This window comes from Larkinella ripae, from assembly GCF_054780775.1.
In genome coordinates, this window is record NZ_BAAGVR010000017.1 from 57672 (window position 1) to 173014 (window position 115343).

Annotated in this window: 92 protein-coding genes and 1 tRNA gene (1 of these 93 only partly in view); 54 read left to right on the forward strand and 39 right to left on the reverse strand. The window is 53.8% G+C overall.

The window, feature by feature from the left end; genetic code table 11:
* Nucleotide 1 precedes the first annotated feature (1 nt).
* From ACYVHX_RS09540 to ACYVHX_RS09575, 8 genes are all read left to right on the forward strand, one after another.
* Nucleotides 2-916, forward strand: a complete 915-nt coding sequence (locus tag ACYVHX_RS09540; RefSeq protein ID WP_460671396.1) for a pirin family protein — start codon at nucleotides 2-4, stop codon at nucleotides 914-916.
* Between the two features lie 358 nt (nucleotides 917-1274).
* Nucleotides 1275-1934, forward strand: coding sequence for a glycerol-3-phosphate 1-O-acyltransferase PlsY (gene plsY, locus ACYVHX_RS09545; protein WP_460671397.1), 660 nt, complete (start codon nucleotides 1275-1277; stop codon nucleotides 1932-1934).
* A 104-nt stretch (nucleotides 1935-2038) separates the two neighbouring features.
* Nucleotides 2039-3418, forward strand: coding sequence for a dipeptidase (locus ACYVHX_RS09550; RefSeq protein WP_460671398.1), 1380 nt, complete (start codon nucleotides 2039-2041; stop codon nucleotides 3416-3418).
* Nucleotides 3419-3452: 34 nt separating this feature from the next.
* The gene (locus ACYVHX_RS09555; protein WP_460671399.1) at nucleotides 3453-3863 is read left to right on the forward strand and encodes a hypothetical protein; all 411 of its coding nucleotides are present in this window, start codon (nucleotides 3453-3455) and stop codon (nucleotides 3861-3863) included.
* Between the two features lie 26 nt (nucleotides 3864-3889).
* Nucleotides 3890-4303, forward strand: coding sequence for a HEAT repeat domain-containing protein (locus tag ACYVHX_RS09560; protein ID WP_460671400.1), 414 nt, complete (start codon nucleotides 3890-3892; stop codon nucleotides 4301-4303).
* A 572-nt stretch (nucleotides 4304-4875) separates the two neighbouring features.
* A complete protein-coding gene (locus tag ACYVHX_RS09565) occupies nucleotides 4876-5772 on the forward strand; it encodes a DUF1207 domain-containing protein (protein ID WP_460671401.1) in 897 nt (298 codons plus the stop codon).
* Nucleotides 5773-5997: 225 nt separating this feature from the next.
* Complete coding sequence (locus ACYVHX_RS09570; RefSeq protein ID WP_460671402.1) at nucleotides 5998-6936, forward strand: ABC transporter ATP-binding protein; 939 nt, start codon at nucleotides 5998-6000, stop codon at nucleotides 6934-6936.
* Between the two features lie 2 nt (nucleotides 6937-6938).
* Nucleotides 6939-8501, forward strand: coding sequence for an ABC transporter permease/substrate-binding protein (locus tag ACYVHX_RS09575; protein ID WP_460671403.1), 1563 nt, complete (start codon nucleotides 6939-6941; stop codon nucleotides 8499-8501).
* A gap of 3 nt (nucleotides 8502-8504) precedes the next feature.
* Here the strand turns inward: ACYVHX_RS09575 and ACYVHX_RS09580 are convergent, their stop codons facing one another.
* Nucleotides 8505-9626, reverse strand: a complete 1122-nt coding sequence (locus ACYVHX_RS09580; RefSeq protein WP_460671404.1) for a hypothetical protein — start codon at nucleotides 9624-9626, stop codon at nucleotides 8505-8507.
* Between the two features lie 188 nt (nucleotides 9627-9814).
* On the opposite strand from ACYVHX_RS09580, the gene ACYVHX_RS09585 reads away from it, so the two are divergent.
* Nucleotides 9815-10243 (forward strand): DUF4345 domain-containing protein, encoded by a 429-nt coding sequence (locus tag ACYVHX_RS09585; protein WP_460671405.1) that lies wholly within the window; start codon nucleotides 9815-9817, stop codon nucleotides 10241-10243.
* 138 nt (nucleotides 10244-10381) lie between these two features.
* A complete protein-coding gene (locus tag ACYVHX_RS09590) occupies nucleotides 10382-11500 on the forward strand; it encodes a carboxypeptidase-like regulatory domain-containing protein (RefSeq protein ID WP_460671406.1) in 1119 nt (372 codons plus the stop codon).
* 9 nt (nucleotides 11501-11509) lie between these two features.
* Here the strand turns inward: ACYVHX_RS09590 and ACYVHX_RS09595 are convergent, their stop codons facing one another.
* The 3 genes from ACYVHX_RS09595 to ACYVHX_RS09605 all read right to left on the reverse strand — a co-directional run bounded on the left by ACYVHX_RS09595 (nucleotide 11510) and on the right by ACYVHX_RS09605 (nucleotide 16256).
* Entirely contained in the window at nucleotides 11510-12589 is a 1080-nt protein-coding gene (locus ACYVHX_RS09595) for a fatty acid desaturase family protein (protein WP_460671407.1), read from the reverse strand.
* 79 nt (nucleotides 12590-12668) lie between these two features.
* Nucleotides 12669-15146, reverse strand: a complete 2478-nt coding sequence (locus ACYVHX_RS09600; protein WP_460671408.1) for a TonB-dependent receptor — start codon at nucleotides 15144-15146, stop codon at nucleotides 12669-12671.
* Nucleotides 15147-15353: 207 nt separating this feature from the next.
* Nucleotides 15354-16256, reverse strand: a complete 903-nt coding sequence (locus tag ACYVHX_RS09605; RefSeq protein ID WP_460671409.1) for an alpha/beta hydrolase — start codon at nucleotides 16254-16256, stop codon at nucleotides 15354-15356.
* Nucleotides 16257-16427: 171 nt separating this feature from the next.
* Between ACYVHX_RS09605 and ACYVHX_RS09610 the strand changes: the two genes are divergently transcribed.
* Complete coding sequence (locus tag ACYVHX_RS09610) at nucleotides 16428-18320, forward strand: YgiQ family radical SAM protein (protein ID WP_460671410.1); 1893 nt, start codon at nucleotides 16428-16430, stop codon at nucleotides 18318-18320.
* 156 nt (nucleotides 18321-18476) lie between these two features.
* Here the strand turns inward: ACYVHX_RS09610 and ACYVHX_RS09615 are convergent, their stop codons facing one another.
* From ACYVHX_RS09615 to ACYVHX_RS09640, 6 genes are all read right to left on the reverse strand, one after another.
* Nucleotides 18477-18731, reverse strand: a complete 255-nt coding sequence (locus tag ACYVHX_RS09615) for a type II toxin-antitoxin system VapC family toxin (RefSeq protein ID WP_460671411.1) — start codon at nucleotides 18729-18731, stop codon at nucleotides 18477-18479.
* Nucleotides 18731-18949: a DUF2281 domain-containing protein gene (locus tag ACYVHX_RS09620; protein WP_460671412.1), complete on the reverse strand. Its 219-nt coding sequence runs from the start codon at nucleotides 18947-18949 to the stop codon at nucleotides 18731-18733. Before ACYVHX_RS09620 ends, ACYVHX_RS09615 begins: the two co-directional genes overlap by 1 nt.
* 64 nt (nucleotides 18950-19013) lie before the next feature.
* On the reverse strand, nucleotides 19014-21077 hold the full coding sequence (locus tag ACYVHX_RS09625) for a S9 family peptidase (RefSeq protein WP_460671413.1): 2064 nt from the start codon (nucleotides 21075-21077) through the stop codon (nucleotides 19014-19016).
* Between the two features lie 189 nt (nucleotides 21078-21266).
* Nucleotides 21267-21659, reverse strand: a complete 393-nt coding sequence (locus ACYVHX_RS09630) for an ExbD/TolR family protein (RefSeq protein ID WP_460671414.1) — start codon at nucleotides 21657-21659, stop codon at nucleotides 21267-21269.
* Between the two features lie 85 nt (nucleotides 21660-21744).
* Nucleotides 21745-22449, reverse strand: a complete 705-nt coding sequence (locus tag ACYVHX_RS09635) for a MotA/TolQ/ExbB proton channel family protein (protein ID WP_460671415.1) — start codon at nucleotides 22447-22449, stop codon at nucleotides 21745-21747.
* A 154-nt stretch (nucleotides 22450-22603) separates the two neighbouring features.
* Nucleotides 22604-23575, reverse strand: coding sequence for a zinc-dependent alcohol dehydrogenase family protein (locus ACYVHX_RS09640; RefSeq protein WP_460671416.1), 972 nt, complete (start codon nucleotides 23573-23575; stop codon nucleotides 22604-22606).
* A gap of 165 nt (nucleotides 23576-23740) precedes the next feature.
* Here ACYVHX_RS09640 and ACYVHX_RS09645 point away from each other — a divergent pair, with 165 nt between their 5' ends.
* A complete protein-coding gene (locus ACYVHX_RS09645) occupies nucleotides 23741-24349 on the forward strand; it encodes a HupE/UreJ family protein (RefSeq protein WP_460671417.1) in 609 nt (202 codons plus the stop codon).
* Between the two features lie 111 nt (nucleotides 24350-24460).
* Here the strand turns inward: ACYVHX_RS09645 and ettA are convergent, their stop codons facing one another.
* Nucleotides 24461-26128, reverse strand: a complete 1668-nt coding sequence (gene ettA, locus ACYVHX_RS09650) for an energy-dependent translational throttle protein EttA (protein WP_460671418.1) — start codon at nucleotides 26126-26128, stop codon at nucleotides 24461-24463.
* Between the two features lie 69 nt (nucleotides 26129-26197).
* Here ettA and ACYVHX_RS09655 point away from each other — a divergent pair, with 69 nt between their 5' ends.
* Complete coding sequence (locus tag ACYVHX_RS09655) at nucleotides 26198-27568, forward strand: DUF349 domain-containing protein (protein WP_460671419.1); 1371 nt, start codon at nucleotides 26198-26200, stop codon at nucleotides 27566-27568.
* Nucleotides 27569-27671: 103 nt separating this feature from the next.
* Here the strand turns inward: ACYVHX_RS09655 and ACYVHX_RS09660 are convergent, their stop codons facing one another.
* Nucleotides 27672-29492 (reverse strand): glycosyltransferase, encoded by a 1821-nt coding sequence (locus tag ACYVHX_RS09660; protein ID WP_460671420.1) that lies wholly within the window; start codon nucleotides 29490-29492, stop codon nucleotides 27672-27674.
* 173 nt (nucleotides 29493-29665) lie between these two features.
* On the opposite strand from ACYVHX_RS09660, the gene purU reads away from it, so the two are divergent.
* The 4 genes from purU to ACYVHX_RS09680 all read left to right on the forward strand — a co-directional run bounded on the left by purU (nucleotide 29666) and on the right by ACYVHX_RS09680 (nucleotide 36305).
* The gene (purU, locus tag ACYVHX_RS09665) at nucleotides 29666-30505 is read left to right on the forward strand and encodes a formyltetrahydrofolate deformylase (protein ID WP_460671421.1); all 840 of its coding nucleotides are present in this window, start codon (nucleotides 29666-29668) and stop codon (nucleotides 30503-30505) included.
* 87 nt (nucleotides 30506-30592) lie between these two features.
* Nucleotides 30593-33427 (forward strand): AsmA family protein, encoded by a 2835-nt coding sequence (locus ACYVHX_RS09670; protein ID WP_460671422.1) that lies wholly within the window; start codon nucleotides 30593-30595, stop codon nucleotides 33425-33427.
* On the forward strand, nucleotides 33424-34521 hold the full coding sequence (locus ACYVHX_RS09675; protein WP_460671423.1) for a DUF4421 domain-containing protein: 1098 nt from the start codon (nucleotides 33424-33426) through the stop codon (nucleotides 34519-34521). Before ACYVHX_RS09670 ends, ACYVHX_RS09675 begins: the two co-directional genes overlap by 4 nt.
* A gap of 119 nt (nucleotides 34522-34640) precedes the next feature.
* Nucleotides 34641-36305, forward strand: a complete 1665-nt coding sequence (locus tag ACYVHX_RS09680) for a sodium/sugar symporter (RefSeq protein WP_460671424.1) — start codon at nucleotides 34641-34643, stop codon at nucleotides 36303-36305.
* A gap of 103 nt (nucleotides 36306-36408) precedes the next feature.
* Here ACYVHX_RS09680 and ACYVHX_RS09685 read toward each other — a convergent pair whose 3' ends face one another.
* A complete protein-coding gene (locus ACYVHX_RS09685) occupies nucleotides 36409-37137 on the reverse strand; it encodes a copper homeostasis protein CutC (RefSeq protein ID WP_460671425.1) in 729 nt (242 codons plus the stop codon).
* A 195-nt stretch (nucleotides 37138-37332) separates the two neighbouring features.
* Here ACYVHX_RS09685 and ACYVHX_RS09690 point away from each other — a divergent pair, with 195 nt between their 5' ends.
* Nucleotides 37333-37554: a DUF2795 domain-containing protein gene (locus tag ACYVHX_RS09690; RefSeq protein WP_009284883.1), complete on the forward strand. Its 222-nt coding sequence runs from the start codon at nucleotides 37333-37335 to the stop codon at nucleotides 37552-37554.
* Nucleotides 37555-37637: 83 nt separating this feature from the next.
* Here the strand turns inward: ACYVHX_RS09690 and ACYVHX_RS09695 are convergent, their stop codons facing one another.
* Nucleotides 37638-38081 (reverse strand): sterol desaturase family protein, encoded by a 444-nt coding sequence (locus ACYVHX_RS09695; RefSeq protein WP_460671426.1) that lies wholly within the window; start codon nucleotides 38079-38081, stop codon nucleotides 37638-37640.
* Nucleotides 38082-38283: 202 nt separating this feature from the next.
* Between ACYVHX_RS09695 and ACYVHX_RS09700 the strand changes: the two genes are divergently transcribed.
* The 6 genes from ACYVHX_RS09700 (at nucleotide 38284) to ACYVHX_RS09725 (ending at nucleotide 44992) form a co-directional block, all read left to right on the forward strand.
* A complete protein-coding gene (locus ACYVHX_RS09700; protein WP_460671427.1) occupies nucleotides 38284-38928 on the forward strand; it encodes an AlbA family DNA-binding domain-containing protein in 645 nt (214 codons plus the stop codon).
* Between the two features lie 231 nt (nucleotides 38929-39159).
* Nucleotides 39160-40971 (forward strand): tetratricopeptide repeat protein, encoded by a 1812-nt coding sequence (locus ACYVHX_RS09705; protein ID WP_460671428.1) that lies wholly within the window; start codon nucleotides 39160-39162, stop codon nucleotides 40969-40971.
* A complete protein-coding gene (locus tag ACYVHX_RS09710) occupies nucleotides 40964-41809 on the forward strand; it encodes a DUF4292 domain-containing protein (RefSeq protein ID WP_460671429.1) in 846 nt (281 codons plus the stop codon). Before ACYVHX_RS09705 ends, ACYVHX_RS09710 begins: the two co-directional genes overlap by 8 nt.
* A gap of 72 nt (nucleotides 41810-41881) precedes the next feature.
* On the forward strand, nucleotides 41882-43258 hold the full coding sequence (locus ACYVHX_RS09715) for a murein hydrolase activator EnvC family protein (RefSeq protein WP_460671430.1): 1377 nt from the start codon (nucleotides 41882-41884) through the stop codon (nucleotides 43256-43258).
* Nucleotides 43259-43389: 131 nt separating this feature from the next.
* Nucleotides 43390-44208 (forward strand): 3-methyl-2-oxobutanoate hydroxymethyltransferase, encoded by an 819-nt coding sequence (gene panB, locus ACYVHX_RS09720; protein ID WP_460671431.1) that lies wholly within the window; start codon nucleotides 43390-43392, stop codon nucleotides 44206-44208.
* Nucleotides 44209-44266: 58 nt separating this feature from the next.
* Nucleotides 44267-44992: an RluA family pseudouridine synthase gene (locus tag ACYVHX_RS09725; protein WP_460671432.1), complete on the forward strand. Its 726-nt coding sequence runs from the start codon at nucleotides 44267-44269 to the stop codon at nucleotides 44990-44992.
* A 117-nt stretch (nucleotides 44993-45109) separates the two neighbouring features.
* On the opposite strand, the gene ACYVHX_RS09730 is transcribed toward ACYVHX_RS09725, so the two are convergent.
* On the reverse strand, nucleotides 45110-45268 hold the full coding sequence (locus ACYVHX_RS09730; RefSeq protein ID WP_460671433.1) for a hypothetical protein: 159 nt from the start codon (nucleotides 45266-45268) through the stop codon (nucleotides 45110-45112).
* 260 nt (nucleotides 45269-45528) lie between these two features.
* On the opposite strand from ACYVHX_RS09730, the gene mutL reads away from it, so the two are divergent.
* The 5 genes from mutL to ACYVHX_RS09755 all read left to right on the forward strand — a co-directional run bounded on the left by mutL (nucleotide 45529) and on the right by ACYVHX_RS09755 (nucleotide 52790).
* Nucleotides 45529-47460, forward strand: a complete 1932-nt coding sequence (mutL, locus tag ACYVHX_RS09735) for a DNA mismatch repair endonuclease MutL (protein WP_460671434.1) — start codon at nucleotides 45529-45531, stop codon at nucleotides 47458-47460.
* Nucleotides 47461-47496: 36 nt separating this feature from the next.
* The gene (locus ACYVHX_RS09740; RefSeq protein WP_460671637.1) at nucleotides 47497-48270 is read left to right on the forward strand and encodes a rhomboid family intramembrane serine protease; all 774 of its coding nucleotides are present in this window, start codon (nucleotides 47497-47499) and stop codon (nucleotides 48268-48270) included.
* 3 nt (nucleotides 48271-48273) lie between these two features.
* Complete coding sequence (locus tag ACYVHX_RS09745) at nucleotides 48274-49194, forward strand: rhomboid family intramembrane serine protease (protein WP_460671435.1); 921 nt, start codon at nucleotides 48274-48276, stop codon at nucleotides 49192-49194.
* A gap of 281 nt (nucleotides 49195-49475) precedes the next feature.
* Nucleotides 49476-51410 (forward strand): 1-deoxy-D-xylulose-5-phosphate synthase, encoded by a 1935-nt coding sequence (dxs, locus tag ACYVHX_RS09750; RefSeq protein WP_460671436.1) that lies wholly within the window; start codon nucleotides 49476-49478, stop codon nucleotides 51408-51410.
* A 120-nt stretch (nucleotides 51411-51530) separates the two neighbouring features.
* The gene (locus tag ACYVHX_RS09755) at nucleotides 51531-52790 is read left to right on the forward strand and encodes an aspartate kinase (RefSeq protein ID WP_460671437.1); all 1260 of its coding nucleotides are present in this window, start codon (nucleotides 51531-51533) and stop codon (nucleotides 52788-52790) included.
* A gap of 15 nt (nucleotides 52791-52805) precedes the next feature.
* Here ACYVHX_RS09755 and ACYVHX_RS09760 read toward each other — a convergent pair whose 3' ends face one another.
* Entirely contained in the window at nucleotides 52806-53840 is a 1035-nt protein-coding gene (locus ACYVHX_RS09760; protein WP_460671438.1) for a PorP/SprF family type IX secretion system membrane protein, read from the reverse strand.
* A 273-nt stretch (nucleotides 53841-54113) separates the two neighbouring features.
* Between ACYVHX_RS09760 and ACYVHX_RS09765 the strand changes: the two genes are divergently transcribed.
* The gene (locus ACYVHX_RS09765; RefSeq protein WP_460671439.1) at nucleotides 54114-58196 is read left to right on the forward strand and encodes a PKD domain-containing protein; all 4083 of its coding nucleotides are present in this window, start codon (nucleotides 54114-54116) and stop codon (nucleotides 58194-58196) included.
* Between the two features lie 112 nt (nucleotides 58197-58308).
* A complete protein-coding gene (gene ruvB / locus ACYVHX_RS09770) occupies nucleotides 58309-59337 on the forward strand; it encodes a Holliday junction branch migration DNA helicase RuvB (RefSeq protein WP_460671440.1) in 1029 nt (342 codons plus the stop codon).
* Nucleotides 59338-59372: 35 nt separating this feature from the next.
* Here the strand turns inward: ruvB and ACYVHX_RS09775 are convergent, their stop codons facing one another.
* From ACYVHX_RS09775 to era, 4 genes are all read right to left on the reverse strand, one after another.
* On the reverse strand, nucleotides 59373-59681 hold the full coding sequence (locus tag ACYVHX_RS09775) for an ArsR/SmtB family transcription factor (RefSeq protein WP_460671441.1): 309 nt from the start codon (nucleotides 59679-59681) through the stop codon (nucleotides 59373-59375).
* Nucleotides 59682-59852: 171 nt separating this feature from the next.
* A complete protein-coding gene (locus ACYVHX_RS09780; RefSeq protein WP_460671442.1) occupies nucleotides 59853-60773 on the reverse strand; it encodes a DMT family transporter in 921 nt (306 codons plus the stop codon).
* The gene (gene der / locus ACYVHX_RS09785; protein ID WP_460671443.1) at nucleotides 60773-62080 is read right to left on the reverse strand and encodes a ribosome biogenesis GTPase Der; all 1308 of its coding nucleotides are present in this window, start codon (nucleotides 62078-62080) and stop codon (nucleotides 60773-60775) included. The genes ACYVHX_RS09780 and der overlap by 1 nt, the downstream gene beginning before the upstream one ends.
* Before the next feature lie 77 nt (nucleotides 62081-62157).
* Nucleotides 62158-63075 carry a GTPase Era gene (gene era / locus ACYVHX_RS09790; RefSeq protein ID WP_460671444.1) on the reverse strand — a complete coding sequence of 306 codons (918 nt, stop codon included), beginning with the start codon at nucleotides 63073-63075 and terminating at the stop codon, nucleotides 62158-62160.
* Nucleotides 63076-63203: 128 nt separating this feature from the next.
* Between era and ACYVHX_RS09795 the strand changes: the two genes are divergently transcribed.
* The 7 genes from ACYVHX_RS09795 (at nucleotide 63204) to ACYVHX_RS09825 (ending at nucleotide 70923) form a co-directional block, all read left to right on the forward strand.
* A tRNA-Met gene (locus tag ACYVHX_RS09795) sits at nucleotides 63204-63276 on the forward strand.
* A gap of 288 nt (nucleotides 63277-63564) precedes the next feature.
* A complete protein-coding gene (locus ACYVHX_RS09800; protein WP_460671638.1) occupies nucleotides 63565-63651 on the forward strand; it encodes a hypothetical protein in 87 nt (28 codons plus the stop codon).
* A gap of 261 nt (nucleotides 63652-63912) precedes the next feature.
* Nucleotides 63913-65502: a hybrid sensor histidine kinase/response regulator gene (locus ACYVHX_RS09805; protein ID WP_460671445.1), complete on the forward strand. Its 1590-nt coding sequence runs from the start codon at nucleotides 63913-63915 to the stop codon at nucleotides 65500-65502.
* 20 nt (nucleotides 65503-65522) lie between these two features.
* Nucleotides 65523-69128, forward strand: coding sequence for a response regulator (locus ACYVHX_RS09810; RefSeq protein ID WP_460671446.1), 3606 nt, complete (start codon nucleotides 65523-65525; stop codon nucleotides 69126-69128).
* Nucleotides 69129-69165: 37 nt separating this feature from the next.
* Nucleotides 69166-69531: a response regulator gene (locus tag ACYVHX_RS09815; protein WP_460671447.1), complete on the forward strand. Its 366-nt coding sequence runs from the start codon at nucleotides 69166-69168 to the stop codon at nucleotides 69529-69531.
* 10 nt (nucleotides 69532-69541) lie between these two features.
* Nucleotides 69542-70351, forward strand: a complete 810-nt coding sequence (locus tag ACYVHX_RS09820) for a CheR family methyltransferase (RefSeq protein WP_460671639.1) — start codon at nucleotides 69542-69544, stop codon at nucleotides 70349-70351.
* Nucleotides 70333-70923, forward strand: coding sequence for a chemotaxis protein CheB (locus ACYVHX_RS09825; RefSeq protein WP_460671448.1), 591 nt, complete (start codon nucleotides 70333-70335; stop codon nucleotides 70921-70923). The genes ACYVHX_RS09820 and ACYVHX_RS09825 overlap by 19 nt, the downstream gene beginning before the upstream one ends.
* 12 nt (nucleotides 70924-70935) lie before the next feature.
* On the opposite strand, the gene ACYVHX_RS09830 is transcribed toward ACYVHX_RS09825, so the two are convergent.
* Complete coding sequence (locus ACYVHX_RS09830; protein WP_460671449.1) at nucleotides 70936-71712, reverse strand: hypothetical protein; 777 nt, start codon at nucleotides 71710-71712, stop codon at nucleotides 70936-70938.
* Between the two features lie 255 nt (nucleotides 71713-71967).
* Between ACYVHX_RS09830 and ACYVHX_RS09835 the strand changes: the two genes are divergently transcribed.
* A complete protein-coding gene (locus ACYVHX_RS09835) occupies nucleotides 71968-73593 on the forward strand; it encodes an amidohydrolase family protein (RefSeq protein ID WP_460671450.1) in 1626 nt (541 codons plus the stop codon).
* Between the two features lie 64 nt (nucleotides 73594-73657).
* Here ACYVHX_RS09835 and ACYVHX_RS09840 read toward each other — a convergent pair whose 3' ends face one another.
* Nucleotides 73658-75253, reverse strand: coding sequence for a M28 family peptidase (locus tag ACYVHX_RS09840; protein ID WP_460671451.1), 1596 nt, complete (start codon nucleotides 75251-75253; stop codon nucleotides 73658-73660).
* Nucleotides 75254-75395: 142 nt separating this feature from the next.
* Nucleotides 75396-76400 (reverse strand): lysylphosphatidylglycerol synthase transmembrane domain-containing protein, encoded by a 1005-nt coding sequence (locus ACYVHX_RS09845; RefSeq protein ID WP_460671452.1) that lies wholly within the window; start codon nucleotides 76398-76400, stop codon nucleotides 75396-75398.
* Between the two features lie 140 nt (nucleotides 76401-76540).
* Here ACYVHX_RS09845 and ACYVHX_RS09850 point away from each other — a divergent pair, with 140 nt between their 5' ends.
* The 3 genes from ACYVHX_RS09850 to ACYVHX_RS09860 are packed head-to-tail and all read left to right on the forward strand — an operon-like array spanning nucleotide 76541 to nucleotide 79675.
* Nucleotides 76541-78631, forward strand: a complete 2091-nt coding sequence (locus ACYVHX_RS09850; protein WP_460671453.1) for a DUF7657 domain-containing protein — start codon at nucleotides 76541-76543, stop codon at nucleotides 78629-78631.
* The gene (locus ACYVHX_RS09855) at nucleotides 78624-79307 is read left to right on the forward strand and encodes a glycosyltransferase family 2 protein (protein WP_460671454.1); all 684 of its coding nucleotides are present in this window, start codon (nucleotides 78624-78626) and stop codon (nucleotides 79305-79307) included. Before ACYVHX_RS09850 ends, ACYVHX_RS09855 begins: the two co-directional genes overlap by 8 nt.
* Complete coding sequence (locus ACYVHX_RS09860) at nucleotides 79307-79675, forward strand: DUF2304 family protein (protein WP_460671455.1); 369 nt, start codon at nucleotides 79307-79309, stop codon at nucleotides 79673-79675. Before ACYVHX_RS09855 ends, ACYVHX_RS09860 begins: the two co-directional genes overlap by 1 nt.
* Here ACYVHX_RS09860 and ACYVHX_RS09865 read toward each other — a convergent pair.
* From ACYVHX_RS09865 to ACYVHX_RS09880, 4 genes are read right to left on the reverse strand one after another with little or no spacing between them, the layout of a single operon-like run.
* The gene (locus tag ACYVHX_RS09865; RefSeq protein ID WP_460671456.1) at nucleotides 79667-80539 is read right to left on the reverse strand and encodes an alpha-1,2-fucosyltransferase; all 873 of its coding nucleotides are present in this window, start codon (nucleotides 80537-80539) and stop codon (nucleotides 79667-79669) included. The two genes, ACYVHX_RS09860 and ACYVHX_RS09865, sit on opposite strands and share 9 nt — an antisense overlap.
* A gap of 2 nt (nucleotides 80540-80541) precedes the next feature.
* The gene (locus tag ACYVHX_RS09870; RefSeq protein ID WP_460671457.1) at nucleotides 80542-81345 is read right to left on the reverse strand and encodes an FkbM family methyltransferase; all 804 of its coding nucleotides are present in this window, start codon (nucleotides 81343-81345) and stop codon (nucleotides 80542-80544) included.
* Nucleotides 81342-82103, reverse strand: a complete 762-nt coding sequence (locus ACYVHX_RS09875) for a class I SAM-dependent methyltransferase (protein WP_460671458.1) — start codon at nucleotides 82101-82103, stop codon at nucleotides 81342-81344. The genes ACYVHX_RS09870 and ACYVHX_RS09875 overlap by 4 nt, the downstream gene beginning before the upstream one ends.
* Before the next feature lie 7 nt (nucleotides 82104-82110).
* Nucleotides 82111-82935: a glycosyltransferase family 2 protein gene (locus ACYVHX_RS09880; protein WP_460671459.1), complete on the reverse strand. Its 825-nt coding sequence runs from the start codon at nucleotides 82933-82935 to the stop codon at nucleotides 82111-82113.
* A gap of 452 nt (nucleotides 82936-83387) precedes the next feature.
* Between ACYVHX_RS09880 and ACYVHX_RS09885 the strand changes: the two genes are divergently transcribed.
* Complete coding sequence (locus ACYVHX_RS09885; protein ID WP_460671460.1) at nucleotides 83388-84557, forward strand: MFS transporter; 1170 nt, start codon at nucleotides 83388-83390, stop codon at nucleotides 84555-84557.
* Between the two features lie 94 nt (nucleotides 84558-84651).
* Here ACYVHX_RS09885 and ACYVHX_RS09890 read toward each other — a convergent pair whose 3' ends face one another.
* Nucleotides 84652-85356, reverse strand: a complete 705-nt coding sequence (locus ACYVHX_RS09890; RefSeq protein ID WP_460671461.1) for a glycerophosphodiester phosphodiesterase — start codon at nucleotides 85354-85356, stop codon at nucleotides 84652-84654.
* A gap of 222 nt (nucleotides 85357-85578) precedes the next feature.
* Between ACYVHX_RS09890 and ACYVHX_RS09895 the strand changes: the two genes are divergently transcribed.
* Nucleotides 85579-85875 carry an antibiotic biosynthesis monooxygenase family protein gene (locus ACYVHX_RS09895; RefSeq protein WP_460671462.1) on the forward strand — a complete coding sequence of 99 codons (297 nt, stop codon included), beginning with the start codon at nucleotides 85579-85581 and terminating at the stop codon, nucleotides 85873-85875.
* Nucleotides 85876-85970: 95 nt separating this feature from the next.
* Here ACYVHX_RS09895 and ACYVHX_RS09900 read toward each other — a convergent pair whose 3' ends face one another.
* Nucleotides 85971-87119, reverse strand: coding sequence for a glycoside hydrolase family 18 protein (locus tag ACYVHX_RS09900; RefSeq protein WP_460671463.1), 1149 nt, complete (start codon nucleotides 87117-87119; stop codon nucleotides 85971-85973).
* 71 nt (nucleotides 87120-87190) lie between these two features.
* Nucleotides 87191-88087: an arginase family protein gene (locus ACYVHX_RS09905; protein ID WP_460671464.1), complete on the reverse strand. Its 897-nt coding sequence runs from the start codon at nucleotides 88085-88087 to the stop codon at nucleotides 87191-87193.
* Between the two features lie 316 nt (nucleotides 88088-88403).
* On the opposite strand from ACYVHX_RS09905, the gene ACYVHX_RS09910 reads away from it, so the two are divergent.
* Both ACYVHX_RS09910 and ACYVHX_RS09915 read left to right on the forward strand, forming a co-directional pair.
* Entirely contained in the window at nucleotides 88404-89171 is a 768-nt protein-coding gene (locus ACYVHX_RS09910; RefSeq protein ID WP_460671465.1) for a hypothetical protein, read from the forward strand.
* A complete protein-coding gene (locus ACYVHX_RS09915; protein WP_460671466.1) occupies nucleotides 89161-91707 on the forward strand; it encodes an AMP-binding protein in 2547 nt (848 codons plus the stop codon). Before ACYVHX_RS09910 ends, ACYVHX_RS09915 begins: the two co-directional genes overlap by 11 nt.
* A 13-nt stretch (nucleotides 91708-91720) precedes the next feature.
* On the opposite strand, the gene ACYVHX_RS09920 is transcribed toward ACYVHX_RS09915, so the two are convergent.
* From ACYVHX_RS09920 to ACYVHX_RS09935, 4 genes are all read right to left on the reverse strand, one after another.
* Nucleotides 91721-93052 carry an MFS transporter gene (locus ACYVHX_RS09920; protein WP_460671467.1) on the reverse strand — a complete coding sequence of 444 codons (1332 nt, stop codon included), beginning with the start codon at nucleotides 93050-93052 and terminating at the stop codon, nucleotides 91721-91723.
* A gap of 94 nt (nucleotides 93053-93146) precedes the next feature.
* Complete coding sequence (locus tag ACYVHX_RS09925) at nucleotides 93147-93575, reverse strand: DoxX family protein (RefSeq protein ID WP_460671468.1); 429 nt, start codon at nucleotides 93573-93575, stop codon at nucleotides 93147-93149.
* Nucleotides 93576-93688: 113 nt separating this feature from the next.
* The gene (locus ACYVHX_RS09930) at nucleotides 93689-94813 is read right to left on the reverse strand and encodes a lactonase family protein (protein WP_460671469.1); all 1125 of its coding nucleotides are present in this window, start codon (nucleotides 94811-94813) and stop codon (nucleotides 93689-93691) included.
* Nucleotides 94814-94903: 90 nt separating this feature from the next.
* Nucleotides 94904-95473 (reverse strand): YceI family protein, encoded by a 570-nt coding sequence (locus tag ACYVHX_RS09935; protein WP_460671470.1) that lies wholly within the window; start codon nucleotides 95471-95473, stop codon nucleotides 94904-94906.
* A gap of 539 nt (nucleotides 95474-96012) precedes the next feature.
* Here ACYVHX_RS09935 and ACYVHX_RS09940 point away from each other — a divergent pair.
* From ACYVHX_RS09940 to ACYVHX_RS09975, 8 genes are all read left to right on the forward strand, one after another.
* Nucleotides 96013-99096, forward strand: a complete 3084-nt coding sequence (locus ACYVHX_RS09940) for a SusC/RagA family TonB-linked outer membrane protein (protein ID WP_460671471.1) — start codon at nucleotides 96013-96015, stop codon at nucleotides 99094-99096.
* A 12-nt stretch (nucleotides 99097-99108) separates the two neighbouring features.
* Entirely contained in the window at nucleotides 99109-100530 is a 1422-nt protein-coding gene (locus ACYVHX_RS09945) for a RagB/SusD family nutrient uptake outer membrane protein (protein WP_460671472.1), read from the forward strand.
* A gap of 240 nt (nucleotides 100531-100770) precedes the next feature.
* Entirely contained in the window at nucleotides 100771-102315 is a 1545-nt protein-coding gene (locus tag ACYVHX_RS09950; protein WP_460671473.1) for a sulfatase, read from the forward strand.
* 147 nt (nucleotides 102316-102462) lie between these two features.
* Complete coding sequence (locus tag ACYVHX_RS09955) at nucleotides 102463-104028, forward strand: sulfatase family protein (protein WP_460671474.1); 1566 nt, start codon at nucleotides 102463-102465, stop codon at nucleotides 104026-104028.
* Nucleotides 103994-105115, forward strand: a complete 1122-nt coding sequence (locus ACYVHX_RS09960; protein ID WP_460671475.1) for a formylglycine-generating enzyme family protein — start codon at nucleotides 103994-103996, stop codon at nucleotides 105113-105115. Before ACYVHX_RS09955 ends, ACYVHX_RS09960 begins: the two co-directional genes overlap by 35 nt.
* A 176-nt stretch (nucleotides 105116-105291) precedes the next feature.
* On the forward strand, nucleotides 105292-106173 hold the full coding sequence (locus ACYVHX_RS09965; protein WP_460671476.1) for a sulfite exporter TauE/SafE family protein: 882 nt from the start codon (nucleotides 105292-105294) through the stop codon (nucleotides 106171-106173).
* Nucleotides 106174-106249: 76 nt separating this feature from the next.
* Nucleotides 106250-107485 carry a peroxiredoxin family protein gene (locus tag ACYVHX_RS09970; protein WP_460671477.1) on the forward strand — a complete coding sequence of 412 codons (1236 nt, stop codon included), beginning with the start codon at nucleotides 106250-106252 and terminating at the stop codon, nucleotides 107483-107485.
* Nucleotides 107486-107571: 86 nt separating this feature from the next.
* Nucleotides 107572-107844, forward strand: a complete 273-nt coding sequence (locus tag ACYVHX_RS09975) for a hypothetical protein (protein ID WP_460671478.1) — start codon at nucleotides 107572-107574, stop codon at nucleotides 107842-107844.
* 47 nt (nucleotides 107845-107891) lie between these two features.
* Here the strand turns inward: ACYVHX_RS09975 and ACYVHX_RS09980 are convergent, their stop codons facing one another.
* From ACYVHX_RS09980 to ACYVHX_RS10000, 5 genes are all read right to left on the reverse strand, one after another.
* Complete coding sequence (locus ACYVHX_RS09980; RefSeq protein ID WP_460671479.1) at nucleotides 107892-109058, reverse strand: PQQ-dependent sugar dehydrogenase; 1167 nt, start codon at nucleotides 109056-109058, stop codon at nucleotides 107892-107894.
* Between the two features lie 171 nt (nucleotides 109059-109229).
* Nucleotides 109230-110471, reverse strand: coding sequence for a sterol desaturase family protein (locus ACYVHX_RS09985; protein ID WP_460671480.1), 1242 nt, complete (start codon nucleotides 110469-110471; stop codon nucleotides 109230-109232).
* 276 nt (nucleotides 110472-110747) lie between these two features.
* Nucleotides 110748-111908, reverse strand: coding sequence for a methionine aminotransferase (locus tag ACYVHX_RS09990; RefSeq protein ID WP_460671481.1), 1161 nt, complete (start codon nucleotides 111906-111908; stop codon nucleotides 110748-110750).
* 227 nt (nucleotides 111909-112135) lie between these two features.
* Complete coding sequence (locus tag ACYVHX_RS09995) at nucleotides 112136-114550, reverse strand: T9SS type B sorting domain-containing protein (RefSeq protein WP_460671482.1); 2415 nt, start codon at nucleotides 114548-114550, stop codon at nucleotides 112136-112138.
* A gap of 244 nt (nucleotides 114551-114794) precedes the next feature.
* Nucleotides 114795-115343 carry the 3' portion of a D-2-hydroxyacid dehydrogenase gene (locus tag ACYVHX_RS10000; RefSeq protein WP_460671483.1) on the reverse strand. 405 nt of this gene lie beyond the right edge of the window, so the window shows 549 of its 954 coding nt (coding positions 406-954); the start codon falls outside the window, past its right edge; the stop codon is at nucleotides 114795-114797.

The following is a 115343-nucleotide window of genomic DNA, read 5'->3' on the forward strand; positions in this document are numbered from 1 at the left end:
CATGGTAGATCAGATCATCGACGCGCGGGCGGCTTCGCTGGGCAACGGTTTTCACGTCCGGCGGATTCTGCCGTACCGGCTGCGACGCATGCTGGGGCCGTTTATTTTTATGGATCACGGTGGTCCGGTAACCTTCGCGCCCGACCAGATTCCGGACATGGACGTTTTGCCCCACCCGCACATTGGCCTGTCAACGGTCAGTTACCTGTTCGACGGGCAGGTGACGCACCGCGACAGCCTGGGCGTGCAACAGGTGATCCGGCCCGGGGAGGTCAACTGGATGACGGCCGGGCGCGGTATCGCCCATTCCGAGCGGTTTGAAGACCCGGCCACGCTGGCGGGCGGTTCGCTGGAAATGATCCAGACCTGGGTGGCCCTGCCCGCATCCGCCGAAGAAAGTGTCCCGACTTTTGAAAACTACCAGCCGCACGAACTGCCCGTTTTCACGGACAAAGGCGTCTGGCTGCGCCTGATTGCCGGTGATGCCTTCGGCCTGAACAACCACGTCAAAACCCATTCGCCCCTGTTTTACGCCCACGTCGTGCTGCAGGCCGGTACGCACTTTGGCCTGCCTGTGGGGTATCCCGAGCGGGGGGCTTACGTCGCCAAAGGCAGCGTGGAGGTAAGCGGCCGGGCGTACGGTGTCGGGCAGTTGCTGGTGTTTACACCCGGTATTGATCCGGTCATCGTGGCCCGCGAAACCAGCACGCTCATGCTGCTGGGGGGTGAACCGCTGGGCGAGCGGTTTATCTGGTGGAACTTCGTCTCCTCGCGTCGCGAACGGATCGAGCAGGCCAAAGCCGACTGGCAAGCGGGGCGGATTGCCTTGCCGCCCAACGACAACCAGGAATTCGTTCCCCTGCCCGAAGACCACTCCCGCCCCGCCGGATCGCCCCCACCCCAGGCTTTTTCCTGAACCATCCGGGAATTTTTGGGTTATTTTTTAATTCTCCGACTGTTTCCGGTCCGGTGGACAAACGCCAAAATCTATGGCTTTTATCCAAGAATCAAGCGCGAAAGTTGGACTGAACATGGTTTTTACAAACTCCGTCCTCTTTTTTGAATTCTTAAATTGTGATTAAACGAATATTTTTCATTGTTTGTGTGTTATTAAGCGGTACAAAAATTGGTTTTTTTCAGTAAATTTGCTGTTCAGTACCTGTTAATACCCGCCAAGAATTTCTGCAATTAAGTCTTTGAGCACCCGGTTTTGGGGTGATTTAAGTAGTAATTTACTCAATGTAAGTCGCACCGCCGAAGCGGTAGATTCTTGAATGAACGTATTATTGATTATTGCAACAACGTTACTGGCTTACTTGCTGGGTTCCATTCCAACCGCTGTTTGGTATGGCGAAGGCTTCTTTGGACTTGATATTCGCAAATACGGGAGCGGAAACGCCGGGGCTACCAACACGTTTCGGGTGTTGGGCAAGCGAGCCGGTACGATTGTCATGCTGATCGACGTCCTGAAGGGCTATACCGCCACGATTTTATCGTCCCTGCTTTGGTATTTTGACGTGATCGGCACGCACGAAATCCTGACGTTCAAGCTGGTTTTCGGACTGGTTGCCGTCATTGGTCACTGCTTCCCGATCTGGGCCGATTTTAAAGGCGGTAAGGGCGTTGCGTCGCTGCTGGGTATGGTTCTGGCCATTCACCCCGAAGTGGCTGCGGTTTGCATCGCCATCTTTCTGGTGGTGGTCATTGCTTCCCAATACGTGTCGCTGGGCTCGATGATGGCGGCACTGGCTTTCCCGGTTTTGCTGTTGTTGCAGGCTTTTGGGCAGAAAGAACACCCGCTGCTGATTGTTTTCGGCGTTGTTGTTTTCCTGTTCGTGGTGCTGACCCACCAGAAAAACATCACCCGCCTGCTGAACGGCGAAGAAAACCGGACGCAGTTGATCAAATTCCGGAAGAAAGACGACGAGGAATAAGTTTCAGGATATACCGATTTGCAGGACGCCCCGAAGTGATTAACTTCGGGGCGTTGTTTTTTGGGATGTTTCCTTCGTCAACCCGACGAAAAACCGGTAGAGCCATGTTATCAACTTATTTTGCGGACCATAAAGAACGGTTTCTGAACGAACTGTTCGAGTTGCTGCGGATTCCGTCCGTGAGCGCCGATTCAAAATTCAAACCGGATATGCGCCGGGCCGCCGAGTTTGTGCGGGACAAGCTGGCGGCTGCCGGTCTCGACCAGGCCGAAGTCTGCGAAACCGCGGGGCACCCGGTGGTTTACGCCGAAAAATTGATCGACGACACGCTGCCGACGGTGTTGGTGTACGGTCACTACGATGTGCAGCCCGCTGATCCGTACGAACTCTGGAACACCCCGCCTTTCGAACCCACCATCCGCAACGAACGGATTTACGCCCGCGGTTCCTGCGACGACAAAGGGCAGTTTTACATGCACGTCAAGGCGCTGGAAGGCATGCTGGCGACCGACGGTTTGCCCTGCAACGTGAAGGTGATGATCGAGGGCGAAGAAGAAACCGGCTCGGAACATTTAGGCAAGTTTGTGACCGAGAACCGCGAAAAGCTGAAGTGCGACGTCATTCTGATTTCGGACACGAGCATCATTGCCAACGATGTGCCGTCGATTGAAACCGGTTTGCGGGGCCTTTCCTACGTGGAAGTTCAGGTGGTTGGTCCCAATCGCGACCTGCATTCGGGCGTATATGGCGGGGCAGTCCACAACCCGCTCAATGTGTTGTGCCAGCTCATCGCTTCGCTGCACGACGACCAGGGCCGCATTACAATACCCGGTTTTTACGACCAGGTAGACGACCTGAGCGCCGACGAACGGGCCGCGCTGGCCGAAGCGCCTTTTGATGAGGCCGAATACAAGCGGGATTTGGGGCTTCAGGCGGTTTTTGGGGAAGAAGGCTACTCCAGCCCCGAACGGGCTTCCATCCGGCCCACGCTGGACGTAAACGGCATCTGGGGCGGTTACACCGGCGAAGGAGCCAAAACCGTATTACCGAGCAAGGCCCAGGCAAAAATCAGCATGCGGCTGGTGCCGAATCAGGACCCGGATGCGATCACGGAACTGTTCACAGAACACTTCAAAGCCATTGCCCCGCCGACGGTCACGGTGACCGTAACACCCCACCACGGCGGGCAGCCCTACGTGACCCCCACGGATTCGGTGGAGTTTGAAGCCGCCCGGCGGGCTTTCCGCGAAGCCTGGGGGAAGGAAGCCATTCCGACCCGGGGCGGGGGCAGCATTCCCATTGTGGCGTTGTTTGAAAAGGAACTGGGCGTCAAATCGATTCTGATGGGCTTCGGCCTGGACATCGACGCGCTGCACTCGCCGAACGAAAGCTACGGGTTGTTCAATTTCTACAAGGGAATCGAAACCATTCCGTATTTCTACAAACACTACGCCGAACTGAAACAGACGGTGATCGACGCCTGAACCTAGCATACCATCTGATTTACCACCTGAATAAATGACGGTAGAAGACCTGGTCCGGCTAAGTGGTGATTCAATTTTAACGGCTTGGCAGTATGTAGCGGACCAACTTATACTGACGCTTGAGTTGAGCGAAACTGATGCTGCCGTGTCGATTGCGATCCGGTCGAAGTGGTTAGCTGTTGATGTGCCTAACCACCCCAGTGGTGATGCATTTCGAACTTGTTATGTTGAAATAGCTGAACTTAAAGAGTCGCTTGCTGAAACAAACGGGTTTTATGTGCCAGCAAAAGAGTTTGGTTTATTTATGCAGGAGAAAAGAAAGAACTTAAACTTGGCCTATGGTTTAAAAGCCGACGAGTACAGGTATATTTTCTCACTTGTTACTACCAGCCGTCTGGTTTCGTGTGTCTTGTCCGACTTGACACAGATTACGGTTTTAGCCTAACATAATGCCAATTGTAAAATAGTAAAATGATTGATTCTGCCAGAGAGTTTATTCGTCTTAGAAGCAGTGAGCTTATCGAAGAATATACCAGGGCTGCTCATGAAGAGGCATCGCTGCAAACGTGGAAAGAGGTGATCGAGCTCTACCCCCATTACACAACATGGGTGATTCACAATAAAACCGTACCGCTGGAGATTCTCGAAGAATTAGTCTCTGATCCGAATCCAGATGTCAGAAGGGCAGTAGCCAGAAAACGGAAGCTCAATGCGTCTATCATTGAAATTCTGGCTAATGATCCGGATGAAGAAGTCCGTTACGCACTTGCCTGCAACACCAGGATGAGTATGGAAAACATCGCGTTGATTAATCGGGACGATTCGGATTGGTTGAAGCAGAAAATTGGTGAACTAATTGCTCGAAAGGAGAATAGACTAACATAGGATCACTTTACAAAAAAGAAGATACACTAATGCTTACTCTTAACTATGATAGTATCCTTCCTTTTAAGATATGCTGATGTGTCTTCAAGCACAAGGCTAATCGTTGATTCGTCGATTAGTTGAATGGTGTCTACCAGATCATATCGTTCGTAATTAGCTATGACACTATCCCTGCCACCTATAGATCGCCTAAGTTGTATGTATTCTTGAGAAGTAGCATTCGATGGGACATAGAAGCATTTATAGCATACTTCATCATACTGAGTACATACAGTTGCTAGTTTTTCAAATTCAGGCTCATCAAAAATTTGTACGTTATATCTAAAAAATGAAACCAGCATTAACATGAACACAATGAATCCTAGCACACCGACAAAAAGAGCAATAGTTCTTTTTCGCATTAAGTAATATTTTATTTTTTCTAATGTACCATCGCTAACCATTCAGAAGCAGAAACTTGAAATATTTTCTTTACATAAAATTAGTTACAAAACTCCTGTATAGGAAGTACACTTTATAAATGCCCTCCCTATTAGTACTTAATTGAGAAAACCGGAGGTTTTTGTTGCCCAATGAAGCCATTCTTTCTTTCTTTTTGGTTGCTCCTGCTTGCCCTCGATGCTTGGGCGCAGGAGGTTCCGGACACGCTGGTGATCCGCCAGTCCGTGCCCGTTTCAGTGACGTATCCGCGCCGGGAGTTTCTGCCCAAAGGCCACCTTTTTGACCCCATTCTGCTCGACCCCATCGAAGCGCAAACCAGCGTCAGCGTGCTGCCCGGTTACTGGATGGAAGGCAAAAAGTACAACGGAACCATCGTACCGTTCACCTTTGGGCTCCAGAAACCCATTTTTCGCTGGTATAAATCGGCCGAACGCAGCAGTGAACTGGCGTTCGATGTGGCGTCGTTCACGCAATTTGAAGTGTACCACGATCCCGTTCAGAACAAACAGCGCCGTCAGTTGATGAACACCGACTACCGGCTCGGCATCCTGTACAACGTAAAAATCCGGGAGCACAGCTGGCGGTTTCGGCTTTATCACCTCTCGTCCCACCTCGGCGACGATTACCTGTTTCGCAATCAGATCAATTATTACCTGCCCAACCCGGTTAACTACGAACTGGTCGATGTGGTGTATAACCACGAACGCAACGGTTTGCGGAAATACGTGGGCGTCGGCATTGGCCTGCGAAAACCGGAAGAGCGAAAACGCCTGAGTGCCGAAGCCGGTTTTTTTTACCGGAAACCGTCGCCCGCTTTTGCCCGGCTGGCGGGTGGGCTGGATCTGAAAATCTGGCAGCAAACCGATTTCCGACCCGGTATCAAAGCCGGTATTGGGCTGGAACTGGGCCGGACGACCAATAACCTGACGCTCCTGCTGGAAACCTACACCGGTTTTCGCCCCTACAGCGTCTACGAAAGTCAGAAAACCCGCTGGTGGGGCCTTGGCCTGTATTTCAACCCGATTTGAGTATACGGTTTATGGTTTACAGTTTTCGGTTTACGGTTTTCGCCGGACCGACGTTTCGGTGCGGTTCACCGCCGGGGCTGACGTATTCCGGTTGCTGATCGTGAACAAATAGTTCAGAAATCATGTGTCAGTTGCTGTAGTGACGGCCTGGCGAAAACCGTATGCCGAAACGTCGGCCCAGCGAAAACCGAAAACCGTAAACCGTATACCGAAAACCGCATCCCGATGATCAAAGTCCGGCATCTGACCAAGCGCTACCCCAATCATACGGCCGTCGATGCCATCTCGTTTACGGTGCAGGAGCGGGAAACGCTGGTGTTGCTGGGAACGAGCGGCTCCGGCAAAACGACGACCCTGAAGATGATCAACCGGCTGATCGAGCCAACGTCCGGAACGGTTGAAATCAACGGCGTGGACACGCAACGGCTGGTTCCGCACGAATTAAGCCGCAGCATCGGGTATGTCGTGCAGGAAACGGGGCTTTTTCCGCATTATACGGTCGGCGAGAACATCGCCCTGGTGCCCCGCCTGCTGAACTGGGACCCAAACCGCATCCAGAACCGGACGCGCGAACTGCTGGCGATGCTGCGGTTGTCCGAGAAACAGCTAACGGAGTATCCCGATCAGTTGAGCGGGGGGCAGCGGCAGCGCGTGGGGCTGGCCCGGGCGCTGGCGGCTCAGCCGCCGATTCTGCTCATGGATGAACCGCTGGGTGCCCTCGATCCGATTACCCGGTCCGAAATCCGGCGGGAGTTCCGGAATCTGGCCGAACTGCGCCAGAAAACCGTCATTCTGGTCACGCACGACATCCGGGAAGCGCTCGAACTGGGCGACCGCATCGGCCTCATGGACCACGGGAAGATACAGCAAATTGGTACGCCCAAAGAATTGCTGCTTAAACCGGCCAACGCCTTTGTGCGCCGGTTTTTTGGGGATCAATGGCTGGCGTTTCAACTCGAACTGCTGACGTTGCGGGATTTGGTGCCGTACATTCTGCCCGAAGTACCCGAACCGGCAGCCCTGGAATTGCAACCGGAAACGCGGCTGGCGGATGCCCTCAGGCAACTGGCGCAAACGGATTCGGGCGCCCTGGCGGTTGGGGATTGGTACCTCCGGATTCGGTCGGCTGCGATTTGGTCGGCCTTACAGCAACTCGCTTCGTAATCATGCCGGAATTCTTTGATTTTGTGATTCAGCAGGGCGACAAACTGATCGAGCAAACCCTGACGCACATTGGCCTGACGTTCCTGTCGCTTTGCCTGGCCTTGCTGATCGGTCTGCCAACGGGTATTCTGATTGCGTATCGTCCGAAAATCGCGGCCGTTGTGCTGGCCGTGGTGGGTGTTCTGCAAACCATTCCGAGCATTGCACTGCTGGGTTTTTTAATCCCGGTTTTGGGCATTGGTGCTGGTCCGGCCCTTGTCGCCTTGTTTTTGTACGCCCTGTTGCCGATTGTCCGGAACACGTATGTGGGGATTCGGGAAGTGAGTCCGGCCCTGAAAGAAACCGCCCGCGGCATGGGCATGACCCCTCGCCAAGTGCTGACCCGGCTGGAACTGCCGCTGGCTTTGCCGGTTATTTTTGCCGGGATTCGCACCGCGACGGTCATCAACGTCGGGGTTGCTACGCTGGCGGCTTACATCGCGGCTGGCGGGCTGGGCGAGTTTATTTTCGGCGGTATTGCGCTGAACAACACAAACATGGTGCTGGCGGGCGCTATTCCGGCGGCTTTGCTGGCTATTCTGTTCGACTTTTTACTCGCCCGGCTCCAGCACCTGCGCGGTCTTCGTTTACGCCGGGTGGCCACGGTTTTTCTGGTGACGGCTCCCTTTCTGTCGGCCTTCTACTGGCTGCCGGGCGGTCGCCAGGCAGCGTTAACCGCCGGATTTGCGCACGAGTTTTACGGTCGGGCCGATGGGTATCCGGGCCTGGTGCGGGCATACGGTTTGCGGCTGACGCCCCGGCTGATTGATCAGAATCTGATGTACGAAGCGGTTTTTCGGAAGCAGGTCGATATCATCAGCGGTTACTCGACCGACGGGCGAATCCGGGCGTTCGGGTTGCGGGTGTTGACCGATGATAAGAACGCTTTTCCGCCTTACGAAGCCGCGCTGGTGGTTCGGCAGGCGGTTTTAGACCACTACCCCGACCTGGCAGCAACCCTGCATCTGTTGAACGGACGGCTTTCGGACGCAATGATGACGGAGCTGAATTACCGGGCCGATTTCCGGCACGAATCGCCCGAAGCGGTGGCCCGGCGGTTTTTAACGGAACAGCACTTGCTGCGGCCGGTGACCGGTGAAAAACGACAGGGCCGAATCGTGATCGGCACCAAAATCTTTACAGAACAATACATTCTGGCCGAAATTCTGCGCCAGTTGCTCGAGAACCGGACGTCGTTGCAGGTGGTTACCAAAACCGGGTTGGGGGGCACCAAGATCTGCTTCGACGCGCTGACGGCCGGGCAGATCGATTTGTATCCGGAGTACACCGGAACGGGTTTGCTGGTGATTCTGCAACCGCCCGCGCCGGTGGCGGATTCGTTGAAAGCCCGGCCCAAAACCGTGTATCCGTTTGTCAGCCGGGAATTTCAAAACCGGTATCAACTGGCCTGGTTGCCACCGCTGGGGTTCAATAACACCTACGCCCTGATGATGCGCCAACAGCAGGCCGGGCAGCTGGGCATTCGCTCCATTTCGGATTTGGCCCGCTACCTACAACCGGACTAGGGCCTAAAAACCGACGAAATCGGTGGCTTTCTGAATCCGGTAGGATTTCAGCCACTGTTTCAGCACCGTCAGATTGGTCAGGGATTTCAGCTCATTTTTGAGTTGGCTGAGGCTCCGTTTCAACTCCTGAATATCGGTTTTCTGGCGGTCTTCAAGGCTGATGGGCGATGTAATCAGGTGCATTGGTGTGCCGCTCAGGACCGAAAGCTGCGATTTCAGGCCATAAAGCTGTTCATCCAGTTCCTGCGTCTGCTGCTTCAGAATTTTGTTATAATACGCCAGCTGTTCTTCGGCCAGCGTTTCGAGGTGGTGCTGATCAATCCGGTTAAATTCCAGTTGCAGCCGCAGCAGCGCCAGCAGATCACTTTTCTCGTACGCTTCTATAATACGGTGCATAATTTCGGTTTTGCGCTGTTTTTCGGTTTCGTCCGTTTCCCGGTCCGGGTGGAATGCTTTGACCAGATCCACGTAAACCGTCCGAACCGCCCTGGTAACGCGCCCTTCTTCGGCCCGCTTTTTGACCTCCCGCTCCAGCTGCTTCGGGGTTTTGGAGGGCGGAGTTTCGTGTTGCTGGTCCTGACGGGCAAAGGTGGCTTGCTGCGCTGCCCGTTTCTGGCGCAACTGTTCCTGAAGTTTTTCCAGCGAGCTAACATCCGCGCCGGGCTCAAATTCAACCCCAAACAAAGCGCCGTAAAGTTGCCGCATGGCCTCCGATTTCAGCGCATCGGGTTCGGGACTGGCCGCGTCAAAACCGGCGGGGTCATACTTGTCGTAGATGTCTTTCAGCTCATCCAGTCCGTGTTCTGAAATGAGGTTAAACGTGAGGTTAAGAATCAGATCGGCCAGTTTTTTGCGTTCGTTGGCTTTAAAAATTCCGGATTCGTACGCCCGGTCGAAGAGCCGCACGAGCTGGGCGCGTTGCCGGTGGTTCTCCGTTTGCAGGGGAATGAGCTCCGTCCGGATGCGGTGCTGAAACCGCGCGGTAGCCTCCTTATAGTCAATGACTTCTTTTTCCAGCGTTTCAATTCGGCGCGTCAGGCGGTTAAATTCTTTCTGGGGTTTGGTCAGGGCGTTCGGGTCCTTCGCATTTCCAATTCGGATAAGCTGCTGAGGTGACGTTTTCATAGGGGTGGGTAAAAAACTGCTGGAAATTATCAGACGACACTTTACAAAAGTGCACCTAATTTCTGATAAAATAAGCGACGTTTCCGAGCGCTTCAGTAGGCAAAAAACCGGATAAAATCCTGGTCAGCACCAAGATTCTGAATAAAGGATTGCCGCACCTTTGTGGGGTAAACAAACAACTTATGAACATGCAAACGCAAAAAAATCAGTATCGGATTGCTCAGGGGTTTATTCTTTTTTCAGCGCTGGCGTTGTTGTCGGTGAGTGTCATGGCGTTTGCCGATCCGCAGTCGGTTATGGATCTGGTCCACGTTCAGTTGACCAACACGGATGCGTTCAGTTCGATTCGGGGCGTATACGGCGGTGTCGGCTTCACCATCTTCATCAGCCTGCTGTATTTGATGGTAAAAGACGTCAGCAAAGGCCTGGCTTTTCTAAGCTTATTGTGGGGTTCCTACGCCCTGTCGCGCGCCATCACCATCTTCGTCGAGGGCGCTTTGGGCGATTTTGGCCGGCAGTGGATCGTCACCGAATCCGTGCTTTTCGGTATTGCGCTCGTCCTCTGGTGGACCCATTCCGCCAAAACCGTACCGGTTGCTTCGCTCCAGCCCAGTTGAACGGAATCGAAATTCCTTTTCAACTAAACAATTAGTTGTTTTGCCCTGTTTTTACCATCTTAGGGTCGCTTTCCGGCAGCACGAGCCCGCGTTTAGGTCAAAAATGCGGGCTTTCACCCGGGCGAAGCAACGGATTCGATGGCCAAAAAAGCGGTAATCTATTTTCTAGTTTGCGTCAATCTGCTGGTTTCCAGTGGTTTGTGCGCTCAATCGTTGCAGGGCGTGGTGCTCAGCGTGGATAACGGCGAGCCGCTGCCGTCGGCCAACGTATTTCTGGCCAACACCACCAAGGGAACGACAACCGACGCAAAAGGGCGGTTTCGGCTGGGCGGTTTACCAGCGGGGCGGTTCGACCTAGTGGTTTCGTATGTCGGTTTCGAGACGCTGGTTTTTCAGATTCATACCGATAGCCTGAAATTCTACCGGATTGGCCTCCAGCCAGCCGCGAACCAGCTGGCGGAGGTCAGCGTGAAAGCGCAGCGGGGACCCGACTGGGAAACCAATCTGGCTTTTTTTCGGCAGAACTTCATCGGCCAGAGCACCAACGCGGCCCAGTGTAAACTACTGAATCCGGACGTGCTCTGGTTTGACGACAACCGGGCCGAGCAGCGCTTGACGGCGGGTGCCCGCGAACCGCTTCTGATCGAAAACCGGGCGTTGGGCTACCGGCTTAAATACCAGCTTGAATCGTTTGTGTTCGACTCGCGGCAAAAAGCCATTACGTACCTGGGGTATCCAGTTCTGGAGGATTTAAAACCGCGGAATGCCCGGCAACAAAAGCGCTGGCTTGCCAACCGCCGGAAAGCCTATCTGGGTTCAACCATGCATTTTATGCGATCCGTCTACGGGCGAACGCTGCCGGAAAGCGGTTTTTTAGTTCAGCAACTGGTGGAAAAATCGGATACCGTCCGAACGCAACCCAAAACCGTCCGGTACCTGATTCGGGATACGTTGCGGCACGAACGCATTCTGGATTCCTCCGTGCCGGGCCAAACCCGCCTGCAATTCGGGGATTTGCTTCAGGTTACGTATTTGCGCGAACCGGAAGAGCCGGGTTACCTGGAAATGCTGCGCCCTTTCGGAGCTCCACCCAAAGCCAGCGGAGCGCAAACGAGCGTGCTTCACCTGCTGGACCCGTTCGTTGAGATTGAAGCCAATGGCAACTACTACGAACCGCTGGGGATTCTGGTAGAAGGCTATTGGAGCTGGGAAAAAATTGCGGAATTGCTGCCGCTGGATTACGAATTATCCCCCTGAATCCGTTACTCAGACCGCTACCACGGCTTTTTCTTTGGATTTCACGACGTTCCACTCGTGGATGGGTTGCAGCCGGTGTTTCATTAAAGCGATGATTTCCTGTTCGTTCTCAAACGTTCCGTTGATGTTAACCACGCGCTGGGCCAGCCGGTCGTAGCGCTTTTTCATCAGCAGAAAAAAGATCTGTCCGAAATCAAGGCCATCGAAAATGAGGGCTTTGTTGGCCGCGTACTGGTCGAGGGTTTTGACGAAAAACTGGGGGTGTTCGCTCCAGTGCATGGCCGGCCGGCAGTGGTGGCTGATGTGGTAGCCATCGTTCCAGCACAGGTGGTTATACCGGACGTTGATGCAGGTAATGCTGTTTTTATAGGCGTTGGCCGGATCGCTGCCGTCCACAAAGGCGTGTTGCGTCCAGTTGCCGACCATGCTGATGATCCGGGTAAACCAGAACGGAATCAGAAACACGATAATCGTGGCCGGAGCGTTGATCAAAAGCAGCGCGAAACACATCGCCACAAAAATAATTTCTCCGCTTATGGCTTTGAGCGCCATTTTTTGCCGGTTTTTCCGCCAGAGATACCCGATCATGGTAGCGACACCCGTAACCAGAAAGGTGCCTAAATAATGCAAAAACCCTTTTACGCTGTCGCGCTGGTAGGGCATGGTCGTGCTCAGATCTTCGGGCAGGTTGTTTTCGGGATGGTGCATACCGATGTGGTGCCCCACGTAGGTTTCGGGCGACATCCCGAAGAACATCCCGATCACCGTCGGCATGTAATAATTCAGCCACCGGTATTCCCGTTTGAACAGCGGGCGGTGGGCCGAACAATGGCCCATTAAACCGTAAGGACCTTTATAAATGAAATACGTCACCAGGTAAGCACCGGCCACGAGCCACCAGACCCAGCCGGAAACCGCCGGAATATAAAGCAAAATACCGAGTGGCAGCAGCGTCAGCGAAATGCGAAGGATCAGATAAAGGAATGGCAAATCCCGGGAATCCCGGATGAATCGCAGTAAAAAATGATCAAGGGAAGTGGTAGGTTGAGCAACGGAAGAAGGGTCTTGAATAGCCGCAAGTACTCGCATCAGCAGGTGGGTTAAGAGTTTTGTTAGGTAAGATAGTTATTTTACCACAGAATCAAGCCACCAGCGAATGATTATACTGTCAACCCCGTTTTCCGTCGTCGTTTGAAATCTTTTTCTTTTCGCGGTCCTGACCCGCATTCATTTTTCCGAATCGCCAGTTAACTGACAAACGAATGTTCCGGATAACGTTGTAATTCGTGCCATCCGAGATAAAGGTGGCCGTCCGCAATTGGGTTTCAATGGTATTATAACGACGGAAGGGGTTCTCGAAATTGGCCGTAACCGTAACTTTTTGTTTTTTAAACTCTTTCCGGGCCGAAAAACCGTAGTAGTAAAAGCCCGACGACTGACCTTGCAATTGAATCCGGCGGGAATTGTAGGAACCGTTGGCCTGGAGGCTGAAATTGTCGGGAAGCTGGAGCGACGAATTCAGGTTGAAGCGATAACTCCAGTTTTCATTGTTGATTTGCAGAGCGGTGCTGTTCAGGATGTTGTAATTCAGCCCGAACGAGCCGCTGATGTTCCACTGCTTCACCGGGCGTGCCGAGCCGAATAACTCAAGACCGTAGGTGGAATTCTGCGCAATGTTGCGGTAGGTGCTGCTCGAAATGCCGCTCGTATCGACGGTCGTGATGCGTTCGATGGCGTTGTTGGTTTGCCGCCCGAAAACCATCGCGTTGACCGACGTACCGTTTTTGGTAAAGGTGCTGTACGAAAACTCCACCGAATGCGCCAGTTCAGGATCGAGGTACGGATTGCCGGACTGAATGTTTTTCGGATCAGAATAATTGACGTACGGGTTCAGGAAAAAGATCGACGGCCGCTGAATCCGCTGGCTGTAGTTGAGCTTCAGGCGTCGCTCCTCGCCCGTACCGAACCGTTTTGAAAGGGTGATGTTGGGCAGAAAGTTCTGGTAGCGGTCGTTAAACTTCGTGCTGGTCGAAATAAAATTGGCGTTGATGCTGGTCAGCTCCATCCGACCCCCCAGACTAAAACCCCAGCGGTTGCTGGTCCGCATCCGAAACGATGCATACGACGACCAGACCCACTGCTGGTAATCGAACCGATTCGCCCGACCCGGATCTTCCCGGAAATCCAGCGACCCATCGGGCGCGTTTTCCAGCCGGTAATCACTGCCTACATCGCGCAGAATGGCCTTGGTTCCGACTTCCAGCATGCGCCGTTTCACGGTCGAAAACGGGTACGTGAAGTCGGTTTGGAGCGTAAATTCGTTTTGCTGATTGTCGTTGGTGTTGCGCTCGCGGTAGTCGATCACTTCGCTTTCGGGCAACGGAAACTGCCGGAGCGAATAGTTGCTGTGGTTGTTGTTCCGGTTATACTGCGCCAGAAACGTGTATTCCTGCTCCTTGCTGCGTTTGAACGTTTTGGTATAATTGAAATTGACGTCCATGTTCCGGTTGCGGTTCTGGGTATGATTATACCGCCGAAACGCCTGCGGATCGTCGGACGTCACTTTGGTATCCCGCGTGGAATTCGTATTCCGGCCCTCTCCACCAAAGCTGGCGTCGATTCCGATGCGGTTCAGGGTATCCAAGTCGTAATCGACGCTGAACGAGCCAAAACCGGAGCGGCCTTTGTTTTTGTACGCGTTGATCTGCTCGATGGTGCTGATCACCCGGCCGTCCAGCAGGTTTTGCCGCACCGACTCCGAACCGCCGTAATAATTGTTGGTGTTGCCGCCCCCGTAGGCCGTAATGCTCAGTTTATCGCGCTTGAAATTGAAATTACCGCCCAAGTTGTTCCGCCGGCTGCCGATTGAGGCATTCAGACCGCCCGTCAGACCCTGCAACTGGTTTTTCGTGATGATGTTGATGACGCCGGCGGTTCCTTCCGCGTCGTATTTCGCCGACGGCGCCGTCACGACTTCCACTGATTTGATCAATTCCGCCGGAATCATCTGCAGGGCCTCGCTGATGCTGCGGGCCATGATGCTCGACGGTTTATTGTTGATCAGCACTTTAATGCTCGTGCTGCCTTTGAGCGTTACGGTTCCATCCGGATCAACCGTCAGCAACGGCACCTTTTTCAGCACATCGACCGCCGTACCACCGGTATTGGTCAGGTCTTTGTCCGCGTTGTAAACCAGCCGGTCGTCTTTGTCTTCCACCAGCGGTTTTTCGGCCGTCACCACCACCTCGTTCAGCGTCCGCGAGTCGGTTTGCATCTGCACGACGCCCAGCAGGACTTCTTTCCCGTCGGCCCCAACGTTGACATTATTGATAGTTTTGTTTTCGTAGCCGATAAAACTGACGACAATCCGGTACGTGCCTTCGTCAACTCCGCTGATGAGAAACTTCCCGGACTCGCTGGTTGTGGTTCCACCAATGATTTTTTCGGTTTTGGGATTCAGCAAAGCAACCGTGGCAAATTCGACGGGTTTGTTTTGCGCGGCATCCATAATTACCCCCGTAATTTTGGCTTTCAGGCTGGCTTTGATGGTGGTCTGAATACCGGGCACGGGTGGCAGAGCCGCCGGATTTTGCGCCTGAACGAAACCAGCGAGACAAAAAAACAGCGGAAGTAGGATTTTTTTCATTCTTCGGACAACGAATTCGGCCAGCACAAACGGGATTGATAAGCAGACAAGACAACTAATCCACTAATTTACTGTCAATTTTATAAAGTATAGGCTAAAGTTAGTTACTGGAACTTATATTAATAAGATAGTCAACGTGTTGGATTTTTTATACAGGAACGGATGGGAAACCTGCGCGGCAGCATTACCGTAAACCGGCGGGGAATTTCACCGGCCCAACCAAGCGCTGGCGGACAACCACTGCTGAATGCGGCCAAACCATTCGTCGAAAGCGGGCGTTTTCGGATAGCCGTGCTGGCCTTTGGTGTACAGATGCAAATCCGCCGGAACGCCGTTTTGCTGGAGGGCTTCGTAAAAAATCAGGCTGTTTTTGACCGACACCACCGTATCGTCACCGGCGTGGGTCAGGAACGTGGGCGGGGTGGTCTTATCTACCTGTAATTCATTGGAGTACAAGGTGATCTGTTCCGGTTTTGGCGAAGCACCCAGCAAATTCTTCCGGCTGCCGGTGTGCCCGATTTCGTCCCGGAAGCTAATGACCGGGTAAATCAAAATCATGAAATCAGGCCGGACGCTACCGGCTTCGGTCGCTTCGATCACCGGTTTCTGGAAATGCGTGCCGGCCGTTGCCGCCAGATGGCCGCCCGCCGAAAAACCCATGATCCCGATCCGTTTCGGATCAACGCCCCATTCCGCGGCCCGTTGTCGCACGGTTTTGATCGCCTGCTGGGCATCCTGCAAGGGCCCGATGGACGGATCGACCATCGTTTTTTCGTTCGGCAGCCGGTATTTCAGGACAAAGGCCGTGACCCCCAGTTTGTTGAAGGCTTCGGCCACATCGTACCCTTCGCGTTTCATGACCAGCACGCCGTACCCCCCGCCGGGGCAGATGATGACGGCGGTTCCGTTCGCTTTCTCTTTCGGGGCCGGAAAAATGGTCAGCGTGGGTTGAATGACATTCGAAACCACCTGATCGGACCGTTTCACTTCCTTGACCTCCGACGGTTTGGCGTTGGGAACGGAACCGGAATACAGCGGGATTTCAGTCTGCGCGAGCGTCGTAAGGGCTAAAAAGGTGTAAAAACCGCTCAGGAGAACTTTTTGGATCATTTTAGTGATGATAAGGCGTTAGGAACTGTCAAAAATAGACAGGAATCCGGAAACCGTTGCCCTGGAGAATCATTAAATCGCGCTGTAACGTACTGAGATTCAAGATGCGTGTTCTTTCGTTGAATTATTTCGTAATTTCGTTGGTTATCAGATACATTATTTCACGTACTCATGATTGAAAGACCCCTGACCGACTGGTTGCCGCTAACGAAACAAGAAGTTGAGAAACGCGGCTGGGATGAAGTGGACATTGTGCTGGTGTCAGGAGATGCTTACGTTGACCATCCGGCTTTTGGGACCGCCGTGATTGGCCGGATTATGGAGAGTGAAGGATTTCGCGTGGCCATCATCGCCCAGCCCAACTGGAAAGATGATCTGCGGGATTTCAAGAAATTCGGGCGGCCCAAATACTTCTTTGGTGTCACGGCGGGCTGCATGGATTCGATGGTGAACCACTACACGGCCAATAAACGGCTGCGCTCCAACGACTCGTATACGCCCGGCGGAGAAGCCGGTTTTCGGCCCGACTACGCCACGATTGTTTACACCCAGATTCTGAAAAAACTTTATCCCGACGTACCGGTTTTATTGGGCGGTATTGAGGCTTCGTTGCGCCGGGTGACCCATTACGACTACTGGCAGGACCGGCTGATGCCGTCTATTCTGGTGGATTCCGGGGCTGATATGCTGGTGTACGGGATGGGCGAACAGCCCTTGCGTGAAATTCTGAAACTGGCGCGGCAGGGCGTGCCGTTTTCGTCGATGCGGAACATCAATCAGGTGTCTTTTCTGCACGATAACAGCGCCGAACTGCGCGACTATAACAACTGGAATACCGTGGCCTTGTCGAGCCACGAAGAGTGTCTGACCGATAAAATCAAGTACGCGGCTAATTTCAAAGTTGTCGAAGTCGAGTCGAATAAATGGCAGGCCAACCGCATCACGCAGAACGTGGGTGATCAGGTGCTGGTGATCAATCCACCGTTCAAAACGATGGAAGAAGCCGAAATTGACAAGTCCTTCGATCTGCCGTATACCCGCCTGCCGCACCCGAAATACAAAAAACGGGGTCCGATTCCGGCGTACGACATGATCAAATTCTCGGTCAACATGCACCGGGGCTGTTTCGGCGGGTGCAGTTTCTGCACAATCTCGGCCCATCAGGGGAAATTCATCGCGTCGCGCAGCGAAAAGTCGGTTTTGAAGGAAGTCGACGAGATCACGAAACACCCGGAATTCAAAGGGTACATTTCGGATCTGGGCGGACCGTCGGCCAATATGTACCAGATGAAGGGCAAGGATGAGTCGATCTGCGCCCGGTGCCAGAGCCCGAGCTGCATTCACCCGGTGATCTGCTCGAACCTCGATACCTCGCACAAACCGCTGACGGAGATTTACCGGAAAGTCGATGCCAATCCAAAAATCAAAAAAGCGTTTGTCGGCTCGGGCGTTCGGTACGATCTGCTGGTCGATGATTTTAACAAGAATAACCAGGACGGCAACCACGACGAATACATGGAGCAGCTCGTTACGCGCCACGTTTCGGGTCGGTTGAAGGTGGCCCCCGAACACACCTCGGACGATACGCTGCGGGTGATGCGGAAACCGTCGTTCAAATACTTTAAGCTGTTTAAGCAGAAATACGACCGGATTCAGGAGAAGTATAACCTCAAACAGCCCCTGATTCCCTACTTCATTTCTTCGCACCCCGGTTGTGAAGAGCAGGACATGGCCAATCTGGCCGCCGAAACCAAGGATCTCGGTTTTCAGCTGGAGCAGGTGCAGGATTTTACGCCCACACCCATGACCGTGGCCGAAGTGATCTACTACTCCGGCGTCCATCCGTATACGCTCAAACCGGTCAAAACCGCCAAAACCCGGGAGGAGAAGCAGGCCCAAAACCGGTATTTTTTCTGGTATAAACCCGAATACAAAGACTGGATTCGGAACCGCCTGACCAAACTCAACCGCCCGGACCTGATTGAGCGGCTGCTAGGTTCGAAAAAGGAAAAAACCGCCAAACCGGCCTTTTCAAAAAACTTTTCGGGCAAGAAAAAACGGTAAGGGCGGGATGGCCATTCACCAAATCACATTCACTAGATTGCCATAGTACTTAAACTTGTCATCAATTGAAATAAGGTCAAAGCCTTCCGTATAAGCAGTAGCAATCAGTAGCCGGTCGAATGGATCACGGTGTTCACCTATCAGCGGCACGATCTGTTACGCATCCAGGTAAGCGGGTGAGATGGGGACTAACTGAATAGCTAGCCGGTTCATTTCCCGAATAATTTCGGTGGATGTCCGCTGTGTTTCCAGTTTGCCAATTTTGGTTTTAATCGCAATTTCAAACAACGAAACCGTACTGACGTACACTTCATTGGCCGTATTTTGGATCAACTGATGCGCTTTAGACGATAGTTGAGGATCATTTTCAAGGACCCATAGCAAAGCGTGTGTATCCAGTAAAAACCGCATTACCTGTATTCCTTTAAATCATCCAGTGGATCATTGAAATCTGAAGCCAGTTTAAAACTCCCTTTCATGGTTCCAAAAGGACGTTCTGTAAGCGGAGTTGGTTCAGTGTTTTCTTCTTCCAGAAAGGTTACAATAACCTTTTGTTTTTTCTGCGATTTCGGAATTTCCTCCAAAATGACGCGCCCATTCTCATAAATGCCGGTTACTGAGGTCAGCATGGTACTTTTCGTTTGTTCAACTAATTTACGAATCACTTCCTAATAAATCAGTAAACACGATAACTTACTGCCACACCTCCGTCGGGAACGGTTTTTCTAGCAGATACTGATAGATAAACCGGGCGGTTTCGGCCTGGGCGTGTTTGCCTTTGCCGGTAGTCCCAAAACCGTGCCGGGCCCCCGGATAGACCATGAACTCGAAGTGTTTGTTTAGATTCTCCAGTTTATCAACGAGCTGGATCGAGTTCTGCAGGTGCACGTTGTCGTCCATCGTGCCGTGAACAATCCGCAGCGTGCCTTTCAACTTATCGGCATACGTCAGCACCGAACTTTCTTTGTAACCGGCGGGGTTTTCGGCGGGCGTGTCCATAAACCGTTCCGTGTATTCACTGTCGTACAAGGACCAGTCCATGACACCGAAGTTGGCAATGCCGTGCGTAAACACATCCGCGCCCCGCGTCAGGGCCAGCGCCGTAACGTAACCGCCGTAACTGCCACCCGTAATCGCCACTTTTTTCGGATCGACCAGACCCTTATTAATCAACCAGTTGACCGCCGTGCTGTAATCTTCGATTTCCCACTTGCCCAGGTTGCGGTGCATGAAATTCTGCCCGGTTTTGCCAAAATGGCCCGACGCCCGGTGGTCGATGGCCACTTGCAGCAGCCCCTCCTGGGCGTACCATTGCGCTGTGGGCGCGTAGGCCCAGCGGTCGTAGACCGACCCGGCGTTGGGTCCGCCGTAGATGCTGATCAAAACCGGGTACCGCTTCTTCGGATCGAAATTCGTGGGGTATTTGATCGTCATCGGCAATTGAAAACCGTCCGATGTCGGCACCCGCACCAATTCCGTTCGGGCGACACTGAACTGGTCAAAATCGGCGCCTTTCGTATCGGCAATCTCCCGAAGGAGCTTACCGGTTTTGTCGAGCAGGGCCATTTTGGGCGGTGTCTGAAGATTGGAATACGTCGTGATAAAATAACTGCCGTCGGGCGAAGCCTGCACTTGATGGGTATATTCACCGAAGGTCAGCCGTTGCAGTCCTTTTCCGTCCAGTTTTACCTTGTACAGATCGATTCGGGCCGAATTTTCCCGGCGGGCCGTGAAATACACCAGACCGTTTTTAGCGTCGAGGTGCGAGACGCCCGTCACCGTGTACTTCCCGCTCGTGATTGGATTTTTGAGCTTCCCGTCCAGCGTGTGCAAATACAAATGCATCCAGCCCGACTCGTCGCTTTGCCGGATAAAATGCTTGCCATCGGCCAGAAAATGAACCGTCGTCAGCCAGTCCACCCAGGTTTTCTGGTTCTCGCTGACCAGTTCGGTTTTGGTACCCGTCGCCGGGCTGACCGCAAACAGCGTCAGCTGGTCCTGCGCCCGGTTTTTCACCTGCATCCAGAGGGTTTTTGAGTCCGGCGTCCAGAAGGGCGTGCCGAAATAATGGTCGGCGCTGGGGTCGTAATCAGCCCATACGGTTTTTCCGGTGGCCACTTCCACAAGGCCCATTTTCACCAGCGGGTTCGGATCACCCGGTTTTGGATACCGCTGACTTTCCAGATAACCGTGCTGACCCGTTGCGCCGGCAATCGCAAAAACCGGCACCTTCGCTTCGTCAAACCGCATGAAAGCGAGGTATTTGCTGTCCGGCGACCACCAGAACGCCTTGTGCTGCGTACTGCGGCCCAGCACTTCCTCCCAGTAAAGCCAGGCGGCATAGCCGTTGTAAACCGTTTCGGAACCGTCCGTGGTCAGTTGTTTTTCCTGCTTATCCGTCAGGCTTTTGAGGTATAAATTTTTGCTGTCGCGCGTAAAGGCCAGCCATTTACCATCGGGGGAAGCGGTAGGATTCTGTCCGCCTTGCCCCGTAAGAGCCGATAAGGGTGGATGAATGGTCCACCCGCCCGGAGCTTTATAATCGCTTTCCTGCCCGGTTTTCGCATCGGCGGAGTACACGTTTCCATCTCTGACCAGCAGATAATGCGAATCATCGGCCCAGCCGCGCACGGTCGGGGCGGCTTGCAGAACGTTTGTTTTTTCGTTTTTGAATAACTGAGCCGCCGTGAAGGCTTGTTTTTGCGCGTATGATAGACCAATCGGCCACAGAAAGAGCAGCAAAAGCTTGAATCGCATGAGGCAATGAATCGTTTAGGTTGATGAACGACCCGGTTTTCGTCCAGGTTAGCAAAAATTACGTTTTTCGGCCGTAAAAACCAACCGGGCGGTTGCAATCCACTCCGAAACGGGTTTGTTCGGCAGTTCCGGAAACAGAAAACGGCGCTCTCGCGCCGTTATTCTTATAAAAACCGGGATTGTTTGCGGTTACTTGGAGGTGGCCATCACCATCCGGATGTTCAGTTTAGCGCCGGTTTGCAGCACATCGACCAGATCCTGAACGGCGAGGGTTTTGTCCACCCGCACTACGATGGTAGGCTCGGCCACGTCTTTCATGACGGTTTTCAGCTCCATTTCCAGGTTCTCGGCCGAGATCGGGTTTTTATCGATGAAAAACCGCTTTTCGCTATCAACCGACAGCGTGACCTGTTTTTTGCTCAACTGCTGCGAGGAAGCGGCTTTCGGAAGCATCAGTTTAATGACGTTCGGATTCGCCACCGTCGAAATGATCAGGAAGAACAACAGCAGGAAGAACATGATGTCGTTCAGCGAAGAGGTGGCTACCTCGGCGGCAAACTTATGTTTTCTTCGGAATTTCATTTTTCAGCGTTTAACGCTTAACGTCTAAAATTGAAGGATTAAGTTTTTACACGTTAAACCTCGAACCCCAAACCTTAAACGAATTTTATCGTACCCGCGCGGCTTCGGTCGGTTTTTGCAGCACTTCCATGAACTCAAACGAGTTGATTTCCAGCTTCAGCGTGAATTTCTCGATAAACATGTTCAGCAGGTGATACCCGGTATAGGCGATAACTCCGACGATCAGACCGGCGCCGGACGTGATCATTTTCTCGTACAGACCCCCGGCGATGATCCCGACGCTGATGTTGTCGGACAGCGAGATGTCGTAGAAAATCCGGATAATTCCCGAAATGGTTCCGATGAAACCCAGCATCGGGGCAATACCGGCAATGATTCCGAGGTAGCCCAGGTTCCGTTCCAGCCGCGACAGTTCGATCTGGCCGACGGTTTCCAGCGTTCCTTCAATGTCCTTGATCGGGGAACCGATGCGGCCGATGGCTTTCTCAAAAATTCGGCCGATGGAACTCCGTTGGTTTTTGCAGAATGATTCGGCGGATTTGATGTTTCCCTGCAACACCATGTCTTTCACGTTGTCGATGAAATTATCGTCGACGCGGGTGTTGCTCCGGATGAACAGCCACCGTTCGATAATCATGTACAGGGCCAGGAAAAACAAAATGGAGATGGGAATCATGACCCAGCCCCCTTTGGCAACCAGATCGAACAATTGCATACTTTGGGCTGGAGCTGCGGCTGCCGTAGAATCGATGGCTGGACCACCCGCCGTTGGAACTTGTAATAGAATCATGTGCGCTATGAATCAGATAAATCGGTTTACTGGTTGCAATGCCGGACCAACACGGAAGTCTTCGTTGTCAACGCCCTTCCGGCCGGATTTATTGTAAGGAATGAATGGTCAAATATAACGAAACTATCAGTAGAATGATCGGAAAAGTTACTGATCAGACTTTAATCAGAATCTTTCCGTGCCGGCCGGACTGCTGGCTGTGTTCAACGGCCTTTTTAATTTCAGACAGGGGATAGGCCGCTTCGACGGGCACCTGAATCTGCCCGCTGACCAGCAGCGTGATTACGTTGCGGGCCACGTTCTGGCGGGTCTGGCTATCGACCCGGCGCATCCAGTCGGTGAGCCAGAATCCTTTGATTGTCAGCTCCCGGAAAATCATCAAACCGACGTTGAAAGACGGATTTTGCAAACTTAAAACGCCGTACAGAATCATCGTACCGCCTTTCGACAGGCATTTCAGCGCGTCGGAGGCCGTTGTGCCGCCCACGGCTTCCAAGACACAGGCCACGCCTTTGCCCTCCGTGAGGGCTTTTACCCGCGTCGTCAGTTTTTCTTTTTCCGTATTGATCACGGCGGTCAGGCCGAGGGCTTTCAGCTCATCGTCGAGATCATTATGCCGGACCGTTCCGATGGTCTGAATCCCTTTCAGCTTGCACAATTGAATCACCAGTTTGCTGAACGACGATCCGGCGGCTGTCAACAGCACCCACTGACCCGCCTGCAAGCCGGTTTCTTCCAGCATCGCGTAAGCCGAGAACGGGTTGACGAACAACTGGGCGGCCACGTCGTCGGACAGCGTATTGGGCACCGGAATCAGACTGCGCTGGTTGGCCAGAACGTATTCCGACCAGGCGCCGATGGCCGTAAAACTCACCCGGATGCCGGTTCGCATGGCCACGCCCTCGCCCACGGCATCGACCAGGCCGACGCCCTCAAAACCGGCCCCGGAAGGCAATTCGGGCTGGATTCCGTACAGGTTCTGCACATACATCAGATCCGAAGGATTGAGCGGGCTGGCAATCACTTTAATCCGGACTTCGCCCGGTCCCGGTTCGGGCAACGGAGCCTCGACGACCCGGAGAACCTCGGTTGGATGACCGATGGCTGAGAAGCTGACGGTTTGCATGGACAAAAGGAGCGGTGAAGCTGCGAAATACCAAATAGTTCGACAAAAGTGCAAGGCCAACCGCAGTTACGGGTGGGAAAGTAGGTCTGAACGAACAAACTTTCTATTTTTGCGGCTCAATCCGTGAGGGTTTTCTCACTTGACGAACCACTTCCATCCAGCCGTATGAGTGAATTCTGGGCTTATCTCCAATTGGGCTTTTCGCACATTACCGATCCGGGCGGGTACGATCACATTTTGTTTGTTGTGGCCCTGTGTGCTGTCTATCATCTCAGCCAATGGAAACAAGTCCTGATTCTGGTGACGGCTTTTACGCTGGGGCACTCCCTGACGCTGGCCCTGGCGACCCTGCAACTCGTCAACTACAGCACGGATTTGATTGAGCTGCTGATTCCGGTGACGATTCTGATTACGGCTTTTACCAACTTTTTCTACCAGGTGCCCAAAAGCCGGTTTAATGAAAAACCCAAACAGTCGTCGGGGCGCTATGTGCTGGCGCTGGTGTTCGGGCTGATTCACGGCCTGGGCTTTTCCAATTACCTGCGGAGCCTGCTGGGGCAGCAATCCAACATTGTCAAACCGCTGTTTGCGTTTAACCTCGGACTGGAGTTCGGCCAGATTTTCATCGTATTTGGCATTCTGACCCTTGCCCTTGTCCTCGTCGAAATCCTGAAAGTGCGTCGCCACGACTGGAACCTGATCATTTCCGGAATTGTGGCTGGCATGGCGCTGTCGCTGATCATCGGCAATGCGTATCTCGCCCAGCTATTTTAAGGGTGGCAATACCAGCCATTTTCACAGGCCGACCGGGCAGAAAATACGATAGCCGGTTTTCGAAAAACCGGCTATCGTCAACTCAATAAGTCAAAGTCGCTGTATGCCGACTTAAGCCAGTTTTTTATACTTGATCCGCTTGGGCGTTGCCTCGCTGCCGAGCCGTTTTTTGCGGTTTTCTTCGTATTCCGAGAAGTTTCCTTCGAACCAGTAGACCTGCGAATCGCCTTCGAACGCCAGGATGTGGGTGGCCACGCGGTCGAGGAACCAGCGGTCGTGGGAAATGACCACGGCGCAACCGGCAAAATTCTCCAGACCTTCTTCCAGCGCCCGCAGGGTATTCACGTCCAGGTCGTTGGTGGGCTCATCGAGCAGCAGCAGATTGGCCCCTTCTTTCAGCATCATCGCCAGGTGGACCCGGTTTCGTTCTCCGCCGGAGAGGTTGGCAATTTTCTTTTCCTGATCGGAACCCGTAAAGTTAAACCGGCTGACATAGGCCCGGGCATTCGCCTGTTTGCCGCCCAGCATGATCCATTCATTGCCGCCGGAAATGGTCTGAAAAACCGTCTTGTCGCTATCCAGTCCGTCGTGTTCCTGATCGACGTAGGCCCATTTCACGGTTTCGCCCACATCGAAGGTGCCATTTTGTGGTGTTTCCTTGCCCGTAATGAGTTTGAACAAGGTTGTTTTACCGGCCCCGTTCGGACCGATGATGCCGACAATACCGCCCTGCGGCAATTGAAAATTCAGGTGTTCGAACAGCAGCCGGTCGCCGAAGGCTTTGGCAACGTCGTGGGCCTCAATAACTTTGGAGCCGAGCCGCGGACCCGCCGGAATAAAAATCTCCAGTTTATCTTCTTTCTGGCGATTGTCTTCGTTCAGCAACTTTTCGTAAGCGCCCAAACGGGCTTTCGACTTAGCCTGCCGGGCTTTGGGCGCCATCCGAACCCATTCCAGCTCGCGCTGCAGGGTTTTCTGGCGCTTCGATTCCTGCTTTTCTTCTTTGGCCAGGCGGGTTTGTTTCTGGTCGAGCCACGACGAATAATTGCCTTTCCAGGGAATGCCCTCGCCCCGGTCGAGTTCCAGAATCCAGCCCGCTACGTTGTCCAGAAAATACCGGTCGTGCGTAACGGCAATGACGGTTCCGGCGTATTGGCGCAAATGTTCTTCCAGCCACAAAACCGACTCGGCATCGAGGTGGTTGGTGGGTTCGTCGAGCAGCAAAACATCCGGTTGTTGTAGCAACAGGCGGCAGAGGGCCACCCGCCGTTTTTCACCACCCGATAAGGTCGCAATTGGGGTATCCGAGGGCGGACAGCGGAGCGCGTCCATGGCTTTTTCGAGCCGGTTGTCCAGCTCCCAGGCGTTGAGGTGGTCGAGTTTCTCCTGCACCTCGCCCTGTCTGGCAATCAGTTTGTCGAAGTCGGCGTCGGGGTCGCCAAAGGCTTCGTTGATCCGATCAAATTCTTTCAACAGATCGACAGTTTCCTGAACGCCCTCTTCCACGACTTCCTTTACGGTTTTGTTTGGATCGAGCTGCGGTTCCTGTTCCAGCATGCCGACCGAATAGCCCGGCGAGAACACGACTTCGCCCTGAAAATTCTTGTCGAGCCCCGCAATGATGCGCAAAAGCGTCGATTTCCCGGAGCCGTTCAAGCCTAAAACACCGATTTTTGCACCGTAAAAAAAGGAAAGGTAGATATTCTTTAGGATTTGTCGGTTCGGCGGAATAATTTTACTGACACCCGCCATGGAGAATATAATGGTTTCCTGACTCATGTTTGGTTACTTTTATAGTTGGCAAATATCAACAATTAAACCCATAGCTCAGTCTTAAAGAGTAAAATAATGGAACAAGCTCAATTGGTAGACGAATACGGTTACGTCAAAGACGGAAAGGTATTTTTGTCGAGCTACCTCAGCTATCCGGACCGACAAATCGGTGAAGTGAAACGCACAGAACAGGAAGCGCTCGATTATTTTAAGAACCGGTTTACAATTGCCGAAAACAAAGTAAACCAGTTGGAGCAGGAGGTGCAGGAGGCCCAGAACAAAGGGTCGTACCTGACGAAACTCGTTCAATTGCGGAAAAAGCTGCTTAGTTTCGATGCCATCGGCCATTTTATTCCGTTGCTGAATCGGCTCGACGAACAGGAAGAGGTGCTGGTGGAACTGATCCGGACCAACCAGCTTAAAAATCTGGAAATCAAACACGCGTTGCTGGCCGAAGCCGAAGCGGTGGCCGACAGCGTTGAGTGGAAGGAAACCGCCGAGAAACTTCAGGAAATCAAACTGAAGTGGATTAAAACCGGCCCGGTTGACAAGGAACTGGACGAAACCATTGAAAGCCGTTTCAGCGAAACACTGGACGGTTTTTTTCAGCGCCGGCGCGAATTCTTCAACGAACAGAATAAAGTTATTCAGGAACGCATCGATCGCTACGATGCGCTCATTGCCCAGGCCGAACGGGCCGTGCGGTCGATTTATGAAGCCGACCGCAGCCGACCGTTCAAGCGGGACAATCTGGAGGGCGAAGCACTCGAACGGGCCAATATCGCCGAAGAGCGCTACATGAAGGTCCTGACGGAAGCCTACCACCTGATTCGGAATCTGAACAACGAATGGAAAGAGGTGGGCGAAGTGCCGATCAAGAAGTCCGGAAAAATCCTGAAGAAATACCGCCGGGCCACCAAAACCGTATTTGACCGGTATAACCTGGCGCGCGGTATCCAACCCAAAGTGCGGATCGACCCGCGGGTGGAGCAGCAGATGAAAATGGCCGACGAAGCCGAAAAACTGGCGAAACAGTCCGACATTCCAGCCGCTGCCGACCGGGCCAAACAGCTGCTCAACCAGTGGAAGGAAATCAAGATTCCGTTCAAGTTGGTGGACAAGACGGTTTCCGAACGGTTCCGCTCTGCCTGCGACAAGATTTTTGAGTTGAACTACCTCGAACGGGTGATTACCCGTAAATACCCGGCTTTTGAACTGAAAAGCCGCTCGGAGCAGCTGCGGACGAAGGTTCGGGAGTTGGAGTATCTGGTTCGGCGCGAGAAAAGCGATCTGGCGATGGCCATGAGTGGCATGGATACGCTGGGCCGTCCGGGGAACGAGGATGCTGACAAAATGATGATGAGCAAGGTGAATACCCAGAAACGCAAAATCGCCATGAAAGAACAGATACTGACGGAGTTCAACAAAGAACTGAATCAATATTAATTAGAGGAAAAAAGGAGAAGGGAGGAAAGGACGAGCGGGTAAACCCCTTTTCCTTTCCTCCCTTCTCCTTTTTTCCTTCTTCCCCTTCTTCCTTTCCTCCTCCCTATGGTTTTCTGCGCTTCAGGGCCAGATCGTGGGCGGTATCGTAGTAGGAGCGGAGGTTGGTCCAGTCAAACACTTCGGCGATATTCTCGACGCGGTTGCGCTGGGTAATCCGGTCGCGTTGCGAAAGGCGGACAAACCGGAACAGGATATTCGCCAGTTGGTCGGCCGCTTCGTTAAAGGTTTGCGTTTTTCGGTTGACCACGTAAATGCCCCGGTTTTCGTAATCCCGCATAATCTGCATGATGAAATCGCCAAAACCGGATAAATCGCTGGTAACCGTCGGAATGCCCCGCACCACGCATTCGAGTGGCGTATAGCCCCAGGGTTCGTAGTAGCTCGGAAACACGCCGAGGTGGCAGCCCCGCACAAACTGACCGTAATCCAGCCCAAACAGCGGGCTGGTGGACGAAATGAAATCCGGGTGGTAAACGACTTTGACCCGATCGTGGGCGTTGTTGACCAGTTGAATCTGCCGGATAAACCGCACCATGTCGTCCTCCTGCACCAGATCGTGGGTCACAAACGGCGGCAGCTGGTTCGTTTTGAAACTCTGGATGGTGCGCCGGAGCCGGAGCCGCCAGTACTCATCGACAAACTGATTGAGGTCGGGCAGGTTGATGTCTTCGCCGGAGGCTGCGTTCAGAAAAAGCTTGTTGCCGAGCTGATTCTCAATCGCTTTACAGGTTTCCTGAATTTCATCCAGCAAGGCGCGGCTGTGCAGTACGTCGGGATTGACCGAGCGGAACGGCTGTTTGGTAATCATGAACATAACGACCGTCATGTCCATATTGGCTTCGCGCATCTTCCAGTTCAGGCGCGCGAGGGCCTCGAGCGTCAGGTCGTAGCCTTTGTTGCTGAACTCAAACCGCCCCGACGTAAAAAAGTAAAGCGTCTTCTCCAGATCAAACGAATAGCTCTGGAAAAAGTGGCCCATAATGAACTCGTGAATCCGTTCCTTGTACTTGACGTGCAGGTTCTGAAATTCGTGGACGGCCGTAAACCGCATGATGTTCAGACCGTTGGGCAGAATCAGGTCGGGAATGCGGCCCAGAAAAACCTCGCACTCGCGGGAGGTGACATCGCTGACCGTGGTGAAAACGTGGCATTGCTGCGCCGACAGGCGTTCAATCGTTGCCTGCGCTTCAATGTTGTAGTGTTTGGCTTCGCGTTGCCAGTCGAAGAAGGGGAGCTTTCCGTAAAAACCGGATTCGTTCTGCGCCAGATAGCGCCCCAGCATGGTGGCGTGGGTGGTAAAAACCGTGGCCACTTTGACGTTGTCTTTGCGCAGATCCGGCAAACCGCTGCTGGCCATCCATTCGTGAAAATGCACCGTCGTATCGACGTGACGCGCACTTTCGGTGGCCAGTTCGGTCAGGAAAATCCGCACCAGTTCGCCAAAACCGACCACCTGATTCACCAGCTCTTCCACCCCCAGCGTGGAAATGCCGTGGCGTTCCCAGAGGTTGAATTTGACCTGTTCGATGGCCGGCCCCAGGCTCTGAATGCCAAAAAGCACCACCCGGGGCTTCCCCGTAATGAGCCAGTAGCCATACTGAACATCCAGCCCCCGCGAGCGCATACTCAGCACCACACGGCTGATCTCGGTCCCATCGTCCTGCGTGATGGGCTCAAATTCGACGGCCGCCCTTTGCGGGAAGTACGGACCCAGCAGGATGTAATCATTATCCCATTTTTCGACCATCGACGGCACTTTCGACCGAATCACCGTATAAATACCGCCTACCTGGTTACAAACTTCCCAGGCCACTTCAATAAGCAATTTTCGCTTAGATGCAGAGAGCAACGATTCCAATGCCATACAATTTGTTAGGGTGGCTAACCGGCCTTTCCCGCTGATCGGAGTGACCGAAAAAACCGGCCGGGCGATAAGGGTACTCGGTAAAAATCCTTAAGGCCTATTCAACCGGGAAAGGCGATTAGCGCGGTGATTTTACTACATTTACCTATAACTTTCAAATTATCAATTCGTTCATGTCCACCGAAACTCGTCATATTCTCTTGATGGACGGCCCCGACAGCACGGGCCTTATTCACCGCGTTACCGGTGTGCTGGCCCAGCATAACCTGAACATCCTGCGCAACAATGAATACGTTAGTCCCGACCGGCAATTCTTTATGCGTACGGAGTTCGAAGGTAATTATGACAGTACGGTTTTGTCTGATAAATTACGCCAGACCCTACCCACCAGCATTAATCTCCGTATTAATCCTAAAAAAAAGAAAAAAAGTATTGTTTTTGTTACAAAAGAGCACCATTGTTTAGCGGAATTGCTGATTCGGTACGCTTTTAACGAACTCGATGCGGATATTCTGGCCGTTGTCAGCAACTACAATACGCTTCAGGATCTGGTCAGCAAGTTCGGTATTCCATTCCATTATATCACGCACGAACACAAAACCCGTGAAGAACACGAAGCCGCGATCCTGCGGATCGTGGCGATTTACGAGCCGGAATACATCGTTCTGGCCAAGTACATGCGCGTGCTGACCCCGGAATTTGTGACCCATTTTCCGAATCGGATCGTGAATATTCACCACTCGTTTTTACCCGCATTTATGGGCGCCAGCCCCTACCGCCAGGCCTACGACCGGGGGGTTAAAATCATCGGCGCTACGGCCCATTTTGTCAACAACGACTTGGACGAAGGACCCATTATCGCCCAGGATATCAAGGAGGTAGACCACCGGTACACGGCGGCTGCCATGGCGACCGAAGGCAAGGACGTCGAAAAAATCGTGCTGTCGCAGGCACTCAAACTGGTCTTCAACGACCGCGTTTTTATCCACCAGAACCGTACGATCATTTTATGAGGTCGAACAGTGTACCGGTGATCGGTGTTTAGTTAAAACCGGATTTGCGGTCGGTTTCGGTTACTCAACGATCGGTTTGTAAAAGCAATGGCGAGGTTTGCTCACTGGATAAAAATAGGCGTGGCCGCAGCAGGTGTAATGCTGCTGGTAGGCCTGGTTATTCCGTTTTTGCTGGCCACCGTTTACAAAGAAAAAGTCATTCAGTCCATTCGTGACGAGTTTGCCCGGCATTCGGAGCAGCGGCTGGCCGATTTTGGCGTCGATTTCTCGATCCTGAGCCATTTTCCGCACCTCTCGGTTCAACTTCACGATGTGTCGATTCACGATAATCAGGGACAAAAACCGATGGAGATCATCGGCATCGATCAGGCCCATTTGGTCATTGGCACCACCGACCTGTTCCGGGATGACCGGACGGTCCGAAAAATTATTCTGAAAGGCGTTCGGTATCATCAATGGGTGGATTCGACCGGCGAAAAAACCGGGTTTGTCTGGAAAGCCGAAAACCGCTCCGACACCAGCCACCAGCATTCGGTCGCCATTCCGGAAATCCGGGTGGAAGACGCGACGGTACTGGTGGAAAACGGCTACAAAAAAAATGCGTTTTCGATGCGCATCCGGAAAGCCGACCTGCGCGGTCAGCTCGTGCAATCGACGCTGCAACTCGAAGGCTCACTCGACGGCGCGATTGAGTACATCAAAAACCGCAGCCTGACCTTGTTCCGGTCGCAGCCTTTTACGGCGGATGTCCACTATGCCTACAACCAGTTGACCAAAACCGGAACGTTCAGCCGAAGCCAGCTGCGGGTGAATGGGTTGCCCGTCAGTTTAACGGGTAGCCACCGGAAACTTCCCGAAAAGCAAGGCACCGACATGAACATCGGCCTGAGCGGCTCACAACCGGCGCACGAATTTCTGACGGCCCTGTTGCCCGATTCGCTCAAGCGGTACGCCGGGGATTCGGCCCTGAAGGGAACGGTGGCTTTTCAGTTTCGGATGCAGGGCCTGAGCGGACCAACTACCCGCGCACACAGCCACGTCGATTTTCAGCTGCTGGCCCGGAATTACCACTGGCCCAAAACGCCGGTTGTTCTGGAAACCGTGCGCGTAAAAGGCAACTGGAACAACGGCGAACGTAATTCCCGCGAAACGACGGTTTTGACGCTTGATCAATTCCGCGTTCTGTCGGGCAAGGATACGCTGGATGTGAACGGCAAGCTGACCAACCTGATTTCACCGGTGGTCGACGCCACGGTTCGGGGTAATCTGTCGCTTTTGCAACTGGCGCAGTTTATGAACTGGCCGGGCGACTCCCTGTACGAGGGCACGGCGGCCATTAACCTGGCGGTGCGGAGCCCGCTGCTTTTTTCCAATGTGACCGCACCTGCGCCCGTTGAGCCCTACTGGAACGGCACCCTTCGGATCAAAAATGGTTGTCTGAATTTTCCGAAACCCTCGGGCCGGTGTACGGCGCTCCAGGCCGACATTCACTTCCTTCCGGAACACAACAGGCTGCGGATTCGGGAGGTTGTGGGGAAACTGGAAGGGAAGGCGTTCAGCGTGAATGGCGAAGTAACCAACCTGCTCCGGTATGTGCTGGGGGGAGATAAGAACACATATCCGGTTCGGACCCAACTGGCGGCTCACTGGCAGGAAATGGATTTTTCAAAACCGGTGGCGCCGAAGGCCCGGCCGGCGCTTCCCGAAAAAAAACCGACCTCCACCGATAGCCTGCTGGCCGGGCTGCTGTTCGGAACCGAGTATACCGCCGAAATCCGGATCGACCGCATCCGGCTGCCGTCGCGCGAAGATCTGAGCGATATGTCGTTTGTGGTGCATAAAAAAGGCGAACGGGTGCAGGTGCCCCGGCTGGTTTGCCGGACCACGCTGGGCGGAACCATTGCTGGTTTGGGTCATTTTCAGCTCAATCAGGACGGCATTCAGGAGCCGTTCGCGGCTTTGCAACTGTCGTACGACCGGCTGAATTTGCAGCGGCTGGTGGGTCTGCTGGCCGGCCTGAACAGCATGCAGGCGACCTACAAGAGTCCGGCGGCACCGAAAGGCAAAACCGCCCTGAGCGATTACCGGTTCGACGTGGAAGTGAAAGCCCGAAAACTGGACTACCAAACCCTGAAAGGAGACGATTTTGGCTTAAAAACCGTCATCAAAGACGAAACCGCCCAACTGGAACGACTCACGATGAATGCCTTTGGCGGGCGGCTGGGCTCACGGGGCCTCATGAAGCTGGGCGATCCGAACGGGTTTCCGGTTACGCTGAATGTGACGCTCCAGAAAATGGATTTGCATCAGCTTTTCCGCGCGGCTGAAGAAATGAAAATCGACGTTCTGCGCAGCGACAACATCCGGGGGAATGTGGATTGCTCGATGATGTTGCGCACCGAACTGAACAATGATTTTTTGCCGGATATCAACCGGATAACCGCCTACACCAAAGCCGCGATTCGGAACATGGAACTAATTGAGGTCCAGCCGATTCAGCAGGCCCTGCGGTTTTTGCCGAAAACCAAAACAAGCCACATTTACTTCGAGGACGTGGACGCCCAGTTTTTGCTGCACCAGAACCGGATTCTGATGCCCGATCTGAATTTAACCAGCAATCTTTCGTATCTTCATCTCAACGGCGATTATACGCTCAACAAGAAGGCGGCTTTTCTGGTTGAAATCAGCCTGACCGACCTGCTGTTCGGCAACAACAAACGCCGGATCCGGCAAATTCAGGAAGCCGATTCGACCCGCATGAACAAAGGGCTGAAAAACCACCTGCTGTTGCACCGCGACCTGGGCAAATACCGGATGAAAATGTTCGGTCGGCGGGATTTTGAAGCCCACAAACAATCCCTTCGTTACGAATGGCAAAACGAATTGAGCAGACACAAAATTGACACCACTTTTGTGCGATGAAGCAACGTTCGCTGGCTGGTCACCCGCCTAGCGGTGGCAGCAAACCGGCTTTTTACGTAGTTTGTCCGGGCTTCCGGTTTTTGATCGGGGTAACGTTGCTGTGGACGGTTTCGGTGGCCGAGGCCCAGAACCGGGTAAGGCGCGAAGTCGATACGGCCTACGTCCGGACGTTTCCCCGACAGTTGACCGGGCGGACCTATCTTTCCCAAAAGTATACCTCCTTTTTTTTATCGACCCCACTGCCTTCGACGCCCTCGCTGCATTACCGGCCCAATTCGTCGCTGGATTTGGGCGTTGGAGCCACGTTCAAAGCGCTGACGCTGAACCTGGCCTATGGGCTTTCGTTTCTGGATAATCGGGCGCTGAAAGGCCGAACCAACGACATCGATCTGCAAACCCACGTCTACATGCGGAAATGGGTGCTCGACGGGTTCGGGCAGTTTTACCGGGGCTATTACCTGACACCCCGGGGCACGGCGGCTCCCGATCTGGATCAGTTTTACCTGCGCCCCGATTTGCGCATCCGGCTGGTGGGGGGCTCCGTCCGGCGGGTGTTTAATTTCCGGCGGTTTTCGTTTCGGGCGGCTCTGGTGCAGAACGAGTGGCAACGGCGCTCGGCGGGCACCTGGCTGATCGGTTTTCAGCTGTATTACGGCATTGTGCGGGGCGACAGCGCGCTGGTTCCCGGCGTTTTGCGGGCCGATTTTCCGACCGAAACCGTGCAGCGGATGCGGCTGGTAAAACTGGGGCCGGGCGCGGGCTATGCCTACACTTACGTCTTTCGGGAACACTGGTTTGCCACGGGCTCGCTGACGGCCAATCTGAATGCGACCTTCAGCAAAGAGTCATTCGGAACCGGAAACCTAACCTACGGCAACGTCCGCCCGGATTTGTTGTTTCGGGTGGTGGCGGGCTACAACAGCAATCGGTGGTGCGTCACGCTCGGCTGGGTCAACGGCTCGGTGTCGGTCACGAGTCCCATTTACCAGTATACCCTTCATACCGGGAATTACCGGTTAACGGTTGCCCGGCGCTTCAAAACCGCAGCGCGTTTGCAGAAGATCGTACCGGATAACATTAAAATCTCGCTGTAAGCGCCCAAAACATAAATCTGTCCGGAAGCCGTTTCCGGGCAGGAATATGTTCTCTAAATCGTTATCTTTCGAGCCGAAATAATCCTACAGCATTTCTTTCCTGTTTATTGGTTGCCGTTATGCAAAAATTACAGACTCTCGATTACGTTGTTTTCTTTATTTATTTCATCATCGTAGCGGGGTACGGCTACTGGATTTATCAACGAAAAAAGACGCAGGAAACCTCCTCAACCGATTTCTTCCTGGCCGAAGGTTCGCTGACCTGGTGGGCCATCGGGGCCTCCCTGATCGCGTCCAACATCTCGGCCGAGCAGTTCATTGGCGCATCCGGCGACGGTTTTGCGATGGGGCTGGCCATTGCCACCTACGAGTGGATGGCGGCCGCAACGCTGATTGTGGTAGCGGTTTTCTTTATGCCGATCTACCTCAAAAACCGGATCTTCACGATGCCGCAGTTTCTGACCAAGCGGTACAACAACACCGTCGCGATGATTATGGCCATTTTCTGGCTGTTTCTCTACATTCTGGTCAATCTGACTTCCATTCTGTTTCTGGGCGCGCTGGCGGTTTCCACCATTTCGGGGCTCAACTTCACGCTTTGCATGATCGGGCTGGCGGTTTTTGCGGTGATCATCACGCTCGGCGGGATGAAGGTAATCGGCTATACCGACGTCATCCAAGTATTCTTTCTGATTCTGGGCGGCTTGGCCACCACTTATCTGGCCATCAATCTGGTTTCGGCGGAAAATGCCACCACCGGAATTCTGAACGGTTTTAATAAAATGCTGACGCAATCGGAAGACCATTTTCACATGATTTTCCCGAAAGGCCACCCGCATTATGCCTCCCTGCCGGGTTTGACGGTGCTGATCGGCGGCATGTGGATTGTCAACCTGAACTACTGGGGTTGTAATCAGTACATTACGCAACGGGCGCTGGGGGCGGATCTGAAAACCGCCCGCGAGGGAATCCTGTTTGCGGCTTTCCTGAAACTGCTGATGCCGATCATCGTGGTATTGCCCGGTATTGCGGCTTACACGCTGTATCAGAACGGCTTGTTTCAACAGGAAATGCTCGATGCCACGGGGGAAGTCAATAAAGACCACGCCTACCCGGTTTTGCTGAACCTCCTGCCATCGGGGCTGAAAGGACTTTCGTTTGCCGCTCTGACGGCTGCGGTGGTGGCGTCATTGGCCGGAAAAGCCAACTCGATTTCCACCATTTTTACCCTCGATATTTTCAAAAAATACATTGCACCGAACGCCAGTGAGCAGAGACTGGTGCGCGTGGGCCGCGTAACGATCTGGGTCTCGATGCTGATGGCTATTTTCATATCGCCGTTCATGGGCATCGACAAAAAAGGCGGTTTTCAGTTCATTCAGGAAATGACCGGTCTGGTATCGCCGGGCGTTTTTGCGGCCTTTATCATGGGCTTTTTCTGGAAAAAGACCAATTCGAGCGGGGCTCTGTTCGCCATTGTGGGCGGTTTTTTACTGTCGCTGTTCTTTAAATACGTTCTGCCCGGCATGGTGGATCTGGCGTTTCTGGCGCCCCTGGGTTTTGCGGTTCCCAATCCGGACGGAGTTTACACCATTCCGTTCCTCGACACGATGGGCTTTGTCTTCCTGATCTGCGTGGCCGTCATGATTGTGCTGGGCTTGCAAAAACCGAGTGACAAAGGGCTTGACATTGACAGCAGCATGTTCAAAACGTCGTCGGGCTTTGCCATCGGAGCCGCCGTTGTTTTGGCGGTTATCACGTTCCTTTACGCGTATTTCTGGTAGAAAAGTCAAGTTATATCGCGGAGTTGAGCCGAGTAAAAAAGAGTTAAGCGGAGTTTTCTCTGCGTAGCTCTGATAATCTCCGCTTAACTCTGCGAAACAACCCTTATTTAACCGCTTCAACCACCGCCCGGACGACGGCGCTGCTGGTGCTCAGCCACTCAAATTCGCTTAGGGCCACCGACGCCATCGGCACATCCGGGTTGCGAAACTGCATGCCACTGTCCATGACCTGCTTGCCCGTCAGGTGGAGCGCGTGAACGCCCGCCGAAGCCAATCTGGCGGCATTGCCGGCGGTTACACCGGCTCCGGCCATAATTTCGATTCGATCCCCGGCCTGTTCGGCCAGTTTTTTCAAGAGTGGCAGACCGGTTTCGGCGCTGGCCTGCTGGCCCGAGGTCAGAATGCGTTTCGCCCCCGTCCGAATCACGGCTTCGAGCGCTTCCAGCGGGTCGCGCGTCACATCGAAAGCGCGGTGGAAAGTAACCGGCAGCGGATGCGCCAGGTGAACGAATTCGGCCGTTCTGGCTTCATCGACCGTACCATCCGGATGCAGGAAACCCAGCACCACCCCGTCGGCACCGGCCTGTTTGGCGGCTTCGAGGTCCCGGCGCATTACGGCCAACTCCGTTTCATTGTAAAGAAAATCACCACCCCGGGGCCGGATCATCACATAAAGGGCAATTTTTAATTCCTGACGCGCCAGTTCGATCAAACCGTAACTGGGGGTCGTCCCGCCCTCCGCTGCGCCACCGCATAACTCGATTCGGGTGGCTCCGTGCTCCTGCGCAATCCGGCAGGACTCCAACGAAAAGGCACAAATTTCAACGTCCATTGCTTACTAAAGTTGGGGGAATAGAAGAAGTTAGGAAAAGAATACAAACATTTTTATTCGGGACGCGGTTATTTGGCCTAAATGCCCCTCCAAACGTTTCTGAAAGATTTTTCCGGGAAATGTATAGGATATTCATATTTTTTTACTTTTGCACAATTTACGACAATCAGTTGTCATATTATTAGCAGAACGCTTATGTATTGGACACTCGAACTGGCATCCTATCTGGAAGATGCCCCCTGGCCGGCTACCAAAGATGAGTTGATCGATTATTCGATCCGCTCAGGTGCTCCCTTAGAAGTAGTCGAAAACCTGCAGGAATTGGAGGACGACGGTCAGCCCTACGAGAGTATCGAGGAAATATGGCCTGATTACCCCACCAAGGACGACTTCTTTTTCAACGAAGACGAGTATTAGCCGGAAGCTTCCGGCTAGGTGACCCATAAAGATACAGCCCCGCGGTTGTGCTTTATGGGTTTTGGCGTTTCAGTGCCGCGTCGTTACGATTTCTGGTACTTTTTGGGGGCATACAGAAAGCCAAACGCTTCGGCCCCCTGCCGCTTATGTACCCGGTGGTGGATGTAATGCGCCCGGATGATGCGATTCAGATAGCGGTTGCGGGTCGTGAACCGGATTTTGATCCGCCGGTGAACGATGACATCGTGAAAAACAAAATAGAAAATACCGTACAAGGACACGCCGATTCCGATGGGGGCCAGAAACCAGAGCGAATCCACCTCAAAACCGGTTACCACCATACCGACGGCCACTCCGCTGAACACCACGCTGAACCAGTCATTCCGCTCCAGAAAACCGGGGTGGTGGTTGTGGTGCGAATGATGCCAGTGCCACATAAAACCGTGCATAATGTACTTGTGCGTCCACCAGGCGACTCCCTCCATTCCCACAAACGTAAGCAGGACGATTGCAACGTTTACCAGCATTTTTTCGTTATAAGATCAGGTACAGACAAAAGGTAAACCACTAACTCACTTAAATAGTTAATAGTGAGAATAACCGACGAAATTAGTCTATTTCCCGGTAAAATAGTTGCCGAAACCTTTGGTTCGTATTGGTGAAAACGACTATATTTAAAAGCAAGGGAGGGCTGGCAACCTTTCTGAAACCTACATAGCCGACTGACGGATGGACTACAGGGCGCTCAAGGAACTGGTTCGACAGGGTGAAGGAACGCATCTCGAATTCAAATTAAAGTCCAATCACCCCGAACGGATTATTCGCGAAATTGTGGCCTTTGCCAACACGGAGGGTGGGAAGTTGCTGATCGGCATCGGCGACGACAAAAGCATCCAGGGCCTCAAACACGTCGACGAAGACGAATACCTGCTGGAACGCGCCATCGGGCGGTATTGCACCCCCACCATTGACTACTCCATGGAGCGGGTTTCGCTGGCCAACGAACGGGAAGTGTTGGTCATCACCGTTCCGGAAAGCGACCGAAAACCGCACTACGTCGACGACCCCATCAACGAGATTCGGCGGGCCTACATTCGGGTCGAGGACAAGGCCGTTCAGGCCAGCAAAGAAGTCCGGGAGATTCTGAAAGGCGAAGCCGCTGAACGCAACATTCGCTTTACGTACGGCGAAAAAGAGCAGGCGCTGATGCAGCATCTGGATCGAAATCAGAGCATTACCGTCGATTCTTTTGCCAACATTGCCAACATTCCCCGCAAAATGGCCTCCCGGACCCTGGTGCTGCTCGTGCTGGCGAACGTCCTGCAGGTGCATCCCAGCGAAATCAGCGACCGGTTTACCACCCGGCCGAGCTGATTAAACAAAACCGTTTTAAAATAGCGAATATTGAACATCAAATAACGAATATTGAATGAGGTTGTGATCCGTTTGCTATGCGTTATTCAAGATTCATTATCCGATATTTTTAGTAATCTTCCCACTGATCAACCCACCGCCATCGGGTAACTAATCCGATGTTTTCCACTACCTTTGTATATTGTGACCAACGGTACCTCTTCGCTGCAATAGAGACTGTGTCTGGCGCGTTTGAACAAAAGAACCCGATTGGGTGGTCACAACGATTCGATTCATTTTAGCATGAATGAGCAGATGCACGATCTGGTAAAACCAAATTGGCGGGTATGGCTGGTTGCCGGCATCGGTTGCCTGATGGTGTGGATGAATACACCCGCTGAAGCCCAGCGCAAAAGCAAGGAACAGAAGCCAACGGAAGGCGTCCGGGGGGTGGAGGAATCCTTGTTTACGGAAGGCATGAAGTTCATGATGATGGACGAACCGGCGAAAGCCGTTGCTCAGTTCCAGAAAGTGATTCAGCTGCATCCCGAAAATCCCGCAGCCCATTATGCCGCAGCCACGGCTCTGCTGAAGCAGAACAAAGCCGACGAAGCGCTCTCGTTTGCCCAGAAAGCCGTTCAATTAGACAAAGGCATCAATAAATACTATGTTCTGCAACTGGCCGAACTCTTTGTGAAGCAGAAGCGGTATTCCGATGCGGAGAATCTGTACGAAGAACTGATCAAGAAAAGCCCGGACAACATCGAATACGGGGTTGAGCTGGCGGCTATCTACCTCTTCGATGAAAAACCGGACAAGGCGCTCGACATGTACGACAAAGTCGAGAAGGCCACGGGGATGAATGAAGAAATCATCCGGCAGAAACAACGGATTTACCTAAAGCAGAATAAAGTCGAAAAGGCGGTTCAGGAAGCTGAAAAACTGGTGGCGTACGAACCGGGAGAAACGGACTACCTCCTGGAAGGGGCCGAACTGCTCATTGCGAACGACCGCAATGATCAGGCGGTGGACTGGCTTCAGCGGGCGCTGAAAGTAAACACGGATTTGCCGCAGGCCCACGTCATGCTGGCCGATCTGTACCGGAAACAGGGCAATCTGGAAAAATGCAGCCAGGAACTGGACAAGGTATTTGCCAACCCGAATCTGGAAGCCGACATCAAAGCGCGGATTTTGTCGAGCTACATCGAAATGGTGGGCAAAGATGAAAAAGCCAGACAAAGCGCTCTAAAACTGGCGAAGGAACTCGCCGTGGCCCATCCCAAAGACGCGCGCTCCCAGGCGATCTACGCCGATTTGCTGCACCAGCAGGGGAAAAAGGCCGAAGCCCGGGACTACTACGTCAAAGCCGCCCGGCAGGATAAGGCAACGTACGAAATCTGGGGCGCTATTCTGCAACTCGACGGCGAACTGAATCAGATGGACAGCATGCTGGTTCATTCCGAGCAGGCACTCGAGTTGTTTCCCAACCAGGGGGTGATCTGGGCCTTCAACGGTTCGGCAAACTACTTCAAAAAGCGCTACAAAGAAGCAATCGAAGCGTACGAAGAAAGCCGGCGGCTCTCGGCAACCAACGCCGAACTGATGAAAAGCGTTACGGCTCAGTTGGGCGACGTTTATAACGGCATGGGCGATCATCAGAAATCAGATCAAGCCTATGAAGAAGTGCTGAAAGCCGATCCTGATAACGACCATGTGCTGAATAACTACAGCTATTTTTTGTCCCTCCGGAAAGAAAAACTGCCGCTGGCCCTGCAAATGTCGGAGCGGCTGGTCGAAAAAAACCAAACCAACGCGACTTACCTGGATACCCACGCCTGGGTGCTGTACGTCATGAAAGACTACGCCAAAGCCCGGACTTATCTGGAAAAAGCGATCCAGACCGACAAGAACGTGAGCGGCACCATCATCGAACATTACGGCGATGTGCTGTACCAGCTTGGCGAACTCGACAAGGCCGTTGAACAATGGAAAAAAGCAAAACAGAAAGGCGAAACGACCGAACGGTTGGATAAGAAAATTGCAACCGGAAAAATTTATGAGTAAATACCTTCTTGGATTGGTGGGCGTCATCCTCCTGATTACGTCAGACGGATGTCGCCGGCGAAACATGTTCCGGAATGCCCCCCCTTCTCCATCCGCCGATACGGTTTCCATCAGTCCCACTACCCGTACTGACACCGCGGCTGCCGCAACGGCCCTGCCTTCCGTCGATCCGAATGCCAATGTTGATCAGGTTGATTTTGACTACCTCACGGCTAAATCGAAGGTATCTTTCAAAAGCAAGGAACAGGATATCAACAACGCCAACGTTAACCTGCGCATTGACAAGGACAGCCTGATCTGGCTGTCGGTTTCGGGCGTGGGCGTTGAAGTGGCGCGGGCGCTGATTACGGCCGATTCGGTCGTGATCATGGATCGCATTCACCGGGAATATTCGGTGTATGATTATGCGTCGTTAAGCCAGCGGTTTAATTTCAATCTCACTTTTGGGTTGATTCAATCCCTGCTGATTGGGAATCTGCCGTTGCCGCAGGAGCCCGCCCAGCGGGTTAAAAATGAAAAGGATTTTCTGCTGTTGCGGCAACACGAAGGCAAGGTGCTGGTTGACAATTACATTGGGGAGCAAAACCGGAAGCTGAAAAAACTCCTGGTGGTGGAACAACCTACCAAAAACTCGCTTTCGCTTGATTACGAGGATTTTACGGTTTTGAATAATTTTCTGTTTCCATACACCAGTCTGGTTACCGTCGACTATAAATCCAAAAATGACGGCCAACCTTACCAGACCGTCTTGCGAATTCGGCACAATAAAGTAGAGCTTACCGATAAAAATCCGGGCTTTCCGTTCAGTATTCCGCCGAAATACCAACGGAGACCGTAACCGCCCCGGTTTGGCAAAATGCATATGAAGTATAGAGTAGTTTGGGCTATTAATTGGCGGGTATGGATCGTTATGCTAACCTTTGGCTGGCTGGCGGGTGGGAGCCTGATGGCCCAGCAACGAAGCCGTCAGCAGCTGGAGAAAGAGAAAAAACAGAATATTGAGAAAGTCTCGCAGATTCGGACGATTCTGAAAAAGACATCGTCGCAGAAACAGGCTACGCTGGGTCAGTTGAAGGCGCTCAACCAGGAGATTGCCGTCCAGTCCAAACAAATCAACCTGCTGACGGAAGATGTTAAACTGATGACGAGCGAAATCCGGGAGTTGCGCCGAACCTCCGGTCAGCTGCAGAACGATCTGGAAAAACTCAAAAAAGAATACGGCGAAATGATTTATGCGGCCGATAAACGGCGCCAGCAGGTCAATCCGCTCGGTTTTTTGTTTTCCGCCGAAAGCTTCAATCAACTGGTGGCCCGCTATAAATACCTTCAGCAGTATTCCGAAGCGCGCAAGGGCCAGGTGCGGCAAATTGAAAAAGTGCGGCAGGAGATGCTCACCAAGCAGCAGGCTGTCGAGCAGAAAAAGAAACAGCAGCAGGGAACGCTGGCGGTTCAGGTCAACGAATCGAAACGGCTGGAAGGGCTGAAAGACGAAAAAAACCGGGTGGCGCAGGAACTGGGTGAGAAAGAACAGGATTTGCGCAACGAACTGGCCGAAAGCCGCAAAGCGGTAAACCGGCTGGAGTCGGCGATCACCGAAATGATTCGCCGGGAGATCCGGGAACGGCAGGAGCGGGAGCGGCTGGCCCGACTGGCGCGTGAAAGAGCCGAGCGGGAGCGGATTGCCCGGGAACGGGCCGCGGCCGCAGCGGCTGCCAAAGCGGCAAAAGAAGCTGCGGCAGAACCGGGTGCCGAAAAACCGGCCGACGTCGCCGAGGCCAAACCCACGGAAGCGGCTCCGGAAGCACCGGAGCGGACGGCCCGCAAAATCGACGAGCGCCGGAATTCGCTGCTCAATGAAGAAGAAACCGCACTAGCATCGTCCTTTGCAGCCTCGCGCAACCGGCTGCCCTGGCCGGTTTCCCGGGGATTCATCTCGGATCATTACGGGGTAAAACCGCACCCGGTTTTGAAAGGCGTTATGCAGGATAACCCCGGAATTGACATCCAGACCAACCCCGGCGAAGTGGTGCGGGCGGTTTATGACGGCATTGTCCAGTACACGACTTACGTAACCGGGATGCACAACATCGTTGCGGTTCAGCACGGTGATTATTATACCGTGTACGCCAAACTGAAAAGCGTATCGGTGCAGGTTGGCCAGCGCCTGAAAGCCCGCGATGTGATTGGGGTGGTGGCAACGGACAAGGACGGGGTGGCGGAAGTACAGTTCCAGGTCTGGAAAAGCACCAATCGAATGAATCCCGAATCCTGGCTGATTGACCGTTGATTTCCGGGCGAATCCAAAACCGACTCCGGTTTACAGAATCATTTTGCTACTATCTTGGTTTTCTGCATACTAATTAGCCGTAGATTGCCTGCTGATTCTGCTCACGATTGCCTAAACGGTTTATAGAACGAATGTCTGTTCACAACCCCGACATCAAACGGATTACGACCCACGTTATTCAGGAACTGAAAACCAAAGGGGAAAAAATTTCGGCGCTGACCGCCTATGACTATTCAATGGGTCGTTTGGTCGATGCTGCCGGTGCAGAAATCATTCTGGTGGGCGACTCGGCCTCGAACGTGATGGCGGGTCACGAAACCACCCTGCCCATTACGCTGGATCAGATGATTTACCACGCGGCTTCGGTCGTACGGGCGGTCAAGCGGGCGCTGGTGGTGGTCGATTTGCCGTTTGGCTCCTACCAGGGCAATTCGACCGAAGCACTGCGGTCGGCCATCCGGATCATGAAAGAATCGGGGGCGCATTCCGTGAAAATGGAAGGCGGTCTGGAAGTAAGAGAGTCGATTATTCGCGTTCTGAGCGCGGGCGTACCAGTGATGGGCCACCTGGGGTTAACTCCGCAGTCGATTTATAAATTCGGTACGTACGCCGTTCGGGCCAAGGAAGAAACGGAAGCCCAGAAGTTGCTGGAGGATGCTAAAATGCTGGAAACCATCGGTTGCTTTGCCGTTGTTCTGGAAAAAATTCCGGCCGCTTTGACGCAGCAGGTCTCGCAGAGTCTGACGATTCCGACCATTGGCATTGGTGCCGGGCCGGATGCCGACGGCCAGATTCTGGTGCTGCACGATCTATTGGGCATTAATAAAGAGTTTAAACCGCGTTTTCTGCGTCGGTACGCCGATCTGCACGGCGTTATTACGGAAGCCATCGGACATTACGTCGATGATGTGAAAAACCGGGAGTTTCCGAGTAAGGAGGAAGCCTATTAAGATCGCGATCGCTCGTTTTGAAAGCGCAAAAAGATGAATCTGCATTCATCCTGTCATTATGAAACAGAAGTATGTTGTTGTGTATGAAGACAATCACCTGATTGTGGTCAATAAAGAACCGGGGGTGCTGGTGCAGGCCGACAAAACGAAGGACGTGCCGCTGCTGGATCTGATCAAAAATTACATCAAGAAGAAATACGAAAAACCGGGTGAGGTTTTCCTGGGAACGGTTCACCGGCTCGACCGGCCCGTCAGTGGTTTGGTGGTGTTTGCCCGGACCTCAAAGGCGCTGGAACGGATGAACGAAGTTTTCCGGAAGCGGCAGGTTCAGAAGACTTACTGGGCGGTCGTCGCGCGAAAACCGCGTGAGGAAAAGGGCCGGCTGACGCATTTTCTGCTGAAAGATGAAGCGACCAATACGGTGAAAGCGTATGAAGGGGAGGTGCCGGGTTCGCAGAAGGCCGAATTAACGTACCGGCTGCTCGGCAAGATCAATGATCATTATTTACTGGAGGTGAACCCGATTACCGGCCGCCCGCATCAGATTCGGGTGCAGCTGGCCAGCATAGGCTGTCCGATCCGGGGTGACATCAAATATGGTTACCCCCGACCAAATCAGGACAGTAGTATCAATTTACATGCCAGACGGCTTTATTTCATTCATCCCATCAAAAAAGAACCCCTGATCTGCAAAGCCGGGGTGCCTAATAATCCATTTTGGGAGGAGTTCCTGACGCTTGATCCGGAGGATTACAAGGATAAAAACCTGGATTTTATCTACTGAGTTACGGTGGCCCGTGGCTGTGCGACCGTAGATTAATCCTACTTTAAGCTGGAATGGAACGCGGCTTTCCGGACGAAAAACCGGGTCGTCAAATCGGGAAAATAGTTGTTCGGCAATTCACTCAATGGTGGGCGTTACGTCCGACCAGAACTGGTTGATGACACGTTCCGCCATCTGGATGGCTCCCTGCACAGCGCCAAAGATCATACAAAGCGGTAAGATAATCGGGAAGAAAACGACCCAGTGCAAAATCATGTTCAGATTGACCTTCTTCATCTCGGTATTTGGGTAAAATTGTGCCACTTTTCAATGCCTACAAATTCGTAAAACCTTTTGTCATTTGCACGAAATCAACAAAAAATAATCGAATTTTTTCTAATTATATTCAAAACGAGTCTTGAATTATTTCTATAACAACGAATCCGAAAAAAAGATTTATAAAAATAGCGAAGCTCTTTCGGCTGCTTTTTCTTATGTCATAGAAAAGTAGTAATTTGTTCTTCTGTTAAGACCTCGGATTATTAGATAAATACAAAATGTTGAATATTATTCAACTGCTTCCCGATTCCATCGCCAATCAGATCGCGGCTGGTGAAGTGGTGCAACGGCCAGCATCAGTGGTCAAGGAATTGCTGGAAAATTCAGTGGATGCTAAAGCAAAAACCGTACAAATTATTATCCGTGAGGCTGGTAAATCCTTAATTCAACTTATAGATGATGGCATTGGCATGTCCGAAACCGATGCCCGAATGAGTTTTGAACGCCATGCAACCTCGAAAATCCGCTCATCGGACGATTTATTCCGCATCCGGACGATGGGGTTTCGGGGTGAAGCCCTGGCGTCCATTGCCGCCGTTGCCCAGGTGGAATTGCGAACCCGCCGGTCGGATGCCGGGGACGAACTGGGAACGCTGATCCGCATGGAAGGATCGGAGCTGAAAACCCAGGAGTCGGTTTCGTGTTTGCCGGGAACCAATATTCTCGTTAAAAATTTATTCTTCAATGTCCCGGCCCGGCGTAATTTTCTAAAGACGAATTCCGTCGAAATGCGGCATATTCTGGACGAATTTCAGCGCGTTGCGCTGGCCCATCCGGAGGTTGCCTTTTCGATTTACCACAATGATTCGGAGGTGTATAACCTGCAGGCCGGGAAGCTGAGCCGCCGGATTGTTGATTTGTTTGGAAAACAATACCGGGAACAACTGGCTTTCTGCGAGGAAGAAACGCCGTATGTAAACGTACGCGGGTACATTGGCAAGCCCGAATTTGCCCGCAAAACGCGCGGGGAGCAGTTTTTTTTCGTCAACTCGCGCTTCGTTAAACACAATTACCTGCACCATGCCGTGGTGGGCGCGTACGAAGGAACGATTCAGGACGGTTGCCACCCGTTTTATGTGCTGTTTATTGAAATCGACCCGTCGCACATCGATATCAACATTCACCCCACAAAAACCGAAATCAAGTTCGACGACGAACGTTCGGTTTACGCTATCGTCATGGCCGCCGTCCGGAAAGCCGTCGGCGTGTATAACCTGACGCCTTCGCTCGATTTTGACTCGAATGTTAATTTTCTGCCGGTGACTCCGGCCCCCCGGCGTTCGGCCGACTTAAAACCGGATGCTGAACCTTCGGAAACGAAAAACCGGTCGGCTCCGCGCCCAATGTCGCCCGCCTGGTCCAGTGAACCCGCCGAGCAAAAAACCGGATCGGGGTTTGACTTTCCGCGCAAGTCAGCCGCCAACTGGCAGGCCCTGTTTGATGGCCTTGAAACACCGGAATCGCCTACCGAAGCGGCTCCGCTTTTTGAAACCGGTGAGTTGGGCGACAAACAGCCGGAAACCGGGGCCGTAACAGTCGAAAGCCGGGCCAATCAGCTAAAAACCGTACCGCTCACGTCCGAAGCGATTACCGCCGTTATTCAGGGCTTCAACCGGTATTTGCTGACGGCGGTTCAGGCCGGTGTGCTGGTGATCGATCAGCGCCGGGCGTATGAGCGGATTTTGTACGACCAGTACCAGGCTGCGCTGACCAAACGGAACGGCGTTTCGCAACAACTGCTGTTTCCAAAAACCGTATCGGTGATGCCGGTCGATTATAACCTGGCGCTGGAATTACGCGATGATTTGACCAGCCTGGGGTTTCTTTTTGACGAAATCGGGCAGAATGCCTTTCTCATCCGCGGGGTGCCCGCTCTCTCGGTGGGCGAGAACGAGGAAGAACTTTTTGCCAACCTCCTGGCCCAGCTCCGCGAGGATACCGGGCGGCTCAAACTCGAACGCGCCGAGGTGCTGGCCCGGTCGCTGGCCCGGCGGTCGGCGGTCCGGCAATCGAAACAACTGGCCGAGCCGGAGCAGCGGGCGTTGGTCGAACAATTAATTGCATCGTCAAACCCGACCTATACGCCCAACGGCGAACTGATTACGACGGTCTTGACGTTGGATAAATTAGCAGGATTATTTCGGTCCTGATATCGTTATTATGCCAGAAAACGTTACAACTTTATGATGCTTACGCCGGTTGTCAGGACGCTCCTGCTTGTTAATGTCGGTCTGTTTCTTGTCAAAATGTCGGGAATCGACCTGATCAGAATGTTTGGATTATACTCTGTTCTGTCGCCGGCTTTTGCCCCCCACCAGTTTGTATCCTACATGTTCCTGCATGCGGATTTCGGACACATATTTAGCAACATGCTGGGCTTGTTTTTCTTTGGCCCGATGCTTGAACGGGTTTGGGGAAGCAAACGATTTACCATTTTTTATTTTATTACCGGTATTGGCGCCGGTTTATTATTTTCGGGTATAAACTATTTTGAAGCCAGCCAGTTACGAGATAAGGTAGTGGCCTTTCAAAGCAACCCCAGCCCGACGACGCTGGAGCTCTTTTTGTCGGATGAAGGCCTTTTAAGTCAGGGTGATAATTTTTTGCGGGTTTTTGAAGAGAATCCCACGGATCCCTCGTATGTACGGGGGTCCGTACAACTGGTCAATCAGTATTACGAACAGCAATTAGCCATTCCGATGGTAGGCGCGTCGGGAGCCATTTTTGGAATATTGATGGCATTTGGATTATTATTCCCAAATACCGAACTTTTCCTGTTATTTCCGCCCATTCCCATCAAAGCCAAGTATTTGGTGGCGTTTTACGGCGCGTATGAACTATATTCCGGTATTTACCGGGCACAGTCCGACAACGTGGCCCATTTTGCGCATATTGGCGGTATGCTGTTTGCTTTTATTTTGGTAAAATATTGGGGGAAGCAACGAAATAATTTTTATTGAGTGATGAGTGGACTGTTAGATGACTTCCGGAGCGAATTCAACAAGCCCAACAACACGTTGGTGCAGTTAATTCTTGTTAATACCATTGTCTTTTTGCTGCTTTTGATTCTGAAAGTCATCCTGACGCTGGCGGAAATGTCAGCCGTCTATACCCTGATTGTCGATCAATTGCGGTTACCGGCTGCGCTGGGTACCTTCATCACGAAGCCCTGGACCATGATTACGTACTTCTTTACGCACGAAGACGTTTTTCATATCCTGTTCAACATGCTTTTTCTGTACTGGTTCGGGCGTCTGATCGACGAATACCTGGGAAACCGGCGGCTGGTGGCCTTGTACATGCTGGGTGGTCTGGCCGGTGGTCTGGCCTACATGGCGATTTATAATCTGTTGCCGTACTTTCACGCGCAGGTGAGCGAATCCCGGATGTGGGGCGCTTCGGCGGCTGCCTTTTCCGTCGCGGTCGGCGCTTCAACGCTGCTGCCCAATTATACCTTCCATCTGCTGTTTTTAGGTCCTGTACGGATCAAATACATTGCTTTCTTCTACATTGTTCTGTCGCTGGCGCGGTCGATCGGCCCGAATGCCGGGGGCGAACTCTCCCACCTGGGTGGTGCGTTAGTCGGTTTTCTGTTCATTAAAATGCTGCAAAGCGGCACGGATCTGGGCCAGCCTATTTACTGGGTCATGGACGGCTGGCAGAGCTTGTTTCGGAAAAAACCGCCTGTCAAGGTATCCTACCGGCAGCGGAGCAGTGCCAACATGAGCGCCGGTTCTTTCGCGGCTCCTTCGTCTCCGTCGGCGGTTGCCATGCCGGATCAGGACGAGATCGACGCCATTCTGGATAAGATTTCCCGTTCGGGGTACGAAAGCCTGACACGCGAAGAAAAACAGAAACTATTTAGAGCCAGCCAGCGTGGCTGACAAATGAATTGTATTTTTCTTGCGAAGGTTTTTATTCGCTTTCGGTAGGGAGGAGAAGAAGTTGTCTGAGAATTTTGTAAAAAGCACGCTAAACTTCTGTTTGGACGTGCTTTTTAAGCCTACGGCAAGACCGGCTATTCATTTGCCGAGAATTACCAAATGGCCTAAACGATTACTATTTTTTTTGTACTTTTGCCCGGTACTCTTTTCATAACTGCTTCCTGTGAAACAGTTTGTTAACACAGGATGTTTATGAAAAACAATTTATACAACCACCCGCTATGTTGATCACACCCGGCAAGCTGCTCGCCAGGATTGACACTCCAGACGATCTTCGGAATCTGGACCAAACGCAACTCCCCCAAGTCTGTGCTGAACTCCGTCAATTTATTGTCGATAATGTCTCGGTTTACGGAGGCCATTTTGGCGCCAGTTTGGGTGTAGTCGAACTGACGGTTGCCCTTCACTATGTTTTCAATACGCCGGATGATCAATTGGTCTGGGACGTTGGACACCAAGCCTATGGCCACAAAATCCTGACCGGCCGGCGGGAAGAATTTCACACCAACCGGTTTTACAAGGGACTGTCCGGTTTTCCAAAACGCAAGGAAAGTCCGTATGATTCCTTTGGCGTTGGTCACTCATCCACCTCGATTTCGGCGGCTTTGGGTATGGCGGTAGCTTCGCAACTGCAAAACAATCCGAAGCGGCATCACATTGCCGTGATCGGCGACGGCGCCATGACGGCCGGCCTGGCCTTTGAAGGCATGAACCACGCCGGATCGACGGAAGCGGATTTGCTGATCATTCTGAACGACAACTGCATGTCCATCGACCCCAACGTGGGGGCGTTGCGCGAATACCTGACCGATATTACCACCTCGCCGACTTACAACAAAGTAAAGGACGAAGTCTGGAACCTGTTGGGCAAGATGAGCAATTTCGGCAAAAGCGCGCAGGACATTGTTTCCAAAATTGAAACCGGGCTGAAGGCATCGCTCCTGAAACAAAGCAATCTGTTCGAATCATTGCACCTGCGGTATTTTGGCCCGATCGACGGCCACGATATCGATCATCTGGTTAGTGTAATGAACGACCTGAAGGACATTCCCGGTCCGAAATTGCTGCACTGCCTCACGGTGAAAGGCAAAGGATACGGCCCCGCCGAAAAAGACCAGACCAAGTGGCACGCACCCGGTTTGTTTGACAAGGTGACCGGCGAGATCAAGAAGAAAGTATACGACAGTCCGCAACCGCCCAAGTACCAGGATGTGTTTGGTCATACGCTGGTTGAACTGGCTGAAGTAAACGAAAAAATTGTGGGCGTAACGCCCGCCATGCCCTCGGGCTCCTCGATGAACATCATGATGAAGGCCATTCCCGACCGGGCTTTTGACGTAGGAATTGCCGAACAGCACGCTGTAACGTTCTCGGCGGGGATGGCGACGCAGGGGCAGGTGGTTTTTTGCAACATCTACTCCACCTTCATGCAACGCGCCTACGATCAGGTTATTCATGACGTGTGCATTCAGGAATTACCGGTTGTGTTCTGCCTCGACCGGTCCGGTTTTGCCGGCGCCGACGGCCCCACGCACCACGGCGCCTACGACCTGTCGTTTATGCGCTGCGTCCCGAACATGATCGTGTCGAGCCCGATGAATGAGCAGGAATTGCGCAACCTGATGTTTACGGCGCAATCGGATACCATTCAGCAGGGGAAACAGGCCTTTACGATCCGGTATCCCCGGGGCGAGGGCGTGATGCCCAACTGGAAAACGCCACTGGAAGAAATCGAAGTGGGGAAAGGCCGTAAAATCCGGGACGGGAAAGAGGTGGCCATTCTGACGATTGGGCCCATCGGAAACTACGGGGTGACGGCCTGCGAACTGCTCGAAAAAGAAATGATTCAGCCGGCGCACTACGACATGCGCTTTGTAAAACCGCTCGACGAAACGATGCTGCACGAAATCTTCCGGCGCTATGATAAAGTGCTCACGGTGGAAGACGGCTGCCTGATGGGCGGTTTTGGCAGTGCGGTGCTGGAATTTATGACCGATCATGGGTACATGGCCCGGGTCAAGCGTCTGGGTATTCCGGATGCCATAATCGAACACGGCGAACAAATCGATCTGCACCGGGAATGCGGTTTCGACCCGCAGGGAATTGCCCAGGCGGTTCGGGAGCTGATTTATACGGAGCGGGCCGTAACCGCCTGATTTTAGGCCATCAAAAGAGCGCGGTCGAGTCATTTGGATCGGGGAGAGCGGGCGCTGAGCCAACGCATCGCTCCGGGCATCCATGACCGGACCGCGTTTCTTCATTTCACACGGTAAAACATGCAGGTATATAAATTCGGCGGAGCGTCGGTGAAAGACGCGCAGGGTATTCGTAATGTGGCCGAAATCATTCGACAGCACCCAAACCGACTGGTAGTGGTGGTTTCGGCGATGGGTGACATTACCGACGCGCTGGAGCAACTGACGTGGGCGTATCTGCGCCGACAGGCCGACACGTCTCTGATCTGGCAGCGCATTCGGGCTTATCACGAACAGGCAGTCAGTGAATTAACGGAACCGGAGTCGCCGGTTTTTTCGCCGGTTTTTGAGCTTTTTGCCGACATGGAATCCATTCTGAACCAGGAACCGGGAGCGCATGCCGACCAGATCTACGATCAACTCGTTTCATATGGGGAGTTGCTGGCCACCCGGCTGGTCAATGCTTACCTGAATCAGACCGGACTGGATTCGTTCTGGGTTGATGCCCGGCGGTTGGTCCGGACGGACGATAGTTACCGGGAAGGAAAAGTCGATTGGGACCAAACCTGCGAATACATTACGGATTCGCTGGCCGAACTGCTGGAAAATAATATCGTCATTACCCAGGGATTTATTGGCAGCACCGGCGAAGGTCAAACGACTACGCTGGGCCGTGACGGCTCCGATTATACGGCCGCCATCTTTGCCCATTGCCTGAAAGCCGAAAGCGTGACGATCTGGAAGGATGTGCCGGGGGTTTTGAATGCCGACCCGAAGTGGTTCGATGAAACCGTCAAGATTGACCAGTTGACCTATCAGGATGCCATTGAATTAGCCTATTACGGAGCCAAGGTGATCCATCCGAAAACCATCAAGCCGTTGCAGAACCGGCAGATTCCGTTGCACGTGCGTTCGTTTTTGCAACCCCAGAACCCCGGAACCGTGATCGGGACTTCCCGGCAAAGTCTGCCCGTTCCTTCCTTTATTTTCAAGAACGATCAGACGCTGATTTCCTTTCACTCCAAGGACTTTTCGTTTATCGCCGAAGAGAATCTGAGCAAAATCTTCGGCCAGTTTGCGGAGCAGGGCGTCAAGATTAACCTGATGCAAAATACCGCCATCAGCTTTTCAGTGGTGGTCGATTATCGCACCGAGCGGCTCAGTCGCCTGCTGACGGGTTTGCAGGAAGACTTCCAGATCAACTACAACGACGGCCTGGAACTGGTTACGATCCGGCATTATGATGAGGAAACCATCAACCGGGTGCTGGTCAATAAAACGCTGCTGGTCGAGCAGAAAAGCCGGTATACCGTCCAACTGGTGGTGAAAGATCTCGGCTGACGTACTGTAGGTAGGTCAGAATTTCGGACAGGAAAGCTGTTTGCGGGCGTTGCGGTTTTTGGGTTTGCCCGGAGGCCAGTTATCGAAGGTATACGACAGCGAAATTTCGTGTGCTCCTCCACTGCCGGGGCCGAGGGACGAAATGGTGGCGTCGTAACTGTAGCCGATCGAAAACGCATCCTGACGAAAACCGACCAGCGCAATCAGGGATTCGCGGTTGGTCACGTTGGGCGCATATTTTTTCAAGGGTAAACCCCGGTACCAAAGCCCCACCACCATCGGCGAATAGGTCATGTAAACCCCCAGGTCCAACTGATCGTATTTGCCCTGAAACCGGTAGTTGACGGCGGGCGAAATCGTTTTTTCACGATCCCATTCGTCGCCCAGCCCCGTAAAACCGGCAAACGGAATTCGCAAACCGGCGTGGACGCTTCCTTTCAGCGGCAGCCGGCTTTCGTCGCTCAGCACAAAAACGCCCTGATTCGGGCGGCTCAGGTGGTGAGCTGCCACCCCAATCCAGTACCAGTCGGAATACAGCAAACCGCCCGTTGAAAAGTCCAGGTACGAAATTTTGGGCGTACCCTGCGAAACCACCGGATCCGTGGTGGGATTGCCGGTAAAACCGCCATTGTTGTATTGATCGCCGAACGTGAGGCCAAACCAGTTGATGGAACGGTTGACGTACGAACCCTGCACGCCCAGACGCACGAACGTCTGCTCGGCCAGTTGAATCTGGTAGGAATATTGCAGGCCAATATCGGTGGAACGAATGCGGCCCTGGCCCTGGTTGTCGTTCTGAATCATCAGGCCCACTCCGCTGTTGTAGCGCTCGAAAAAGTGGTCGACACTGACCATCGATGTGACGTAGTTCGTTACGGCGGGCCACTGGTTGCGGTAGTTAACCATCACACGCGGTGCCAGCGCCGAACCCGCAAAGGCCGGATTCAGGTACATGGGAGCCGCGTAGAACTGCGAAAATTGCGGGTCCTGCGCCCAGGCTGTTCCAACCATCAGCAACCCCAGGAGCAGAAATACGTAACGTTTTAACATAGCTGTATCTTTAGTGCAAACAACCTGCCAAAATGGTTGTGGCAAAACACTAATAACATAAACGTTTTTTTGGTGTAAAATTGCACTTGACGAGTCAGATAAAGGTAGCTGACAATGCTGAAATCTATGAACGGTAACCTATAAAATTTTTATAGCCGCCATTTCGTTTACAATTTGCCCGGTTTTGCACCGATAAAAGCAACGGAACGCAACAAAACCGGGTCAGACGAGGTACTAGATTATTATTAGCAGCGAATGACAACCTATACAGGAATGGTACGACGGCTGGGGTGGATGCTTCTGTGTTGGGGGCTGTTTATCGGCATGGCCCGGGCGCAAACCGCCGGACCGTCGGGAATTAAAGTAAGCGGCAAACTTTGCATTCCGGATCCGACGTGCGATACCGGCGTTATGTTTGAAGACACGGTTCCGAATGTGCGGTCCCGCGTCTGGAATTTTGGCGATCCCGGTTCGGGGTCCGATACGTCTTCGGTCGCCAAACCCAAGCACTCTTACAATAATCCCGGCACTTACACGGTTACGCTAACCCGAACGTTGCAGGACGGTACGGTTTTACCCGCCACTAGTAAACAAATAACCATCGGTCTTCCGCCGACCCAGTTTCAGAACTGGCGGACGGATACGATGTTGTGTAACGGGCAAAAAATTACGCTCAATCCGTATCCAAACGGTGCTCCGGCGGGTGCCAGCTTTCTCTGGTATCCGAAAGGCGACACCACGCAGACCATCCAGGTCGATAGCGCGGGCTGTTACTCCGTCGAAGTCTGGATTGGAACGCAGGCCGACAAGCAGAAGGTTTGTTCGGTGGAGGACAAAATCAACGTGCAGGTCTGCGGGCAGCGGCCTCAGCAGCAAGGCGTTAAGTGGTATTTTGGCAACAACGCCGGCGTCGATTTTTCGGGCGGAAGTCCCACGGCCCTGGACGACGGGAAACTGAATACCATCGAAGGTTCTTCGTCCATTTCCAACACCAAAGGCCAGTTGTTGTTCTACACCGGCGGGATCAATATTTACGACAAAAACGGCAACCTGATGAAACCGCTCAACCCGGCGGATACGGCGCAGTTGCAGGGCAGTGAAAATTCGACGCAGTCGGCGCTGATTGTGCCGCAGCCCACCTGCCGGGGTTGCGAATACCTCTATAAGGTATACACGACTTCCGAAATCAACGGCCAGAAAATCCTCAGCGTCAGCACGGTCGATATGCGGTATAACCAGGGAACCGGGGCCATTGTCGAAAAAAATACGCTGGTTGACACGCTGGTGACCGAGCGGCTGGCGTCGGTTCGGAACGACCGCGATACCACCTACTGGGTGATTTCTCACGATTACGGTAACAACAAGTTTCAGATTTACCACGTCACGAAAGGCGGGGTTGAAGGGCCGGAAGAATACGCGCTCGGGATGCCCCACGACACCACGACGAAAGGGGAGGGGTACATGAAAATCGGTCCGGCGGATACGACCGGCAACGGAAACCGCCCGGTCGCAGTGGTGGTGCCCGGTCCGCCAACCAACTACGTAGAAGTCTTTACGTTCAATGATTCGACCGGCGTGATGTCCGGAGGAACCCAGATTGACATTGGCCCCGCCCCGCCGAAAGCCTACGGGGTCGAGTTTTCACCGGATGGCTCCAAGCTTTACGTGACTTTGCAGGGCGACACCGCCAATGCGTCCCAGATTCTGATTTATGACCTGACCAATCCGGACAGGGAGGCCATAGAAGCGTCCAGGACGGTTTTGGACAGTACCAAAACGCGGGAGTACGGGGCCTTACAGGTGGGCTCCGATGGCCGGATTTACGTCGCAATCAAAGACGGCACCAGCCTGGGCGTGATCGAGAATCCAAACGATGAACTGCTGGCACCGGCTACGTTTGACCCCAATGGCGTCAACCTGAACGGCCCGACGAGCCAGTTGGGCTTACCCAACATGGTCGCCAATTTCAACGAACCGTCCAGCTCACCCGGTTTTTCGTATGCCGACACCTGCGCCGGTTCGCCCACGCAGTTTACGGCCACGCCCATGTGTCCGCCCTTGAAAGATAATTATACCTGGAACTGGGGCGACAGCAGCGCGCCGTTTAGCTCGACAGCGACCCAGGCTACGCACACGTACAACGAGCCCGGCACGTATTCGGTCAGTTTGCACATTGTCACCCTACGTTCGGATGGCAGTGTTTGTAAGGATACGACCATTACGCAGGATGTAACCATTGTCCGGACGCCTGATCCCATTAATTTACCCGCCCGAATCGATACCTGCGCCAACACTGTTACGCTCGACGCCAAGGTGGAAGCCAGTCTTTACTTATGGATCCGAAACGGGCGCTTGATACGAGGGTACAACGAGCGAACGTTGACCGTGACAACCCCGGGCCGGCCGGGGTACAATGGGATTCCTCCCGGGCAATTCGTTGTCATTGCGGCTAACGGCGGTTGTTTTCAGACTGACACCATCAACGTTTCCTTGCGGACGCCACCCAACTTCACGCTTGGTCCGGATACCACCCTATGCCTGAATGGTTCGCTAACGCTGACCGCTCGCGGAAACGCCTGGGAAAGTTTCCAGTGGAGCAATGGGGCGACAACCCGCGAAACCACGATTACGCAGGCCGGGCAGTACTCGGTTATTGTCAAGGACCTGAATGGGTGTGCAAATACCGATACGGTAGCCGTCATTGCGTTGCCGAAACCGTCTATTACGGCGTTTATGACACCCCCCACCGGCTGTACCACCGCCGATGGCAGCATTCGGCTGAGCGTTGGGTCGGCTACGGTTCGGCGCTACGAATGGAGTCTGGGTGGCCAGTCGGTCGGCGACACCAGTGCCCTGCTGCAAGGCATTCGGGATGGTGAATATACGGTTCGGATCATCAGCGATAACGCCTGTACCGTCGATACAACGCTTACGCTGCGTTCCAACAACAGCATCGAGGTTCAGGCTACTCCGCAGACGGCGTTGTGTACGGTGCCGCAAAGCGGTTCCATCCGACTGACGGTGGTGCGGGGACGTCCGACGGAGTTTATCTGGCGGGATACCGCCGGAACCATCGTGGGCAATGGCTCGGGCCTGACCGGGATCAACGGCGGAGTTTACAGCCTTGAAGCGCGCGATGCTGGGGGGTGTCTGGATACCTTGAGCAACATTCGGGTGCCGGTCGATACCACCGGTTTTGTTTCGCTGGGGCCGGATCGCGGCAAATGCATTGGCGACACGATTGTGCTGTCTTCTCTGGTGCAGACTCCCGGCGATATCTACCAGTGGAATACCGGTCAGAACACGCCCTCCATCAATGCCACCACGGCCGGGCCCTACCGGCTGACGGTTCGCAATCCGATTTCGGGTTGCCAGGGTTCGGATGAGGTCGTGGTGAGCTTCAACCCAAAACCGGTCGTGGAAGCCGGTCTCCCGCTGGAAGTGTGCGCCAATGCGCCGGTTGTGACGCTGAGTGGCGCGACACCCTTAGGCGGTTTCTGGACGGGGCGGGGCGTCGATAGCACCGGGCGGTTTACTCCGGCGGACAGCCTGGCCGGGATCAATCCCATCGTCCTGACCTATTCGGCCTCGCAGGGCGGTTGCATTGCTTCCGACCGCAAGATTGTGTTTGTCCAGGTTCCGCCAACGGTTAGCCTGGGACCGGACACGACCCTGTGTCCGAGACCGGATCTCCGGCTGGAAGTGATAGCGTCGCCAGGGGCGACCATCCAGTGGTCGACGGGGGCCACCACGCCATCCATTAACCCCACGGTTTCGGGGACGTATTCGGTTGTCGCGACCTCCGGGGCCTGTACGGTGACCGATGAGGTGAAACTGACCTTCCTGCCCCTGCCGAATTTCAGCCTGACCAAAGAAGTGCCGTTGTGCGTCGGCGATAACGGAAAGGCGGTTTTGCAGGTGTCGGGCGGCAGTGATCTCACGTACTTCTGGCCTCATTCGGGCGATTCGACCCCCCGGATTACGGTTTTGGAAATCGGACGCTATGCCATTCGCGTAACCGGAGCCAACGGCTGTGCCGCCCTAGATACGGCCGTCGTCGTGGATAAATGCGAACCGCGGGTCGTGATTCCCGATGCGTTCACGCCCAACGGCGATGGCAACAACGACCTGCTGGATGTGTTCACTTCGTACGTAACCGATTTCGAGTTGCGAATCTTCAACCGCTGGGGTGAAGTGATCTTCGTGTCGAATGATCCTGAACAAAAATGGGACGGAAAATACCGCGGGCAGGCGTATCCGTCGATGGTCTATCCGTACATTGTCAACTTCAAAAGCTTCTATTATCCGGACCGGCCCAACGTGGTAAAACGCGGTTCGATTCTGTTGGTGCGATAGCGGTAATGTGCCCGGAATTTCGTATATTTGAATGAAATCAGCACTCTTGTAAGTGGCTGAAAATCAGATTTGTTTTTTGTTGTAAACAGCAAATGCTTTCATTCAAAGAACCATGCGGAAAGATATTCTGAAAGGTACCAATGAGGGGATGACGGCGACCGAGAAGGAGATCGAACGCGCGCTCCGGCCGCTGTCGTTTGAAGACTTTACGGGACAGGCCAAAGTACTGGAAAACCTGCGGGTTTTTGTGCAGGCTGCGCTCCAGCGCGGAGAGGCCCTGGACCACGTCCTGCTTCACGGCCCTCCGGGTTTGGGAAAAACCACCCTCTCGCACATCATTGCCAATGAGTTGAATGCCAACATCAAAATGACCTCGGGGCCGGTGCTCGACAAACCAAGCGATCTGGCCGGTTTGCTAACCAACCTGCAGGAAAAAGATGTGTTGTTCATCGACGAAATCCACCGGCTCAATCCGGTGGTCGAAGAATACCTGTATTCGGCGATGGAAGATTACAAAATCGACATCATGCTCGATTCGGGACCCAATGCGCGGACGGTTCAGATTAAGCTGAATCCCTTTACCCTCATCGGTGCGACCACCCGGGCCGGTTTGCTGACGTCACCGTTGCGGGCCCGGTTTGGAATCAATTCCCGGCTGGAGTATTACGATGCGGAATTGCTGACCTCCATTGTCAAACGGTCGTCGGCCATTCTGGCAACGCCTATCGAAGATGACGGGGCCTACGAGATTGCCCGCCGGAGCCGCGGAACCCCGCGGATTGCCAACAACCTGCTCCGTCGGACGCGCGACTTCGCGCAGGTGAAAGGCAAGGGCATCATCACGGTTGATATTGCCGAAGTGGCGCTTCGGGCGCTTGATGTGGATCAGAATGGGCTGGATGAGATGGATAACCGGATTCTGACGACGATCATTGATAAATTCAAAGGCGGTCCGGTCGGTCTGTCGACGATCGCAACCGCCTGTGGCGACGAAGCCGAAACGATTGAGGAAGTTTACGAACCGTTCCTGATTCAGGAAGGCTATCTGAAACGTACGTCGCGCGGGCGGGAGGCCACGGAAAAAGCGTACCGACACCTGGGTGTTGTGCCCGTGTATCGGGATGGGGAGTTGTTCTCCTAGAAAACAAAAAAGGAAGCCGCCGGCTTCCTTTTTTGTTAGGCCATGATTTTGCTGCGGTAGATGCAGTCGATGATTTCGGCGATGGAGCCGTCTACCAGAAAATAATAGATGTTCTTGCCACTTCTGCGAATTTCGAGGATTCCCTTGTCGCGCATGTTAATCAGGTGGTGGGAGATCAGAGACTGCTCGGCGTTGAGATTCTTATAAATGGTTGATACATTCAGTTCTTTCTGCTCATTCAGCATCTGAATGATTTTGATTCGCAGCGGATGAGCGACGGCCTTTAATACATAGGCTGCCCGCTCAATCTTTTTCTCATCGGTCGTTAGCGTGTCTTTCGTCATGATTCTTTGTGCGTTTTAGAGATTGTAAAGTAACTGAAATTTAACTATTTATATAGATTCTCCAAAAAAATACGGGCGCTGAAGTTGATATGTTAATGTATTTAAATCAAACGGTAACAAACGCCCTTATTTGAGCCTGTTTCGGCCCCTTAGCCGGCCAAAAAACCGCCCTCACTTCCGCCCTTTCCAGCCGATCAGGAATACCCCGAACAGCACCAGCAAAGTACCCCCAAACTGAGAAAATGAAATGGTTTCATCCAGAAAGGTGGTGGCCAGCACGATGGTAAAAATCGGACCAATGCTGGCCACAATCGACGCGTTACCGGAGCCGATGCGCTTGATTCCTTCCGCGATCATGAAGGTGGGAATCACGGTTACCAAAACCGCCATCACCAAGGCCAGCCAGTAAACCGGCGCCGGGTAATGAAACAGGTTCAGTCCGTTGACGAGCGCGCAATGCAACACGGTTACGGCCGTCGCGGTGATCATGGCGTAACAGGTATACCGCTGCGCGCCAACCCGGGCAATCATGCTGTCGCTGCCCACCAGATAAACCGCGTAAACTAGGCCGCTCAAAACGACCCAGAACGCGCCCAGAAAAACGTCTTTCTGCTGGCCCGAATTGATATTGGGGACAAACGCAACGACAATTCCGGCGTAGGTGAGCAGCAGGGCCAAGATTTGCAATCGGTTGACTTTCCGGCCGTAGAGGATCATTCCGAGTAGCAGCACAAACGTGGGATAAACAAACAGTAAAATCCGTTCCAGACTCGCCGTGATGTACACCAGTCCCAGAAAATTTAGAAAACTGGCGATGTAGTAGCCGGTAATGCCCAGCATACCGAGTTTCAGCCAGTTGGTGGCCGAAAGCCCGGCGGGCGGGAGTCGCCGTGTCAGGTAGAACGCAATGGCAACGTAAAACGGGAGGGCAAAAACCATTCGCAGGGTCAGCAGCGAGATGGTATCGATCCGGTACTGGTAGGCCAGTTTGATTAAAACCCCTTTGAGAGCAAAACAAAACGCTGCCAGAAAAACCAGCAGCGCTCCAATCCAGTATCGTATCCGGTTTGATGTCGTTGGGACCGTCCCCATTATTTTTGTCTGAAAAATAGCGTAATCGGCGCCCCTTCAAAGCTAAAATGTTCACGAAGTTTATTCTCCAGATACCGGCTATACGGTTCTTTGATGTATTGCGGCAAGTTGCTGAAGAACACGAACGTGGGCGAGGGCGTTGGCAACTGAATCATGTACTTGATTTTGATCATCTTTCCCTTCGTGGCGGGTGGCGGATAGGCCGTAATTTCCGGCTGCATGGCATCATTCAGCTTTGAAGTCGGAATTTTCATGCTCTTATTCCCGTACACTTCCATTGCCTTTTCCATTACCTGAAAAATCCGCTGCTTTTCCAGCACCGAAGCAAAAACAACCGGCAGGTAATCAATCGGCGCCATGCGCTGAACGATCTCCTTTTTCCACACATCGGCGGTTTTGGTATCCTTTTCGATGGCATCCCATTTGTTTACCATCAGAACGACGCCCTTTTTGGCCCGCACCGCCTGTCCGATAATGTTCATGTCCTGCGCTTCCAGACCCCGCGTGGCGTCCAGCATCACAATGACCACATCCGACTCTTCGAGCGCCTTCAGGGAGCGCATAACCGAGTAGAACTCAATGTTGTCTTTCACGCGCGCTTTGCGCCGAATACCGGCGGTGTCGGTCAGAATAAAATCTTTGCCGAAAGCCTTGTAGCGCGTATCAATGGCATCGCGCGTGGTTCCGGCAATGTCGGTTACAATGCTGCGTTCTTCGCCAATCAGCACATTCAGAAACGATGATTTTCCAACGTTCGGACGGCCCAGAATGGCGATCCTTGGAATACCGGCATTTGGATCTTCGACACCCGAAGAAGGGAAATGCTTCACAACTTCGTCCAGCAGATCACCGGTTCCTGTACCCGTGATGGACGAAATCGGAAACGGATCGCCCAGACCCAGCGCGTAAAATTCGCCAACCAGATTCTGGCGCATGACGGTTTCGGATTTGTTGGCCACCACAAAAACCGGTTTTTTCGACCGGCGCAGCACATCAGCGAAGTCCTTGTCCAGATCGGTCAAACCGGCCATGGCGTCCACCATAAACAAAACCACCGATGCTTCGTCGATGGCAATCTGCACCTGTTCGCGGATCGACTCTTCAAAAACGTCATCGGAACCGACCACGTAACCGCCGGTGTCGATCACCGTAAAGTATTTCTCGGTCCAGTCGGCATAGCCGTAATGCCGGTCGCGCGTTACGCCCGGCTGGTTATCCATAATGGCCTGGCGCTGCTCTACCAACCGGTTAAACAGCGTCGATTTCCCGACATTCGGGCGGCCCACAATTGCTACAATATTTGCCATAATTTAAAAAAGAGGAGGGGAAACAAAGGAGGGAGGGAGAAGAAGAAAGCTCTTTTCGTCCGCTTCGCCCTGTACCGTTATTCCTCATATCCAAACCGTTTCAACGCACGTTCTTTGCTGCGCCAGTCGGGTTCAACTTTTACATATTGTTCAAGGAACACCTTTTTACCGAAGAAGCGTTCCAGTTCTTCGCGGGCCATGATACCCGTTTTTTTAATCATTTTACCACCTTCGCCCAGCAGAATCGCCCGTTGGGTGGCCCGTTCCACCAGAATTTCGGACTGGACGACAATGATGTCTTCTTTTTCCTTAAAACCGGTAATCACCACTTCGCAACTGTAAGGAACCTCTTTTTTGTAATTCAGGAAGATTTTCTCACGAATAATTTCAGAGGCAAAAAACCGCTCGGGCCGGTCGGTCAACTCATCCTTCGGGAAATAGGGTGGGTGCACCGGTAAGCGGTTTACAATGGCTTCAAACAGCGGGCCGATGTTTTGCGCATTGAGTGCCGAAATCGGGAGGATCGATTCAGCCTTGAAATTCTCCTGCCAATACTGAATTTTCTCAGCGATTTGCTCCGGAGTTGCCAGATCAATTTTATTGATCAGCAGCAAAACCGGGGTCTGGGTCTTCTGCAAGCGTTCGATCACGTCATCTTCGTCGTGTTTTTCGAAAATGTCGGTCACAAACAAAATTACATCGGCATCTTCGAGCGAACCGCGCACGAAGCTCATCATGGATTCGTGCAGGCGGTATTGCGGTTTGATGATGCCAGGGGTATCCGAATAGACCAGTTGAAACTCCTGCCCGTTGTGCACGCCGTTCAGGATGCCCATGATGCGGTGGCGGGTGGTTTGCGCTTTGGAGGTGATAATCGACAACCGCTCGCCCACCAGTTGGTTCATCAGCGTCGATTTGCCCACATTGGGTTTGCCGACAATACTGACATAACCGGCTTTATGGTCCGGGGCATACGTTTCAGTAGAACTATTCATGGACTTGATAACCAACGGGTACAGAAAAAAACTCCCCTCCGGGCTATAAATTTTAGCGGGAGGGGTTAAATTTTTTGCAAAGGTAATTGTTTTTTATCAAATAGCTCGTACCTTTGCAGTCCAAACATCGCGGGATGGAGCAGTTGGTAGCTCGTTGGGCTCATAACCCAAAGGTCGCTGGTTCGAGTCCAGCTCCCGCTACTCCGAAAGACAGGCCACACAATTGTGTGGTCTTTTTCGTTTTCAGCCGTCGCTTGTTCCTGATTTGAACGTAATTTGCCTCACGAACCAAATCAGGAATACGGTTTTTTTGCCGCGCCAATCCAGATCACCGAAAACCGGGTCTCCTGATCGCCCGAACACCCCCGCTGCATCGTAGGTCGGCCAGGAGAACAAACTGACCAAGCACTGGGTCTTCAGCGGGGTGCATTCCGGCGAATTTTCGGAATACCGGCCACCGGCAAATCCGTAACCCTACAAGGCTCCACCATCGTCCGGATGGAAAACGGCCTCATTATGGAAGAACAGGATTTCTTCGACAACCTCGACTTGCTGACTCAACGGGGCGTCTACTGATTCGGACCAGCCCGAAAACAAAACGAATCGAATTGACAAAAATCGCCCATCAGGGCTGCTCAAAACCGCCGGATCATAAGATGATCCGGCGGTTTTTGCTTTGCGTCCCTGCCAAAATCCCGCTTCTTTCAATTTATTTATTTACTGTACAGACTCAAATTTGGAAGCACCTGTTCTGGTGCGCTATCTTCACTGCTTGTTTAATGCAAATCGGAAACACCTAAACGGCCTCTTCAGTAGACCTAAACACCTGCATTGCGTATGATTTTGATTGTTGATGACAGGCCGGAAAATATCCTCCCCTTAAAAAAAATACTTGAACTACACGGTTTTAAGGTCGACACGGCCGACTCGGGCGAGGAAGCCCTGAAAAAAGTCCTGAAAGCCAATTACGCGGTGATCATTCTGGATGTGCAAATGCCCGGCATGGACGGTTTTGAGGTCGCCAATGCCATTGCCGGTTTTAGTAAGGCCAAAGACACGTCCATCATGTTTCTGTCGGCGGTCAATACCGAAAAGAAATTCATTACCCAGGGCTATACCTCGGGCGGGGTCGATTACCTGGCGAAGCCCGTAGACCCGGATATTCTGGTGTTGAAAGTAAAGAACCTGCACCGGCTGTATCGGCAGCAGCAGGAATTGCGGGAAGCGCAAACGTCGCTGCAACAGGAGGTTGAGGTGCGGAAACGGGCCCAGGAGGAGATCGCGGGCCGGATGCAGGAGCTGCGGGCGGTTCTGGCTTCACTGCCCCAGATGGCTTTTGCCATCAAGCCCGACGGCCAGATCGAATACGTCAATGAGTACTGGTTTCAGTATTCGGCCGATCCAACGGCTTTTCCGCAGTTCCACCCCGACGACGACATTTACAACGAATGGACGATTTATTTTGAAAACGCCATTGAGTTTACGCGCGAAGTTCGGCTGAAAAAACTGGATACGGGCGAATACCGCTACCACCTCCTGCGCATCATCCCCATCCGGCAGCAGGAGGCAACCGTGCGTTGGGTCGGAACGTTTACGGATATCCATCCCCAGAAAATGGCCGCGGAACTGCTGGAACACGAGGTGGAACTACGGACCAAGGAACTGCTGGTAAAAAATGTCGAACTTGAACGAAGTAATCACGAACTTCAGCAGTTTACCTGGGTTGTTTCCCACGATTTAAAGGAACCGCTCCGGAAAATACAGATTTTGAATGACCTGATTAAAGAGAAATATTTGGCGACGAATCCGGAAGCGGTTTCGTACCTCGAACGGTCCATCAATTCGTCGGCCCGCATGTCGAGTCTGATCAACGATTTGCTTGCGTACTCGCAGCTGGCCACGCCGGCTTTATTCGAGTTGACGGATCTGAACCGGATTGTCAAAGAAATTCTGTCGGATTTTGACGAATTGATCAGTAAAAAAGGAGCGACCATCACCGTGGAGCCTTTACCGGAGATCGACACCATACCGGGCCGGATTCGGCAGGTGTTTCAGAACCTGGTCAGTAACGCGTTGAAGTTTTCTAAAAAAGAAACCGCCCCGGTTATTACCATTACGGCCGAGTTGGTTAAAGAAAAAGCCGTCAACAGTGAACCGGCGCCCGACGGGCCGTATTGCCGGATCATCGTGCGCGATAACGGCATCGGATTTGACGAAAAGTTTATCGACCGGATTTTTGTTATTTTTCAGCGACTGGCGAGCCAGACCAGCTACGAAGGCACCGGTATCGGTCTGGCAATTGCCAAAAAGAACATGGACAAACACAACGGAATTATTTCTGCCAGAAGCCGGGTGGGGGAAGGAAGCGAGTTTATTCTGATTCTTCCGGTTCGGCAGGGAAATGACGGGGAAGAGACTAAAAATTAAGCGATTTTAAAAGCGAAACCATGCCGCATTCGACTTCTAATTCCGTTATACGACAGCTACAGATTGTTTTTTCTTTTTCCGTTTTATTGCTGCTCGTCAGCCTGATCGCTTCGTTTTACAGCACGCAGAAACTGATCGAAAATTCGCAGCTGGTTAATCACACGAATCAGATCCTGATTGAGTCCGAGAATATCATCTCGTACGTGAAAGACGCCGAAACCGGGCAACGCGGTTTTCTGGTTACGCTCGATCCGCTTTTTCTGCAGCCTTACAACGGCAGTTACGAAAAGGTTACGAATAGCTATAATATTGTTCGGCAATTAACGGTGGATAATCCGGTACAGCAAAAAAATCTGGCCGAGACCAAGACGCTTTATGAGGCCAAATTCACCCAGATGCAGCGCGTGATCGACCTGGTGAAGCGGAGCAAATTTTTTCTACGGGATACCGTCGAGCGGCACCGGGAAATGACGCGCGGCAGAAAGGTCATGGATGATCTCCGGATTGTAATCAATCAGATTAAGAAGGATGAAAACGAGCTGTTGGCGACTCGTCTTGAGCAGCAGCAGATTTACATTACGTACACGCCGTATCTGCTCGTGGTGGCGGCTATTATCTCGGTGATCATCACGGGGAGCGCCTACATGCGAATCAAAAAAGACCTGGACGACCGGATTGCCAAACAGAAAGAAGCCGAGGCAAAATACCGGGAAACCGCCGAACGGATCACGGTTATGGAAGACCAGACGTCGGATATTGCCGAGGGCAACTACGCCATCCGAAGTCAGGATAATCAGGACGATGAACTGGGGCGCATTGCGAAGGCGTTGAACACCATGGCGGAGTCGCTGGAAACGACGTTTACGGATTTAAACAGCCGGAACTGGCTGCAAACCGGAACCGTTCAATTGAATGAAGCCCTGCGGGATGAGCGGGATTTAAACCAGCTCGCCAACAACCTGATTGCTACGCTTACCCGGTATTTGGATGCGCCCATCGGCACGGTTTACATCATTGATAATGACGCCAGTTTTAAGCTGGCCGGAAGCTACGCGGCCCACCATTCGCCCGCTACGGTTAAGATCGGTGAAGGCCTGGTGGGCGAAGTGATCAGAAACAAAAAACCGCTGGTGGTTCACGATTTACCTGCTGATTACCTCAAGGTCAATTCGTCGCTCGGCAGCACCCCGCCGACCGCGCTGATCATTGTACCGCTGGTGTACGCCCGGGTGTGCATCGGCGCCATTGAAATTGGTTTGTTGCGCAAACCCGAATCGCTGGAGATCCGGTTTTTAGAGGATAATCTGGAAAGCATCGCCATCGGCATCAACGCGGCTCTGGACTACGTGAAACTGCAGAATTTCCTGGAAGAAACGCAGGCCCAGTCCGAGGAATTGCAGGCGCAGCACAACGAACTGGAAAACGTCAATGCCGAGCTGGAAGCGCAGTCGCTGAAACTACAGGCTTCGGAGGAGGAACTGCGGGTGCAACAGGAGGAATTGCAGCAAACCAATGCCGAACTCGAAGAACGCAGCTTTTTGCTGGAAGAAAAAAACAACGAAATTCAGCGCAAGGCCGAAGAACTGGAGCTGAGCACCCGCTACAAATCCGAGTTTCTGGCCAATATGTCGCACGAACTGCGCACTCCGCTCAATTCGATCCTGCTGCTGAGTCGCCTGCTGGCCGAAAACAACGAGGAAAATCTGTCGGAGGATCAGATCGATTATGCGAAAGTCATTCAGTCGTCCGGAAACGGCTTGCTGGGTCTGATTGACGAAATTCTGGATCTTTCCAAAATTGAGGCTGGGCAGATGAAGCTGGAATACCTGAATGTTTCGCTGCCCGAAATAACCGATGAACTCCAGGCATTGTTTGCTCCGCTGGCGAAAGAAAAAGGCCTGAAATTCGAAATCGTTATCGACAAGAATGTGCCCGCGGTTATTGAGACGGACCGGATGCGCCTGGGCCAGATCTTGAAAAACCTGATCTCAAATGCCCTTAAATTTACCTCAAAAGGCGGTATTACGCTGGCGGTCAAGCGGACTCCCCGGACGGACTCCACGCTGAGCTTTAGCGTCAAGGATACCGGTATCGGCATTCCGCCGGAAAAGCAGCAGCTCATTTTTGAGGCTTTTCAACAGGCCGACGGTTCCACCAAACGGAAATACGGAGGTACCGGGCTGGGCCTTTCCATCAGCCGCGAACTGGCAAAATTGCTGGGGGGTGAAATTGTCCTTTCCAGCACCGTGAACGAAGGCAGCGAGTTTACGATTCACCTGCCCATCAATGGTTTACCGGCCGATCACAGCCTGAACCAGACGACGCAGTATGTGAGCCGTAACCCGGAACCGGTGGTGAGCAACGAACCCGCCCCGGCGAATAAATACATCAGCACGACCATTCCGGAAAGCGTACCCGACGACCGCAAGTCGATTACGGACCGCGATAAAGTCATCCTGATCATTGAAGACGACACGAACTTTGCCAAATCCCTGCTGGATTACTCCCGCAAGAAAGGCTACAAGGGCGTGGTGGCGGTGCGGGGGGACGAAGGGCTGAAACTGGCCGGAATCTACAAACCGCTCGGCATTTTGCTGGACATCCAGTTGCCGATCATGAGCGGCTGGCAGGTGATGGACGCGCTAAAAGCCGATCCGCAAACCCGCCACATTCCGGTGCACATCATGTCGTCGCACAAGCTGAAAAATGAAAGTTTGCTGAAAGGCGCCGTTGATTTTGTCGATAAACCGGTGGCATTTGAGCAGATGCAGGAGATTTTTGAAAAGATTGAGTACGTCCTGAACCGCACGACGAAAAAAGTCCTGATTATCGAAGACAACCCGAAGCACGCCAAAGCACTGGCGTATTTTCTGGAGTCCTTCAACATTCATTCCGAGCTGAAAAGTAATGTATCGGAAGGCGTCGATGCGCTGCAAAAAGAAGAAATCGACTGCGTGATTCTGGACATGGGAATCCCCGATACGAAGGCGTATGAAACGCTGGAAGAAGCCAAAAAAAACCCGGGTCTGGAAAACCTGCCGATCATCATTTTTACCGGCAAAAGCCTTTCACTGGCCGAAGAATTAAAAATCAAGAAATACGCCGACTCCATCATTCTGAAAACCGCCCATTCGTACCAGCGGATGCTGGACGAAGTGTCTCTTTTCCTGCATTTGGTCGATGAAAATAAAAAGTCCGGCAAAAAGGGCGAAGACTTTAAAAAACTGGGTGCTTTGAGCCAGGTGCTGGCCAATAAAACCGTGTTGATTGCCGACGATGATGTTCGGAATATTTTCTCGCTTTCCAAGGCGCTGGAGAATTATAAAATGAACGTGATTACGGCCCTGGATGGCAAAGAAGCGTATCAGAAACTTCAGGAAAACCCGGGGATTGACCTTGTGCTGCTGGATATGATGATGCCGCAAATGGATGGATACGAAACCGCTCAGAAAATCCGGGAAAATTACCAGTGGAAAAACCTGCCGGTGATTGCCGTGACGGCCAAAGCCATGACCGGCGACCGGGAAAAGTGCATTCAGGCGGGCGCTTCCGATTACATTACCAAGCCGGTCGATATCGATCAGCTTATGTCTTTGTTGCGGGTTTGGCTTTATGAACGTTCCTGATCCGATTGCTCCCGTGTACCTTAATTCCCAAGCAGCCATGCCTAAAAAAAGGATCCTGATTATTGATGATGACGCGCGCAACATCTTCGCCCTGAGCGCTACGTTGAAAGCAAAAGCATTCGAGTGCCTGTCGTGCACCACGGCCCAGGATGCGCTGGAGCTGTTGCAGACGGACGAGGTCGTCGATGCGGTTCTGATTGACATGATGATGCCGGAGATGGACGGGTATGAAGCCATCCCGCGGATAAAAAACATCGCAAAACGCGCTAAAACCCCTATTTTTTCGGTAACCGCCCAGGCTATGGTCGGCGATCGGGAAAAATGCCTGCAGGCCGGGGCGACGGATTACATCTCGAAACCGGTTGATGTGGATCGGCTGCTGCAACTTCTGTCGCGTATTTAAAGGAGGAATGATGATTGAAGATGACGAAGTTGATCTGATCGTGAATGATCTGTTTGAGGTGTACGGCTATGACTTCACGAACTACGCCCGGGCCTCGTTGAAAAGGCGGATCAACCGGCTGTTTATCCTGGATAAGTTTCCGAGTTTTGCCGAATTCAGATACCGGATCAAATCGGACGTTACGTACCTGAAAGAAGTGATTGAAGGACTGACCGTTACCGTGACGGAAATGTTTCGCGATCCGGTATTTTACAAGTCGCTGCGCACGGACGTTATTCCCACGCTTTCGGCCAAACCGTTTATCCGGGTCTGGCACGCGGGCTGTTCAACCGGCGAGGAAGTTTTTTCGATGGCGATCCTGTTGAAAGAAGCGAACTTATTGCAAAAATCCCTGCTCTACGCAACGGATTTAAACCCGGAAGTGCTTGAAAAAGCCCGGAAGGGGATTTTCCCGCTGGCGCAGATGAAACTGTACTCCGAAAATTACATTGAATCGGGCGGAAAACAGGATTTTTCGGCTTATTATACTGCCCAGTATGGCCAGGTTAAATTTGACGAAAAGCTGGCGGATAAAATGATCTTTTCAACCCATAATCTGGTTTCTGACCGGTCTTTTAATGAATTTGACCTGGTTTTGTGCCGGAATGTGTTAATTTATTTCGACAAAGAGTTGCAGGAAAAAACCCTGAGTTTATTCGATGAAAGCATTGGTAAGCTGGGCTATCTGGCGCTGGGCGCCAAAGAAACCCTGAACTTTTCGACCATCAAACCGAAGTACAGACAGTTGAGCAAAGAAAAAATATGGCGGAAATCAAGCTGAAAAAGGGCTATAAAGCGGTGATCATCGGCGGTTCGGCGGGCAGCATTGAAGTGTTGCTGCAACTGCTTCCGGCTTTGCCTTCTGCTCTGTCGTTCGCCCTGATCATCGTACTCCACCGTAAAAATTCGGTTGATTCGTCGCTGGCGAATTTATTGTCCCTTAAAACCGCCCTTCCGATCAAAGAAGTGGAGGACAAGGACCCCGTCTTGACGGGCACGATTTATCTGGCGCCCCCCGATTACCACCTTCTGATTGAAAAAGAGGAGGTTTTTTCGCTGGATGATTCCGAAAAAGTCAATTACAGCCGCCCTTCGCTCGATGTGACCTTCGAATCGGCCGCCGATGTATACGGTCCGGAACTGGTCGGCGTTTTGCTGTCGGGCGCCAATTCCGACGGCACGGCGGGTCTGAATGCGGTTAAGAAAGCGGGCGGGATCATTGTGGCCCAGCAACCCGAAAGTGCGCAATCCGGTTTTATGCCTCAGCAGGCCATTCTGCACACCCCCATCGACCGCGTGCTCGATGTGGAGGAGCTCAGCGCCTTCCTCCGTTCGCTGAACGCGGTTTCGTAGCGTCACCGGTTTTTATTGTTCCTCCACAGTGCCCGCGCCCAGTTCCTGAAACAGCGTCTGCCAGTATTGGGTGACGGCCGGGTTGTTTTCTTTTACCGATGCTTCCGGGGCAAACGGCAGAATCATGGCAATATCCGGGCTGCCAATCGTGTAGCGCCTGAGTTGTTCGACATCGGCTTTGGCCCAGGTTTCGGCCTGTGCGTTGTCTTTCGGCGGGGTTTTATGAAAATCCCGGCGGCCGGCGCTGTACACGCTCTCCACCATGTCGCTGAGGTAATACACTTTCACCGTGGCCCCGGTTTCGTTGGCTTTGGCGATGACGGGCAAACTGGCCCAGATGTCGGTTTCTTTGCCGGATGAGGACGGATTCGGCAGCGCCAGTTGTTGCAGAACACGCTGCCGGATCGCGGTTTTTTCGCGGCCCAGCGACAGGTCGAAACTGGTCTGGGCGGCTTCGCGGTCGGTGGCGTTGGCGCTGCTGATGTCTTCCATTTCTGAGCGGGTCGATACCGACAGCGCCCGGGCCTTCGACGTATTTTCGTGGATGAAGTACACCTCCAGTTTATCGCCTTTGTTCTTGATGTTCTGCTCGATAATCTCGTTGATGGCGGTCTGGTATTTTTGCGCCACAAACGCTTTGTTGGCGTTGACGCTGACGGATTTATCCAGGAAGATCAGCGTGTAAAGGGGGCTGGTTTTCGACGTAGTCGCATTGGTTTCTTTCCCGCTATCGGAGGAGCAGGCGACGAGGGTCAGCAGCAGAACGCAGCTCAAAAGTACGGTTTTCATAAGTGCTCAGCAGTCCTTGAATTCCCGGTTTTGCCAACGTCAATTCGTCGGAGATCGGGTCCTTCTAAAACGGCTCGTACGGCGAGTTGTTTGGTACGGCCGTTCTGATTCCCTCGAATTTGCGTTTTCTTTTCCGGAATGACCCGGCGCCCGGCTTTGGTTGTTTGTGACCAAAACCGGGTTCCGGACAATCAAATGTACCAACTTTGTTGGTATCTTGCTTAATCTGCTGATAACAAACCCCTCACGCCCGGTATGCACTCGATTTCCACCCGTCGGTTTACGCTCGTCCTGCTTTTGGTGGCGCTTTCGGTCCGCCTGCTGGCCCAGACCACTGACGCGCCCGCCCGCAGGGAAGGCGACGGCCCGCACAAGCGACTCCTCATCCGGGGCGTTACGCTCATCAACAGCACCGGTGCGCCCCCGGTTGGTCCCATCGACATTGTGGTGGAGAAAAACCGCATCACGCAGATTCGGCAGGTCGGTTATCCCGGCGTTCCGATTGACGAAAAACACCGCCCGCAGGCCAACCCCGGCGACAAAGTCCTGAATTGCGACGGCATGTATCTGATGCCCGGTTTTGTCGATATGCACGGTCACATCGGCGGCAAAGCGCAGGGCACACCCGCCGAATACGTGTTTAAACTCTGGCTGGCCCACGGCATCACCACCATTCGCGACCCCTCGGCGGGCAACGGCCTCGACTGGGTGCTGGACCACCGCGCCAAAAGCGAGCGCAACGAAATTACGGCCCCGCGCATCAAGGCGTACACATCGTTCGGGCAGGGCGCGAAAGAAACCATCTCAACGCCGGAACAGGCCCGCGCCTGGGTGCGCGAAAATGCCAGAAAAGGCGCCGACGGCATCAAGTTTTTCGGGGCCGAACCGGAGGTGTTCAAAGCCGCTCTGGATGAAAACAAAAAACTCGGTCTGCGGTCGGCCTGTCACCATGCCCAACTGGAGGTGGCCCGGATGAATGTGCTGGCGACGGCCAAAGCCGGTCTGACAACGATGGAACACTGGTACGGGTTGCCCGAAGCCTTGTTTGAAGACAAGACGATTCAGGCGTACCCGGCGGATTATAACTACAACAACGAGCAAAACCGGTTCGAGGAAGCGGGCAAACTCTGGCTGCAGGCCGCCAAACCGGGCACGGAGAAGTGGAACCGGGTGATGGACGAACTGATTGCGATGGACTTCACGATCGACCCGACGTTTAACATTTACGAAGCCAACCGCGAGCTGATGCTGGCGCGCCGGGCCGAGTGGCACGACGACTATACTTTGCCCGCGCTCTGGCGGTTTTACGGACCCAGCCGGATTTCGCACGGTTCGTACTGGCACAACTGGGGGACCGAGCAGGAGGTGACCTGGAAGCGGAACTACCAGCTCTGGATGGCGTTTATCAACGAATACAAAAACCGGGGTGGCCGCGTCACGGCGGGCTCGGATTCGGGCTTTATTTACCAGTTATACGGTTTTGCCTACATCCGCGAACTGGAACTCCTGCGCGAAGCCGGTTTTCATCCGCTGGAAGTGATTCGGGCCGCCACCCTGAAAGGGGCCGAAGCCCTCGGCATGGCCGGGCAGATTGGCTCGGTGGAAGTCGGTAAACTGGCGGATTTTGTGATCACGGAAGAAAATCCGCTGGCCAACCTGAAGGTGCTGTACGGCACGGGCGCCATTCACCTGAACGAAAAAAACGAAGTGACGCGCGTTGGCGGGGTGAAATACACCGTAAAAGACGGGGTTGTCTACGACGCCAGGCAACTGCTGGCCGATGTTCGCAAAATCGTTACCGAAGCCAAACAGAAAGAAAACTTTGAAATCACGCAACCGGGCGTTGCGCCAAAACCGGCTAAACTTTCGGGCGGAAATTAACGCCGAATTGTCCTGAACGGGGATTCCTCTGCGGAATCCCCGTTCAGGACAATTCGGTTCATACCTACGGTTTGTTACTGTCCACCACCAGCTTATTCTCCCGGTTCACCACTTCCCAGGCCGTGTAAAACACCAGCTGCGCTGATTTTTCGGCCAGCTTGAAATTAATCTTTTCCACGTCATCGCCGGGGCGGTGGTAGTCGGCGTGCAGGCCGTTGAAGTAGAAAATAATGGGGATTTTGTGCTTGGCGAAGTTATAATGATCGGAGCGGTAATAAATCCGTTGCGGATCGTTGGGATCGTTGTATTTGTAATCCAGCTCCATCATCGTGTATTTCCGGTTGGCGTCCTCGCTGATCTGGTGCAGTTCCGACGACAGTTTGTCGGAGCCAATCACGTAAATAAAGTTGTCGGATTTGCCCTCGTGCAGGTCGTCCACGCGGCCCACCATGTCGATGTTCAGGTTGCAGACGGTTTTGTTCAGGGGTAAAACCGGGTCGATGTCCGCGTAATATTCCGAGCCCAGCAGCCCTTTTTCTTCGCCCGAAACCGTCAGGAACAACATGCTCCGGCGCGGACCGTGGCCCTCGGCTTTGGCTTTGGCGAAGGCCTGCGCAATTTCAATCACCGACACCGTGCCCGAGCCGTCGTCGTTGGCCCCGTTGTTCACCTGTCCATCGGCGCTGATGCCAATGTGATCGTAGTGGGCCGAAACCACCACCACTTCCTCTTTTTTGTCGGTTCCTTCCAGAAAACCCAGCACGTTGCTGCTCTCCAGAATTTCGTCTTTGCGCTCGGCTTTCAGGTTGATTTTTCCTTTCACTACCCCCGAGTTGGCTTTGCCGGTTTTATGGATTCTGGCCACCGCAGCCAGTAATTTAGCCGGTGTGGTGTTCAGCAGATCCGCGCCCATTTCCTGCGTAATCAGAAACGTGCCGACGGCTCCGATTTTCTCCATCGACGGTTTCAGGCTCATCCGGTTAAACCGTCCCATAAGCGCAGTGCGCTGGGCCACCAGCCGGCGGTAGGCTTCCGGCGATTCGGCGGAGATGATAAACACCTGCTCGGCCCCTTTGTCTTTGGCAATCAGGGCCTTTTTACGAACGCTTTCTTCGTTGCTCCAGTCCGACGGTTTGGCCGAGTTGGAAATGACGTACGTTCCGTTTGCTTTTTTGGGTTCGCCTTCCAGAATGACCACGGCCTTGCCCTGCACATTCAGTTTCGCGTAATCGTTGTACTGATCCGTCAGAATCCCGTAACCCGCAAAAACCGTCTCCGTGGCGGTTTCCTGCATCACGGCAAACAAACCGTTGACGATGAAATCTTTCGGATAGGTGTAGGTTTTGTCGCCGGCTTTGACGTAAAAATCCCCCCAGGTTTTTTGGTAGAGCTTAAACGGCTGAAAATAGCCCGTCTTGCCGTCTTCCGTTTTCACGATGGGCTGGAGATTTTCGGCGGCAAACTGCTTGGCAATGTAATCGGCGGCTTTCCGCTGCCCGGCTTTTCCGGTTTCGCGTCCTTCCATATCGTCGGCCGCCAGCACGCGGAGGTGTTTTTCAAGGTCGCCAGCCTGAATCGTGCTGGCGTAGTCGGTGGCGGTTTGGGCCGTTGCCAACTGGCAGCACAACACGAAACCGGCACTGTACTTCAAATACGACATAAGAATGTTGTGAAGAGATAACAAACAAAAAGCAGGACCCAACCGACCCTGCCTGTGCAAATATAAAACGAAATTGCGGGTAAATTTAGTACGGCGGTTTTTGCTCCGGTGACCGTTTGAGAAGGGATGCCACTCCGGCCACTCAGACCCGGTTTTTCGGGGGTTCGGTTGGGGTTTTGGTTAACAAAAACGGAACAATTAAAAAGCTAAAGCTGCTCAGCACCAAATTGATTGCGAATCCCACCGCGTGCAGAAAGGTGGCGATGGCGGCCCCCTCAGCCGCGGCAAAACCGTAGAGCCCCAGCACCCGGCTGACCAGAAAATGGTAGGTGCCGATGCCGCCCTGCGTGGGAACGGCCAGCCCGCCCAGCGAACTGACCGCCAGAATGGTGAGCGCGGCCGTGGGGGGCAACGACCGCGTGCTGTCCAGGGTCATCAGCAGCCAGTAAGTACTCAGCCAGGAAATGAGTTGATTGAACACCGTTAGGAGTACAAACAAATAGGGTTTGGGCAATTGCCGAATGGCGAAAAAACCCTGCCAAAGGCCCTCAATCGTGTTAAACAGACGGGCCAGCAACGGGTGTTTCCGAAAGTCCGAACAACGCAGGAGTTGCCAGCCCCAGCGACCCAGCAAAAGAAAAATAAGGGCTGCACCGGCAAGCAACGCCCAGCCCGTTGCGGTTGGCAGGTTCAGCGACAGACCGGCGAGGTAAGCCTGCATGCGGGGAAGCTCCACCACGAACGTCAGGAGCAGCACCAGCGCGAGCATGAACAGATCGATTACGCGCTCGGCCACGACGGAGCCAACGCCCTGCGAAAACGGAACCTGATCGGTGCGCTGCAAGGTCGCGCAGCGGGTCAGCTCGCCCGAACCCGGAACGATCATGCTGGCAATCACGCCCGCCATCGTCGCGACGGTCGCCCGAAAAACCGTCGGGAAATACCCCAGGGCCAGCAGCGGCTGCTGCCAGCGTTTGCCCCGCACCAGATACACCAAAACCGTCAGCACCCCCACCAGCGCAATCCAGCCGTAGTGCGCCTGCCGGAATTGCCGCCCGAGATCGACGAACGAAATGTCCTTGAGCGCATAAATCAGCAGGGCAATCGCCAGGGCGAGCGGAAGGGCGCGTTTAAGCAGTGGTTTCATTCAGTTGGTACGAATCGGCCGTAAGTTAGGCAAAACAATCTGATAATTTGTGGCACATAATTTGACCCGAATTGGGCGTCCTGCTACCTTTAAAGGTACATTGCCGAACGCGCACCGGCATGGGTTACCGCTTATCTCGTATGTCCAAATCCAATAAGAAAAAGACGGTTTCTGCTCCGGCCAAACCCCGGATCGAGGCACCAGCCGCTGACGTTTTCAAACCGGTTTCGGCGGTTCGTCACAAGGCCGAAACCCCGCTGGCCGACCGGAACCCGCAGCCCGCTGGCTTTGAACTGATTCGCTTCGATAGCCGCCTGAAATGGTTTCTGGGCATCTGTCTCGGTCTGTTTTTAGTGTTTACGGTGGCCAAAATCCATTTTTCGTCGATTCCCATCTGGAACCAGATCATTCCGGACGGGTCGGACCAGCGACGCGGCCTTATCTCGGGCACGCCCAAGCAGATCCGGATGGACGAGTGGGCGATTCTGGCGCCCTTCATGCTGTCGCAGGCGCACCAGGATTACCCGCTGGAAAACCCGGCCATCGGGGGCGAAAAAGTCGCGCTGGTGGGTTATTTCCCGATCAAGCACTTTGTCTCGGTTTTTCGTCCCGATTATTGGGGTTTCTACGCCTTTGGTCCCGAAATCGGCTTTGCCTGGCGCTGGAATTTTATCATCTTTTTTAGCCTGATTGCCGTTACGCTCACCTTCCTGGTACTGACCCGCAACAACTTCTGGCTGTCGGTGATCGGGGCTTTCTGGCTTATTTTTTCGCCCGGTCTGGCCTGGTGGTCGTTCTTTTTCCTGACCAGTATTTTCGCCGGAAGCCTGCTGCTTACGTCTTCCATCTACATTTTTTATGCCCAAAAGGTAAAGACGATTCTGGCGTGGGGGGCGGTTTTTCTCTGGTCGTTCGGGGCCTACGCGCTGACCCTGTATCCGCCCTATCAGGTGCCGATGGGCTACCTGCTGGTTTTTCTGCTGATCGGTTTTGTCTGGCGGGATTTCAACAAGGACTTCCTGTTCGCCAGAATACCGTATAAGCTGGGCGCGTTTGCGGTGGCGTTTGCCCTTCTGGGGGCGGTTTTTTACCTCTATTACCTCGATGCCAAGTCCACCATCGACGTGATGTCGAATACGGTGTATCCCGGGAAACGGAGCGAAACCGGCGGCACCGGTTTTATTGCCAACTGGTTTTCAGAGTATTACGCGGGCTGGCTGCTCACCGACCAGAAGTTTCCGAAGCACTGGCTGAATATCTGCGAATTGTCGCACTTCATCACGTTTACACCCGCCATACTTGCTTGTACAGTAGTCTATTTTCTGTATACACGGAAATTGGATCCGCTTTTGCTGATCATTCTGGCGTATGTGCTGGTGTTGCTGGTCTGGATGGAAGTGGGTTTTCCGGCTTTTCTGGCCAAAGCGACCTTGCTGGATGTAAGCCCGACGCGCCGGACGCAGATTCCGTTCGGAATCGCCAATGTCGTGCTGGCGGTTTTGTACCTGGATTACCTCCGGAAGCACACGATCCGGATCGGGATGGCCCTGTCGGTGGCCCTGACGGCTGGCGTGGTGCTGTTCATGGTTTACGCGGCCTGGCTCAATATCTCGACCTCGCAGGGCTTTTACAAAGCGCATCAGTTGTTTGCCCCGACGGTTTTTTTCATGGCCCTGAACTTTCTGCTGTTACCGGTTACGAATTTTCGGTACAAAGAGCTGGTCATTGGCGTCGCGCTCGTTTTATTTACGTTGCCGAACCTGAAAATCAATCCGGTCGCGAAGGGGCTGGCGCCCATTACGGAGCATACGCTGTACAAGAAAGTGCGCGAACTGCACCTGAAAGAACCGGCCGCCCGCTGGGTCGTACTGGGCAATCAGTACATTACTTACCTGGTGACGGCCACCGGCGTTAACCAGTTGAGCGGGGTTAAAAACCAGCCCGATTTTAAAACGATGCGGGTGCTGGACCCGACCGCCAAACAGGATTCGGCGTATAACCGATACGCCCATGCCGTTTACAACACCTATATTGACGGCAAAGACAGTACGGTGATTCAAAGCAGTTTTGAAGACGGTTATTTTGTCGGCATCGACCCCTGCTCGCCGAAACTGAAGAAGCTCAACGTGAAGTATTTCATCTTCGACCGAACTCCGCAGGCTGTGGAAATCCGGTGTATGAAACTGGTGGAGAAATTAGGCAGTATTGAAATCTACCGCAGCAATGAGTGAAAGCGTGTTTGTGCTGATTCCCTCGTATAACGAAGGAAAAGTGATCCGCCAGACGATCCGTTCGCTGGAAGGCGGGCCGTATACAATCGTGGTCATCGACGATGCTTCGACGGATGCGACGGCCAATACGGTGCGCGATCTGCCGGTGTATTACCTGCGCCACGAAATCAATCTGGGGCAGGGAGCCGCTTTGCAGACCGGAATGGACTTTGCCCGGCTGCACGATGCCGACATTGTGGTGCATTTCGACGCCGACGGGCAGCACAATCCGGCCGATATTCCCCGGTTTATTGAAGAATTGCGTTCGCAAAAAGTTGATATTGTCCTGGGTTCCCGGTTTTTGCGGGAAGACGACCTAAAAGCCGTGCCCCGGTTTCGGCGGTGGTTGCTGCGGCTGGCCCGGCTCGCCAATGGCCTGCTGACCGGCCTCTGGCTGACCGACGCCCACAACGGGTTTCGGGTGATGAACTGGCGCGCCCTGAAGGCCATTCAGTTGAAAGAAAACCGCATGGCCCACGCCACCGAAATTCTGATGCAGATTCGCCGGAACCGGCTTCGCTACGTCGAAAAACCGACGCACATTTCGTACACGGCTTATTCGCAGGAAAAAGGCCAGCGGTGGTCGGGTGCCATCAACATTCTGATTGACGTTTTTATCAATAAATACTTCCGCTGATGCCGTTTACGCTGACCCCCATTCAGTTACTGCTCACCGTTCTGCTCGTCATCGTTGGCGTTGCTTCGCTGAGCCTGTTGCGCAACCGCCTGCTGTACCGGCTGTTTTTTCTGGGTATTATCGCGGTCGGGATTCTCTTTGTCGCCGTGCCGACCATTCCGTACTACCTGGCGATGCAGCTGGGCGTCGGGCGGGGGGTCGATCTGGTGTTCTACCTGCTTTTCACCGGTTTTTTGCTCATGGGCGTGGTTTTGTACCGGCGGCTGTTGCAACACGACCTGATCATCACCCAACTGGTTCGGCAAAACGCCATTCGAAATGCTACCGAAGGCACCCGCCGGAAAAATAAACCGGGACGCTCAGAATAACGTCCACGGCTCCGGCACAATCGCGGTTGAGAATGCGGCCGGCGAAGCAAACCACTGCCGGGGCGCAATGACGGTTCGCCCGGCCGACGGATTCAGCCAGGCGCCCCACCAGCTAAACGAACTGTTGGCGATGATGGCGTGCGGGCACAAACTCATCAGGTAAAGGTCCTGCCAGCTATCGACTCCGCTGTTGCCCTCCACGTAGGTAACGGTTTCCAAAACCGGCCCCAGCGTTGCTTTCACCCACGCCATATCGTCTGAAAAAGCAAAGAAATGGGCGTTCCCGAACCGCTCCCGAATGTGGGCAATAGCGTTCTGATAATACGTTTCGCCGGCAAAACCGTGTAGCTGACGGGCGTTCGGATTGGTGACGTAATCGCCCCTCCGGACGTGAATAAAAACCGGGGTCCGGGTCCGGTCGATGGCTTCAGCGTACCGGTGGCTGGTGACGGATAGCGGTTTTTGAAAATAAAGTTTTTCGCGCAGCACCGGCACCACCGGCCGGAACCAGGCTTCGGATTGCCAGTAGCCCCAGCAAAAAACAACGGGCGCTGAGCGGGATACGGTTTTTAACAAGGATTCGGTCGCCGGATTTTCCCGCAAAAAAAGGCTGCCCCCACGACCCGAAACGGCGGTCAGCAACCCGCTTATCGTTTCGAGCGACGACGCCCGCTGCACATCCAGGCCGAAAACGCCCAGCTCATACGGCCGTAAGGTGTAGTTCCGGACTCGCGCCAGCAGCCGGTTTTCCAGAACCAACGTGCTCAGTTTGAGGTTCGTCTGAAGCTCGTGGGCCAGCCGCAAACCGAACGCATACTGAAACAACTGATTCCCCAGACCGCCCATCAACGACGAAATCACCATATTTAGCCCCGGTTTGATTTGCGTTCGGCGAAGTAATTGACGGCCACGAAAATTTCCAGCAATTCGGAATATTCGTCGATCCGCCGAAGGCCGTTGCCGACGATGCGGTACAGAATAAAGTCGTTGTGCAGCAACTTCCAGAAATCGCGGAAAAACGTGCGGGAGTCGATGTTGGTGCCGCCAAATTCAAACTGGATAAACCGGATGCGGTGTTCGTGTAAAAACCGGGTGGCGCCTTCCAGTACCGAAAATTCGTGGCCTTCCACGTCGATTTTCAGCAGGTCGATCTGGCTGATTGACTGCTCGTTACAAAATTCATCGACGGTACTGAAAGTTGCCACTTCCATCGGCTCAAACGGGATGTTGAGGTGTTGCAAGTCGCGCGAATAGACCGACATCATGCCCGACTGTTCGGCATCGGCGTACAATGATAGTTGACCGGCTTTCGAACTCAGGCCAAACGGATGGTTAAAAACCGTGGGCGCCACCACGTTTTCGGTCAGCGTCTGATACGTCCGGCGCGAAGGTTCAAAGCAGTGAATGGTGGCCCGGTTGCCGAACGTTTTCAAAAGTAGTTGGGCGTAACTGCCCACATTTGCCCCCACGTCGAAGACGACAACGGGCTGCGTTTGGCGGTCGGTTTTTCGGGCAACATAGTGAATAACAAACGGTTCTCCACTGTCTTCCGTGTACGAGCCGCCCCCGTAATTCATGGCGTAGAGCGTGAACAGATACAGCTTTTCGTAAAACGGCTGCAGCCAGTTGACCCGGATGGGGGCCAGGAGCCACTTCAAAAATCGTGTCATAGTTTGGTCATCTCGAAGATTCCGCAGCCGTATGAACAGCCGAAATTAGTCCGAACGGCATCCGATCGCCAGTCGGCGTTGGCAAAGAACTGCTCGGTATCGTCAATGTAGCTGAAAGATTCGATTCGGTAGCGAGGTGTAAAAATCCGGAGCAGATAGGACACATCGAACACCCGGTGCGCATTGTAAATGATGCCCTGCGGGCCAATGGGCGTCGAGAAATAGAAGGTCCCGCCCGGTTTCAGGATTTCATAAATGGTGTCCAGCGCTTTCAGATGGCCGTTTACGTCGACCGGATCGCCGTAGCGCCCCAAACCAAAATGCTCGATGGCGTGGAGCGACGAAATGGAATCCGTGGACGCTTTCAGGTCGGGCGGCAACGCCATCAGGTCGGCCTGCCGAAAACTCACGTTGGGAATCGGGCGGTTCAGCGGGCGAATATCCAGAATTTCGATGGGCCGGAAAGCCGCCACGTGGGCCACAAAACCGTCGATCCGGGAGCCAACGTCGAGGTGCTTGACGGGCCGGTTTTGGAAAATGCGCTGGGCAATATGGAGGTCCTGCAGGAAATAATGCTTGATCAGGTGGCCGCTTTCGGCGTAGCGATCCGTCAGGGCCGGAAAGAACCCCCGAATCGGAAATTCCGACTGGCCATTCAGTTGCCCTTTCAGCGTGAAGTAATCCCCAACAAAGTCCGGGACGGCTTTCATGCCGTTCCAGACCACCTCCGAACCGAGTTTCAAGATACGACCAATCATAACTACATCAGGCGTTTAGAAGCTGCCGGGCTTGATTCATCACCCGAATTAAAAAAGATTCCGGAAACGTATTGATTGCCAGCGTGATTAATTTGATTTTCAGCCGGTGCCGGCGCGTGGTCCGGTAGGCAAATTCCCGCACGAACGTTTCCTTGATTTCCAGGTTGCTCCGCCATTTCGCCCGCAGGTTCGTGAAAACCGTGTTGGTATCGTGAATGCGATACGCCGTCAGGTATTCGGGCAAGTTATGCATTTTATACCCCTGATTCAATTGCACAAACAAGCTATAGTAATCGTTAAAATGCGGAAATCGGATCTGGTACAAATCATGGTGCTGGAAGTTGTTCCGGTATAAAACCGACGGGTTCGCAATCGGAAACCGCAGGTAAAATTCGTCATAAATGGCCTGGTGCCCAACCGGGTATTGGCGAAAACCCGTCGTTCGGCCCCGTTCATCAACCAAGGTCAGCCAGCTTCCGACCAGAAAAACCGCCGGATTGGCCTGCAAAAAAGCGACCTGTTTGGCCAGCCGTTCGGGATGGGCCATGTCGTCGGCATCCAGTTTGGCCAGAAATTCGCCCCGGGCGTGGCGGCTCGCGACATTGGTGGCCACTTCGCCCCCGTAGCCCAGCGGAGCCGGTTCGTACAGCGGTTTCACCCGGCTGTCGCGCCGGGCAAAAGCCTCGATAATTGATCGGCTGCCATCGGTTGAGCCATTATCCAGCACGAGCACTTCCAGGTTGCGATGCGTCTGATTCAGAACGCTTTCCAGAGCCGCCGATAGAAACCGCTCACCGTTGTAAACCGGCATAATCACGGAAACCAGAGGCATTGATGTCGTCATGGATGCAAGGCGGGCCGGATTTCAGTCGGGACGGTACGCTGCCCGAAACCGCGCTGACAAATGTAATTGTTCTGCCGTTGTTTTGTGATTAAACTTCCAATCACCCCAATCCCGGCTTCCCGTTGTCGTGATCAAAACCCGTGCCATGCGCGTTAAACTGCCTTCGCCAAGCCGGGTCAAAAAAGCGTTTGCCAGTAATTCGGGTCCTGGGCAAGGCGCAAAACCGGTGTGGGCTGCCGTGCGTTTGTCACGATTTTTGCACTATCCACACAATCAATACGAATGCTTTCAGAATTGACTAAATCCAAGAACTTAATCGAGCCGGTTTTGATTTTACGGTTAGTGAAAAAGTCTTTACTGGTTGAAAATAAAGTTATTTTTGCGCTCGTTACCTTTAAGAAGGGTTTTGAATACAACCTGAAATTTGAATTTTTTTAAGAATGAATTTTACTGTTTTTCATCTGCCTTCCCCCCGGCTTTCCACGCGCAGCATTCGCCGGATTGCCGTCGGGGCGTTATTTTTTCTGCAGGGCCTGTCGTTTGCCAGTTGGGCTTCGCGGATTCCGAGCATCCAGCAGACGCTGGGGCTGTCGGATGCCGAACTGGGGGGCGTTTTGCTGGCGTTGCCCGCCGGGCTGATGCTTTCGCTGCCGATTGCGGGCTGGCTAACCACCAAAATCGGGAGCCGCAAAGTGGCTACCTTGGCGGTGGGGCTATACGCGCTGACGCTGCTCAGTTTGGGACTGGCCCAAAGCATTCCGCAACTGATGGGCTGTCTGTTCGTGTTCGGGCTGGTGGGCAACATGGCCAATATTTCGATCAACACCCAGGCGGTGGGCGTCGAAGCCCTCTACAAACGCCCGGTAATGGCGTCGTTTCACGGGTTGTGGAGTCTGGCCGGTTTTGCCGGGGCCATGCTGGGCGCGTTGATGATCGGCGCGGGCATCGTGCCGTACCAGCATTTTGCGGCCGTTCTGTTCTTTGCCCTGGCGGCTCTCGCCATTGCGTCCCGGTATATTTTGCCGGAAGATGCGGGCACCCGTGCCGATCAGCCCCTTTTCGCCAAGCCCGACAAAGCCCTGCTGATCCTGGGCATCATTGCGTTCTGCGCCATGATCTGCGAAGGCGCGATGTTCGACTGGAGCGGTATTTATTTTAAAAAGGTGGTGCTGGCCGACAAGGCGATGGTCGGCGCGGGCTACACGGCGTTCATGAGTACGATGGCGCTGGGCCGGTTTATTGCCGACTGGTTTGCCACCCGCTACGGCTTGAAACGGACATTGCAACTGAGCGGTGTGCTGATTGCCTCCGGTTTGCTGACCTCGGTGACGCTGCCGTACCTGAGCACCGCCATTCTTGGTTTCTTCCTGGTGGGTTTCGGCGTTTCGTCGGTGGTGCCCCTGGTGTATAGTGCCGCCGGAAAATCGACGGTTTTGTCGCCGGGCGTCGCCTTGGCGGCCGTTTCGACCATCGGTTTTCTGGGCTTCCTGATTGGCCCGCCCCTGATCGGTTTTGTTGCGGGGGCCACCAGCCTGCGGATTTCGTTCACCATCATTGCCGGCATGGGTCTGTGCGTGGCGCTGATGGCGGGAAAAGTGAAGGGCGAGTAAGATAAGCCCGGCAAACCGGAAACGGCGCCGTAAAAAAAGGTGAAAAGAAAGACATTGGCGGTTCTTTCTTTTCACATTTTTTTTAGCCGGAAAATTACTTCGTCAGCGTCAGCAGCTTCTCCGGTTCGTCGGTCGTGATGAAATCGGCTTTGCGTTCCAGGAGCCAGTTCATCATTTCCGGGTCGTTGACCGTCCAGACGTTGACGGTGAGTTTCTTCTGGTGCGCGTCCTGAATCCAGCTTTCATTCTTTTTCATGATGCTGTGGTGGTAGTCCAGTCCGTATAAACCGTCGGCCGCCAGCAGTTCGGGCGCTTTGTCACCCAGCAGATACGCCACATTGGCCGAGGGGTCCAGTTCCTTTACTTTCTTGCAAACGTCGTAATCGAAGCTGATGTAATCCACCAGTTTCCGGCCTTTCTGGGCTTTCACGACCTGCACGCACCTGGTCGCCAGCGCCAGCGAATGGTCTTTGCTGACTTTCGACGCTTTGATTTCCAGAACCAGGCGGGTTTTCTTCTGCTTCAGCCCCTCTTTCAGGTAGCTTTCCAGCGTGGGCAGCGATTCGCCGTTGCTGAGTTTCAGGGCGTTGATCTGAGCGGCCGGGGCGGTTTCCAGATTCACGCCCTGCAGGTCGTGGTCGTGATTGACCACCAGGGCCGAATCGGCGGTCATGTGTACGTCGAACTCACTGCCGTAGCAACCGAGTTTGATCGCCTGTTGCAGCGCGGCAATCGAGTTTTGCGGAGCGCCGGTATTTTTCCAGGCTCCCCGGTGGGCGATCACTTTGGTTTGGGCCATGCCGGATACCGTTAAGCAGGTGCTGAATGCCAGAACTGAAAAGAAACGAGAAAAAGCTGTTTTCATAAGGTAGCAGATTGAACCGTAAAGGTAACAGGAGCCGCAATACGAGTCAGATCGTGACCCGGTTTTTGGCTATACTTTACAATAAGATAATACGATCAATTCAATTTAAAACGTGTACATTCGGGTCATTTTATTCACCCTCAACCCCTTCTAAATATGTACGCACGCGTTATCCAGGTTCCGCTGAAGCCCGGCGCAACGGACGAAGCAACGGCTTATTTCCGCGATTCGGTAAGCCCGGCTTTCAACCAATTGGACGGTTTTAAAAACAGCCGTTTCCTGACCAATTCAGAGACCAATAAATGCCTGATGGTAACCCTTTGGGAATCGGAAGAAGCCCGGCAAAACGCCGAAACCAACGGTTTTCTGCAAGGCGTTTTGCAGGGAATGAAAGAGTATTTTGCCGGACCGCCAACGATCGACTATTACGAAGTAAAGGTTCAGGTGGTTTAAGGGGAAGGAGATTGTTGCGCGGAGAAGAATAGAGTTCAGCAGAGTTTTTAAGGTTTCTCCGCGTAACTCTGTTCTTCTCCGCGAAACGACTTTTCTCACTTTCCTAATTCGTTCACCAGCACATCCAGCAGTTTATCTTCCTTCAGGTCCAGCGTATATTCCCAGAACATGGCGCCCGCCAGTCCTTTGGATTTTACGTAATTGATCTTGTGCACCATTGACTCCTTATCGGCGTAGGAAATGAACGTCCGGTTTTCCGGATTCCACAGGTAAGGTGCTTTGGCTTTTTCGTCCCAATACCGCGTGTAGCCGTTTTTGTTGATGTAGTTAGCCACCAGATCGTCATAATTCGGGCTCATGTGCTTGCCCGCCGACGGCTGAAACAGTCCTTTGTTCACCGGATTCACGTTGGTCCAGCCGCGTCCGTAAAACGGCAATCCCAGCACAATTTTCCGGGCCGGAACCCCGGCTTTGATGTGCCCGTTCACGGCATCGTCGGAACTGTTGCGGGAGCGGTCGCTCAAAGCGGATTGGTACAGCGGACTGTGGTGTCCGGTTTTTTTGTCGTTGCCGTGGTAGAGGTCATACGTCATGATGTTGACGTAATCGAGGTATTTCTGGGCGTTGCCGAGTTCGGTGTGGTTCACAAAAGCCGTGTCGCCCCCGGTGGCGGCCGTCAGCAGATAATGCCGCGAAGCCGGTCGGTTGTCTTTTTTGCCCTGCGCGTCCAGCTGTTCGCGTAACTCCTTCAGCAACAACGTAAAGTTCTGCTTGTCAACCGGTCGAAAAATGTTGTTTTCGCCAATCTGGTCCGGGTATTCCCAGTCAATATCGACGCCGTCGAGTTGGTGTTTTTTCATAAACGAAACCGCACTGTTGGCAAATTTCTTCCGGGCCGCATCCGTCAGCGACGCATCCGAAAAATACCGGCAACCGCCCCAGCCGCCAATCGAAATCAGGATTTGCAGGTCTTTGTTTGCGGTTTTCAGGGTGTTCAGGGTCGCCAGATTAACCGAATCCCGGGCCCGAATCGGCGCCAGCTCACCGTTTTCGGCGGGTACGGCAAAGGCGTAATTGATGTGGGTTAATTTCTGAACCTCAATGTCGTTTTTGGTCCAGCCGCCCCCGCCTACGTAGCCAATCAAGACGTATTTTTTCGGTTTGGCCTGCGCCGAAACGGTCCGGGGACAAAGGACAAACGAGCCTAAAAGCGTCAGCAGCAGGAAAATGTGAATTCGTTTCATCAGAAGGTTAGTCGAAAGTGTATGGTAAACTGTAAAATTAACAGCCGGGAAGAAAGGCACAAGCGGCCCGGCTAGCGGTTTTCAACGTAGCCCAAGCCCTGGTGGAGGCAGTTCACCAGCTGTTGGGTCAATGTGCCGTCCGGATCGAGTTTCGGGTTGAAGATGGTAATGGACAAGCCGGTCGCGCCCGGTGCCTGCACAAAATGGCGCAGCACAGCGGCCGCTTCCGCAAACGACAAACCGCCCGGAATCCGGTAGTCCACGGCGGGCATGATTTCGTCGGCCAGCACATCCACGTCGAAATGAATCCAGTAACCGTCCAGGTGCTGGGCCGTTAAAGCGGCCGTCGCCTGCGTCAAAACCGCCTGAATACCGGTTTTTCGAATCAGAGCCAGATCAAAGCAGTGGATGGCCGACTCCTCAATGCGCTGGCTGCCTGCCCGCTCGGCTTCGTCCGCATCGCGCCGGGCGAGTTGAACGACGTGTTCTTCGCGCACGTACGGTTTTTGGTTCTGAAGGTTGGTCAGTTGTTCGGGGCCGTGGCCGGTCACCAGCGCCAGATCCATCGAAGCCGCTTCGCCGGTGGGTTCGGCTTCGGGCTGGTAAAAATCCGCGTGGGCGTCGATGTGCGCCAATCCAAACGTGCCCCGTTGCTTCAGGGCCAGCAGACAGCCGAGCAAAATACTGCAATCTCCGCCGAGCACCACCGGAAACCGCGACCTCTTTAGAGTCTGTTGCACGGTTTCTGCCAGCCGGGCGGAATACGCGGCCAGCGCATCGGTGTTCAGCACCTCGTGGTTCGACCGGCGCTGGTCCGAAAAAGCGGTTACATCGATGGGCACCGAAAGCGCGGGTGCGGTTTCCTTTAAAAAACCGTATTGCCGGAGGGCATAGGGCAGCAGTTCGACGCCGGACGGTTTCAGACCCAGAATGCAAGGCGCTTCGATGCGTTGATAGACGGTTTTCATGCGGTGCTGCCGGCGTTCAGATAAGCCCCAAAAAGAAAGCCAGACGACCTAAGTCACCTGGCTTCTGGTTTCACTCGAATTGTAAGGATAGTTCACGTTTCCGTCAATATCCTTACTCGAGCGAACTATGTATATAAAACTCAGTTCGGCGGAAATTGTTGTGGGATTTGAAAAATATTCAGCAAAATTTTTCAAATTTTTTCGCGCTGCCCTTCCTCGGCGAAAGCGACGGGTGCGTAGAGTAGGAAGTAAGTGTACACTTCTGGAAAAATGGTTACAATATGGTAACATTGCATTCCCCTTACCCAACGCTTTCATGGATTTGTTTTTTGAGTACGATGTCGATCGGCTTCGTCGCTACGCCGGGCTGGCCGAGAATGCCGGAAAAATAAGCATCGAATCGTATTCCAGTCACCTGCTGCTTTCGTTTACGGACGTCGGCTATTTTAATTACTGCGTCTGCCACGAACCCGATTCTCTGGCGGCTGTTGTCGAACAGGCCCGTTTATTTTACGCCGACCGGCAACAGGATCACCACAAACTGCTTCTGGATGAAGCGCAGGCCGACGCGCAGCAGGACCGGTTTTTAACGGAACAGGGATACACGTTGAAAGAACGGCTGATGGCGGTGCATGATCCGGCGCTTGCGTACCGGCCGCAGCCGGAGCGGGCTGATCTGCGGCTGGAATCCGTTTCCGAACCAACACTGCCGGCCTTTACGGAGGATTATCTAGCCGCTTTCGAATCCGAACGGAAAAACACCGCGCCGGTGATTGCCAACTTCAGGCAGTTGCTGGCCAGTCCGAATATCGCCCTGTTTCGGGTTACTGACCAGAAAAAACCGGTAGGCATTGCGGTTTTATACGGTTTTGAGCAGCATTTCTTTCTGGCCGGGGGCGCTATTCTGCCCGAATTCCGCAACCAGGGTTACCATACCACCGCCCTGATCACCCGTCTGAACTGGTCGAATCAGCAAAAGGCCCGGAGCATTATTTCGTGGGCGTACGAAGGCGGGGCGAGTTACCGAAATATGTTGAGAGTGGGGTTGGTTCCCTACAAAAGGTACCGGGTCTATGAACGATGAATTTCGGCTGCGCTGGACGGAAATCGGGCAGCGTTACGGCGCTAAAGACGCGATCTGGACCGAAAACCGGGTCATTACGTACGCGGATCTGTTTCGGCGGGCGAATCAATACGCGGTTTTTCTGGTCGATCAGGGCATCCGGCAGACCTGCGTTCCGGTTTTGCTGGACGAGCCGGTGGACCATCTGGCGGCTTTGCTCGGAGTTTTGCTGTCCGGAAATTACTACCATTCCGTCAACCGGCACACGCTGGATTCGCCGGATGAGCTGGTGCGTTCGGTGGACTGTGGGTGCCTGATCAGTGAATCGCCCGTGGTGCTGCCGAATCATCCGGCCCTGATCACCCTGATTCCCGAAACGCTCCGGTCGGTCGGGTGGAGTGCCGAAAGGCAGCCAACCATTCAGCCCGGTGATCCCTTTTGCCTCTTCACCACGTCGGGCAGCACCGGGCGGCCGAAGCAGGTGATTCATTCGCACCAGAGCGTGCTCGCGGACACATTTCGGCAAATTACCGACAACGAAATTGGCCCGCAGGACCGGATCGACCTTTTGTTTTCGCTTGAATTCAGCGCGTCGCTGGCCTGCATTTTTCCGGCTTTGCTCACGGGAGCCACGCTGGTGTTTCACGATCTGAAAACGGCGGGTGTGCTGTCGCTGCCGGTTTTCTGGCAGCACCAGCGAATCACGTTCAGCAGCCTGTCAGTCAGCACGTTCCGGACCTTGCTGAAAACCGACGCGGATTTTAAGACCCGGACCGACCTGCGTATGCTTTCCATCGGCGCCGAACCGGTGCGGCCCGACGATGTAACCGGTTTTCAAAACCGCTTTTCGGAAAAAACCGTCTTGCAGGTGGCGTATGCCACCACGGAAACCCGCACGATTTCGGAACAGAAAATCCGGACCGACACGCCCGTGTCGGAGTCTCTTTTTTCTGTTGGAAAACCGGTCAACGGCCGGACGGTTACGATTCAATCCGAAACCGGGTCGGTTTTGCCACCGAATCAAATCGGCGAAATTGTGGTGCAGGCGCGGTTTATTCCGTCGGCGTATCCCAACAATGCCGAAGCAAGCCAGCGGGCGTACCGGGTGTTTCCCGATGGAACCATCCAATACGCGACCGGGGATCTGGGCTTTCTGGATGCCACCGGGCATTTGTTCTGGTGTGGCCGCACGGACTTTGTGGTGAAGATCAACGGCCAGAAAGTCAGCCTGATGCAATTGGAGCAGGAGTTGAAAACCGAACCCGGCGTTAAAAACGCGGCCGTTATTTACGATACCTCCTCGGTCCACCAGCCCCGGCTGAAAGCGTTTCTCTGCACCGAACCCGGTTTTGACCTTGCCCGGCTGAAACCGGCCCTGGCGCAACGGCTCCCGGCGGTGATGCTGCCCGACCGCTACGGATTACTGGATGCGCTGCCGCTGACCAAAACCGGTAAACTGGATCGCCTGGCGCTGGCGGCTATTCAGGAGCCGGAAAACAGGCTGGGCGAAGGACCCGAATCCGTCGAAACCGACCCGATGGATCTGGTGCCGCTCATTAAACGGATCTGGCAGAGCGAACTGGGCCTGACGACGGTTTTGTCGGATTACGATGACTTTTTCTACGATCTGGGGGGCGATTCGCTGACGGCCGAGAGCGGTCTGGCCCGGCTGGAAAAGGCGCTTGGCAAAACCGTGCCGGTTCATGCGGTTTTTTCGTATACAACACCCAAGGCCCTGGCTTATTACCTCATGGGCTACGGCCAGCGCGGGGTGCAGTGTATTCCGCTAAATCAGCCGGTTTTGAATCGCAAGGCGGTTTATTTTATACCGCCCCTGCCCGGCGAACGGCGGATGTATCGCTGGATTGAAAACCACCTGAATCAGGATTGTAACCTGTATTATATTCATTATGAGCCGTATACGGTTGATGGTGAGCTGAGGCCGTTTTCGGAGCTGGTTCGGCAGATTGCTCAGGCGATTGCCCGGCCGGCGGAAAGTATGCTGGTCGGTTTTTCGTTCGGCGGACTGGTGGCTTATCAGGTGGCGCTGGCGCTGGAGCAGCTGGGTGGGTCGGTCCTGAACCGGCTCGTGCTGCTGGATACGCCGTTGTACCGGCGGATTACGTTTCGGGAGTCGTTGCGGAAAGATGCCCGCCGGATTGGCCGCAAGGTTTTTGCCGGTTTGCAGGCCGACCCGGCGGTCAACTGGAGCGCCAGCTGGCAGCGCGCCCTGGCCCGCTACCGCAAACGGCTAGACGACCGGCGGGGCCAGCCGGGGCAGGCCCGGCAAGCGGTCACCTGGCAGGACCGCAGTGTGCTGGCGGTGCATCAGTATGTTCAGCGAATCAGCGTGCAACACCCGGTTTCGTGCCCCATTCTCTTGTTTCGGGCCAGCGATTCGTCGGCTTTTCAGTACGAAATTCGCCCCGATTTTCGCTGGAAACCCTACACCACCGCCGGTTTTGACGAGCAGGTGCTCGAAGCCAACCACGATCAGGTGCTGAATTCGGTCAATAGCGACGTCATTGGAACGGTACTCAGCGAATTACTGCGCTAGTGAAACCGGTAAACTAGTCGGCCACGGCGGGTTGACTCGCCATTCTTTTGTAATTTCCGGAAAGGAGCCGGTACGATTCGGAGCGCATCGCCAGCAGGGTGACAATCAGTCCGATGATTCCGGTAACCGTAAACACCAGCGCCAGGCCGCGGGCTTTGCCGGTTCCGAACCAGTCGCCGATCAGTTCCACGCCCGCGCCATCGGTCATAAACGGAATGAAAATCAGCTCGGCAATCGGGCCGATGATAAAAGCCGTAATGGGGGAAGCGGCCTGCTCGACGCTCTGGGCAAAGCCGAAAACCCGGCCCTGGCGTTCGGGCGAAATCAGTTTCTGGATGATGGTCTGCTCGGCCGACTCCACCACCGGAATCAGGCACATGTAGATAAACAAACCCAGCGAAAGCAGCACGATGGACGCCTGAATGGTGAAGAAAATACAGACCGCCCACATCACAATGTTGGCGATGAACAGCGTTTTTAACGGTTTGGGTCCCAGGCCTCGCCGGGCCACCACCATGCCGCCGACGATGAAGCCCAGGCTCAGAACGCCCCACAACGTGCCCCACACCTGCACCGAAACCAGCGACAAACCGTAGGCGTCCATGAGCGACATGAACACCCCGCCCAGAAAGTTATTGAACGTGTTGAAAAAGATGAGCGCCAGCAAACCGGGCATTTTTTGAATGGCTTTCAAGGTGCCCCGAATGTCGATGCGTTTGGGACTGATCGCCGTTTCGTCGGCTGCGGGCGTGACTTCCGGCTCCGGAATGGAGACGGTCCACAAATGCAGAATGACCAGAACGGTGAGCGCGATGGCCAGCGCCAGCATCCAGAATACGCCCAGAAAACCGATGGCCAGCCCGCTGAACAGCGAGGCCACCAGAAACGACACGCCGTTGGCCGTGCCCACCATGCCGTTGGCTTTGTCGCGTTGCTCTTCCTCAATCAGAATGGTCACCAGCGTTGAAATGGCAATGGTGCGGACGTTGCCGGCAATGGCTCCCAGCAGGCCCAGCAAAATAAACGCCCAGAGCGCCGGACTCGCCGGATTGGTAAAAACCGCCGACGGCGTGGCGCCGTACAGCGCCAGGGCGAGCAGGTAAAAAACCAGCGAACTCAGGCTCGACCCCAGCATGACGGTTTTTTTGCGGTAATGATCGACGAGCGATCCCAGAAAAAAACCGGAGAATGCCACCGTTCCCAGGTAAATCCCGGCCATGATGGAGGTGGCCACCACCGACTTGGTTTCCAGGTACAACCAGAAGGTGAGCGCAAACCAGACGCACGAGTTGGTCAGCGAAGCCGCCAGCGTGTTGGCTAACAGGGCATAAAACCGGGTTGTCATGAAAACGAGTATTTGTTGTTGGAGGGCTAAATGCACGTGTGGCTGTCATGTACGTATACACAACAGCCACAAAGTTGGTTTCACCGGTATTGATTTAACTGAACGACGTCCGAAAAGAATTGGAGGAGGAACGAGCCGTTTCCGATGATTGAGCCAATTCACTGGCCCGTTTTTTATGGTAGTAAACGTACGAAGCTGCGCCCAAGCCAATGAATAGCAGCATGGGCGACCACATGAGCGGAGGAATGCCACTTTGATGGATGCAGTAGATTGCGCCCAGCAAATCGATGAACAAACCGGCATACGCCCATTCTTTGAGCCGGGGAAAACCGGGTATCAGGATGGCCGCTATGCCCAGCACCTTGGCCCAGCCCAGAAACGAAATCAGGTAAACGGGTAAGCCCATGCTTTTAAATCCGTCCACCGACGCCTGATCAACCAGGATGTGCGGAACCGATGTTCCCAGCATGACGAGTGCGAACAGACCCGTAAAAACCCAGTACAGAATTTTTGTCTTTTTCATGGCAGTCGAATTTGTTGTTGGTTGAAGAACAAGACAAATTTACGACCCTTCAACGACTTGAGCCGCGTGTAAAAACGGCAAGATACGGGGGTAATTGCGACAATAGTTGCGGGCTATTTCACCGCAAACAGCTTCAGGCAAACCGGGGCCGGAACCTTCACCTGCGTGCCGGTTGGCGTCAGCTTGCCGGTTTTACCGTCGAGTTTATAAACCACAATGTTGTCGGTATCCTGATTGGCCGCAAACACGTATTCGCCCTTCGGATCGACCAGGAAATTGCGGGGCGTTTTGCCCTCCGTAGATTGCTGGCCGATGAGCGACACCTTGCCGTCGTTGGCAATGGACAGAATCGCCAGCGAATTGTGGCCCCGGTTCGAGTGATAGAGAAATTTCCCTTTCGGATCGGTATGAATATCGGCGCTGGTGTTTTTGTCGGTGAAATCAGCCGGGAGCGTTTTCACATGATCCTGAAGCAACGTCAGGGCGCCGGTTTTGCTGTCGAGGGCGAAGGTGGCAACCGACGAGGTCAGTTCTTCCACCAGATATAAGTATTTGCCGTTCGGGTGGATGGCGATGTGGCGCGGTCCCGAACCCGGCGAAACGCTGGCGTAGGGCGTTGCGGCCGGTTTTACTTTGCCGCTGGCTTTGTCGAACTCATAAATATACACCTTGTCGGTGCCGAGGTCGCAGACGTACACAAAGCGGTTGTTGGGCGAAACCGTCGCCGAGTGGATATGCGGTTTTTCCTGCCGCTGGGCGTTGGCGCCTTTGCCTTCGTAGCTCAGGGTGTCGGTGGCGGCTCCGAACGTGCCGTCGTTGTTGATGGGCAAAACCGTAAATGTGCCTCCGCCGTAGTTGGACACAAACGCCAGTTTGCCGGTCTGGTCGATGGCGATGTGGCAGGGGCCGCGTCCGTGCGACGATTGCTGGTTCAGCATCGTCAGCTTCCCGGTTTTGGGTTCGATGCTGTACGAACTGACCCCGCCCGAATTGGCAGCCGCTTCGTTGACCGAATAGAGGTACTTGCCGGTGGGGTGAATGGCCAGGAACGACGGACTTTTGGCGTTGGAAACCGTCTGCAACTGTTTCAGGGAGCCGTTGGCGCGGTCGAACTCCAGCGCATAAATGCCTTCGCTGCCCCGGGTCGAATAGGTACCCACATACAGGATTTCTTTGGGTGACTGGGCGTGAACCATGGCGCTAAAGAGCAGTGTGGCTAGCAAAAATAGCTTTTTCATAGTCAGGGGAGTAAACAGGTCACAAAGCTAACAAAAAGGACAAGCCTTTGGCGGGCCTGTCCTGGTTCTTTCGTTTCGAACGGATAAAACCTATTGTTTGCCAAATTCGGCGTTGGCGCGGAGGGCTATTTCGTCGCTTACTACTGCCGTGGGCGTGCCGGATCCAATGCCGAAATCCGAGCGTTTCAGTTCACCGGTAATCTTGAATCCGGCCACGTCTTTTTTATTCATCGGGTGCTGAATCGGGCCGTTGAGCGTCACGTCGAGCGTTACGGGTTTGGTCACGCCGTGCATGGTCAGGTTGCCGGCAACTTTGTATTTTTTGCCTTCCACTTTCTGAAAAGACGTGCTTTTAAAGGTCAGCGTCGGAAATTTAGCGGCATCGAAGTATTTATCACTTTTCAAATCGGCATCCCGGCGCTCATTGTCGGTATCGATGCTGTTGACGTCGGCGGTCAGTTCCACCACGGCGTCCGTAAAGTCCGGTTTGGAGGAAGTGATTTTGGCGTCGAAGGTCTTGAAATTGCCGTCGACTTCCGAGACCAGCAAGTGGGTGACCGTAAAACCGACTTTGGCGTGGGCCTTGTCAACGGTCCAGGTCTGGGCAAAGGTGGCTGCTGAAGCGAGTAGAAAAGCGGAGAGGCAGGTGATTTTTTTCATAGATGTCAGGAGTTTACTGGAAAAATAAAAGAGGTAATGCACTCGCAATAAACGAAATAATTGCATAGTTATTCATTGTTGCCTCATTTACTCGCTTGAAAAAATAGAGCTGGAAGCCTGCTCAAAGCGCCTGTGTGGAGGGGATGTAATTGAACAATACGAATAATGTTGTTGATTTATCGGTGCTTTCCGACAATGCATTTTGATTTTATTCAGAAGATATCATTTCTTTGTTACTCCACTAAGTTGCTGGAATAAGAAGAATTTGTTTTCACAACGCTTTAGTGAGTTTTCCCAATGAAAAAGTCTACCCCGCTAAGCAGCACGTTCCGGCCAGCCTACTGCCCGTTCGTGATGATTTCTTCCGCAAACTTCACACCGGCGGTTGTATCCTGCTGTTGTTGCCACGCCTGATTTTTTAAGTCTCCCGGTTTTCAATGTCGTGTGCTTTTGACGAGTACCTTTTTGGCTTTGCCGTATTACTCTTCTTACTCTCTGGAATTTATAATAATTCGGAACAAACCTAATTTTCTCTTTTTATGAAACGTTTTTACCGCATTGCGAATGAGAAAGCAAGTCGGAGGGGGCTGCTGGCCGCTTTTTGGCTGGTGATCTCGCTGACCGGTTTTGCCCAGACTACGATCCGGGGAAAAGTGACCTCCGAGGATGACCGGAGCGGTGTGCCCGGCATTAATGTCCTAATCAAAAACACGACCCAGGGGACCCTTACCGACGCGGAAGGCAATTACCAGCTCCCGGCGGCCCCCAACGCCGTGCTGGTGTTTTCGGGCGTGGGCTTTATCCGGCAGGAAGTGTCGGTGAACAACAAAAGCCAGCTTGACGTGAAGCTGGTGGTGGACACGCGGCAATTGAACGAAGTGGTGGTGGTGGGCTACGGAACGCAGAAGAAAAGCGATTTGACCGGCGCGGTGAGTTCGCTGGATTCGAAAGAGTTCAACAAAGGCGTGCAGACGTCGGTGGATCAACTGATTGCGGGCCGGGCCGCCGGGGTGCAGATCACGCAGGCCAGCGCCGAACCGGGTGGCGGAGTCACGATCCGCATCCGGGGCGCCAACTCGATCAACGCCAACAACGAGCCGCTGTACGTCATCGACGGTTTGCCCATCGACAACTCGCCGGTGGTGCCCAACTCGCCGGTTATTACGGACGGCGCGGTTCGCAACCCGCTGAATGCCCTCAATCCGGCCGATATCGAGTCGATTGAAGTGTTGAAAGATGCGTCGGCCACGGCTATTTACGGGTCGCGGGGGGCCAACGGGGTCATTCTCGTCACCACCAAAAAAGGCACGAAAGGCAAGCTGAAAGTCAATTACACTGCGTACACGGCTTTTCAGAACGTAAGTAAAACCATTCCGATGCTGAACGCGCAGCAGTACATCGGCCTGCTGAACGATCTGAAAAAAGATCAGGGGCTGGCACCGGAATTCACGCCGGAACAGATTCAGCAAATCGGGGCCGGAACCAACTGGCAGAACGAAATCTACCGCTCCGGTTACACGCGCAATCACCAGCTGGCGTTTTCGGGCGGACAGGATAAATTCAATTATTACGCGTCGGCCAACTTTTACGATCAGAAGGGGGTCATCATCAGCTCCGGCATTAAAAAGTACATCGGCCGCGCCAACCTGACCTACAACGACGACCGGTTTAAATTCGGCCTGAACCTGAACACGAGTCTGGTCAAAGACGATTTTGTGCCGAACGGCGTCAGCATCAACGAAGGCGCCGGGGTAGTCAATACCGCCATTTTTCAGGACCCGACGCTGCCCATCCGGGACGCCAGCGGCAACTACGCCCAGACGCTCATCGTGAACCTCGAAAATCCGCTGACGCTGGCGAACGAGGTAAAAGACGTGGCCGAAACCAACCGGACCTTCGGCAATCTCTTCGCCGAATACTTCATTTTGCCCGAACTCGCGCTGAAAATCAACGCCGGAACCGACCGGCAGAGCGCCCGGCGCGACAGCTACGTTTCCCGCCAGACCCGGCGCGGGCAGGCCACCAACGGCATTGCCGATGTGCAGGTGAGCAACGCCAGCAACTACCTGATCGAGCTGACGGCCCGTTACCGCAAAGTTTTCAACGAGATTCATACCGTGGAGGTGCTGGGCGGTTACACCTACCAGCAGTTTCAGAACGATTACGTGGGCGCGGGTTCGCAGAACTTTTCGTCGGACGCGCTGCTGTACAACAACCTCGCGGCCGGTGCCCGCACCACCTTCGACGTGGGCTCGGGCCGGAATCAGAACCAGTTGCAGTCGTACCTGGGCCGGGTGAATTACAACCTGCTGGACAAATATTTGCTGACGGCTTCGTTCCGGGCTGACGGTTCGTCGCGGTTTGGGCAAAACAACAAATTCGGTTTCTTCCCGTCGGTGGCGCTCGGCTGGCGGATCAAGGAAGAGGATTTCCTGAAAGCGGTGACGGTTTTGTCGGATCTGAAACTGCGCGGCAGCTACGGGTTGACGGGAAACCAGGACATCGGGAGTTACAAATCGCTGGTGCTGCTGGGGCCGCAGGGCAACGCCATTTTCGACGGGGTTTCGTACGTAGGTGTGTCAACCACGCAGTTGCCGAACCCCGATCTGAAGTGGGAAACCACCGCCCAGCTTGACCTCGGTGTGGACTTCGGTTTGTTCGGCAACCGCCTGACGGGCTCAATTGATTATTTCCACAAAAACACGCAGGACCTGCTGCTGCAACTGCCCATTCCGCGCACATCCGGTTTTTCGACCACCTTCAAAAACGTGGGTGCGATGAAGAACAACGGTCTGGAAGTCACGCTCAATACCGTCAATATTCAAAAACCGTTCACCTGGCGGTCGTCCGTCAACGTCTCGATCATTCGCAACGCGGTGACCGATCTGGCGGGGCTGCCGTACATCCTTCAGGGCGAAGCCGGTTTTTCGAAAGATTTCAGCATCATCCAGAAGGGCCAGCCGCTGAACTCGTTTTTCGGCTACGTCATCGACGGGGTGTATCAGCTGGGCGACAACATCAAATCGTCTCCGCAGCCGCTGGCCAACCCCGGCGACTACCGCTACCAGGATGTGAACGGCGACGGCCAGATCACCACCGCCGACCGGACTATTCTGGGCTCGCCTTTTCCGAATTACACGTTCGGTTTCAACAACGACTTTTCGTACGGCCCGCTGACGCTATCGTTCTTCTTGCAGGGCGTGCAGGGCAGCAGCGTGTTCAACCTGAACCGCACCGAGTCCGAAAACCCGATTTCGTTCCGGCGCAACCGGCTGTCCGAGTCCTACACCGACCGCTGGACGCCCACGAATCCGACGAACGCCAATTCGTCCGGGATTCCGCCGAAAGTGGCCTACGCCACCAACATCAACAGCCGGGCGGTGGAAGATGCCTCGTTTATCCGGCTGCGAAACATTCAGGTGGCTTACAACCTCCCGGTTACGCGCCTGAAAGCGATTCGCAGCGCCCAGCTTTACGTCACCGGCCAGAACCTGTTCACGATCACCAGCTACACCGGTTCCGATCCGGAGGTGAGCGCCTTTGGCACCTCAAACGTCCGGGCAGACTACAATGCGTATCCGCTCACGAGAACCTATACCGTAGGTCTGAATCTTACTTTTTAATCGCGAACTTTCATGAAAAAGATAGTCTATTTAGCTTTGATTGGTCTGCTGGCGGGCTGCTCTAATCCGCTGGAGGAGGACTTTTATTCCGCTTTCGGACCCAATAATTTTTTCCAGAAAGCCGACGATGCCGAAGGCTTGCTGAACTCGGCGTATTCCGTGGAGCAACGCCGGGGTTTTCGGAATTACCTGCTGATGGCCGAGGTCAATACCGACCTGCTGATCGACCGGGAAGGCGGTTTGCGGAGTCTGGCCCAGCCGCTGGAAGATTTCACGTGGAATGCTGCCCACGAATTTTTCGAAACCGCCTGGTCGCTGCATTACCGCACCATTTACCGGACCAATCTGATTCTGGATCAGGTGCCCGCCATTGCGATGAACGAAACCCGGAAGGCCCAAGTTCTGGCCGAAGCCCGGTTTTTGCGCGCCAGCGCCTACCAGACTTTGTATGAGTTGTTCGGGCCGGTTCCGCTCATCACGAGCAGCACCACCAGCAGCGACGACCGGCCGAGTCGGGCAACCAAAGAAGAGTTTGTCGGCTTCGTCGAAACGGAATTCAAAGCCGTTGCCGACATTCTGCCAACCGTGGCTACTCAGTACGGCCGGGCGACCAGGGGGGCGGCTCTGTCGTTGCTGACCCGGTTTTACCTGAACAACAAGAAGTGGCAGGAAACCGCCGAAACGACCCAAAAGGTGATCGACCTGAACGTGTATCAACTTTTTACGGCCCCAAACCGCACGAATCTGTTCGATTTGTCCAGCGAGAAAAACAGTGAGTTTATCTACATCCGGCCGAGTCTGGCGCAACCGGGTCTGGGCGACAATTACCTGCCCCATGCCGCTCCACCGAATTACAAATTCAAAACCGCCCCCAAAACCAATTACGCGACGCAGTTGAAAACGCTGTCCGGTTTTTATAATACCTTTGACCCGACGGATCAACGGCGACAGGCCATCATCACAGAGTATGAGGACGTTAACGGCAAAATTATTAAGCTCGGAACCGATGATGTGCGTAGCTTTAAGTTCAGGGAGGATTTGAGCGCGACCGGTGAGGTGATGGGCAACGATTTTCCGGTGTACCGCTACGCCGACATTCTGCTGACCCGCGCCGAAGCCCTCAACGAACTGAGCGGCCCCACGCAGGAAGCCATCGACCTGATCAACCAGGTGCGGGCGAAAGCGGGTGTCACGGCCCTCAAACTGGCTGATGTTGCGTCCAGGGAAGCCTTGCGAACGCACTTGCTGAAGGAGCGCGGCTGGGAGTTTTTTTCGGAAGAACTCCGTCGGCAGGACCTGATCCGGCACGGCAAGTTCATCGAATACGCCAAAGCGCGGGGCAAAGTGGCATTTGACCACCAAATTCTGTTCCCGTTGCCGCAGAGTGAAATCGACCGGAACCCGAACCTGAAACAAAACGAAGGATACAAGTAACGGCTAACACCCAACGAAAAGCCGCCCCGCAACCCCGTCAGGGGTTGACTCTGGATAACCCCGGGTGCCAACCCGGGCTGTGGGGGCGGGGGATGGGACGGCGGGGTGGGAGTCGCAGTAGACAGCCTCGTGTACGGTCGTCTCACACCCCACACGGCGTACGGGGTAATCCACAGTCAAACTCGGGCGGGGCTGCAGCATTGTGCAGGTATAGCAGAAGATAAAGTTAGCAAGTTAAAGATGGATAGATTGTCGTTAGCCCGTTGGGCGCTCAGCGGTTTGTTACTGGTAACGGTGAGCGGTTTTTCCCAGAAACCGCCCCGGCCCAACATCGTCGTTTTTCTGGTCGATGACATGGGCTGGCAGGATACGTCCGTGCCGTTCGGGAAGCAGGTAACGGAATTAAATCGACGCTACCGGACGCCGAACATGGAACGGCTGGCGAAGGAAGGGCTGAAGTTCACGAATGCCTACGCCATGCCGGTTTGCACACCCACCCGCACAAGTCTGCTGAGTGGTGTCAACGCGGCCCACAGCCGGATTACGCACTGGACCTCGCCCAATCAAAACAAAAACACGGATGTTGCGGACTCGACCCTGAACCCGGTGGACTGGAACATCAACGGGTTGAGTCCGGTGGCCGGGATTGCCCACACCTTCCATGCAACGCCCTTGCCCGCGCTGTTGAGTCAGAACGGCTATTACACGATTCACACGGGGAAAGCGCACTTTGGTTCGGCGGGAACACCGGGTTCAGATCCGAAAAACCTGGGTTTCCAGGTAAACATTGCGGGCAGTGAAATCGGGCATCCGGCCAGTTATCTGGGAACGGAAAACTACGATCGTCCGGCCAACGGAAAGCCCGGCCGCAATGCCGTTCCGGGGCTGGAAGCCTACCACGGCAAAGACGTTTTCCTGACCGAAGCACTCACGCTCGAAGCCATTAAGGCGCTGGATGAGCCCATCCGGAACAACCAGCCGTTCTTTTTACACGTCGGGCAGTACGCCGTGCATACGCCGATCATGGCCGACCAGCGGTTTCTGGACAAGTACCTGAAAGCCGGGCTGGACAGCACCGAGGCCAAGTACGCATCTCTGGTGGAGGGCATGGACAAAAGCCTGGGCGACCTGCTGAATTTTCTGGACGAACGCAGGATTACCGACAATACCGTGGTTATCTTTATGTCGGACAACGGCGGTTTGAGCACGACGCCCCTGCGGGGTGGCCGGGAACACACGCACAATCTGCCGCTGCGCGCCGGGAAGGGATCGGTGTACGAGGGTGGTATCCGGGAGCCGATGCTGGTGCGCTGGCCGGGCGTCGTAAAACCGGGTGGGGTGGCCGAGCAGTACCTGATTGTGGAAGACTTTTTCCCGACCATTCTCGCCATCGCGGGCGTGCAAAAACCGGCTACGGTTCAGCGGGTGGATGGAAAATCGTTTCTGCCGTTGCTGAAAAATCCGACGCTCAAAGACGACTCGCGCGCGCTGGTCTGGCACCACCCCAACCGCTGGATTCCGGCCGAAGGGCCGATGTTGCACTGGGCGAGCGCCATCCGGCAGGGCGACTGGAAACTGGTGTATGACCACCGGACGGCGGGGCTGGAACTCTATAATTTGAAAGACGATGTGGGCGAACTAAAAAACCGGGCGACGCAGCAGCCTGAAAAAGTAAAACAACTGGCTTTGCTGCTTACTGACCAGTTGAAAGCCTGGAATGCCCAGATGCCGACGTTTAAAAAAACCGGAAAACCGGTGTTGTGGCCGGCGGAAGCAGTGCAATGAGCGGTTTACGGTATACGGTTTTCGCCGGGCCGTCGCTACGGTAGCACAGGCCATTTGATGCGTCAGCTAACCATAGCGACGGCCCGGCGAAAACCGTAAACCGAAAGCCAAAAACCGTATGCTTTCAATTGTAAAAAATACCCTGAGATGAAAAGACAAATTGGACTAAGTGTGCTTGGGGCCGTCGCGGTGCTGGCGGCTTTGCTGGTAACGGTGCCGGGCTACACGCCGAAAGAATCGGAAACGCAGCCGGCAGCCCGGCCCAACGTGATTTTTATTTTTTCCGACGACCACGCCTATCAGGCCATCAGCGCCTACGGGAGCAAGCTGGCCAAAACGCCAAACATCGACCGGATTGCCCGGGAAGGCGCCATTCTTTACAATAATGTTGTTACCAACTCCATCTGCGGCCCCAGCCGGGCGACTTTGCTGACCGGAAAATACAGCCACCTGAACGGCTACACCGTCAACGAGCGGAAGTTTGAAATCAACCAGCCGGTTTTTCCCGAGGAGTTGCAGAAAAACGGTTACCAGACGGCCTGGGTGGGCAAAATGCACCTGGGCAGTCTGCCACACGGGTTCGATTACCTGAACGTGCTGCCCGGTCAGGGACACTACTACAGCCCCGATTTTGTGAACGGCAAGGGTGATACGACCCGCTATCCGGGCTATGTTACCAATGTCACCACCAAGCTGTCGCTCGACTGGCTGAACGGGCGGGATAAATCAAAACCGTTCTTTCTGGTGGTGGGTCAAAAAGCCACCCACCGCGAATGGCTACCCGACATCCGGGATCTGGGCGCGTATGATAACGTGACGTTTCCGCTGCCCGCGTCATTCTACGATGCGTACGAAAACCGGGATGCCGCCAAAAATCAGGACATGACCATCGACAAAACGATGCGCCTGAAAGAGGACCTGAAAGTGCACGCCGATTACCAGAAAAGCGGCATTTACAACCGGTTTTCGCCCGCCGAGAAAAAAGCGTTTTACGAGTATTATGAAAACAAGATCAGCAGGGAGTTCGACGAGAAAAAATTAGGCGGCAAGGCGCTGGTCGAATGGAAATACCAGCGGTATTTGAAGGATTACCTGGCGACGGCCAACTCACTGGACCGTAACATCGGCGAACTGCTCGATTACCTGGACAAATCCGGACTGGCCAAAAATACCGTGGTCATTTACGCGTCCGATCAGGGCTTTTATTTGGGCGAGCACGGCTGGTTCGACAAGCGGTTTATTTACGAAGAATCGCTCAAAACACCGTTTGTAATTCGCTATCCGGGCGTCATCAAACCGGGCACGAAAGTAAACGAGCTGGTTTCCAACATCGACTGGGCACCGACGGTTTTGAACATCACCGGAACCGCCCTCCCGAAAGAAATTCAAGGTGAATCGTTTCTGCCCTTGCTGAAAGGGCAGAAAACCAACTGGCGGCAGGAAGCCTACTACCACTATTACGAGTATCCGCAGCCGCACCGCGTTTCGCCCCACGTCGGGCTGCGTTCCAGCCAGTACAAGCTGGTCCGGTTTTACGGCCCGAAGGAATATTGGGAGTTGTATGACCTGAAAAAAGACCCGCAGGAACTCCGGAATGTGTACGGTGTTAAAGGCTATGAAGCAACTACCGCCGATTTAAAGAATAAACTGAAAGCCCAGATTCGGAAGTACAAAGACGATGAAGCACTCAAGATTGTGGAAAGCGGGGAGTAAAACGGTGTGCAAATGCCTGATCAGGATGCTGTTTTGCAGCGTTTTTCTGACCGGATTTCTGGCCTGTACTTCGGAACCGAAATCGACCGCCGGGCAAACCGCCGAAACCGACAGCGGAGCGCACTGCGTCGCCAAGGGAATGCCGTCGCGTTCGGCGGCCATCCGGCCGGCGGCTGCGGTAACGGCGACCGGCAGCACGGAGGAAATGGTCTGGATTCCCGGCGGCACCTTTCAGATGGGTTCCGACGAGTTTCCGGATGCGCGCCCGCTGCACGCCGTGACGGTCAATGGGTTCTGGATGGACAAACACGAAGTGACCAACGCCGAATTTGCCCGGTTTGTGGAAGCGACGAAGTACGTTACCGTGGCCGAACGTCCGCTGAATCCAAAGGATTATCCGGGCGTTCCGGCGGATAAGCTGGTGCCCGGTTCGGCGGTTTTTACCCCTCCGATGCAGAACGTATCGCTGGACAACCCGCTGCAATGGTGGGAGTATGTGCCGGGTGCGAGTTGGAAACATCCGGAAGGGTCGAACAGCGGCATCAAAGGCCGGGAAAAGCTGCCGGTGGTGCACGTGAGTTACGAAGACGCAGCCGCCTACGCCAAATGGGCCGGAAAGCGTCTGCCGACCGAAGCCGAATGGGAATTTGCCGCGCAGGGGGGCAAGGGCAACCACACCTACTATTGGGGGGAAGAACTGAAACCCGGCGGCAAGTGGATCGCCAACATCTACCAGGGGGAGTTCCCGAGTAAAAACACAACGGAAGACGGGTATGCCGCAGCCGCTCCGGTGCAGTCGTTCCCGGCCAATCCATACGGTTTGTTCGACATGGATGGCAACGTCTGGGAATGGTGTCAGGATTTATACCGCCCTGACTATTACCGGAATAGTGCGAAAAACAACCCGCTGGGCCCGAGTGACAGTTATGATCCTGACGAACCCGGCGCGGTGAAATACGTGCAGCGGGGCGGTTCGTTTCTGTGCAGCGACGATTATTGCATCCGCTACAAAGCCGGAAGCCGGGGGAAAGGCGAGGTCAGCAGTGGGAGCAACAACCTGGGTTTCCGCTGCGTTCGCCTGAAGTGAGAGGGTTTTGGTTTTTTCTAGTGACTGACTGGACTAAAGCCGGTAATTTGAAAAAACTGGCGGATTGAGTTTGTAAATAGCTATTTTTGTCCCACGTTTGTAAACTGAAGCCAGAGAAACCTCTGGCCTTGTTTTTAGAATGATTGTCTATCTGATATATAGAATTAATGGATAACATGATTAATACCCAAGCTCAGAATCGTCAGCAGACTGCCAATTCGCGCTTTGTAATCGTAGGCGTTATAACGCTGGTGCTGTTCATTGGCGTTGCGGCCTGGCAGCTGCTGAACATCCCGGTGCAGCCGGTAGTCGACGAACTGGTGCATCCCACGTTCTGGCTGTTTGTCCTGGCCGGTTTTGTGGCGCAGACCATCGATGGTGCCCTGGGCATGGCGTACGGCATCAGCTCGACCTCGCTGCTGTTGAGTCTGGGCGTTAGTCCGGCTGCGGCCAGTGCCAGCGTTCACATCGCCGAAGTATTTACCACGGGGGCTTCGGGCCTGTCGCACTGGAAGTTCGGGAACGTCAACAAAAAGCTGTTCAGATTGCTGGTGCTGCCGGGCGTAGCGGGCGCCATTCTCGGAGCCTACCTCCTCAGCTCCTTCGACGGCAATCTCATTAAACCGTACATTTCCATTTACCTCGTGTTGATGGGCGTCCTGATCATCAGCAAAGCCCTGCGGAAAAAGAAAGCCAAAGAAAAAACCCGGTTGGTCGGTCCGCTGGCGCTGCTGGGCGGTTTTGTTGATGCCGTGGGCGGGGGCGGCTGGGGACCGGTGGTGACTTCTTCATTGATCGGACAGGGCCGCAACCCGCGCTACACCATTGGCTCGGTCAATCTGGCGGAATTTTTTATTGCGGCTGCGGGTGCCGGGACCTTTATCCTGATGATTGGCACTGGCAACTGGCCGGTGACGGTGGGTTTGCTGCTGGGTGGCGTTTTGGCGTCGCCGTTTGCGGCTTACGTCTGCGGCAAGGTGAACCCCAAAGTGCTGATGATCATTGTCGGCATTGTTATCATCGGCCTGAGTCTGCGCAACGTCTGGAGTTTGTTCTAACCGAAACCAGCATTACAAACCTGTAAGGTCTTTGAAATCATACCGATTCGTCAACAAACCAGACAACCTGAATAAAATGAATACGATAAAAAACCTGGCGACGGCTGGTCTGCTGCTGGCGGGGTTTACGGCCCAGGCCCAGACCAAACCGCAGGACGGTTTCTGGCGGGGTGCTTTTACCGTTTCGGGCGGCCAGGAAGCGCCGTTCAACTTTGAGCTGAAGGGCCAGGCGGCCTGGTTGCTGAACGGTTCGGAACGGTTTGAACTGAAGGGGGTTACGCAGAAAGGTGACTCGCTGTTTTTGCCAATCGAGGTTTACGATGCGGTGCTGGCGGCTAAAGTGGAAAATGCCAAAACCCTGTCGGGCGTGCTGAAGCGATTGAGCACCAACCCCGCCGATGCCGGCATTCCGTTTCGGGCCGAGCAGGGCAAACGGTATCGATTTGTCGAAAAACCGGCGGCTGCTTCGGTCAGTTTGCAGGGCAAATGGGATGTAACCATCGGCACCACCAAAACCGTGGGCGTTTTCAGCCAGTCGGGCAGCAAAGTAACCGGAACCTTCCTGGCAACCACCGGCGATTACCGGTATCTGGAAGGCGTGGTGCAGGGCGACGAATTTGCGCTATCGGCCTTCAGCGGTTCCAGCCCGTTGGTTATCAAAGGCAAAGTGAGCGGCAACGACCTGACCGCCGAGTGGGTCAACGCCCGGGTTTCGCAGTCGATCAAAGGCACGCGCAACGCCCAGGCGGCCCTGCCCGATGCTTACACCCTGACGAAGCCCAAAGCTGGTGTTCCGCTGGCGTTTACGTTTCCGGATGCATTTACCGGAAAACCGGTTTCGCTGAACGATCCGAAATACAAAGGGAAAGTGGTGATTGTGACGTTGCTGGGAAGCTGGTGCCCCAACTGTCTGGACGAAGCGGCCTTCCTGGCGCCCTGGTACCAGGTCAACCGTCGGCGGGGTGTGGAAATCATCGGGCTGGCGTTTGAGCGGAAAAATGATCCGACGTATGCCAAAACCCGGCTGGAAGCCCTGAAAAACCGCATCGGCATTGAGTATCCCCTTTTGTTTGCGGGGCAGGCCGACAAGAAACAGGCCGCTGCGGCCTTGCCCGCCCTGAGCGACGTATTAGCTTTTCCGACTACCATCTACATCAACCGTCAGGGCGAAATCGCCAAAATTCACACCGGCTACAGCGGACCCGCCACCGGCGCTTATTACGAGGAATTTGTAAAGGAATTCAACGCCGACATCGATCAGTTGCTGAAAGAAGAGCCCGCGAAAGTATCGATCAAAGCGGCTGGAAAGTAAGATCGTTTTCAATAAAAGTCCCGTGACCCAGCAACTGGGTAGCGGTCTGTAAACCAGCGACGGCGACGGTCGGCCGCGGCTTAACCATGAAAAGTGAACAGGAAAAAAAGGAACTCACCCATTTCCGGGGTCTGACCTTTCAGGAGCAACTGAACATCGTCTGGCAATCGGGCGTCCTGCTGGATACCAAGCGTTTGCCCGGTTTCTGGCTGTACCTCTACGCCGTCAACTCATTTTTCGTCGAAATGTGGATCTGTCAACGGCGGCTCGATGTGACGCTGGTGCGCGGTTTTTCCAACACGGACGAGCTAAAACCGTACATTGAGCGGATTTCACTGGATGCGCTGCTTTTCGAATAGCAAAACCGCCCGGCCAGCCGGGCGGTTTTGCTTCCGGAACAGGAAATTTACTGAGCCGCCGGACTAAGCCGAACGATTCGACCGGAATTTTCGAGCACCACGTAAATATTGCCATCGGGTCCCTGACGGATGTCCCGGACGCGACCGATTTTTTCGGCGATCGTTTCCTGGCTAACGATTTTGTTTCCCCGCACCACGCAGTGCTTGATGTACAGAAACTTCAAAGAACCCACCAGCAGATCGCCGTTCCAATCCTTGAATTTCGGGCTGGTTACAAACGTCATCCCGCAGGGCGCAATCGACGGTTTCCAGTAGATCACCGGCTGTTCCATACCGGCTTTGGCCGTATCATTTGAAATAATGCTGTTATCGTAGTCGATGCCGAAGGTGACCAACGGCCAGCCGTAATTTTTGCCTTTCTCCACGATGTTCACCTCATCGCCCCCCTGCGGACCGTGTTCGTGCTCCCACAGGACGCCCGTCGTTGGATTCATCACCATTCCCTGCGGATTGCGGTGGCCGTACGACCAGATTTCGGGCCGGGCACTGGCTTTGCCCACAAACGGGTTGTCTTTCGGGATGCGACCGTCGTCGTGCAGCCGGACCACTTTGCCCTGATCCGTGCTCAAATCCTGCGATTTCTCCTTCTGACCGCGTTCGCCGAGCGACAGAAAGAGGTAGCCTTTGGTATCGAAAACAATCCGCCCGCCGAAGTGCGGAGCGCCCGTTACGTTCGGTGACGCCTTGAACAGGACCTTCACATCCACCAGTTCGTGGTCTTTCAGTTTGGCCCGCAGCAAAGCCGTGTTGGCACCCTCGCCGGTTTCGCCCTCGGCTTTGGGAGATGCATAGCTGATGTAAATCCAGCCGTTTTCCTTGTAATTCGGGTGGAGGTTAATGTCCAGCAAACCGCCCTGCCCTTTATATAGAATCGGGGGTAAACCGCTGATCGGCGTCGGGTCCAGCTGGCCGTTTTTCACCAGCCGAAGCTGGCCGGGCCGCTCCGTGACGAGGAGGTTGCCATCCGGCAGAAACGCCATCGCCCACGGCATTTTGAGCCCCGAAACGACGGTGTCAATTTTCAGATTCGGTGCTAGTTTCGGGCTTGGAGTCGATTCAAAAGGAGCATTACTCATCAGGAAAAGCGACGCCGTCAGAGCTAAAACCCCCACCGCCAGCGCCTTTTTTCCCGTCGGGAAGAATACGTTTTTCATAGATTCTGATCGTGTTTTAGGAGAGCATGAAAGTACGGCTTTTTACCGAAAAATCGTCAGAATCCGATTGGCAGGCGGTTTTCCACCATAAAAACGGATCGACCAGCGACAAAAGACGGCCATCATCATTCGGCTTCTTTTGTCGCTGGTCGATCCGTTTTCTTTTAAAAATCAGTTGGCCGGAATCGGAGCGCCGTACACCAGCCGTAGATAGCGTTTCTGCAAACTGGAAAAATACGCCCAGAACACCAATAAGCCGATGAACAGCATACTGAACGATAGCGGGTCGTGCAGATACGGCAAAACCGTCAGGATCAGGAGCGAAATTCGGGTTACTTCCAGGTAAAATACCCACTGGCGTTGTTCGAGCAGTGCTCCGCAGTTGACCAGCGTAACCAGGATAAACAGGGAAATCACGACCTGATGATACAGGGCGGTTTGCTTTTCAAACAGCAGAAAAACGAACAGAATCGTCAGGATGCCAATGAGTTGGCCAAGGACGTACCCCCGAAACCGGCGGCTGGTGGCGTGCACGGAGGAACGCGATAAAAACTTTCGTTCCAGTTGGTCGCGAATCTCCGGGTCAATGTCATCCGGGCGGCCAAACAGCACTTTCACTTTCGGAACAAAACCGGGTGTGCGCCGAACCGTTTCGGCCAGTTCCATCATGAAATGAAATTGCTGCCACAAAAAACTATGACTTTCGAGCGGTTTGGTTAAGCCGTAGACCAGTTCCTGCGCGTCTTCTTTTTCTTCGACGAACGTACCGAACAGCTTGTCCCAGATGATGAGGACATCACCATAATTTTTATCGAGGTATTCGGGGTTGCTGGCGTGGTGAACGCGGTGGTGCGAGGGCGTTACAAAGATGTATTCGAGCCAGCCGAGTTTGCCAATGGTGCGGGTATGGATGAAAAACGGATACAAGCCATGCAGCAGCAGCATCACGGTGATCATCCCGGCCGGAAAACCGACCAGCGGCAGAACGGTCCAGAACCCGGTGCGGATGATGGCCTGAAAAACCGTAATCCGGGCCGAAACCGTGTAGTTGAAATCCTCGCTCTGGTGGTGCACGACGTGGGCGCTCCAGAACAGGTTGATTTCGTGCGCCAGCCGGTGGTACCAGTACCAGACGAGGTCGGTGGCCAGAAACAGCGCAACCCAGCCCAAAAGGCCCGGTTTTAGATCAAAAAGCGCGTAATGACGGTGGATGTAATCGTAAACGAAGTAAAAAGCGCCGACGGTGAACGTATCCAGCAGGCGTTCGGCAATGCCGACATTGATGTTGGCAACTGAATTGTTAAATCGGAAATAGTCCCTTTTCTGCCGTTTGGAAACCCAATACTCCAAACCCATAAAAAACAGAAAGAAAGGCACAGCCAGTGCCATCCAGTTCAACCCCATGAAGTCCATACGTGTGGTCTATAAAAAATTATAAAAAAACTGATTAGAAGAATATCTTATAATCGTTTTCATAACGGAGTTTTCGTTCATTCAGGAAGCGCTTCAAAGGAGTCCGTCTTTTTAAAACCGGCTCAGGGTCGTTTTAAACTCGATCCTGCACTTCGTGAGCAACTTGCTTCTTCAGAGAACGTACGAACCAATCAAAACAGTTTCAAAAACGCCGTCTTTCTTTAATGATATTTCTTGAGCGGTTTTTAAGTCGTTTTAACGGAAAACGTGCAGGACTCATAACCGACTCAGTCGCTCACCCGCCCGCAGCAGTGTTTCGTCGTTTTTGGCAAAACAGAACCGCAGCATCCGGTAATCGTTTTTCTGGCGGTAAAAAACCGAAACCGGAATCGACGCGACACCAATTTCCTTCGTCAGCCGGATGGCCAGATCGTAATCGGGTTCGTCCGTAATCGCCTGATACGAAACCGTCTGGAAAAAACTTCCCTCAGCGGGCTGAACCTGAAACCGCGAACCGCGGATGCTAGCGAGGAACAAATCCCGCTTGCGTTCGTAGAAAGCCGGCAGCGATTCGTAATGCGCCGGATTTTTCAGGTAATCGGCCAGTGCATACTGGATCGGCGTGACGGTGCTGAACGTCAGGTATTGGTGGATTTTTCGAAATTCATTGCTCAACGCCCTGGGCGCCAGGCAATAGCCAATTTTCCAGCCCGTGATGTGAAAGACTTTTCCGAACGAACCGCACACGAACGTGCGCTCCTGCAAAACCGGGTGCGTGGCCAGCGACAGGTGCGGGCGGCCATCGAACCGGATGTGTTCGTAAACCTCGTCGCTGACGATCCAGATGTCACGCTCGTTTACCAGCGCAGCCAGTTGGGCCAGATCCTCGGCCGTCCAGACGCGCCCCGTTGGATTGTGGGGGGTGTTGACCAGAATCAGCCGGGTTTTGTCGGTTATTTTCCGGCCCACTTCCGACCAGTCGATGGCGTAGGTGGGCGGGGTCAGCGTTACAAAAACGGGAATACCGCCATTCAACTCGATGGCCGGAACGTAACTGTCGTACGCCGGTTCGAAGACAAGCACCTCGTCGCCGGGCCGAACCACGGCGGTAATGGCGGCAAACAGCGCTTCCGTGGCACCGGAAGTAACGGTAACCTCGCTTTCCGGGTGGTAACTTACCCCGTACAACTGTTCGGTTTTCTGGGCTAGTGCCTCGCGCAGAGGAGCTACGCCGGTCATGGTTGCATACTGGTTAAATCCTGTTTTCAGGTATTTTTCAACCAGCGCTACCAGTTCCGGTGAACAGTCGAATTCCGGAAATCCCTGCGATAAATTGATGGCCCCGGTTTCGGCCGCCAGTTTGGACATAACCGTAAAGATCGTCGTTCCAACCGAGGGTAGTTTGGAGGACAAGGCCCGTATTCCTGACTCAGTCATTCGTTAAAAACAGTAATCCGAATTATCTATCGTATCCATAGAGTCGAGCAAATAAGCCCATTACTCCGCTGTATTGACCCCGAAAAGTACAAAATAAAGGCATATAACAGATCAAGATATACTTTTTCTATAAAATTTATAGAGAATCGGCTTCTTCTACTGTCCCGCACTGCGTACGGCCTTATCCCGGCTCTATTCCGCTGGGGTGGGTGCGGGAGCCGTTGGCGTCAGTAAGTCACCAGAATGGCCCCCCGGTATTCGGGCAACAGCGGTTGGTTGGTTTTGATCAGGTAGTGGTACCGGCCAGCCTGCACTTTCTGATTGCGGTAGGTGCCGTTCCAGGGCGTTTCGTAGCCTTTCGATTGAAAAACAACCTCACCCCAGCGGTTGTAAATCGTCACTTCGCAATCCGGAAACTGCTCGGTATTGCGAATTTCCCAGGCATCGTTGACACCGTCGTTGTTAGGCGAAAAAACATCGGCCATAAACAGGCGCTTCAACACATCGACCAGCACACTTTTTTCCGCCCGGCAATCGCCGGCGGAGGTCACCGTAAGCTGGTACGTGGTCGGTTCGGAGGGGCTCGCCACCGGATTCAGAACCGCCGGATCAGACAGGTTGTCGGGCGGTTCCCAGCGGTAGCTCAGCGGTTGTCCTTTGATGGTCGGCTGCAAGGTGACGGAACCGTCCAGCAGCACGCTGACCCGTTCGGGCAGGTTGATTTCCACGGGCGACTCGACCAGAACCCGGCGGCTGATGACGGCCGGACAGGCCGAATTTCCCGCGTACGTGTACGTAATCGTGTGCAAACCGGCCCCGACTTTCGACGGGTCGAATTGAGTGCCCGTTACGCCCGGTCCGGAAAACGTTCCGCCGGACGGACTGGCCACCAGCCGGAGGGGTTCGGTGCGGCTGGCGCAAACCGGTGCCAGCGTGTCAAACCGCAGGTCGGGCCGGGGAATAACCGCCAGCGTCAGCGGGGCCGAAAGCGCCGTGCAGCTATTGCCGTCCGTAATCCGAACCTGGTAGGTGCCGGCCTGCCCGACCAGCCGGGTGGCCGCGTCGCCGGTGTTCAGAACCGCATTGTTCTGGTACCATTCATATTGGTAGTTCATGCCGCTGCTCGCGTTCAGACGCACTTCGCTGTCCTGACAAATGGACGAAGCCGGACTGGTTAACGTGACCTTGGGATTGGCATTGATCACCACCGCTACGCTATCGCGGTTGGTACATTCCATCGGTGATCGGACCCGCACGCCGTATAAACCGGCTTTCGTAACGGTAATTGACAAGCCCGTGGAGCCCGCCAGAACCGTTCCATCGGCGGTCCACTGGTAGGTTACCCCCGTTTCCGGCTGAACGGACAGGCGCACCGACTCCCCTTCGCACAGGGGAAGTTTTTTATCGGGCGTAATTTTCGCAGCCGGTGGGGGCAGCATTTGGGCCTTCGTTATTTTGGACGTGGTGTCGTTGCCACAGGTGGTTGCAAAGCTTTTGACGACGGCGTAGTCGCCGGGTTCGCTGATGAGCAGGGTAGACGAGGTGGCTCCCGGAATGTTGGAGCCGTCGCGCTGCCATTGGTACGACCAGAGGGCGCTGGCTTCGGTCGATAGCGTTGCGGTGGCACCCTCGCAAAAAGCCACATCCTGCGTTTCGACGTTTTTGTAACTGATAACGGGCGCGGGGGGCGTCACGTTGCCGCAATCGACCACGGGCATCTGAAACTCGCGCCGGATCGCGCCGATTCGCACACCATTGCGGTATTCTTCGCACAAAACCGCAAAAATGAACAAACCGGTTTGGGTGGCCGTCACGCTCAGCTGACCGGTTTGCGGGTTAATTTGCAGGGGCGGACTGCCGGGAATGGAACGGGCCGCGCTAAAACCGGGTAGCCAGGTCACTTCCGGATACGTAGCGTGCGAACTTCCGTCGCCAACCGTGTTTCGGCCGGTATTATCGGTATAGCCCGCGAGCGGAGTCACCAGGGAATAGCGGAGCTGGTCACCGTCGGCGTCCGTCGCATTGAATTTCAGCTGAAACGGTTTGCCAATGCAGATGTACTCGCCGTTGGGAAAACTGAACTGCGGACTGGAATTGGTGAACGCGGCCCCGTTGCGCTGAACGGCCGGAAACTCCATGTAAAACAGCATGCCTTCGCCACCGGGATTTTGGATGTTGCTGATGTCGGCACTGCGGCAACAGCGGTCCCAGACGACGTAATAACCGCCGGGATCGTTAAACCGGGCCGGATTCAAATACTTTTCGGTGCTGTAGTTCATGGCCAGCACGCTCAGATTCCGCAGGTTGGCGCAGGCCTGGTTGTCATACCGAACCCGCTGGGAAGTTCCCTGCAAAACCGTGGCACTGTCGACGCGAACGTGATCGCTTTTCCGGAAAATGTAGAGTTTGATTTCGCGTTCGTAATCGGCCGCCGTCGAGTTGGCCTGATCCAGATACAACGTCAGCGTTAACGTGTAATAATTCGGGCGGTTCAGCGCCTGTAAACTCATGTCTCCGCCGTAGATATGTTTTCCGAAACAAGCCGGTATGGCGGTAAACGTCACTGCGAAACTCCATACGATGACCCATCGCCACCAAACCGCCGAAAGCTTTGCCGTAAACCGGCCCAACAACACATTCATACTAAAAAATCATAGAAAGTGGACGCATAAAAACCGGACTAGTGATTCACTGGAATAAACTACCGAATGGAAAAGATACAAAGTTGTCGCAGGTAACGGGCTAACGAGTCACCAATATTGACGGAACGGTACGCGGTACGGATGGAACGGGACTTTCGGTGAATCGATTGATCTCCGGTAGACAAGACGAAAAAAAACCGCCCAGTGTTGCGGGGCCGGTAGCCGGTTTAGGCAATGAGTGGGCTTAGTTGACTACATTTCGGGATTTTCCGGCAAAAAAAGCGTGAATATTTTCGACGGTTTCGTGCAAAAGCCGCTGGCGGGCTTCACGGGTGGCCCAGGCCAGGTGGGGCGTGATGAGGCAATGGCGGGCCGAGAACAACGGATTGTCCGCAGCCGGTGGTTCGGTGGTCAGCACATCCAGTCCGGCACCGGCCAGTCGGTCGTGGTTGAGGGCTTCGGCCAGATCGGCTTCGTGGATGAGCGCTCCCCGGCTGGTGTTGATCAGAAAAGCCGTCGGTTTCATCTGGCTAAGCACCTCGCGGTTGACAAACGCCCGGTTTTCTTCCGTAACGGGGCAGTGCAGCGACACCACATCGCTTTCCGCAAAAACCGTAGCCTGATCGACGTACCGAATGCCTTCCGGCGGTTGTTCGTCGGTGTGCCGTCGGTTGACCAGAATCTTCATGCCAAAGGCCCGACCGATGGCGGCTACCTGCTTTCCGATGTCGCCAAAACCGACCAGGCCGAGGGTTTTGCCGGTCAGCTCGGTCAAGGGCATTTTCCAGTAACA

Excerpts from the sequence above, each read along its gene's own strand:
- ACYVHX_RS09540 (WP_460671396.1), top strand. The coding sequence starts at position 2 with ATGGTAGATCAGATCATCGACGCGCGGGCGGCTTCGCTGGGCAACGGT.
- plsY (WP_460671397.1), top strand. The coding sequence starts at position 1,275 with ATGAACGTATTATTGATTATTGCAACAACGTTACTGGCTTACTTGCTG.
- ACYVHX_RS09550 (WP_460671398.1), top strand. The coding sequence starts at position 2,039 with ATGTTATCAACTTATTTTGCGGACCATAAAGAACGGTTTCTGAACGAA.
- ACYVHX_RS09555 (WP_460671399.1), top strand. The coding sequence starts at position 3,453 with ATGACGGTAGAAGACCTGGTCCGGCTAAGTGGTGATTCAATTTTAACG.
- ACYVHX_RS09560 (WP_460671400.1), top strand. The coding sequence starts at position 3,890 with ATGATTGATTCTGCCAGAGAGTTTATTCGTCTTAGAAGCAGTGAGCTT.
- ACYVHX_RS09565 (WP_460671401.1), top strand. The coding sequence starts at position 4,876 with ATGAAGCCATTCTTTCTTTCTTTTTGGTTGCTCCTGCTTGCCCTCGAT.
- ACYVHX_RS09570 (WP_460671402.1), top strand. The coding sequence starts at position 5,998 with ATGATCAAAGTCCGGCATCTGACCAAGCGCTACCCCAATCATACGGCC.
- ACYVHX_RS09575 (WP_460671403.1), top strand. The coding sequence starts at position 6,939 with ATGCCGGAATTCTTTGATTTTGTGATTCAGCAGGGCGACAAACTGATC.
- ACYVHX_RS09580 (WP_460671404.1), bottom strand. The coding sequence starts at position 9,626 with ATGAAAACGTCACCTCAGCAGCTTATCCGAATTGGAAATGCGAAGGAC.
- ACYVHX_RS09585 (WP_460671405.1), top strand. The coding sequence starts at position 9,815 with ATGCAAACGCAAAAAAATCAGTATCGGATTGCTCAGGGGTTTATTCTT.
- ACYVHX_RS09590 (WP_460671406.1), top strand. The coding sequence starts at position 10,382 with ATGGCCAAAAAAGCGGTAATCTATTTTCTAGTTTGCGTCAATCTGCTG.
- ACYVHX_RS09595 (WP_460671407.1), bottom strand. The coding sequence starts at position 12,589 with ATGCGAGTACTTGCGGCTATTCAAGACCCTTCTTCCGTTGCTCAACCT.
- ACYVHX_RS09600 (WP_460671408.1), bottom strand. The coding sequence starts at position 15,146 with ATGAAAAAAATCCTACTTCCGCTGTTTTTTTGTCTCGCTGGTTTCGTT.
- ACYVHX_RS09605 (WP_460671409.1), bottom strand. The coding sequence starts at position 16,256 with ATGATCCAAAAAGTTCTCCTGAGCGGTTTTTACACCTTTTTAGCCCTT.
- ACYVHX_RS09610 (WP_460671410.1), top strand. The coding sequence starts at position 16,428 with ATGATTGAAAGACCCCTGACCGACTGGTTGCCGCTAACGAAACAAGAA.
- ACYVHX_RS09615 (WP_460671411.1), bottom strand. The coding sequence starts at position 18,731 with ATGCGGTTTTTACTGGATACACACGCTTTGCTATGGGTCCTTGAAAAT.
- ACYVHX_RS09620 (WP_460671412.1), bottom strand. The coding sequence starts at position 18,949 with ATGCTGACCTCAGTAACCGGCATTTATGAGAATGGGCGCGTCATTTTG.
- ACYVHX_RS09625 (WP_460671413.1), bottom strand. The coding sequence starts at position 21,077 with ATGCGATTCAAGCTTTTGCTGCTCTTTCTGTGGCCGATTGGTCTATCA.
- ACYVHX_RS09630 (WP_460671414.1), bottom strand. The coding sequence starts at position 21,659 with ATGAAATTCCGAAGAAAACATAAGTTTGCCGCCGAGGTAGCCACCTCT.
- ACYVHX_RS09635 (WP_460671415.1), bottom strand. The coding sequence starts at position 22,449 with ATGATTCTATTACAAGTTCCAACGGCGGGTGGTCCAGCCATCGATTCT.
- ACYVHX_RS09640 (WP_460671416.1), bottom strand. The coding sequence starts at position 23,575 with ATGCAAACCGTCAGCTTCTCAGCCATCGGTCATCCAACCGAGGTTCTC.
- ACYVHX_RS09645 (WP_460671417.1), top strand. The coding sequence starts at position 23,741 with ATGAGTGAATTCTGGGCTTATCTCCAATTGGGCTTTTCGCACATTACC.
- ettA (WP_460671418.1), bottom strand. The coding sequence starts at position 26,128 with ATGAGTCAGGAAACCATTATATTCTCCATGGCGGGTGTCAGTAAAATT.
- ACYVHX_RS09655 (WP_460671419.1), top strand. The coding sequence starts at position 26,198 with ATGGAACAAGCTCAATTGGTAGACGAATACGGTTACGTCAAAGACGGA.
- ACYVHX_RS09660 (WP_460671420.1), bottom strand. The coding sequence starts at position 29,492 with ATGGCATTGGAATCGTTGCTCTCTGCATCTAAGCGAAAATTGCTTATT.
- purU (WP_460671421.1), top strand. The coding sequence starts at position 29,666 with ATGTCCACCGAAACTCGTCATATTCTCTTGATGGACGGCCCCGACAGC.
- ACYVHX_RS09670 (WP_460671422.1), top strand. The coding sequence starts at position 30,593 with ATGGCGAGGTTTGCTCACTGGATAAAAATAGGCGTGGCCGCAGCAGGT.
- ACYVHX_RS09675 (WP_460671423.1), top strand. The coding sequence starts at position 33,424 with ATGAAGCAACGTTCGCTGGCTGGTCACCCGCCTAGCGGTGGCAGCAAA.
- ACYVHX_RS09680 (WP_460671424.1), top strand. The coding sequence starts at position 34,641 with ATGCAAAAATTACAGACTCTCGATTACGTTGTTTTCTTTATTTATTTC.
- ACYVHX_RS09685 (WP_460671425.1), bottom strand. The coding sequence starts at position 37,137 with ATGGACGTTGAAATTTGTGCCTTTTCGTTGGAGTCCTGCCGGATTGCG.
- ACYVHX_RS09690 (WP_009284883.1), top strand. The coding sequence starts at position 37,333 with ATGTATTGGACACTCGAACTGGCATCCTATCTGGAAGATGCCCCCTGG.
- ACYVHX_RS09695 (WP_460671426.1), bottom strand. The coding sequence starts at position 38,081 with ATGCTGGTAAACGTTGCAATCGTCCTGCTTACGTTTGTGGGAATGGAG.
- ACYVHX_RS09700 (WP_460671427.1), top strand. The coding sequence starts at position 38,284 with ATGGACTACAGGGCGCTCAAGGAACTGGTTCGACAGGGTGAAGGAACG.
- ACYVHX_RS09710 (WP_460671429.1), top strand. The coding sequence starts at position 40,964 with ATGAGTAAATACCTTCTTGGATTGGTGGGCGTCATCCTCCTGATTACG.
- ACYVHX_RS09715 (WP_460671430.1), top strand. The coding sequence starts at position 41,882 with ATGCTAACCTTTGGCTGGCTGGCGGGTGGGAGCCTGATGGCCCAGCAA.
- panB (WP_460671431.1), top strand. The coding sequence starts at position 43,390 with ATGTCTGTTCACAACCCCGACATCAAACGGATTACGACCCACGTTATT.
- ACYVHX_RS09725 (WP_460671432.1), top strand. The coding sequence starts at position 44,267 with ATGAAACAGAAGTATGTTGTTGTGTATGAAGACAATCACCTGATTGTG.
- ACYVHX_RS09730 (WP_460671433.1), bottom strand. The coding sequence starts at position 45,268 with ATGAAGAAGGTCAATCTGAACATGATTTTGCACTGGGTCGTTTTCTTC.
- mutL (WP_460671434.1), top strand. The coding sequence starts at position 45,529 with ATGTTGAATATTATTCAACTGCTTCCCGATTCCATCGCCAATCAGATC.
- ACYVHX_RS09740 (WP_460671637.1), top strand. The coding sequence starts at position 47,497 with ATGCTTACGCCGGTTGTCAGGACGCTCCTGCTTGTTAATGTCGGTCTG.
- ACYVHX_RS09745 (WP_460671435.1), top strand. The coding sequence starts at position 48,274 with ATGAGTGGACTGTTAGATGACTTCCGGAGCGAATTCAACAAGCCCAAC.
- dxs (WP_460671436.1), top strand. The coding sequence starts at position 49,476 with ATGTTGATCACACCCGGCAAGCTGCTCGCCAGGATTGACACTCCAGAC.
- ACYVHX_RS09755 (WP_460671437.1), top strand. The coding sequence starts at position 51,531 with ATGCAGGTATATAAATTCGGCGGAGCGTCGGTGAAAGACGCGCAGGGT.
- ACYVHX_RS09760 (WP_460671438.1), bottom strand. The coding sequence starts at position 53,840 with ATGTTAAAACGTTACGTATTTCTGCTCCTGGGGTTGCTGATGGTTGGA.
- ACYVHX_RS09765 (WP_460671439.1), top strand. The coding sequence starts at position 54,114 with ATGGTACGACGGCTGGGGTGGATGCTTCTGTGTTGGGGGCTGTTTATC.
- ruvB (WP_460671440.1), top strand. The coding sequence starts at position 58,309 with ATGCGGAAAGATATTCTGAAAGGTACCAATGAGGGGATGACGGCGACC.
- ACYVHX_RS09775 (WP_460671441.1), bottom strand. The coding sequence starts at position 59,681 with ATGACGAAAGACACGCTAACGACCGATGAGAAAAAGATTGAGCGGGCA.
- ACYVHX_RS09780 (WP_460671442.1), bottom strand. The coding sequence starts at position 60,773 with ATGGGGACGGTCCCAACGACATCAAACCGGATACGATACTGGATTGGA.
- der (WP_460671443.1), bottom strand. The coding sequence starts at position 62,080 with ATGGCAAATATTGTAGCAATTGTGGGCCGCCCGAATGTCGGGAAATCG.
- era (WP_460671444.1), bottom strand. The coding sequence starts at position 63,075 with ATGAATAGTTCTACTGAAACGTATGCCCCGGACCATAAAGCCGGTTAT.
- ACYVHX_RS09805 (WP_460671445.1), top strand. The coding sequence starts at position 63,913 with ATGATTTTGATTGTTGATGACAGGCCGGAAAATATCCTCCCCTTAAAA.
- ACYVHX_RS09810 (WP_460671446.1), top strand. The coding sequence starts at position 65,523 with ATGCCGCATTCGACTTCTAATTCCGTTATACGACAGCTACAGATTGTT.
- ACYVHX_RS09815 (WP_460671447.1), top strand. The coding sequence starts at position 69,166 with ATGCCTAAAAAAAGGATCCTGATTATTGATGATGACGCGCGCAACATC.
- ACYVHX_RS09820 (WP_460671639.1), top strand. The coding sequence starts at position 69,542 with ATGATTGAAGATGACGAAGTTGATCTGATCGTGAATGATCTGTTTGAG.
- ACYVHX_RS09825 (WP_460671448.1), top strand. The coding sequence starts at position 70,333 with ATGGCGGAAATCAAGCTGAAAAAGGGCTATAAAGCGGTGATCATCGGC.
- ACYVHX_RS09830 (WP_460671449.1), bottom strand. The coding sequence starts at position 71,712 with ATGAAAACCGTACTTTTGAGCTGCGTTCTGCTGCTGACCCTCGTCGCC.
- ACYVHX_RS09835 (WP_460671450.1), top strand. The coding sequence starts at position 71,968 with ATGCACTCGATTTCCACCCGTCGGTTTACGCTCGTCCTGCTTTTGGTG.
- ACYVHX_RS09840 (WP_460671451.1), bottom strand. The coding sequence starts at position 75,253 with ATGTCGTATTTGAAGTACAGTGCCGGTTTCGTGTTGTGCTGCCAGTTG.
- ACYVHX_RS09845 (WP_460671452.1), bottom strand. The coding sequence starts at position 76,400 with ATGAAACCACTGCTTAAACGCGCCCTTCCGCTCGCCCTGGCGATTGCC.
- ACYVHX_RS09850 (WP_460671453.1), top strand. The coding sequence starts at position 76,541 with ATGTCCAAATCCAATAAGAAAAAGACGGTTTCTGCTCCGGCCAAACCC.
- ACYVHX_RS09855 (WP_460671454.1), top strand. The coding sequence starts at position 78,624 with ATGAGTGAAAGCGTGTTTGTGCTGATTCCCTCGTATAACGAAGGAAAA.
- ACYVHX_RS09860 (WP_460671455.1), top strand. The coding sequence starts at position 79,307 with ATGCCGTTTACGCTGACCCCCATTCAGTTACTGCTCACCGTTCTGCTC.
- ACYVHX_RS09865 (WP_460671456.1), bottom strand. The coding sequence starts at position 80,539 with ATGGTGATTTCGTCGTTGATGGGCGGTCTGGGGAATCAGTTGTTTCAG.
- ACYVHX_RS09870 (WP_460671457.1), bottom strand. The coding sequence starts at position 81,345 with ATGACACGATTTTTGAAGTGGCTCCTGGCCCCCATCCGGGTCAACTGG.
- ACYVHX_RS09875 (WP_460671458.1), bottom strand. The coding sequence starts at position 82,103 with ATGATTGGTCGTATCTTGAAACTCGGTTCGGAGGTGGTCTGGAACGGC.
- ACYVHX_RS09880 (WP_460671459.1), bottom strand. The coding sequence starts at position 82,935 with ATGCCTCTGGTTTCCGTGATTATGCCGGTTTACAACGGTGAGCGGTTT.
- ACYVHX_RS09885 (WP_460671460.1), top strand. The coding sequence starts at position 83,388 with ATGAATTTTACTGTTTTTCATCTGCCTTCCCCCCGGCTTTCCACGCGC.
- ACYVHX_RS09890 (WP_460671461.1), bottom strand. The coding sequence starts at position 85,356 with ATGGCCCAAACCAAAGTGATCGCCCACCGGGGAGCCTGGAAAAATACC.
- ACYVHX_RS09895 (WP_460671462.1), top strand. The coding sequence starts at position 85,579 with ATGTACGCACGCGTTATCCAGGTTCCGCTGAAGCCCGGCGCAACGGAC.
- ACYVHX_RS09900 (WP_460671463.1), bottom strand. The coding sequence starts at position 87,119 with ATGAAACGAATTCACATTTTCCTGCTGCTGACGCTTTTAGGCTCGTTT.
- ACYVHX_RS09905 (WP_460671464.1), bottom strand. The coding sequence starts at position 88,087 with ATGAAAACCGTCTATCAACGCATCGAAGCGCCTTGCATTCTGGGTCTG.
- ACYVHX_RS09910 (WP_460671465.1), top strand. The coding sequence starts at position 88,404 with ATGGATTTGTTTTTTGAGTACGATGTCGATCGGCTTCGTCGCTACGCC.
- ACYVHX_RS09915 (WP_460671466.1), top strand. The coding sequence starts at position 89,161 with ATGAACGATGAATTTCGGCTGCGCTGGACGGAAATCGGGCAGCGTTAC.
- ACYVHX_RS09920 (WP_460671467.1), bottom strand. The coding sequence starts at position 93,052 with ATGACAACCCGGTTTTATGCCCTGTTAGCCAACACGCTGGCGGCTTCG.
- ACYVHX_RS09925 (WP_460671468.1), bottom strand. The coding sequence starts at position 93,575 with ATGAAAAAGACAAAAATTCTGTACTGGGTTTTTACGGGTCTGTTCGCA.
- ACYVHX_RS09930 (WP_460671469.1), bottom strand. The coding sequence starts at position 94,813 with ATGAAAAAGCTATTTTTGCTAGCCACACTGCTCTTTAGCGCCATGGTT.
- ACYVHX_RS09935 (WP_460671470.1), bottom strand. The coding sequence starts at position 95,473 with ATGAAAAAAATCACCTGCCTCTCCGCTTTTCTACTCGCTTCAGCAGCC.
- ACYVHX_RS09940 (WP_460671471.1), top strand. The coding sequence starts at position 96,013 with ATGAAACGTTTTTACCGCATTGCGAATGAGAAAGCAAGTCGGAGGGGG.
- ACYVHX_RS09945 (WP_460671472.1), top strand. The coding sequence starts at position 99,109 with ATGAAAAAGATAGTCTATTTAGCTTTGATTGGTCTGCTGGCGGGCTGC.
- ACYVHX_RS09950 (WP_460671473.1), top strand. The coding sequence starts at position 100,771 with ATGGATAGATTGTCGTTAGCCCGTTGGGCGCTCAGCGGTTTGTTACTG.
- ACYVHX_RS09955 (WP_460671474.1), top strand. The coding sequence starts at position 102,463 with ATGAAAAGACAAATTGGACTAAGTGTGCTTGGGGCCGTCGCGGTGCTG.
- ACYVHX_RS09960 (WP_460671475.1), top strand. The coding sequence starts at position 103,994 with ATGAAGCACTCAAGATTGTGGAAAGCGGGGAGTAAAACGGTGTGCAAA.
- ACYVHX_RS09965 (WP_460671476.1), top strand. The coding sequence starts at position 105,292 with ATGATTAATACCCAAGCTCAGAATCGTCAGCAGACTGCCAATTCGCGC.
- ACYVHX_RS09970 (WP_460671477.1), top strand. The coding sequence starts at position 106,250 with ATGAATACGATAAAAAACCTGGCGACGGCTGGTCTGCTGCTGGCGGGG.
- ACYVHX_RS09975 (WP_460671478.1), top strand. The coding sequence starts at position 107,572 with ATGAAAAGTGAACAGGAAAAAAAGGAACTCACCCATTTCCGGGGTCTG.
- ACYVHX_RS09980 (WP_460671479.1), bottom strand. The coding sequence starts at position 109,058 with ATGAAAAACGTATTCTTCCCGACGGGAAAAAAGGCGCTGGCGGTGGGG.
- ACYVHX_RS09985 (WP_460671480.1), bottom strand. The coding sequence starts at position 110,471 with ATGGACTTCATGGGGTTGAACTGGATGGCACTGGCTGTGCCTTTCTTT.
- ACYVHX_RS09990 (WP_460671481.1), bottom strand. The coding sequence starts at position 111,908 with ATGACTGAGTCAGGAATACGGGCCTTGTCCTCCAAACTACCCTCGGTT.
- ACYVHX_RS09995 (WP_460671482.1), bottom strand. The coding sequence starts at position 114,550 with ATGAATGTGTTGTTGGGCCGGTTTACGGCAAAGCTTTCGGCGGTTTGG.